Source organism: Halalkalibacter urbisdiaboli (assembly GCF_002156385.1).
Taxonomy (GTDB): domain Bacteria; phylum Bacillota; class Bacilli; order Bacillales; family Bacillaceae_D; genus Halalkalibacter_A; species Halalkalibacter_A urbisdiaboli.
Genome location: NZ_MVJM01000001.1, coordinates 240,333 through 355,675, shown reverse-complemented (window position 1 = coordinate 355,675; position 115,343 = coordinate 240,333). Strand labels below are relative to the sequence as shown.

Here is a 115,343-nt window from a genome sequence, read left to right as displayed (position 1 = left end):
GGAGCAAATTGCTGATGAAGTGGCGGACTCAGATACATATCCACTGACCATAGAAGATGCACTAGGGGAGCAGGTTACGATAGAAGCAAAGCCTGAGCGTATTGTCTCCCTTATCCCAAGTATTACCGAAACATTATATGCTCTTGGGCAAGGAGAGTTTATTGTTGGAAGAACAAATTGGGATAACTACCCAGAAGAAGTATTAGAAGTTGAAAGTGTCGGTGATATGAGCTTTGATGTAGAGAAGGTTCTTTCTTTACAACCAGATTTAGTATTATCTCATGAGTCAGGTGCTCATAGTTCAGCAGAGGGATTAGAACAACTGCGCCAGGCTGGGATTACAGTTCTAATTATAAATGATGCTCAAAAAATTGATGAAGTGTATGAGTCGATTTCAACTATCGGACAAGCAACAGATTCTATTGAAAAGGCAGAGGACGTTATTTACGAGATGAAAGAATCGATAGCGTCAATAGCTGAAAAGGCGAGCGAAATACCAGAGGAAGAGCGTGCTAATGTTTGGATTGAAGTGTCTCCTGATTTGTTTACAACAGGACAAGGTACGTTTATGGATGAAATGGTTACGATCATTAATGCTACAAATGTAGCAGGGAGTGAGCAAGGCTGGGTTCAGTTTAGTGAAGAACAAGTAGTCGCACTAAATCCAGATGTTATCATCACAACATACGGTGGATACGAAGAAGAAGAACCAAGTGTGACGATTAAACAACGTGATGCATGGAAAGATGTTTCAGCGGTTGTAAACGAACGAATTTATGATGTGGATGCTGATATGGTCACTCGCTCAGGTCCACGGTTAGCTAAAGGAGTCGAGCAGCTTGCCATTGCAATTTATCCAGAGGTTTTTGGCGAATAAAAAATTGTTTGCCTATTTGTTTGTTCTATTATTTTGCAGCATTGCGCTCATTGTTAGTATTGGTCAGGGAAGCGTTGAGCTTCCCTTTTCCATGGTTATCTTTATTTTATTACGTGAGGTTTTTTACCTTCCACTTAATATTGAAATCGATCCCATTTACGTTAATATCGTCATGGACATTCGGCTTCCACGCGTTTTACTTGCGATGACTGTTGGTGCATGCCTAGCTCTTGCAGGATCCGCCTTTCAAGGATTATTAAAAAATCCGCTTGCTGATCCATATACGCTAGGGGTTTCATCAGGCTCCGCAGTCGGAGCAGTTATCGTGTTATTTTTCGGGCTGATAATCCCGGTTGTTGGAAGGTTTACTTTACCCTTTATAAGTATTGTAACTGGCTTTTTAACCCTTTTTATTGTCATATCCTTTGCAAAACTTGTTCAACGTTCAATGGCGACAGAAACCATTATTTTAGCTGGGATTATTTTTAGTTCGTTTTTAGGAGCATTTATCTCACTGATGATTTCTTTAACTGGTGATGAGCTTAGGCAAATCGTTTTTTGGCTAATGGGGAGTGTTGCGATGCGGGGCTGGGCCTATTTGTGGATGCTCGTTCCTTGCCTAGTCGTAGGCTTCTTGTTTTTGTTTTTTAATCGTCATGAGTTGAATGCATTAAGCTTTGGAGAAGAGACTGCAAGGCAGCTTGGGGTCAATATTGCACGAAGAAAAGTGTTCATCCTTATTGGAGCTACAGTTGTCACTGGAGGAGCAGTTGCGGTCTCAGGAACAATCGGATTTGTAGGCTTGGTTATTCCTCATCTTACTAGACTACTATGGGGGCCGGATCATCGTCACCTTCTTCCGCTATCCATGTTTATCGGCGCTGGTTTCTTAGCATTAGCTGATTTGGTCGCTCGAACATTGATTGCACCGAGTGAGCTTCCGATTGGAGTTATTACGGCGATAATTGGGGCTCCTGTTTTTGGATTTATCTTATTAAAGCAACGTCGCACGTTATAAGGAGGGGTTTTCCTGATTCAAGTTGAAGATTTATCCATTCATTTTGGTGAAAAATGCATCATTGAACCGATTAGTTTCCGTGTGAACAAAGGCGAGTTTTTCGGAATTATTGGTCCAAATGGTAGTGGAAAGTCAACGTTAATTAATGCGATAAATGGGGGGATTTCTCCTAGTAACGGTCGCATTACCATTGATGATAAGCCGTTAGGAGCATATCAGTCAAAAGAGCGAGCCAAAAAAATAGCCGTTCTTCCTCAAGTGAGTGAAACAGCCTTTTCCTACACCGTTTGGGATGTTGTTGCACTTGGAAGGTACCCACATCATAAAGGGTGGTTACAAGGACAGACAGAAGCTGATAATCAAGTGATTTCAGAGTCATTAAAACAAACCGATACGTATCAATTTCGAGATCATATGCTGCATCAGTTAAGCGGAGGCGAGCGACAGCGTGTTCTTTTAGCTCGTGCCTTAGCCCAGGAACCCGATATTCTTCTTTTAGATGAGCCGACGAATCATTTAGATATTTCTCATCAAATGAACCTATTAAACTCATTAAGGCAATGGTCAGAAAATAGAAAGCTAACTGTTTTAGCCGTTTTACATGATTTAAATATGGCTAATCTTTATTGTCAACAGGTCCTTTTCCTTCAAAAAGGTAAAAAAGTTGCAATAGATACACCAAGTCGTGTAATGGAAGCGGGAGCATTACGTCGTGTTTATGCTGCTGAGCTTCACCGACATGAGCATCCTGACGTCGCTAGCCCCCTTATTACATTTGTTCCGAGATGGGAGGCACAACGAACGCCTCGGATAGAGGAGTTGGTGGTAGACCATTCCTCACAATGGATAAAAATTACGAGTCCAATCTATTGGAAAACCTTTTCATCAGCTGTATTAGGTGCAGGAACTGGTTGGTATCGTACCTTTATTAACCGCCATGTCCATAAGGATTATCATTGTGACAATGTTGAAAATGAGTTTTCTGATTATGTAAAAGAAAAGGGGCTCGAGGTGACGGAGACGTTGGGGATGATGACCGCTGCAAGACTGGAGGATGCCGTTATCTTAAGAAGTTCTAGTGTCCCTTCTATTTTACTTATGGTTAGTGCAGGTGTATCGAATGCCGTTGACATTTCAAAAGCGTACCTGCAGCAAAATCATGATTCGATAGGGACGATTAATATTTGGGTGTTTATTGAAGGGCATTTAACAGAGGCAGCTTATGTTCAGGCGGTTATGACAGTAACAGAAGCGAAGGTCAAAGCTCTGCATGATGAGGAGATTCTTGATCCTGTAACGAAAAGTCTTGCAACAGGCACGTCAACCGACAGTGTTATGATTGCAGCCTCACAATCTGGAGTTCGTTTTCCTTATGCAGGAACGGCCACAGAGCTTGGAAAGGAAATTGGTCGAATGGCTTATGAGGGTACGAGGAAAACCATTTCTCGCTATAAGGAGCGAATGTTTCAATGATTTTTCATCTAATAGCTCTTACACTTGCAGTTGTGATTGATCGGATTATTGGTGATCCTAAGTGGCTTCCTCATCCCGTTATCGGAATGGGGAAGCTCATAGGAGTTCTTGATAAATTATTAAATTGCGGAAAAAACAAGAAGATAAAAGGGTTGCTTTGTGTTGTTATCGTGATTACAGCTGTCTATATCATTGCCCTGGTAATGATTGCTTCAGCCTATGCTATCCACGTGTATGTCGGCATTTTAATTGAAGCTTTTCTTATTTCAACAACGATTGCTACGAAGGGATTAAAGGAAGCCGCACTTGCTGTTGCCAAACCATTAGAAAGAGGGAATATTTTAGAGGCGCGAAAAGCATTATCTTATATTGTTGGACGCGATACAAATCAGCTTGATGAGAGTGAATGCACGCGTGGAGCGGTTGAAACAGTCGCTGAAAACACAAGTGACGGTGTTACAGCGCCACTGTTCTATGCTTTAATCGGTGGTGCACCATTAGCACTTTTATATCGTGCAGTTAATACATGTGATTCGATGCTTGGGTATAAAAATGATAAGTATGTTCAATTTGGTTTTGCCTCCGCAAAGATTGATGATCTATTAAACTTGGTTCCAAGTCGAATAACTGGGTTTTTAATGATTGTCATGAATAAACCAAAACTAGCCCGTTCTAAGAGAGCTTGTTGGAACGTAGTCACAGCGGATGCTCCGAAGCATCCAAGTCCAAACAGTGGCTGGGGGGAAGCGGCAGTTGCTGCGTTGCTAGGGATTCAGCTTGGAGGGGTGAACACATATAAGGGAATGATTTCAAATCGTGCAAAAATGGGGGAACCACTAACTCCATTAAAAGCAGTACATATATACGAAACAAATTCAATCATGGAGCGAACAGTTGTGGCGTTTACCTGTTTTCTATGGTTGCTAGGAGGGATAATCGTTGTCATTACCTAATCATGGAGCTAATCCAATGTATGTAACTCAGGCGCTTGGAATACAGCATCCCGATAACGTAATTGACTTTAGTGTCAATACGAATCCATATGGACCACCATCATGTTTGAAATCGGCTTTGAAAAGTGGTGCTTTGATTGAAATGCTGACTTCTTATCCTGATCCTGAGGTAACACAGTTAAAGAGTGAGCTTGCAGATTCATTCGGAATAAATTCATCCATGCTGTTAATTGGCAATGGAGCTGCTGAACTGATTTTTTTAATCGCGAATGTTTTCCAGAACAAGAGAGTAGCGATTATTGAACCGGCCTTCTCCGAATATCGAGATGCTTGTATTGCTTATGGCTGTGAAGTAACTTCTATTATTCTTTCCCCACCGTGGATCCTTACGTATGAAGAGGTTGAGCCTTATTTACAAGGAACGGATTTGCTTTTTTTATGTACACCTAACAATCCAACTGGTGTTACGTATGACGAAAAAGAAATAGTAAAAATTATTAAAAAAGCAGATACGACAGGAACGAGCGTTGTGATCGATGAGGCTTTTTTTGATTTTACAATGTCCCAAAAAACGTTTTCTAATCTGATAAGCGAGTATTCAAATCTCGTAATTTTAAGGTCATTAACGAAAATGTATGCGATCGCGGGCTTGAGGCTCGGTTATGTGATAGGTCCACCAATTCTTATGAAAAAAATGAAAGAACGACAGCCGCCATGGAGTGTAAATGGACTCGCTCAACAAGTTGGCTTACAGCTTTTACAAGAGAAAGCTTACGTTAAAGAGACTGTAGCGAAAGTTTCAAGTGAACGTGAGCGTGTGAAAAGGGAAGCTGAACAACTAGGATTTTCAGTTTCTGACTCTTCGGTTAATTTCTATTTATTATCTGAACCTTCACTTCAGAACATGGATCATGTCATGAAATTTTTAATCAAAAAAGGGATTATTGTACGTCATACTTACAATTTTAACGGACTAGAGGGCAATTATTTACGTTGTGCTGTCAAAACGAAAGAAGAGAATGACCTTCTACTAGCAAGTTTAAAGGAATGGAGAGGAACATGCTGATTTTTGTGACAGGTGGTGTTCGGAGTGGTAAAAGTGCTTATGCCGAGCAACGGGCAGTTAAGTATCACGGTCCAAATGGAAATCTATATTATGTGGCAACAAGTCACGTTTATGATAGCGAAATGGCCAAACGTGTAACGGCTCATCAGCTCCAGCGTAAGCGGTCTTCTCACTATTGGAATGTCATTGAAAAAGAAAGACAGATTGAACAGCTTCTTACAACATTTCATAAAGACGATGTAGTATTAGTTGATTGTTTAACGACACTACTTAGTAATGAGTTGTTTTTTGAATGGGAAATAGAAGGTGATAAATGGAAAAGTCAATTCTATCAGCATGACGTATTTGAAAGATTAAAGGGAGCCTTTCTCACAATGAAGGAGGCGCCATGTCATTATATTATCGTATCAAACGAAATATTCTTTGATATCCCTTTGAAAAACGAAGGTTCGATGATTTATATAAAATTACTTGGAAAACTACATCAAGTTCTAGTCAAGCTTGCAGAAGAAGTCATCTTAGTTGAATTTGGTCTACCAAAGATTATGAAAGGTGGCGTCTGAAATGAAAGGAATTATGATTCAAGGTACGTCTTCAGATGTTGGAAAGAGTGTAATATGCACGGCACTATGTCGTATCTTTTCTCGACGTAAGCTTCGAGTAGCTCCATTTAAATCGCAAAATATGTCCAATAATTCCTACGTGACCTTAGACGGAAGTGAAATTGGCCGGGCACAAGGAATACAGGCAGAAGCAGCAGAGGTGGAGGCAAGCGTTTATATGAATCCGATTCTACTCAAGCCGCGAAGTGACCGTGATTCAGAGATTGTTCGTTTTGGAAAGGTGTACCAAACATTATCTGGTCGTGCTTACAGAGAGCAATTTTATGAAAAAGGGCTTGAGACGATTCAAATTGCCCTTGCCAAGCTAGAAGAGGAGTTTGACTATGTCGTTATCGAAGGGGCTGGAAGCCCAGTTGAAATGAACTTGAACGATCGTGAGCTAGTGAACATGAAGGTTGCTGAGCTTGCAGATGTACCTGTCGTGTTAGTTACCGATATCGACCGAGGCGGAGTGTTTGCAAGCATTGCTGGTACATTACAATTATTGAATGATGCTGAGCGAAGTCGTGTAGTTGGTGTGATTATTAATAAATTTCGTGGTGATCCTACGCTATTTGAGAGTGGTCGCACCTGGATTGAAGAACATTTAGGTATACCAGTGTTAGCAGTGCTTCCTCATTTACCGAACCTCTCAATTGAGGGTGAGGATTCTCTTTCTATGAAAACATCCTTTTTGTCGAAGCCTTTAAATAAACAAGTTCTTGATATTGCTGTTATTGATTTACCGTATATATCAAATTATACCGATTTGGAGCCATTTCGTCATGAGGATGATGTGTCGATTCGATTCGTTCAGGCGCATGGCAACCTAGGTGAGCCAGATGCAATTATTATTCCGGGAACAAAAAGTACCTTTCATGATTTAACAGCAATTAAGAAATCAGGATTATTTGAAGCTATTCAAGCGTATATGCAAAAGAATGGAACAATCATTGGGATTTGTGGTGGCTATCAAATGCTTGGTGAAACATTAATTGATTATGCAGGAACTGATACGGGGATCAAAGGGAATAGAACGGATGGGCTTGGTATTGTCTCTTTAGAAACGATGTTCGAAGATAAAAAAACAACCATTCGTTCAACAGGTTGTATTTTAAACCCGAAGGAACTTCTTGGAGAGCAGATCGAGGGCTTTGAAATTCATTTAGGACAAACGACTCGATTATCTACCGATATCAAGCCGTTTCTTAAGGTCAATGGTGATGAAGAAGGTGTATGTTTAAAAAATGGCCGAGTGATTGGAACATACTTCCATCATCTCTTTCACAACGATCAATGGCGTACATGGTGGTTGAACGAGCTGCGTGAAAGAAAAGGCTGGTGTAAGCAACCAGTTAAGCCTTTTACTTTAACAAGAAGTAAAGCTTATGATCGCCTTGCCGATGCGGTTGAGAGAGAGTTGGATGTGGAGCTTTTACTTGAGAAGCTAGATGAATGGGAGATTATAAAACAGTGAAATTTATGATTCGAGATGGGATACTATTAGCCTTCCAATTGCTTACAACCATTCCGATTCGTAAGGAGGTTCCTTGGGATAATGAACGGGCACAATGGTCAGTTGCCGCTTACCCATTGACTGGGCTTATGTTAGGCCTTTTGCTTGCCATTCAAGCATACGTTCTCCTTTCTTATACGAGCTTGTCACTAATGATCATCACAGCATGGCTATTAACGTTTTCGATTGTGTATTCAGGTGGCTTACACCTAGATGGTTGGGCTGACTTTAGTGATGCCGTGTTTTCACGTAGAGAGCGTGAAAAGAAATTGGAAATTATGAAGGATTCACGAATTGGTGCCTTTGGTGTCCTTTCATTATTGGTTTTATTAGGTTGGCGTTATTTGTTCATGTATGAAGCGATTCTCTTACTAGGTGACAATATTGTGTTTGTTCTTTTGACAATTCCATTTTTGACTCGATTATTTATGGGCTTTCAAATTTTATTTGGTAGGTTTGCGAGAGAACATGGAATGGCTAGAGCTTTATTACCTGCAAAATGTCCATTCGTTAAGCGATTGTACGCTTTATGGGTTATGCTCTTCATCGGCTGTACAGTTATCTGGCAACCATTAATGTTAGCACTGCTTTTAGCTGGGTTCCTATTTTTCATCGTTTGGCTTCAATTTTGTAATAAGCAAATTGGTGGAGTAACAGGTGATACGATTGGTGCTAGCACAGAAGGAGGTGAAACATGGCTATGGCTCGTTCTTTTACTTTTACTTGCATTCGTCACGGGTTAACGATGTATAACGAAGAGCGGCGCTATATCGGTTCAACTGACTTACCGTTATCAAGCAACGGGGTTATACAAATGAAGAGCCTAGCAAAAAAAATAGCGGATACGACATGTATTGTTTCTAGTGATATGGTCAGATGTAAACAAACGACCGAGATATTGTTTCCAACAAAACCTTACCAAAAATCACGACTGATTAGAGAGTATCAGTTTGGTGATTGGGAAGGAAAAAGCTATGAGGAATTAAAAGGGTGTAAAGATTATCAAAATTGGTTAACGAGCCCGGTAGACTACTCTCCTCCAAATGGTGAAACGATCACCGCTTTTAAGAATCGAGTGACAAACGGGTTTTCGCAGATTATTGAGGATGCATTTAGTCAAAATATAGATGAAGTCACAGTTATCACCCATGGTGGTGTGATTCGGCAATGGCTATCTGACTATGCGCCGGTCGGTAAGTCATTTTTTGAGTGGGCTGTACCAATTGGAACCGTGTTTACATTAACAGGTAATCTGGCAGCGCTGAGGAGGGGAGAACGATTCAGTTCATTACAGGAGGAGCATTTCACGGGAAAAATCGCTGGGTTCATGAACAGATAACATATGAGTTGAAAAGGGAAGTAGCATGGTACAATGGCTATGATCAGCTACCTCCTATCCCAGAAAAACAAAACACCGACACAATTGTCATTTTTGGATTAGAAAATATTATTAAACATTTTTTATCGACTAATTCACCACGTTTACAGTTCAAGCAATGGCTCGATAGTTGGCTACAATGGGAACAGACTACTCGTAACAAAACACTCTTCTTAATAGGGGCCGATATTGGCAAAGGGATTGTTCCGATGGAGAAGGAAGAGCGGGCTTGGCGTGATATGACGGGATGGTGCTATCAAGATGTGGTTAAAGAAGCTGAGCGTGTTGATGTTATATGGTACGGTCTGAATCACCGACTTAAATAATAGGAGGAAGAAATGATGCGATTATATACACGTACGGGTGACGAAGGAAAAACTAGTGTAATTGGCGGAAGATTGGCAAAGGATGATGTACGAGTAACAGCTTATGGAACAACAGATGAGGTTAATTCCTTTGTTGGTCTTGCGATTGCGCAACTCGATGAGGCGGTTTTTCCAGATATAAAAGATGAATTAGTGAAAATTCAACATGAATTATTTGATTGTGGCAGTGATTTAGCGAAATTAAAGGTAACTGAAGAACGGCCATATAAGGCATCACAAGACATGGTTGATTATCTTGAGGAACGTATTGATGTCTATATTCAGGAAGCTCCTGAGCTACAACGATTTATTCTTCCCGGAGGTTCAGAGGCAGCTGCTACTTTACATATTTGTCGAACAACTACACGACGCGCGGAACGCTATATAACAAGACTCCACCGAGAAAGTGAAATCCATAATCCGGTAGTATTAAAATATATTAATCGACTTTCTGATTACTTTTTTGCGATTGCTCGAGTTGTAAACGCCCGTTTGAATGTAAACGATGTAGAGTATGAGCGGAGTGCCATCGTTTTTAGAGGGGGAAAGAGGAAAGAAGAGAAATAGCGAATAACATTCATATTCTTGAATGTTAATGGCTTTCTCAAAAGCTTAAAGCGAGCACGGCAATAACTCTGTTCGATACACGATGAGAACCCCACTTATTGTGAGGGTACTGAAAAAGGGAAAACCACCCTTTTTCAGTGCCCTTCTCATTGTAAGACTTTTAAAAGATGGAGTGACTACGCTCATTGCAGGCTGTGTCAAACGGTTAAAAAACAACCATTTGGCACAGTTTCTATTTTTGTGGAAAAATGTAAAATATTCATTATATTAGTTGAATCATCAATAGCACTGTCTCCTCATAAGATAAAAAATGGAAAATGATGTGAGGGAGGGGCAAGATGAAAAGAATGGCAATCATATTAAGTTTTTTCGTTCTTATGGGCTGTATGGTAACGGAAGAAGACTCACACTCTGTAAAAAATCATCGATCCAAAGATAGGGTAGAGCTGTCTTTACAAGTTCCAGCGGTAAAAGTGATTAATTTGGTTGATGAAAGGGATAACTCAAGAGTGAGCATTACGCTTAATGATTATGGTTATAAGCCGGATGGCAGCCTCGATGTAGAGAAGGTAGAACAACTAGCAAAGCAACTAGCTCTAGAAATCGATACACCAATGCGAAATCCATCGATTAATGAAAGTGGGGAAGTGACCCCTGGGCAGGAAAGAATTATTTTATCTGAATCAGAGCTAGTTGAAACATTACTTCATCTACCCTATTACGTAAGGGAAGTCAGTTTACCAATTTACGTTACAGAACCGACTGTTTCAAAAGAGCAGCTAATTGGGCTTGATAAATTTCTGCTTGCAGAATATAAAACCTTTTTTAATTCTTCAGTTGAAGGACGTACTAAAAATATTAAGCTGTCTGCCGAAGCGATCCATGATTTAGTACTAGGTCCAGGTGATGACTTTTCTTTTAACCGTGTTGTAGGGGAAAGGACGATTGAACGAGGTTATCAAGAAGCGAAGGAGATTGTCAATAAGGAATTTGTTATAGGTATTGGTGGTGGAATTTGCCAAACGTCGTCAACGTTGTTTAATGCAGTTGAAGCAGCAGGATTAGAAATGATTGAACGCTATACTCACTCAAGAGAGGTCGGGTATGTGCCAGAGGGAAGAGACGCAACGGTATCCTGGGGAGGTCCAGATTTTCGGTTTCGGAATACGCTACAGTATCCAATTATGATCCGGACACAGGTCACGGATGGTGCCTTAACTGTTAAAGTTTTTTCACATAAAGAAAGTTCATAACAAAGCACCATGAATGAACCTGCATAAAGCAGAATTCATTCATGGTGTTATTTTTATGATGACATTTATAGTGAGAATGACTATCGGGATCAAAGAACAGAAAAAGGTTTGTATAATTCCAAATTAGACTTTTCATACTAAAGACTGGAAGACTTTTTATTTAGGGAGGTGTTGATTTGCTTCTTCGCTGGTTATCAAAAAAACATCGAATGACTATAAATGATGTGTTGTCTGTTTTTAAGCAATCAAATGATTTTGTAGAAATTGAACTTCAGGAAGAGCGCAATCATCACTTTTCGATCTGCTATTTTTATACGTTGGTTGACAAAGAAAAATTGAATCGAGATTTACTACCCTATTTACGGAAAACGTCATCTGGTACGTTGGAGGAGCTTTACTCAGCTATACCGATATCAAATAAATACATTGTCGAGAACCTAAGCGACTTACGTGAGAAAGTACTAAACGGTTACGTGGTGGTTCGAACTAAGACGGAATCACAGAAATGTATCGTATTTGATGTTGCTAAGGACTCAAATCGTGAAGTAACCACCCCTGAAGTCGAGTTTAGCGTGGTCGGTCCTCAGGAAGCCTTTATAGAGGCACTTGATACAAACATAAGTTTAATAAGGAAGCGACTTCCATTATCACAGCTAAAAGTAAAGGAATTAAAGATTGGCAAGCTAACTCAAACTAAGGTGGCCGTTCTTTATTTAGACGGAATCGTAGATGAGGAAAATGTTCAGACTATGACTCAGCGTCTAAAAGATATTGAGTTTGACCAAATATTGGATTCAAGTAGCTTATCGCAAATGATAACAGATAATTCGATGTCTATTTTCCCGCAATTCATTAATTCGGAAAGACCAGAACGAGTTGCAGCTGCTCTTGGAGAAGGGAAGGTTGCATTCTTATGTGACGGTTCACCAGAGGCGGTTTTGGGTCCGTCTACCTTAATTGAATTTTTTTCATCATTAGAAGACTATTTTCTACCTTGGCAAATAGCTTCTACAGTTAGACTTCTTCGTTTCTTTGCTGTTTCATTTTCAATACTTGCTACACCTATTTATGTTGCCGTATTAACTTATCATTACGAATTAATTCCGAAAGACTTATTAGCAACGATTATATCGTCGAGAAGTAATATCCCGTTTCCCCCTATCATTGAAGCCATCTTTCTAGAGCTAACAATCGAATTGCTTCGAGAAGCTGGGGCGAGGTTACCTACGAAGGTTGGACAAACCATTGGGATCGTTGGTGGGATTGTTATAGGACAAGCTTCGGTTGAAGCAGGGTTAACGAGTAATATTTTACTTATCATTGTAGCATTAGCAGCACTTGCCTCGTTTACAACACCTGTTTACCAAATGGGGAACACGATTCGTTTAATTCGATTCCCCTTTATTATAACTGCTGCTTTTTTAGGAGGAATAGGAGTCGTCATTTGTGTACTGTACACGCTCATTCACTTATTGAAACTGAAATCATTAGGAAGACCATATTTAGAACCGCTTTATCCACCGAGGTTTAAGGACTGGCGAGACGCTTTTATTCGAGTACCGTATAATTGGATGTCCTCACGCCCTGTCTACTTACGGCCGAAACAAAAAAAACGATTAAATCTTTTTCAAGCAACTCGTAAACATGACATTGATGAATGAAGGGGGAGCAATATGGAACAACCAATTAAAGAGCAATATCTTGTTTCAGGCTTTCTCACATTGTTTTTAGTTCATGCCACTCAGGTCGGGGTAGGTGTGTTAGGGTTTCAGCGTAATATAACAAAATATGCAGGATACGATGGGTGGATTTCGATCATCATTGCCGGTGTGTACGTTCATTTTCTCATTACCTGTATTTATATGTTAGTAAAAAAAGCAGATGGGGATTTAATAACCATTCATAAACAAGTTTTTGGAAAATACCTTGGCCATACATTAAGTATCATTGTGACTCTTTATTTCATTTCATTAGCAGCAGTTGTTCTTCGTTCTTACATAGAGATTGTCCAAGTCTGGATGTTTTCGGATCTACCTACTTGGTTTTTTTCTATTTTTGCGTTTTTCTTTTTTTATATTATTGTTTCTGGAGGATTTAGGACGGTCGTTGGTCTCTGCTTTTTAGGCGTCATTATGCCGATGCCATTGTTTCCGATGCTTTTATTACCACTTGAATTTGCTCATTTTATAAATCTATTACCAGTATGGAAACACACATTCACTGAAATTGCTCTTGGAGCGAGAGAAACAACGTTAAGCTTTCTCGGATTTGAATTAATACTCATGTATTACCCATTTTTGAAGAATCGTACATTAACACAGAAATGGGCTCAAATAGGATCGGGTATAACCACTCTCATCTATACAGGAATCATGCTAGTTAGTTTAACTTTTTATAGTGAGGAGCAATTAAATCGAACCGTATGGGCAACGCTTACACTCTATAAAGTTGTAGAGCTCCCTTTTTTAGAACGATTTGAATACGTAGGAATCTCATTATGGATGGTGCTAATTGCACCGAATATTGCGATTGCCATTTGGGCTGCAAGTCGAGCAGGGAAGCGTATTTTTAATATGAGTCAGCGAAAAATGCTCGTGATCGCATTAGCCTGTATGACAATCATTTCGATATCACTACCAACGAGACAAGAGGTGGAGATTTTTAGTAAATGGGTAGGTGAATTTGGTTTTTATTTTGTATTTATTTATATACCGATTCTTGTGCTTATCCAAGCCATTGTATTAAAAGTGAAGGAGAGAAAACCAGACAATGAAACGCATGCTCTGTAGTATCGTTATTGTATTCTTCTTAGCTGGATGCTTACAGACTCGAATTATTGATGAAGTTGCGATGATTCGTTCTGCAGCGTTTGACCAAACTGATAAAGGAATAAAAATGATGGTCAGTTTTCCTACATTTCTCGAACAAGGTCAGGAAAATGTTTTAGAACAGGGTGTTATTGAAGCTGAATCGCAAACGACAAAGGGTGCGAGAGTTCTATTGAGCAGACAATCTCAGAAACCTTTAACTTATGGTCAATTAAGAGTTTTGTTATTTAGCGAACAATTAGCAAAACAAGGAATTGAAGCATATGTTAATGCGATGTATCGTGATCCCTCTGTCGGTAATCGAATATTTTTATGTGTGGTAGAAGGGGAAAATGCGGGAGAGCTTTTAGAAGCGAACTTAGGAGCAGGTGAACAAGCTGGCGTGTTTATTTCAGAATTACTCCAACAAAATATGGATACAAATACGATTCCTGCTACGAACATGCATGAATTTCTGTTTAGCTTATACAATGACGGGCGTGATCCTTATTTGCCGGTTATTACAAAAAATGGTGATTCTCTTAGCGTTTCTGGCACTGCATTATTTAAAAGGGAAACCTTTCATTCCATTTTACATTTAGAGGATTCTTTTTTATTGAAATTAATGACTTCTCGAACGAAGCAAGCACTACAACAATTTAAACTTCCCTTTGATCAAAGCTTTGTCGTGATTGAAAACATCAATAGTAGTAAAAATCGTGACATAAGCAAAGCTAATGGAGTGATAACCTTCACTATTAACATGCATCTAAACGGTGAAATTGTCGATTATACAGGTGAGTCGAATTTAGAAGATCAACAAGTTATTACAAAAATTGAACAATCAATTAAGGAGCAGATAGAAACACGTAGTTTAGAGCTGTTAGAAACCTTTCGTGATGAAGGGATTGATCCAATTGGTGTTGGAGAAAAGTATCGTAGTACGACTAGGAACTGGGATCCGACAGAGTGGAAAGATACACTTTATTCACAAGTACAATTTAATGTTTCTGCTAACGTCAGTATTCTCCAATCAGGAGCAGTTGAATAAAAAGTTTGCATAAAAAAGGTCTAGCCATCATAAAATACAGGAGGTGTAAAAAAAACTCATTGGGTAGAGTAGAGAACAGTAGGAGGAAGCGATGCTTGATTATATTAAACGATTATGTATTGCATTAGCTATTGCTGTGTTTATTGGAATGCTCTTTATTGGGACGACAACATCATTTGCTGCAGAAAGTGGGGTGCCAGCTGAGCTTAAAGATTCACTCATCTGGCCAACCACTGGCAATGTTTCGGATACATACGGTACGAGAGAAGGGCAACATTATGGAATTGATATTGCTGCACCTGAGGGGACACCCGTTGTGTCTATTGCTGATGGTGTCATAAATAAATCTTATTATTCGGATACATATGGTCATGTCATTTTTGTCGAACATGAAAATGGATTAGAGACGGTATATGCACATCTTCATCAACGTTATGCAAAAGAGGGACAAGCTGTTCAAGAAGGTCAGAAAATTGGAACAGTAGGGAATACGGGGCGTTCCTCGGGAAATCATCTTCATTTTGAAGTTCACCATGGTAATTGGAATGTTGAAAAATCTGAATCCATTGATCCTTTTTTTGTCCTTTCATCAGAACCTGAAGCGATCTATGCAGCTGTCGGTGGGGTTCCTGAGGAGCTATCTGAGGAAAAGTGGGAGGAAGAAGAAATTGTCTACGTAATGAGCCATTCACTTACAGAGTTACCGACAGCTCAACCACAACAAAAAGAAGGTGAGCGAATAACGCATACCATTTCTGTTAAGGAAGGGGATACACTTTCTCACATTGCAAAGGCTTTTCGGATTAGTACTGAAAACTTAAAAGAGTGGAATCAGCTAGATAGCGAAACCATTCACCCTGGAGATACATTAGTCATGTATTTAGCGACAGATGATGTTCACATTGTACAAGCTGGAGATACACTTTCTAAGTTAGCTGCGACATATAAGTTATCTGTAGAAACGCTGATGAGAAAAAACGGATTAAAGAGTGATGTGATTTATCCAGGGACAGTGTTGAAAATTAAATAAGATGGAGGGCCCATTAGGAATCTTTTGGGTCCATTTTTCACTTTAACAACGGATCCATTCTATTAAAAGAATGTCGAATATGATAAAATGAGCTCAAATAATAGATATGGAGAATGATGATGAGGAAGAGTGACGTTCAAGTAAACACTGCATTATTTCAATGGTTAAACGAACAAACCGATTTGACAAGCCATCAGGTCGATTTGGTTGATGGTTTTGTGTTTATGCTTCGAAAAATCAATAAACATAAAAAAATCCGATTAATCTCTGAACGAGCTCCTCATCCTAGATTTTGGCGTTCACATAACCGTGCTTTTGGGTATGAACGGCAAATAATGAAAGAAGCAACCGAACAGCTGTATCGGTTTTATATTGATGTTGCTTTTGCAGAATCCTTCATAAAGCAGGAACAAAATCAACTGATGATTACGGAAGCTGGTTTACAATATCTTACAGCAAGTAAAGAGGCCCAGCTGGAGCTTTTGTTTCACTATATTTGGTAATAGCTGCTATCATAGTTTGTATTCGAAAGGATAAACTAACTTTTATAATGGCAGTTATGATGTTATTAATATAAAAGCTGAACCTTTGCCGTTATGGTAAAGGTTTTTTTACTCTTCCACTATTCTGAAATGCTTCTCTTTAGAAAGGAAGGATGCTATGGATATATCGATTTGGTTGGAATACGGGTGGGTATTATTAGTTTTAATTGGTCTTGAAGGGATATTAGCTGCAGACAATGCTGTTGTTCTTGCAATGATGGTAAAGCATTTACCGGAAAAAAAACGGAAAAAAGCGTTATTTTATGGGCTAGCCGGTGCGTTTTTATTTAGGTTCGGAGCGCTATTTCTGATCTCTTACTTAGTAAATGTGTGGCAAATCCAAGCGATAGGAGCTATCTATTTACTTTACCTTTCCATTCACTATATGTTCAATAAGTATGTTTCTCATAGGCATAAAAAGGAAAAGCAAATTCGTTCAGGAGCAGGCTTCTGGACAACCGTGTTTAAGGTTGAAGTTGCAGACTTGGCGTTTGCGGTCGATTCGATATTAGCGGCCGTTGCTTTGGCCATGACCTTACCAGTCACACCATTACCGAATATCGGAAACTTAGATGGTGGACAGTTTATCGTGATTCTAATTGGTGGGATTATAGGGATTGTGATCATGCGATTTGCAGCCGGTAAATTTGTTTACTTACTTGAAAAGCGACCTAGTTTAGAGACTGGCGCTTATTTGATTGTCGGCTGGGTTGGTGTAAAACTTGCGGTGTACACGATTGCTCATCCTGACTTAGCTCTGATCGACGAGCATTTTCCACATTCGACTGTATGGAAGGGATTCTTTTGGGGAGTTCTAATCTTAATTGTTTTACTTAGCTGGTTTTTGTCAAAGCCAGTGGATGTAAAGGAACATCCGCTTGAAGTCGTTGAGCCGGATGGCAATAAGGAAGATGAGGATGGAGAAGAGCAATTTGAGAAAAAATAACGTCCATAGTCAAGCTCTTGTTAAAGGTAAAAAAAAGCGGCATAGCCGATTTCAGACCGTAGATAAAACGCCTTTGAGAAAAGATTCTCAAAGGCATTTTTACGTAATTTTGCTTATTTGTGGTTGGTGACACTGAAGGATGAGTGTTTCTCCAGTGCCAATTCGCTAACTTCTTCAGGTTCATGGAAGTGAAAACAAGCATGGCCTGCATTGAATTTTTTTCCAACCCTTAGATTGGTCCAACGCAAACCATGCTTCTGTTTGAGATCGGCAAAGACGCGTTCGATGGTTTCCTTCCGCTTCGCGTAAATCTCTTTATTTAAATCTGTATGTCGCAAGTGTTCAGCCTCATCTAAGGCATCCTGCCAAATGTACCGTAAAACTAGCTTCTGATGGTTTTTACTTTTCGTACATTGGTGTAACACAGGACAGTCCTTACAAATGGATGGATTCGATATGTACTCTCGATATCCGTCTCGGTTTGTGGTTCGATATGGGAGAATCTGCTCTCCTGGACATATGTAACAATCATAGTACTCATTATAAACAAACTGGTGTTTTGGAAATAGCTTGGAGGCGTCATTGGACGTTTATACGGCATGACAGCTCGTGTTGTGTTGCCTCATCTAGAAGTTTTTTTGCAATACTCGGTGTCTTGTATCCAGCATCTACTGCAACCACTTGAGGTTTGGTCACTTTCTCTTTTAGTTGATCAAATAATTTGTGAAATACTTGACTATCATGGACATTGGCAGGAGTCACAATCGTTCCTAAGACGAAACGATTTCGGTCACAAGCTGTGTGATAACTATAGCTAACATCTTTTCACGTTCGCTTTTGACATAGTAACCACTTTCAGGATCCGTTGTACTCTCTTTGATCTCCCTCGTCGACTCCTTCTTCGAGAGAGGTAAGGGCTTTTTTTCCGTTTTCCACTCATCCGTATTATAGAAAAAAAACAGTCAACTGTCTCGCATTTGTGAGATAGAGGATGTTAAAAAGGAAGTGGACCCGTATTTCTCCTCTGAAAAAGCGGACGGGATGGGAGGGCCGACTCCTGCAGGAGGAAAGGGCAGGTGGAAATCCACCGGCGGAGCCGGTTAGTTCCACGCCCGCCTGCGGAAAGCGTGCCCCCCATCCCGGGAGCGGATTCGAAGCGTCTTATCATGGCAACCCCACAAAAATACAAAAGCTTGTCGACTGTCTCGTTATAGAGACTTTGTCGACAAGCTGAAAGCGGCATAGCAGCTTTTTTTTAGCATTCAATTTTATCTGCAAAATGGATATCTTCTATTTCAATTAATGCCTCAAGTACGGTATCTTCCACTAATTTATCAACCGCAAGCATCATAATCGCTTCTCCGCCTTCTTTTTTACGACCGACTTGCATGGTTGCAATGTTTACATTATGTTCTGCAAGGAGTTGTCCCATCCGGCCGATAACACCTGGTCGGTCATTGTGTTGAATGTAAATTAGATGACCTTCTGGAACAAAATCAACGTTAAAACCATTTACATTCACAATACGAGCACCATATTCTTTAATGAAAGTCCCTTTAAGTTCAAACGTGCGTTCTTCACCTGTCACAACAGCATGAATAATATTAGAATACCCATATGTGCTATCAACATGTTTTTCACCGTAGTTAATTCCGCGCTCCTTTGCAATAAGAGAAGCATTGACATCATTAACAGCAGCATCGACTCGTGGCTGAAGGAAGCCAGCCATTAAACTTCTAGTTGTAATCGATGTTTCCAATTCTCTTACCGTGCCGCCATAGAATACTTCGATTTCTTGAACGGGTGTACGCATAACCTGTGAAAGAATGTTCCCCATTTTTTTAGCAAGCTCATAAAAGGGTTTAACTTTTTCATATACTTCTTTAGAAAGTGTTGGTAGGTTAATGGAATTAATAGCAGGCTGTCCTTGTAAAAAATTTAATACTTCTTCTGAAACTTGTGATGCGACATTTAATTGAGCTTCCTTTGTTGAAGCCGCAATATGTGGAGTAGCAATAACGTTAGGGAAAGCAATTAACTCACGGTCTGTTGCTGGCTCTTCTTCAAATACGTCAAGTGCAGCACCAGCGATATGCCCGTTAGATAAATAGTGCTTTAACGCTTGTTCGTCAATAATTCCGCCACGTGCACAGTTAACGAGAAATACACCTTTTTTTGTTTTGGCAATGTTCTTCATTCCAAGTAATCCTTTTGTTTCTTTCGTTAAAGGTGTGTGAACTGTAATAATGTCCGAGTTAGCTAACACTTCATCAAGTGTGGCAGGAGTTACGCCGATTTTTTCGGCACGTGCTTTTGTTAAAAACGGATCAAAGACGAGAAGTGGCATTTCAAATGCTTTTGCCCGCTGAGCGATTTGTGTACCAATACGTCCAAAACCAATAATGCCTAGCGTTTTACCACGAAGCTCAGAGCCCTGGAAACCTTTACGATTCCATTCACCTGCTTTAATGGAAGCACTTGCTTGTGGAATTTTGCGAAGTAATGAACAAATCATAGCAAAAGTGTGCTCTGCTGTAGATATTGTATTTCCGTCAGGAGCGTTAACTACGACTACACCATGTTTTGTCGCAGCCTCAAGGTCAATATTATCGACACCAACACCGGCGCGGGCAACAATCTTAAGGTTAGGCATTTGTGAAAGTACTTCTTCTGTTACCTTTGTTGCACTTCGCACAAGAAGAGCATCTATGGTCGAAAGGTCTTCCACATCATCAACATACTGCTCAATACATTCAACTTTGTCATTTTCGAGTAAAGGTTGTAAGCCTTCTTTACTCATGGCGTCTGAAACAAGAATACGGTATTTCGTCTTCAGATGGTTAGAATTCGTGTCTACAACAGTTTGCTCATTCATGTTCTGCCTCCTTATTGGCTTTTTTTTTCACTGTAAAACTAATCCGAAGCGTAGTCAATGGTAAACCAATTAAATTTGACAGCATTACAACAAAATAAGGGGGGAATGAAAATCCCCTTGAAAGTCACGCTAGGAAGCAGCCATGGCTCCGCACATTGCCTCAAGGGCACTGATAAAGGGAATGCTTTAGAATAGTTACTTCCCTCACTGAGTGTTGAGTTGACATAGAATGGTCTTGAAGATAACGGATTAAATCGTAGCCCACTCCTTCTTTTTCAGTAGACCAATTCAGAGGCTATCCAAAATGAACCAAACAAGTCTCAGGCAAACTCTAACTCTTTGAATTTGGTAATCATTCATATATTTTTTGATGACTAATCATATTAATCTATTTCCGTCAATTCTAGAACTATTTAAAAATCATATAAATGTAAGTGTGAAAGGAGGGAGTTTTGTGAATTATTCAGTAAGGCAAGGAGATACTGTTGCAAAGGTTGCGAATGCGTTTCAAATTCGTCCTTTTGATTTAGTATTATTTAATCCAAGATTAACCTCTGAACATGAGTATATTCAACCTGGGATGATTTTACATATCCCGAACACCCAAAATCCTCAACAGAAGCTAGATCTATTTGACCATAGACTAGAATTTGGGCCAAACGAGCTTGATGAGATGATACCAACATTTAAGAAACTAGGTGTTCGAGTAGAAGTTATTGGTTTTTCGGTTATGAAGAAGCCTATCTATGCTTTATCAATAGGCCGTGGTAAAAAGGAAATTTTTTATTCCGGTGGTTGGCACGCGAACGAGTGGCATACGTCTAAGTTTTTAACGAAGTTTGTTTATGAATTAGCTACTGCTTATGAGAGTCAAAACGATTGGTACGGCTATAACATAGTAGAGGTCCTTGAGAAAATTAAGCTTTTTGTCGTTCCACTTGTCAATCCAGATGGGGTCGAACTTGTTCAGCAAGGGATTTATTCTAATCATCCGTATTATGATGAAGTGGTACGGATAAATAAGGGTGAGACTCGTTTTGAACATTGGTCAAGTAATATTCGTGGAGTTGATTTAAATCATCAGTGGCCAGCGGGCTGGGAAATTGAAGCAAAGGAAAGTCCACAGACTCCTTGGTCTAGACATTATAGTGGCACCGAACCATTAACCGAGCCGGAAGTAAAAGCCGTTTATCGATTAAGTAAAAGGCTAGCCTTTGCCCATGTAGTAGCATTTCATTCTCAAGGGCAGGTCATTTATTGGGGTTATCGAGGTTTGGAGCCAGAGTGTAGTAAACAAATGGTTGAACGTCTTGCTCTTGTTAGTTCATATTTACCTGTGCATACGGCTGATAGTGATGGTGGCTACAAAGATTGGTTTATCCAAGAGACGGGACGACCCGGTTTTACAGTTGAGGTTGGCATAGGGACTAATCCTTTGCCAAATAAAGCATTTGCTGAAATTTGGTCAAATAATGTTCTCCTAGCATTAGAAGGTTTAGTCATCTGAAAATAAAAGTACAAAATATTTTAGGTCTTTGATTCCCTTTTTCCTCCTACACATTTTACCTTGCTAAACCGTACGATTCTGTTGCTTATTCTTGCGATCAACGGTACAATTTACGGTGTATTTATAGGAGAACGAGGTGGAGGCATTGGCGATTCGTCATGTACGTCCTAAAAAAGTATCAGAAATTGTGGCAGAGCAGTTAACAGAGATGATAAAGTCAGGTGAAGTTGGACCAGGTGATCGACTGGCTTCGGTTCAACAGCTAGCAGAGGATTTTAATGTAGGTCGTTCGGCAATTCGAGAGGCATTAAGTGCATTGAAGGCAGTTGGTCTTGTAGAAATTAGACAAGGGGAAGGCACCTTCGTTAAGCGAATTCATCATGATATTGCAAGTCTTGTCATCCCATCAGTTGAATTTATGAAGCAAGAGGATGTTAGACAGTTATTTGAAATTCGTAAAATTGTCGAAACTGGTGCAGCATCGTTAGCTGCTTTAAATCGGAGCAATGAAGATTTGTTGAAAATTGAAGCGATTCTTCATGAGATGAAGCGTGCAGAAGGTGATGGGGAGCTAGGAGAAAAGGCAGATGTCGAGTTCCATTTAGCGGTTGTTTCCGCTACAAAAAATCAAATGCTGAATCAATTTTTAGAGGTTGTTTCCGATACGATGCATGTAGCTCTAAGAGAAGCGAGAAAAGTATTTTTTTACTCAGAGCCTGAAAGGTTAACACAGCTTTATAATGAGCATTGGCATATTTATGAGGCGTTAAAAAATCAAGATGCAGACCGTGCTTACCAGATGATGATGATTCACATTTCAGGTGTTGAAAAAGCCATGTTTGATACTAGGAGTTAACATATGTTTAAGGGTCTTTTTGTTGACTATCACTGTATAACCATCAGCGTATTCACGTACCATTCTTATTTCGAGAATATTCCAATAGGTATTTAACCTTTGGGGATATTCTCTTTTTTACGACAAAATCTCTAAAAATTTTTGGAAAATTTACATTTCCTTAACAAATCCTTTAATTTTGATTGCTATATTTAACATATAGAAAGAAATTAGAGAAATAGAGAGAAAAGGAGACATCTGTATGGAAGTGCTGGAATTGATGGGAGAGAAGAGTGAAAAGGGATATGAACATCTTTATGATGTTGAATTGAAGCGAATCATTAAAGAGAAGCAGCTTCGCTCATATTACCAACCAATCGTTTGTTTAAATACAGCTAACATTGTTGGATACGAAGGGTTATCTAGGCCGGATAGTCGTAGTTTATTTTTAAATCCTTTAGATTTATTTACATATGCAGAACAATCGGACCAACTGTATAATTTAGAGAGAGTAACAAGAGAGTTAGCAATTGAGAGGAGCAGACCTTGGATCTCAGCTGACCAAAAGTTATTTATCAATATTAATTCGCATGTGATTTATGATCCGAATTTTACACCGGGATATACGAGTAAGCTTTTAGAAAAATTTAACCTTGAACCAAGTGATATTGTTTTTGAGATTACAGAAAGAAGTGCTATTAAAGACTTTAAGGCGTTTAAAAAAGTACTTACTCATTACCGGGCACAGGGTTATAAAGTAGCGATTGATGATGCGGGAGCTGGTTATTCCTCCCTTCAGGCGATTACTGAGATTGAACCTGATTACATAAAAATTGATCGTTCTCTCATTTCAGACATAGATAAGCTTCCAACGAAGGAAGCCATAGTACAAGCATTTATTACGTTTGCGAAACAAATGAATAGTAAAGTAATAGCAGAAGGAATTGAAACGAAAGATGAATTACTAACTTTAATGCGACTTGGGGTTGATTATGCCCAAGGTTATTTTTTAAGTCGCCCGCAGTTTCCAGGTGGCAAAATTAATGATATGACGAGTAAGCTAATTCAACGTCTGGCAGTTGAAGAATGCGAATTAGGAACGTTAAAAATCTTTTTTGAACAGTCGACTAGAAAAGATTTAGAGGAGTATTTTGCGCTTTATCCAGAGGAACAGAAGGTTGCGATGATTGAGCGCGGTCGGGTAGTAGGTCTCATTACAAAATCATCTTTAAATAAGTCAACCGTCCCGATGTATGGTAAAGTGTTAGCTAGAGGATTTCGTGAGCATATTCTGCAGGCAAATTGTTGCTAAAAAAAGGGAGGCCATGAATATGGCCTCCCTCGCTTTTTATTTATTCAAATTTTAGTGCATCTCCGTCAAATGATTCATCTGCAATTTTAATTGAATCAGTTGGACATCCTTCTTGAGCATCGATCATATCTTCTTCAAGCTCTTCTGGAATTACAGCCGTACCTTGGTTGTCATCAAGGATAACAAATGCAATACCTTCATCATCGTAATCATAAATATCTGGAGCAGCGGCGCCACAGGCTCCGCATGCAATACATGTGTCTTTATCGACAATTGTATATTTTGCCATGGTAAACCCTCCATTTTTTCTATGTCTTTTAGTTTCTCCCAAAGTATACAAAAGTGGTGCTTAGCCGTCCACTACTTCTTTAAGAGTATAACCTCTTTTCACTAATCTATTGTAAAGTGGAACGGGTTTTTTTTCAACAAATTGCAAACAAGTTTTCAATTAAAATGATTTATTATTATCATAAGTGAAACTGATTATACGTCAATAAAAAAGAATTTGTTACAATAAGAATAAAGAATTTTAGGTGATATAGAATGATAAAAATGACAGAAGCTCTTTTTTTAACGGTTATTGCTGCCCTTGGGCAAGAACGTTCAATTTATGGAGCGTATCATTTATTACAAGGGAAAAAATCAGCCCAAACGATACAAGATGGTCATTTGTTTTCGGTATTACCTTATTTCGGGCTCCTACCAGATTTGAAAAGAGATGATGTTCCAAAGATGGTTTTTGAGCTTGAGAAGAAGGGATTACTTAAAAGAATTGGAGAAGAGCACGTAGAGGTTCGAGATAAAGGGAACGAATTAATAGCTGAGTATCATCAACAACGGCCATATTTAAACGATCTCCAAGGCTGGTATTATCATCAACAAGCATCGACATTTTGGCTACGGTTCACTTTATATGTACAGACGCTGACTCATATGCAAGAGAATCATACTCGTTTTTTCCCGATTACACAAAATAAACGAATCCAACAATGGGTGAAGCAGAATCTACCTAGAACTAAACAAGAGAGGGCTGAAGAGTTGATGACGCTTTATCATGAATGTCAACAGTTCTTAATGCAATGTAAGGAAGAGCAGGCCTATTTATTTACTTATCAGCTTAGCAGTGTCATTCGTATAGGGGCTACATTAGAGCAAGTAGCTTATAAGTTGAAATTACCGAGTGATGAAGCGTATCTTCTCCACCAAGCTTGTTTGCATCAACTTTTGAAAATGATTGTAGATGAAAAAAACACCTATCCAGCCTTAGCAAAATTTGGTGCTGATTTCGCTGCTTTCATCCCATTAACTGATTCGGCAAAAGAAACGTTAAATTATTTAAAGCAAGGAATGACAGTTGAAAAAATAGCTAATATTAGGAAGCTTAAGCAGGCGACGATTGAAGATCATCTTGTTGAGGTAGCTCTATATGACCGAAGCTTTAATATTGATTATTTTGTTGACGTAAAAACACAGAAGGAGATTTATAGAGCAGCACATCACTTACATACACGGAAGCTCCGTGATATAAAACGTCAGGTTAGGGAAGAGGTAAGTTATTTCATGATTCGCCTAACGTTAACAAGGGGGGGGGTGCCAGATGAATCTTGAGGATGCATTATATACATGGTTTGGCTATTCCAGCTTCCGCTCAGGCCAAAAAGAAATTATTGAAGCGGTTTTGTCAGGAGCTGATGTGCTAGCAATGCTTCCAACGGGTACGGGGAAATCAATATGTTATCAGCTTCCGGCGTTGTTATCTGATGGCTTGATGGTTGTCGTTTCACCGTTATTATCGTTAATGGAGGATCAAGTTCAACAATTGAAAAGTGAGGGAATTAAAGCTGTAGCTGCAATTAATAGCTTTACAAATCCACGTGAGCGAGACATACTACTTCAGCAATTACACACGTATAAAATGATTTACACTTCACCTGAAATGCTACAATCTCGTTTGTTTCAAAATCGATTGCAACAAGTAAAGATTTCCTATTTTGTTATTGATGAGGCACACTGTATATCTCAATGGGGGCATGATTTCCGAACGGATTATTTACGCCTTTCTGAAGTAAGACAAGCGCTCGGTACACCTCCTTGTTTAGCGATTACAGCCACTGCAACAAAAGCTGTGCAAAAAGATATTGTAGAAAAGATGGAACTGAAGCAGCCTCAACTCTTCATTCATTCGGTAGACAGGCCCAACCTAGTCCTTGCTGTTGAATCGTTTGAAACACTTTCTGAAAAGGTAGAACGATTAAAAGAGGTGATAAAAGACTTGAAAGGACCTGGAATGGTGTACTTCTCGAGTCGGACGTGGTCAGAGAACATAGCTCTTTTACTTCAGCAAGAAGGTGTTGAAGGAGTTAGTTATTACCATGGAGGAATGACGAATGAAGATAGGCTCCTAATCCAGCAGCAATTTATGAATGGGCAGTTACAACTAATTTGTTGCACAAGTGCGTTTGGTATGGGGATTAATAAGAAAGATATCCGTTATGTCATTCATTTTCATTATCCGATTCAACTTGAGTCGTATGTTCAAGAAATAGGGAGGGCTGGTCGCGACGGTGAAAAAAGTCTTGCCCTTCTCCTATATTGTAAAGAGGATCGAAAATTAGCACAGTCACTGCTAGATAGGGAAAGCCTTCATGATGGCCATATTCGGTCCATTTTAAGCTTGTTAATTCAAGTATCACAATTAACAAAGGAGGAAGAACAGCGTATTTGTCAAGCAGCTTCATGCACCGAAACAGCGTGGCAAACGCTCCGTTTTCAATTAGAGCAAATTGGTGTTTTAAGAGGAAATAATGTAAGAAGATTTTCTATTGACGCTGTTTTCGAAGAGCTAAAGTATCAGTTTGAAAGCAGAAGAGCGGAAAAACAGAAAAAGTTGTATGAATTAGAGAAATGGATTGTTTCTTCTACCTGTCGAAGGGAGCAGCTTCTTACTTATTTTGCAGAGGAGAAACAGTTTGACCTTGAATGGTGCTGTGACCGTTGTGGATATGACTACAATGTTTTTATTGATAAACGTGAGCCTACTGTCGTAACGAAAGAAACGTGGCAGGAAGAGCTAGCACATGTGTTTCTCCAGAAAGGATGAACGTTGAATGAAACAACAGGATATACTTGCGAATATATCCGATCGTGATTTATTACTAAATGTATATGCCTCGCAAGGACTTATGTTAGTATGTGCTTTTATTGGTGGCTATTTTATTTTCTCAAGTTGGTCTGATATTTTAGGGCTAGTTTTTTTGGATTTTTGGGGTATATTTGTTATAGGTGGAGGGTTCGCTGTTTTAGTCGTTATCGTAAATATTCTATTGGCCCGTTGGCTTCCAGCCCACTTGCTTGATGATGGCGGGATTAATAGACGAATCTTTCGTTCTTTAACACTTCCTCAAATGCTAGTGCTTTGTACCGTCGTGGCCATAGCGGAGGAGGTATTATTTCGAGCTGTTATTCAAACTGGTTATGGACTTATTACTGCTAGTCTGATCTTTGCATTCATTCATTTCCGTTATATAAAAAAAGTGGTACTGTTTCTATCCGTGCTCATTTTAAGCTTTTCACTTGGACTGTTATTTGAATGGACTGGTAATATTCTCGTCACGATGTTTGCCCATTTTCTAATTGATTTTTTATTTGGTATTATGCTACAAAAAAACCTTTTAAACAGTCAAGCATAACTCTTTAGCCAATGCTAGATGATGCCGATAAAAGTAATGGGGGTGTATAAAGATGACAGATGAAATCGTACAGGACCAAGCAAAGAGCCTTCGAAAGCAAATGGAAATTCATCGTGATGAAGAAATAAAACGTTTACCATCCCGCAAAGAATATCATAAGCATAAACGTAAGAAAATGAAGGTAAAGATCACATTTCCGATCATTAGGCTATTGTTGATGCTGTTTCTTTTGCTAGTCATCGTTTTGGTTACGTCTCCTTATTGGATGAACTAAGGGTAATCGTTCTAACTACATCCTTGTCTACATAGATTATATAGGGGGGGTGTGAGTTTGGGAGAATTAAAAAAGTGGAAGCTAAATGAATCAGTAACTGGAGTCATTGAGGTTATGCTAGAGGAATTAATTACACGTAAGCATAAGCTTGAAAAACTAGAAAAAGCGAAAACGTGGTGGTCTTTATTAGTCATGTTTTGCTTAGCTGTTTTTTTATTTTTTGGTTATGAACATTTCATGAAAGGTTCGACGTATGGTGCGAATTTTTTGTCTATTTTATTTGAAAATCAACTATTACTCTTGTTAATCGTCGTCTTGGCAATCGGTTTATCGCAAGTCCGTTACTTTGAAAAGAAAGCGAAAAAAGCGGAAAAGGAATTCGATGCTCTACGAGAGGAATTTATCGATCGCTCCTCAGAACTTTGGGATGGGGATGAGGACTGGACGAACAGGCAAAATGTGTTTACTATGATGGAAAAAGAGTTTGAAATAAACTTGTTTTATAAATAAGAAGACACCTTTTTGGGATTGACTAAAAAAAGGTGTCTTTTCGATGTAGTAAGCTATGCAGTAAGGTTCGGTTGACCGAAAAAGAGATAAGATTCACGGCAATATCGTGTACCATTTACTTGAATGTAGGTATCGCCAAAGGATTCAATCTGTCCGAAGGCAACCGTTTCAAGCTTTTTCGAACAAAACACTTCAATAGGTAATCCAATACGTTGGTTAAAGGATAAATCTTGATTCGTTGCTAACGTTTTATCAGTAATCTTCGTAAGAATCAAAGCTATCACTCCCTTTGAAGCAATTCTAAGTTATGAAAGCGCTTGCTTATCTATAAATTCAGTATACCTTATTTTTCCTTTACTTTCAATTATTTGATAAGGGAATCTAGCAACAATTTTATAAAACGAAAATAGTTTCCTAATAGCCTATGTGATAATTGAAAATGTGTGAACGTAATTTTACCTGTTTATACGATTGACAAGATTCTAACTGAAAGAGCAATTGAATGCAAGTAAAACAAGCCATCGTTGTTCTTCATATTGTCACAATTATCACGTTTCTACTATTACTACCTATGTTACTATTTCAATAGTGAAAACATACATTTGTTAAAATAGGGAGTGTGGAATCATGACATTAGTACAAATTACGGCAGTGTTAGGGTTCGGTTTTATGGCAATGGTTTTAGCAATCGTTATGGCGATTGGTTTAATGAAATTTTCCGAGTTATCAGAATAATAAAGCCGCAAAGGGTGTGGCGGTAGCCGAGCGATATGCTCGGCTTATTTTTTGTTTCAAATAAATGTCATCAACCATGAATCCTTTATTTTCTTTTTGCGTTATCACAGGTAAAATAGAGTAAAAGGTTAGGAGGTTTGACCAATGATCGAAAACCTATATCAACGATTAGAAGAATGCTTTGGAGAAATGGTTGACCTTCGTCGTATGTTGCATCAAGAACCAGAGCTATCCTTTAAAGAAGAAAAGACACCGAGGATGATTGCCGATTATTTGGTAAAGCTAGGTGTTGAAGTAAAGTGCGGTGTTGGCGGTCGTGGGGTGGTCGGATACATAAAAGGCGGAAAACCTGGAAAAACGGTCGCATTACGAGCGGATTTTGATGCATTGCCGATACAAGAGGAAACTGGCCTCCCTTTTGCCTCTAAAAATCCTGGAGTGATGCATGCATGCGGACATGATGGGCATACAGCAACTCTTTTAGTAGTCGCGAAGGTGTTAATGGAGCATCAGGAAAAATTGCAAGGGACGGTCGTCCTTATCCATCAATTTGCAGAGGAAATTGCTCCCGGTGGTGCAATTGAGATGATAAAAGACGGTTGTCTTGATGGTGTTGATGCGATATATGGTACACATCTATGGTCGACGATGCCATTGGGGGATATTGGGTATTGTCCTGGACCAATCATGGCCGCTGCTGATCGTTTTGAAATCAAGGTTCATGGTCGGGGAGGGCATGGGGCATCCCCTCATGAAACAGTTGATGCTATTGCCGTTGCCTCTTCAGTTGTTCAAAGTCTACAACATATTGTTAGTCGTAACGTGAATCCACTTAAATCAGCAGTTGTTAGTGTAGGGGCATTTCATGCTGGTGGGCCATTTAACGTTATTGCTGATACGGCAACATTAATTGGTACGGTTAGGACGTTTGATCCTGAAATACAGCAATTGGTCATAGAACGGATCGAGCAAACAACGAAGGGGATTTGTGATGCAATGGGGGCAACGTATGCGTATAACTATGAAAAAGGCTACCCAGCTCTTGTTAATGATCCTGAAGAAACACGATTATTTGCTGAGTTTGCTGATGGAGTTCACCCTAATACTCATGTATATCAGATGGAACCGATTATGGGAGGGGAAGACTTTTCATATTATGTAAAGGAAGTTCCTGGTACGTTTTTCTTTACGGGAGCAGGAAATAAAGAAGAGGGAATCATGTACCCACACCATCACCCAAAGTTTGATTTCGATGAACGAGCAATGCTAATCGCTGCAAAGCTATTAGCTGGGAATGCCATTCGGTTTCTAGATAGAAACAAAGAGGTTCAACCGAAAGCAAAAACAAAGCTGTAACATTTAGATATAGTCTAGGTCGAAGGATTACGTAACCCACTGTGAGGAATCACCCATAGTGGGTTTTTTTAAAATTGGACGATCTGTTATAAAAAAATGAAACTATATATACAATTCCGTCGTTTCATAAATAGATAAAAAAACGATAGCCTTGTAAATTCTGATGGAATGCAAGGATGGGTGTACACCAATATCGGGGGTTAACGAAATGGAAGAAAAGTTGATTTTGCGCGCAAAGCAAGGTGATGATGCTGCATTTGGGCAGCTCATTGAAAACCATATAAAAACAGTAGAAAAATTTGCCTTTCAGCTAGGGGTGAATCAAGCAAGTGTCGAGGATGTCACACAAGAGGTGTTTATTAAAGTGTATCGTTTTCTTGATAAACACGATCGGGGGAAATTTACGACCTGGCTTTATTCAATAACGTTAAATGTTGTTCGTGATATGTATCGCCATGAGCAGCGTCAAAAACGAAAAACACTTGAATTAAAAAAACAAGTACCAGAAAAGATGTTTATTGAACATGGCTTTGATGAGGAAACACGCACACTACATGAATACATTCAAACATTGGACGATAAATACAAAATACCGATTATTCTTCATTATTTTCATGATCAAAGCTATCAAGAAATTGCTGAAGTTCTTGGGGTGACCGAGGGAGCAGTGAAAACAAGAATGCTCCGAGCGAAACAGCAGCTTAAAATGAAGTTTGAAAAAGTAGGTGAACAGCTATGAGCAATAACTTAGATGAAATAATGGGGAAATTAAAAAAGCAATATGATGAAATGCCGACAGTGTCATCGTCAGAACGGATTATGTCACAAATAAAAAAAGAAGTGAAACCGAAACGTAGAATCTTTTTTCGTCATTGGCAGGCGGTGGCGATGATTGTAGCTGCAATCGGGATAGGCTCTGTATTAACGTTAAATCAGCTTGACTTAGAAGGGGCACATAGTAATAGTGAAACATCGGATACAAGTAGTATTGGAGAGGCAACTGCATTAGAAGTTACGGAAACAGAGGAGGAAGAGCAATTTTTAAATCGAAGGACTGAAGAGGAGAATGATACAGCGCTGAAACATGATGTAGAGACAGATGAATCTAGTGAAAATGAAGCGGCGATTTTTGCTACAGGGATAACAGAACATAAAGAGTTTGCACTAAATAAAGAAGGACAGGACGAGACCATTACAGCAAAACGTGTGTCAGTTGAGCAGCTTGGCTTTGTAACATATGTTGATGAAAAGTTTGAAGTTGACCCTGTTGCTTCGAGGGAAGGCTATGCTTTGCAAATTTTTGCAAACTTCGGGGGAGGGCGGATTGAACCTCCTATTTTAACTGTGACAGAATATACCGATGCATTTTCTTCTGTTGCTGAGGTTCTTACTTTTATCCGAGAAGAAAATAAAAATTATGATATTACCGAGGATAAGCTGTTTACAATCCATCGTCCAGAGTTAATTTCAGAGGAGTTAATGGTTTTAGACACTGCGAATGCGCGTACTAAATATGTTGCTGTTATTGAACGAGAGGGACGTTATTTTATTCTTGAAACAACCCTAGTTGGGGAGTTAGAGGAAGCATTTCATGCTCACTTAAATTACATGTTAACGGAATTTACGTGGTCACAATAATCATCTGAAGTTCCCACTATGAGTGGTTCATGGTGGGAAAAGGTTGTCCAATGAGGTAATGCACCTCGTTGGACAACCTTTTTTTAGTGAGATAAAGAACATGGACTCATATTACGGTGCATATAATAGAGGACTATATTTAAAGGAGTCTGGGCTGTGGATGCATATGTTATTTATCGGAAATGTTTATTGCTAATTGCTGCATATGGTGGAATAACTGCAACCGCTACGATCTTTCCTACACCCCCAGTTTGGACGTTTTCACATGTGATCGGGGAGCTACTCTTTTCGCCGCATAAGCTGTTATTAGCCAGCTTATCCTTTATAATAGGGTTTTTGGCGTATTCCATTTTTGTTCAAGACGCTTGTCGCTATCTTTGGTCAATTAAGAGAGAGCCTTTGACCTTACTATTTATCGTTCTAGCAAGTCTTTCTTGGGTTCATCTGTTACTAAAGGGATGGGTACTTGCTGTCTTTGCGCTAAGCCTAGCGCTGACTTATGGTATAATGGACGTCAATTTAGAAAAAAGAGTGAAGTAATGACTAGGAGACGGTTTTTGTGAAGCTTATCGTTTTTTTTGTAGTTGGTATAGGTAGTTTGCTGCTTTTATATATGCTTATCGAAGCTCATCGAAATCGAATCCGTCATCAAGAGCTGGAAGTGAAAAATCTTCCCGAGTTGTTTGATGGGTTTCGGATTTATTTTATATCAGATGTTCACCGGAGACGGATTTCAGACAAGATGCTTAAGAAAATCGTAAAAAACTGTGATTTAATCATTATAGGAGGAGATTTACTTGAAAAGCGGGTACCGATTCAAAGGGTCGAGGACAATGTAAAGAAGCTTGTAGAAATCGCACCGACCTTTTTTATTTGGGGAAACAATGATATCGAGATTGATGGTACTAAGCTACGTGCGTGCTTTAAACGTAACGGTGTAGTTGAGTTAAACGATAGACTTATTGAGATTGAACGCGACTCGTCCTCATTAGCATTTGTTGGAGTGCATCATGAAAGATTTAGGAGTTGCCATTTACAACTATATGAGAAAGCGGGACATTATGATTGTTGCATCTTATTAAGTCATTACCCTGAGGTTATTGATTATTTACCTATTCAACACCCTTTTTCTCTAATCCTAAGCGGGCATACTCACGGAGGGCAAATTAGGTTGCTAGGTTGGGGGCTGGCTGAAAAGGGTGGAATCAAGTGTAGAAAGGGACTCGTTCAATTGATAAGTAATGGATACGGGACGACAGGTCTGCCCCTTCGACTTGGTGCACCTGCCGAAACACATCTCTTAACATTGCGAAAAAAGCCGACATAGCTTATACAAAGTTTACACAAAGTTTTGGTTTCGCTATACTATCCAATAGAAACGGCGGTACGGAGCGTGAAATTAACTCCGTAATAGGGGGTAGTAGAATATGGCGTCAAGAGAAGGGAAATATAATATTAAAGCAATTTCAAAAATGCTTGGTATTCAGCCAGGGACACTACGAGCCTGGGAGCGTCGTTATCAAATTGTTGAACCGATTCGGAATCAAGCCGGCCACCGACTCTATTCTGATGAACATGTAGCGATTTTACGATGGTTAATTGATAAAGTAAACAAAGGTTTTACAATTGGACAAGCTGTTGGGTTATATGAGAAGGGAAATGTTTCGCTTCAAACTAGTGACGGAATAGAACTAGTCGACCATTCGATTCAATTGTCAGACGACATTTTAACAGCACTGCTTTTATTCGAGGAAAATAAGGCTAACCTTTTGTTGAATCAGGCTTTTAGCTTATTTACAATTGAAAAAGTCACCATTGATATTCTTGGTGCATTACTTGTAAAAGTAGGGCAAATGTGGGAAACCGAAAAAATCTCTACAGCTCATGAACATTTTGTTACATCGTTTCTACGAACGAAAATAGGCATGGTTTTTCAAAGTCTTCCGATTGACGGATATTTACCAAAAGTTTTGGCAGTATGCGGGCCAAATGAAACTCACGAGCTTGGTCTCCTTATTTATACTTTATTTCTCCGCAGAAAAGGGTTTGAAGTCATATATTTAGGAGCAGGAATCCCAAATGAGGATGTAGAACTTGTTTTACGGGAAATTGGCGCTAAAATGTTTTTTACATCCTGTACAATGCGCAAAAACCTTCAAAAAACATTACAATTACTTGATATTTTAAAGGAAGAGTTTCCTTCATTACTGATTGGAGCTGGTGGCTTTGCCTTTGATGAAATGTCAGAGGAATCAAAAAAACAATATAACAAGTATTTAGTCGGTCAGTCGAAACAGGAATGGGAGCAGTGGATGAGAGAACATTTTCATCAATTTTAGTATGTTTGGCATATTGATCAAGAACCTTCTTTTATGTCCATACATACCGTATTGTAAGAACTGCTTTTTACGGAACGAGCTTGGAGGAAGGGGCTCGGAAAAAGGAGGGTCATCGATGCGTCTTGAACGTTTGGCCATGAATAAATTTAAAGTGTTTTTAACGTTTGACGATATGAAAGAACGTGGTATAACAAAAGAAGATTTGTGGCAGGATGTACCGAAAGTTCATGATTTATTTCGAGATATGATGCACGAGGCTGATGATGAATTAGGCTTTAAAGTAGACGGTCCAATCGCTGTTGAAGTGTTTGCGATGCCCGCACAAGGTATGGTGTTTATTGTGACAAAGGGCAATCCCGATGAAGACTTTGATGATGATTTTGAAGAAGGATACATTGAGATGCAAGTTACACTTGATGAAACAGATGATGTGTTTTATGCGTTCAAGGATTTTGAGGATGTCATTGAACTTTCAGCAAGGCTTTATCCTTTCGGCGTAGTTGGAGGAACTCTTTACTCCTTTGAACAGGCATATTATTTAAGGTTTGAGGATTATGATCTTGAAGGAATCGAGGAGGAAGCCTTTATCGCGCTTTTATCCGAATTCGGAAGCCCATCAACGATAACAACATACCGAGTAGAGGAATACGGAAAGTGCCTAATGGAACTAGAGGCCGTCTACCGCATATACCATACATTTATTAAATAGCCGCAAGGATTTGCGGCGGCAGCCAAGCGGTTTGTGCTTGGCTCATGTTTTAAATAGCCGCAAGGATTTGCGGCGGCAGCCAAGCGGTTTGTGCTTGGCTCATGTTTTAAATAGCCGCAAGGATTTGCGGCGGCAGCCAAGCGGTTTGTGCTTGGCTCATGTTTTAAATAGCCGCAAGGATTTGCGGCGGCAGCCAAGCGGTTTGTGCTTGGCTTATTTTCTTGTTTAAGAGGAGAAAAAAGCGCCCGAAAAGTTATTCTATGGTACAATATTTGAGACTAGTTCCATTTAGAGTATAGGCGAATATACTAGTAATACATACTGCATTGTAGGAGTGATCCAGCTATGAGAATTGCCGTTTTATACGGAGGAGTTTCCGCTGAACGTGATGTTTCTTTATCCTCGGGGAAAGGAATTATCGCTGCATTAGAAAAAAAAGGGCATAAGGTTATTGGGATCGATTTTCACCCAAATAAATTAAATGAATTGTTAGAGCTTGATGTGGATATGGTATTTATTGGACTACATGGCCGTTTTGGAGAAGATGGCAAGGTTCAAGCCATGCTAGATATGCTTGATTTGCCTTATGTAGGCTCAGGTGTTCAAGGTTCAGCTTTAGCAATGGATAAGGCGAAGGCTAAAGTGTTTTTTGCCCGTGAAGGGACACGTGTTGCAAAAGAACAAGTGCTATATAAACATCATTATAAGCGTGAGTCATTTGAAACGTCGATTCCGTTTCCGGTTGTTGTGAAACCTAATCAGGAAGGGTCTACAATAGGGCTAACAATTGCTGAAGATCAGGAAGCATTGTTAAATGGCATTGATGAGGCGTTTCGTTTAGATGAAACAGTCCTGCTCGAGGAGTTTATAGCTGGTAAAGAGGTAACAGTCGCGGTGATGGGGAACCGAGGTTCAGAAAAAGCATTGCCTGTTGTAGAAATCGTTCCTAAAAATAAATATTATGATTATGAATCAAAATATGCTGCTGGTGGGAGTGAACATTTTGTACCAGCAAGACTAACCGAAGAGCAAACCGCATACGTTCAAAAACATGCCGTACTCGCTCACCAGGCTTTAGGCTGTAACATATACTCGCGTGTAGATTTCATTGTACCTGAGGATGAAACAGATCCTGTCATTCTTGAGGTGAATACTTTGCCTGGAATGACACCGACAAGTTTATATCCTGACGCGGCTCGAGAAATTGGTTTATCTTATGAGGATATGGTTGAAAAACTAATCCACCTTTCATTAAATAAGTAAAAGACTACAAGAATTTGTCACAGACGGTACGATAGGGACTTTACCTTTTCGTGCCGTTTCTTTTCGTGAAAACGTCAAAAAGGTAATAGCGTCTTCTAGTTTAGCTGCTGGTAAAATACAGCTTCATTCTTTATAGTAGACGAAGGAAGCGTTACTACATAATGATGGTTTGATTGATTTACATTTTTGAGGTGAAAAAGATGGATGAAAAAGAAAAGCAATTGGATAAACTAGATGTGTTTGCTTCTACACAAAAGGTTATCAAAAAAGCCTTAGATAAGCTAGGGTATCCTAATGAAATGTATGAACTTATGAAAGAACCGATTCGAATGTTAACAGTTCGTATTCCAGTAAGAATGGATGATGGTTCTACGAAAATCTTTACTGGATTTCGTGCTCAGCATAATGATGCTGTCGGGCCAACAAAAGGCGGTGTTCGTTTTCACCCAAATGTGACCGAGAAAGAGGTAAAGGCACTCTCGATTTGGATGAGCTTAAAGGCAGGGATTGTCGATCTACCGTATGGTGGTGGAAAAGGTGGGATCATTTGCGATCCACGACAAATGTCTTTCCGTGAGCTTGAGCGCTTGAGTCGAGGCTATGTTAGGGCTATTAGTCAAATTGTTGGGCCAACGAAGGATATTCCAGCCCCAGATGCTTTTACGAACTCACAAATTATGGCGTGGATGCTCGATGAATATAGTCGTATTCGTGAATTTGACTCTCCAGGGTTTATAACAGGTAAACCAATTGTATTAGGAGGTTCACACGGAAGAGAATCAGCAACGGCAAATGGGGTAACAATTTGCATTAAAGAAGCAGCAAAAAAGAAAGGCCTGAACCTAGAGGATGCGCGTGTGATTATTCAAGGGTTTGGAAATGCGGGCAGCTTCTTGGCCAAATTTTTGCATGATGCAGGAGCACTCGTTGTTGGAATTTCAGATGCGTACGGTGCTCTATATGATCCCGAAGGTCTTGATATTGAATATTTACTTGATAGGCGAGATAGTTTCGGGACAGTAACGAAGTTGTTCAAAGAGACGATGACTAATGAGGAGCTCTTAGAGCAGGAATGTGATATTCTTGTTCCGGCTGCGAGCGAGAACCAGATTACAGAAGATAACGCTCATCAGATAAAAGCGAGTATTGTTGTTGAAGCAGCAAATGGGCCAACGACGATTGAAGGTACGAACATTTTAACAGAACGAGATATTCTCCTAGTCCCAGATGTTCTAGCTAGTGCTGGTGGTGTGACGGTCTCATATTTTGAATGGGTTCAAAATAATCAAGGGTATTATTGGACCGAAGCAGAAGTTGAACGAAAGCTTGAGGCTGTAATGATTCAGGCATTTGATAGTACCTATCATTTAGCGCGTTCAAGAAAGGTCGATATGCGACTTGCCGCTTATATGGTTGGTGTTCGGAAGATGGCTGAAGCATCTCGTTTCCGTGGCTGGATTTAATCTGGTATAATTAAACAAAATGAATCTCCCTTGTATCATGTGATGCAAGGGTTTTGAACGTTATGAAAAAGTAGGTGGAGAGATGAAAAAGGAAACGGTTATTATTATCGGAGGAGGTCCTTGTGGCTTAGCTGCAGCCATTGCTTGTATGAAGAAAGGATATGATCCGCTCGTTATTGAAAAGGACCAAATTGTAAGTGCAATTTATCGCTACCCGACACACCAAACTTTTTTTAGTACTAGTGAGAAGTTAGAAATTGGGGATGTGACCTTCGTCACCGAAGAACGAAAGCCTAAACGGAATCAGGCGCTTGTCTATTATCGTGAAGTGGCAAAACGTAAAAAAATCCGTGTGCATCCGTATGAGAAAGTGACAGAAGTCGTGCAGACTAACGAGCATTTCCTTGTAAAAACTGAAAAAGGCGAATATGAAGCTCGTTATGTGATTATTGCTACTGGCTACTATGATTCACCAAATATGATGGGAGTACCAGGTGAAGATTTGGACCATGTCTTTCACTATTTTAAAGAAGCTCATCCGTATTTTAATATGGATGTTGTTGTCATTGGTGGGAAAAACTCAGCAGTTGACGCAACGTTAGAGCTTGAAAAAGCCGGTGCAAGAGTTACTGTTTTATACCGTGGAAGTGAATATTCCTCAAGTGTTAAGCCTTGGATTTTGCCTGAGTTTGACTCATTAGTGAGGCATGAAAAAGTGAAAATGGAATTTAAGGCAAATGTGAAAGAAATAACAAAAAATGAAGTGATTTATACTGTAGATCAGCAGCAAAAAAGAGCTAAAGCTGATTTTGTATTTGCGATGACAGGGTACCACCCTGATCATTCTTTTCTAAAGAAAATGGGTGTAGAAGTGGATGATGAGTCAGGTCGACCACGTTTTAATCCAGAAACGATGGAAACGAACGTAAGTGGATTATTTATTGCTGGTGTTATTGCAGCAGGAAATAACGCGAATGAGATCTTTATCGAAAACGGACGTTTTCATGGAGAATTTATTGCCGAGGAAATTTCTAGAAGGATGTAGTTGTTTTTAAAGAAGAGATAGGCAGAGATTGGGGGAAGGCTGTGAATTATGAAGGAAAACAAATCTCATTTTTAAAAGGATTAACTTTTCTTCATCTAGGAGGAAAAGCGGTTTTCTTACCGTTTTTACCGTTATTCTTACATGTAAAAGGCTTTAGTGCAGTTGAGATAGGAACAATTATGGGGGTTGCACCGTTAATTAGTATTGTGGCACAGCCTGTTGTTGGATTTATAAGTGATAAATATAAAACAATAAAAGGAATCTTAGTCTTACTTTATATTAGTGTAATTGCAACGAGTTTTGGAATCTTTTTTACAGAGAACTTCTGGTTTGTTTTTTTATCGTTTTTATGTATGCATTTTGCTTTGTCACCATGTACCCCGCTTATTGACAGTATAAGCCTAAAAAGTCTTGGGAGTCAGAAGCATGAGTATGGGAAAATTCGACTTTGGGGCTCACTTGGCTTCTTTTTTATCGCTATTATTTCAGGGCCAATCTTAGAAAGGATTGGGATAGAGCAACTCTTTGTTCCTTTTTTTGTGACAACGTTGTTAACGATACTAATGCTACTATTTTTGAAGGAGCAAGATCGTTCAAGTAAGCCAGTGCATTTAAAAACTGCTAGTACTCTTTTAAAAAATCGTGTATTTATGGTCTTTTTAGGTCTTTGTTTACTTGTACTAATCCCACATCGCGTTAATGATACGATGATCGTTCTTCACTTAGAAGGGTTAGGAGCAACTACATTTTTAATAGGCCTTGCTTGGGCATTGGCTGCATTAAGTGAAGTTCCTATTTTTTATTATTTATCTAAAAAAATTACGGCGTATAATGAGCTCTTACTACTCAGTCTTGTAGCCATAATGTACACGATACGGTGGGCTCTTTATGCAGTCATCAGCTCAGCATATCTTATTACCTTTCTACAAGTTTTACAAGGTGTCACATTTGGCCTCTTTTGGTTAATTGCCATGCAGATGGCGGTTAAAACGGTTCCAGAACATTTACGAAGTACAGGTCAAGCATTGTTAGCGTCTGTTTGTTTTGGTATTGGTGGGGCAATAGGAGGCACAGGGGGAGGCTGGCTCCTTGAACAGTTTGGTTCACAGTTTCTTTATCAAATGATGGCGTTTGTAACCTTGATGGCCTCAGTACTGATTTTCTTATTTTATGTTCGCTATCATCGTAATAAAAATGAGAATCACTTTTCAAAAAGCGTAGGGCTGTAGATGAGAGAAAAGACGGTGTCCTAATAGGTCTGTTTATGACCGTTTAGGACACCTTTTCACTTATGAGTTTAAGTAAGAAATAACTTTTGCAGTTTCTCTTGATCAGATGTCATCTCTAAGGCGACCAATAATTTCAAACGTGCCTTTTGTCCACTTAGACCGTTTGTAAAAATGACACCGAGTTTCTTTAGCGCTCGACCTCCACCTGGATAATCGTATACGTCTTGGACTATACCACTAACAGAACGAGAAACTAGAATGACTGGTACTCCTTTGTTGATTAATTGTTCTAGCGAAGCAGTTAGGTTTGGTGGAATATTACCTTGACCGAACGCTTCAATAACCAGTCCATCAATATGAGGGGCGATCGCTTCGATGATCTGTTCATCCATACCGGTATACACTTTTAATAGAGCAACGTTTTTCGTTAATTTATCAACTGGCAGGCTATCAAATTCTAGCGGAGTATGATGAAAATGGACTCCCCGTTTTGTAATAATGCCAATCGGTCCGTATTGTGGACTTTTAAAGGTTGCAATATTGCTTGCGTGCGTTTTTGTTACATTTTTTGCAGTGTGGATTTCATCATTAAAAACAACAAGTACCCCTTTTCCCTTTGCTTCATCACTTGCTGCGGTTCGGACAGCGGTAATAAGATTATGAGGACCATCAGAACCGTATTCATTACTAGATCTCATCGCACCTGTAAAGACGACTGGCTTTTGCCAATCTAATTGCAAGTCTAAAAAGTAAGCAGTTTCTTCAAGTGTATCTGTGCCGTGTGTAACAACAACCCCATCAAACTGTTCTTTTTCAGCCCGTTCCTTAAGTTGTTCTGCTAATTGCAACATGAGTGGTGGTGTCATGTGTGGCGATGGAATATTTACAAAGTCATCAACAATGACAGAAGCAATGCTTGAAAGCGATTCGATTGTGGAATATAATGGGTTTACAACATTAGGCTGAACAGCCCCATGGTCATTCTCACTCATCGAAATGGTTCCACCAGTATGTAAAACTAGAATTTTTTTCATCATTGAACACCTCTTTTTTTAAAGTATTAATTTCTTCGTTTGAGTGGGTTTTAACGAGAAAGGTAGGACCTATTTTGTTTGCTATCATCACAGCGGCAATTGCTCCAGGAATGGCGCTTTTGTCTTATTTTTATTTACGCGATCAATACGAGGCACGGACAAATGCACTTGTGCTACGTACTTTTATCATTGGAGCTATTCTTGTTTTCCCAGTCATGGTACTTCAATATGCCTTTACTGTAGAAGGCTACTTTAATGATCCTATTTCACGGGCTCTTATATTATATAGTTCTTTTGAAGAATTTTTTAAGTGGTTTTTCTTATTCTTTTTTGTTTACCAGCATGCCCAATTTAAACGGCGGTATGATGGAATCGTATTTGGGGTATCATTATCTTTAGGTTTTGCATCGATGGAAAATGTATTCTATTTGTTAGCGAATGGTGTGGAAATGGCGATAGGCAGAGCATTACTGCCTGTATCAAGTCATGCGCTTTTTGGTGTTATTATGGGTTATTATTTTGGTCGTGCCAAATTTGATAAAACTAGACAATCTTTTTTTCTCTATGTCTCATTATTAATTCCGATTTTACTCCATGGCAGCTATGATTTAATATTAGTATTATTAAACGTCTATTTTTTATTTGGAATGATCCCGTTTATGTTTTTATTATGGTGGGTAGCATTAAAGAAAGTAAAGCTTGCCCATCGTTTGGATGGTTAAAGAATGAACGAGGAGGGAAAAGCATGACAGAGGCTCGTTATCGTGTTGTCATCCGCTGTCCTGAATGTGGCGAAAAATATATTTTACGCGGTAGACAAAAAGAGAATGGTGAGTATGAAACGGGTTTTAAACAGTGTGTATGTGGGAATGTTCAACACTTACATATTGACGCAGCACCAGAATCATAAAAAATGTTCTTGCAAATCAGTTCAATATGTTGTAATTTTAGGTCAATGCATTTTACATGAATCCATATGATTTCTTATCAAGAGAGACGGAGGGGAATGGCCCGACGAAGTCTCAGCAACCAGCCGATACAGGTCAGGTGCTAAATCCATCAAGTCCTGATAGACTTGGAAGATAAGAAGAAGCTGATGACAAGACAAACACCTTCTTCTTACTTTTGAAGAAGGTGTTTTTTATAGGTCAGATAGTTTAAGAAGGCATAATGCAGAGGGCTCAGAAAAAGGGTGCTTTTCCCTTTCTCAATGCCCTCGAAGCAACGTGTGGAGCCATTGCTACTTAATAAGAGGCGCTTAAAAAGGTTGTTTTATACCTTTTTCAGTGGCTTCATAATGCCTCCTTTCTAATTGATATGAAGGACTGGAGCAAACATGGAGGGACAATCGGAATGAACAGAGACAAATTAGAGACAATTTTAGTACAAATCGGCAACCGAATTGATGAAAGAGCTGGTGCAATTAATTCACCAATCTATTTATCAACCGCTTATCGTCATGCGGGAATTGGCGAATCTACTGGTTATGACTATGCAAGAACGGGTAATCCAACGAGGGAAGTGGTTGAGAAGGCGATCGCGACGTTGGAGGAAGGGGATCAAGGCTTTGCATGTAGTTCAGGCATGGCAGCTATTCAAACGGTCTTTTCGTTGTTTGAACAAGGCGATGAAATTCTAGCGTCACAGGATTTATATGGTGGCACGTATCGCCTTTTTGAAAAAGGCTGGAATCGTTGGGGATTATCATTTACCTACGCAGACCCAAGAGACCTTGATGCCTTTGAGGCAAAGATTTCTAAAAAAACAAAAGCATTATTTATTGAAACTCCTACAAATCCATTAATGCAGGAAGCATCTATTCCTGATTTAGCAAGGATTGCAAATAAACATAATGTATTATTAATTGTTGATAACACCTTCTATACCCCGCTTTTACAGCAACCAATTGTCGAAGGTGCTCATATTGTTATCCATAGCGCATCGAAATACTTAGGTGGACATAATGATGTGATCGCAGGCTTAATTGTCGGCAAAGGAAAAGAGCTTTGTGAAAAACTAGCGTATTATCATAATGGTATTGGTGGAACGTTGTCAGCATTTGATTCTTGGCTACTCGTCCGTGGGATGAAAACTTTAGCTTTACGGATGGAAAAGCATGAAGAAAACGCGAAGAAAATCGTTGAATTTCTTGAATCACATGAAGGGGTTACCGATGTGCTATATCCTGGTCGTGGCGGAATGGTTTCCTTCCGTGTCCTATCAGAATCATGGGTTAATCCGTTTTTGCAACAATTAAAACTAGTGTCTTTTGCTGAAAGTTTAGGTGGAGTAGAAAGCTTAATGACGTATCCAGCAACACAAACTCATATGGACATTCCTGAAGAGATTCGTCTTGCCAATGGAGTGTGCAACCGATTATTACGTTTTTCAGTAGGGATTGAGCGAGCAGAGGATTTAATTGCTGACTTAGACCAAGCATTTCGTTATGTACAAGAGCACCAGTAAAGCTAGATAGTATCGGGGGAGGGAAGGCTTTGAGTTTACTTGATAAATTAAAAACAGAAGTTCTTGTAGGGGATGGAGCAATGGGGACCCTGCTTTATGAGCAAGGAATCGACCAATGCTTTGAAGAAGTGAATCTGACAGACCCTGAACGCATTTTAGAAGCGCACCGTGCTTACGTGGAGGCCGGAGCAAATGTCATTCAAACGAATACGTATGCAGCGAATCGTTTGAAGATGGAGAAATATGGATTAGAAACAAAGATTGGTGAATTAAATCGTGTTGCTGTCTCATTGGCAAGACAAGCTGCAAATGGCCAAGCTTATGTTGTTGGGACGATCGGAGGCGTTCGTCGTTTCCAGCTTGAGGAAGAAAGCTTACGCGAGGTAGAAATAGCTTTTTCAGAGCAAATGAATGTGTTGCTTGAAGAAGGGGTAGATGGTTTATTACTAGAAACATTTTATGATTTAGATGAGGCTAAAATGGCAGTCGGACTTGCTCGGAAGTTGACCAATCTACCGATAATCGTCAATGTTTCCCTCGGTGAGGTTGGTGTATTAAACGGCGGAATTCCGGTTGCTGATGCGTTAAACCAGTTGATGACTGTTGGAGCAAATGTAGTCGGATTAAATTGTCGAATGGGACCTTTCCATATGCTTCGCTCACTAGAGTCAGTACCATTATTGAAGGATGCATATTTATCTGTATATCCAAATGCGAGTTTACCAGATTATCGTGATGGGCGCTTTTTCTATCAATCGAACCCTGACTATTTTGCTGATATGGGTGAGAAATTCATCAACCAAGGTGTTCGTTTGTTAGGTGGCTGCTGTGGAACAACACCTGAGCATATTAAAGCTTTTGCTGAAGTGGCAAAGAGGATGAAACCAGTTACTGATAAAACAGTACGTCCTATTCCGGTTCAAGGTCGACAAATGGTTCAAGTACAACGAAAGCTTAAGCCTTTACCGGAAATCGTTAATGAACGTAAATCAGTCATTGTTGAATTAGATCCACCTAAAAAGCTAAACACACACAAATTTATGCTTGGAGCGAAGGCTCTAAAAGACGTAGGTGTTGATGCTGTAACAATGGCCGATAATTCACTAGCTTCGCCACGTGTTGATAATCTTGCGTTAGGAGCGATGGTAAAGGAGCAAATTGGGGCCAGACCTCTTTTACATGTTACATGTCGTGACAGAAACTTAATTGGGCTACAGTCCCATCTTATGGGTCTGCATGCATTAGGAATTGATGACGTTTTAGCAATTACAGGGGATCCAACAAAAGTTGGAGACTTTCCGGGGGCTGCATCGGTGTATGACGTTTCGTCTTTCCAGCTCATTTCGATGATTAAGCAATTAAATGAGGGTATCTCATTTTCTGGAAAAGAGTTAGGGCAAAAAGCGAATTTTTCTGTTGCAGCAGCCTTCAATCCAAACGTGCGCCACTTAGAAAAAGCTGTAAAGAGGATGGAAAAGAAGATTGAAAGTGGTGCTGATTATTTTATGACTCAGCCAATCTACAGTGAGAAACAAATTGAAGCTCTTTACAATGAAACAAAGCATATAGATAAACCAATTTATATTGGAATTATGCCTTTAGTGAGTTCGCGAAATGCCGAGTTCCTCCATAACGAAGTTCCGGGAATTAAATTAACCGATGAAATACGTCAAGCAATGGCTGCTTGCGGTGATAATCAGGAGACCGCTATGAAGGAAGGGATCCAGATTGCTAAATCTCTGATTGATACAACGTTACAGTATTTCAATGGAATTTATTTAATTACCCCATTTTTGCGTTATGAGATGACGGTTGAACTCGCACAGTACATTGAAGCACAAACATTACTACAGCAATAAATTAATCTTCATTAAGGTTGGAAACGAATTACTAAGGCTTTCGGCAATTTGTTTTGACGAAAAGCCTAGTTTTGTTTCCTATCATAGGGTAGGATTAAGGTAATGGAACGGAAAAAGAGGGGACGGAAAACATGTCGAAGTCTTTATTTGAAACTCAACTAGAAAAGAAAATACTTGTCTTGGACGGGGCAATGGGGACGATGCTTCAACAAGCTAATTTAACAGCGGATGATTTTGGCGGAGAAGAATATGAAGGCTGTAACGAGTATTTGAATGAAACAGCGCCTCACGTACTTGAAAACATTCATCGTGCTTATTTAGAAGCTGGTGCTGATATTATTGCAACCAACACGTTCGGATCAACAAAAATTGTGTTAGATGATTACGATCTAGGTCACAAAGCAGAAGAGCTTAGTCGTTTGGCGGTTGAAATTGCCAAGAAAGTAGCGGATGAATTTTCAACATCTGAATGGCCGCGCTTTGTGGCAGGAGCAATGGGTCCGACGACAAAATCATTATCTGTTACAGGTGGGACGACCTTTGAAGAGTTAATCGATAATTATCATGAACAAGCGCGTGGGTTAATTAAAGGCGGAGCAGATATCTTTTTACTTGAAACAAGCCAAGATATGCGTAATGTTAAAGCTGGGTTCATAGGGATTCAACGAGCTTCTGAGGAAATGAATGTTAAGCTTCCATTAATGGTTTCTGGAACGATTGAGCCAATGGGGACAACATTAGCAGGGCAAAATATTGAAGCTTTTTATTTATCACTTGAGCATATGAACCCTACAGTAGTCGGATTAAACTGTGCAACAGGTCCAGAATTTATGAGGGATCATATTCGCTCGTTATCTGAGCTTGCAACAACGAATGTAAGCTGTTATCCAAATGCTGGTCTACCAGATGAAGAAGGGAATTACCATGAATCACCGGACTCATTAACGAAAAAGTTATTAGCTTTTGCCGAAAAAGGCTGGTTAAATGTAGTCGGAGGCTGCTGTGGGACAACCCCTGAGCATATACGTGTACTTGCTGAACAAGTTAAAAGTTATGAGCCTAGAAAAATTAATGCCGACCATCCCCATGCGGTAGCGGGGATTGAGCCACTTATTTATGATGATAGCATGAGACCGTTATTTGTTGGTGAACGAACAAATGTAATTGGATCAAGAAAGTTTAAACGGTTAATTGCTGAGGGTAAATATGAAGAAGCATCGGAAATTGCGAGAGCACAGGTTAAACGTGGAGCCCATGTTATCGATGTTTGCTTAGCAGATCCAGACCGTGAAGAGCTTGAAGATATGGAAGCCTTTCTTCAGTTTGTGGTTAATAAAGTAAAGGTTCCATTGATGATTGATTCAACCGATGAGAAGGTTATCGAAAAGGCTCTTACGTATTCACAAGGAAAGGCCATTATTAACTCCATTAACCTTGAGGATGGAGAAGAGCGTTTTGAAGCTGTGCTTCCACTTGTGAAACGTTTTGGTGCAGCCGTTGTTGTAGGAACAATTGACGAAGTAGGAATGGCTGTATCTGCAGAACGCAAACTTGAGGTGGCAAAACGTTCTCATGATATTTTAGTTAATAAATACGGGATTAATCCGAAAGATATTATTTTTGATCCACTTGTATTCCCGGTTGGTACAGGTGATGAACAATACATTGGTTCGGCTAATGCGACTGTCGAAGGGATTCGATTAATTAAAGAGGCATTACCTGACTGTTTAACGATTCTTGGAGTAAGTAATGTTTCGTTTGGATTACCACCTGTCGGCCGTGAAGTTCTAAATGCCGTTTATCTCTATCACTGTACACAAGCTGGTCTTGATTATGCGATTGTAAATACAGAAAAGCTAGAGCGTTATGCATCGATCCCTGATTCAGAAAAGGAATTATCAAACAAGCTTTTATTTGAAACGACCGATGAAACGTTGGCTGAATTCACCGCCTTTTATCGTGTGAAAAAGGTTGAGAAAAAGGTTGAAACTTCTAATTTAACCTTGGAAGAGCGTTTAGCCTCTTATATTGTTGAAGGGTCTAAAGAGGGTCTTATTGAAGATTTAGATAAGGCACTTGCTACCTATGAAGATCCGCTTGATATTATTAATGGACCACTAATGACGGGGATGGATGAGGTAGGAAAGCTCTTTAATAATAATGAGTTAATTGTAGCAGAGGTACTTCAAAGTGCTGAAGTCATGAAAGCTTCCGTTGCACACCTTGAACCACATATGGAGAAAAAAGAAGATGATAACGGAAAAGGTAAGATTATTTTAGCGACTGTAAAAGGTGATGTACATGACATTGGGAAAAACCTTGTTGAAATCATCTTAAGTAACAATGGCTTCAGAATTGTAAATTTAGGAATCAAAGTTACATCAAATGAATTAATAGAGGCTGTTAAAAAAGAAAATCCAACCGCAATTGGATTGTCAGGACTTCTTGTAAAATCTGCTCAGCAAATGGTATTAACGGCACAGGATTTACGTCAGCAAAATATTTCTATCCCTATTTTAGTTGGTGGGGCTGCGCTAACAAGAAAATTCACGAATACGAAAATTGCCGCAGAGTATGAGGGGCTCGTTCTCTACGCAAAGGATGCCATGAATGGATTGGATATTGCGAACCGTATTATTAAACCAGGTGAGCAAGAAAAGATTGCTTCTGAATTGGCGGAAGCGCGTGAACGTAGAGATGACTTACAAGCAAAGCGAAACGAAAACGAACCAACCGTTGAAGTGCCTAGTCGTTCAAATGTATCACTTGATGTTCCGGTTGCTGTTCCAACTGATTTGGAGCCACATGTTTTACGTGACTATAAAATCTCGCATTTAGAACCGTATATTAACATGCAAATGTTACTCGGAAAGCATTTAGGTTTACAAGGAAAGGTAAGTCGTTTGCTCGCTGAAGGTGATGAAAGAGCGCTAGATTTGAAGGATAAGGTAGATACAGTTATCGCTAAAGCAAAACAGGAGCAATTAATTCAAGCACATGGTATGTATCAGTTTTTTCCTGCTCAGTCAGAGGGGAATGATATTATCATATATAACCCAAACAATAAGAACGAAGTATTGGAGCGTTTTACATTCCCGCGCCAACAACAAGAGCCATTCCTTTGCTTAGCAGACTATCTTCGCCCTGTGACTAGTGGGGAAATGGATTATGTAGGATTTTTAGCAGTAACTGCTGGACAAGGTATTCGTGAAATGGCTGAACAAGCTAAGATAGATGGAGATTATTTATTTAGTCATCTCATTCAAGCAACAGCTCTTGAAACAGCTGAGGGCTTTGCTGAGCGTGTTCATCAGCAAATGCGTGATCGCTGGGGCTTTCCAGATTCAGCAGACTTTACAATGGAGCAACGCTTCGCGGCAAAATATCAAGGCGTACGTGTCTCGTTCGGATATCCTGCATGTCCAAATTTAGAGGATCAAGAAAAATTATTTAAATTACTAAAACCTGAAAAAATCGGAATTAAATTAACGGAAGGTTTTATGATGGAACCAGAAGCCTCGGTAACAGCGATGGTTTTCGCCCATCCAGAAGGCAGATATTTCAACGTTCTATAGGTTTTAACGATAAGAGTGTTTCGAAGGTATATGTTCCTTTAGAAACACTCTTTTTTCTTTCCGTTTTTATTTGAAAACATCATTTTCCCATGGAAAAGGTAAAGTTTTTTACCCATTTTTGTATAAAACGAGTACCTAAACAAACAATATTCATATCCATCATGATAGCTATCTGGCATCGTGAAGCAGATTATCAAGGAGGTAACGAACAGCATGAAGAAAAATCTGTTTTCTCACAAACTTCCTCTTGTCATTGTCATCGCTTCAATATGCATGGGCATGATGCTCTCTTTTGCAATGCCATCCTATGCATTTAGTGATCAAGTTATTCAAAAAGGAGCGACAGGAGATGATGTTGTCGAACTTCAATCGAGACTTCAGTATATCGGCTTTTACAACGGGAAAATTGACGGGGTATACGGATGGAGTACGTATTGGGCAGTTCGTAATTATCAAGACCAATTTGGACTGGATGTTGATGGGTTAGTTGGTCCGAAAATGAAAGATATGTTAGAACGTTCAACAGATTATGATGAAGAATTTGTTCAAAAAGCTCTAAACGAGGGTCGTGCATTTAGTCATTATGGGACGACACCAAAGCATATTCAACAAGGACCAAAAGGAAGTGCGAACCAAAAGGCTAGACAACAAGGCCAAGCAGGTCAAGGTCAACAACAACAAGGCCAAGCAGGTCAAGGTCAACAACAACAAGGCCAAGCAGGTCAAGATGAACAACAACAAGGCCAAGCAGGTCAAGGTCAACAACAACAAGGCCAAGCAGGTCAAGATGAACAACAACAAGGTCAAGCAGGTCAAGATGAACAACAACAAGGTCAAGCAGGTCAAGATGAACAACAACAAGGTCAAGCAGGTCAAGGTCAACAACAACAAGGCCAAGCAGACCAAGGTCAACAGCAGACGCCAGCTGAACAAACTCCACAGGCTGACCAACCTGCTCAGACAGATGAGCAGCAAGATAATAATGCCAATATACAAAAAGCGACAAATGTACCACCAGGATATTCAGATAATGACATTCAATTAATGGCTCAAGCCGTATACGGTGAAGCGCGTGGAGAACCATATGTTGGTCAAGTTGCCATTGCGGCTGTAATTCTTAACCGTTTAAACAGTCCTACTTTTCCAAATACTGTATCAGGTGTTATTTTTGAGCCAAGGGCGTTTACAGCAGTTGCCGACGGCCAGATTTACATGACGCCAAATGAAACATCACGTCGAGCAGTATTGGATGCAATAAATGGTCAGGATCCTACTGGAAATGCGATGTATTATTTTAACCCTGATACAGCAACTTCTGGATGGATATGGTCAAGACCACAAATTAAACGTATCGGTAAGCATATATTCTGTCATTAATCTTTCGGAGGTGATGTAAGTGATTCGGAATGTCGTCATTGGTTTATTAGCAGTTGCCGTCATTGCCACAGGGTATTGGGGGTTTCAAGAACGTGACCAAAAGCAAACTTTAATGTTAAGCACGGAAAATCATTATCAGCGTGCCTTTCACGAGCTTGCCTTTCATATTGATCAAATTGAGCATCAAATAGGGGCCACATTAGCAATGAATACGAGACGCCAGCTGACTCCTGCCCTTGCAGAAGTTTGGCGTATTACTAGCTTAGCACAAGAGGAATTAGGACAACTCCCGTTAAATTCGTTAGAGCTAGGAAATACCGAAGAATTTCTGTATAAGCTTGGAAAATTTAGTTATCGTACGTCGATTCGTGACTTAGATAAGGAACCATTAACTGATAAAGAGTATAAGACGTTAGAACAGCTTTACGGATACGCTAAAGATATTCGAAATGAGGTTCGTAAATCACAAGCGTACTTATTAAGCAATAACGAGCGTTGGGTGAATATTGAAAAAGAAATGGCTGCCCAGGAAGAGCAGATGGATAATGTGTTGGTCAATAATTTCTCAGTTATGAATAAATCCGTCGAAGGCTTTAGTGAAGTCGATTGGGGAGCTGGAATGGCTGCTATGGATGATCTCAATGGAGAATTGAAAAAGGCTTTAGAAGACGGGGAAGAGGTAAGTGAGCAAGAAGCTGAGAGATTAGCGCGAAAATATTTAGGTGTAAATGAAAATGCTAGTGTTCATGTTTCTGAAACAGGTGATGGACTAGAGTATCCAGCTTACACAATCGTTGTTGATGATCCAGAGCATGAAACAAATTATTTTATGGATATGAGTGTATTCGGAGGACATCCAATCTGGTTCTTACAAAACAGAGAGGTTGAGGAACCGAAAATAAGCTTAAATGAAGCCTCAGAAAAAGCTAAACAGTATTTAGAGGAACGTGGCAAGGAAAGCATGCAATTAATTGAGAGTAAGCAGTACGATTCAATTGGTGTATTTACATTCGCCTATTTAGAGGACAATGTTCGTGTGTATCCTGATGCGATAAATATTGAAGTAGCATTAGATGATGGAGATGTTGTCAGTTATGAAGCGAAGAATTACTTAATCAACCATAAGGATCGTGACTTACCTAAGCCGAAATTAACGATGGAAGAAGCGCAAAAGAAAGTCAATCCTAAAGTTAAGGTTATGGAGAATCATTTAGCGGTTATCGAAAATGATTTAGGTGAAGAAGTTCTTTGTTATGAATTTATTGGTGTGATAAAAGATGACACATATCAAATCTTTATTAATGCCGAAGATGGACAAGAGGAACAGGTTGAACGTCTGGAACATTCAGAGCCAATTTACAATTTCTCATAATTTATGAAGAAGAAGCATCAAATGCTTCTTCTTTTTAACGATTCGTGAGATAATAGAGAAATAATAACTCAATAAAAAAGCGAAATTATGTGAGATTTTTATGAGTCTGACACGGGGGGAGGAACGACCTGAGTGATTGATATTGGCGCAACCATTTTTCTAGAACTACAGGAAACGAAAGGGGAAGAAACGAAGACTATAAATCTTCGTTGCCGATTAGTGGACAAGACGACAAAAAGCTTTGTCATTGATTACCCAATCAATCAGGAAACAAATAAGCCAAACTTCTTTTTCGATGGTACCCAATTTCGAGCGTGGTTTATCGGAAAAGATGAGGCAATGTATGCATTTGATACAGAGATAACTGGAAGAAAAAAAGGAAATATTCCGATGCTACTATTAAAGGATCCTGGTCGAGAGAAATATTTACGGATACAGAGACGGAATTATGTAAGGGTAGACACTTCTACTGATGCGGCCGTTCATACTATCCATGGAGATTTTCAACCTTTTACGACAGTTACATTAGATTTAAGTGGTGGGGGATGTGCGATATTAATCCCTCCTGAGCAGAAGTTACCTGGAACAGGAGAGCTAAATCTGTATATGGTTCTTCATATGCAATCAGGAAAGATTGAATATGTAAAAACTCGTTGTAAAATTATTCGAGTTTTTAAACCAATTGAATCAGCAAGAGAAAGGGCATCGCTTCAATTTCTAGAGATTGATGAACGGGAACGGCAAAAGATAATTAAATATTGTTTTGAACGACAACTTGCTTTAAAGAGAAAGAAGTGAGAAACATACTTTTTTTTGACCTTTCGTTAGACCGTGTTTTAAGAGTATGATAAGATAAAGAGAGGTAAAGGTAGAAAATCTTGGCTCTTTTTCAGTGGAACGATTTCTTCAGTCATTTAGATTCGTTCAGACTTCTTTGTAAATTGCTTTTTATCGTAACAAGTATGAAGTTGTTGGAGCAAATTGAGGTGTAAATGGAATGAATAAAGCAATAAATGTTGCCATCGATGGACCAGCAGGAGCTGGAAAGAGCACGGTTGCAAAATTGGTATCAGAGCGTTTATCGCTTTTATATATTGATACAGGAGCTATGTATAGAACTTTAACTTATGCAGCACTAAAGGAGCATGTTGACCTTGAGAACGGTCAAGACTTACGGCAACTCTTGGACCGAGTTTCGATAAAATTGGTTCAGGAGGAACAGGGTACCCGAGTTTTTTTAAATAACGAGGATGTTACCTTGGCAATTCGTACTGCTGAAGTTAATCACCATGTCTCACAAGTGGCTCGTCATGAGCAGGTCCGAAAAGAAATGGTCATGCAACAGCGTCAGCTCGCGCGTAACGGGGGAGCGGTTTTAGATGGACGTGATATTGGAACATGCGTCTTACCAGATGCAGAAATAAAAGTATTTTTGACGGCATCCGTAGAGGAAAGGGCAAAGCGCCGTCATCAAGAACAGCTTTCAAAAGGACTCCCTTCTAATCTAGAGGAATTAAAAAAAGAGATTTCTCGTAGGGATAAGCTTGATTCAACGAGAGAAATTGCTCCTCTTACTAAGGCTGACGATGCAATCGAAATTGATTCAACATCATTATCAATTTCTGAGGTTGCGGCTATTATTGTAGACCTTGTAAAGGAGCGGGTTACATAAATGTCTATTTATCAATTAGGGCAAAGATTGTGTAGAATGTATTTATCGAGTATGTTTAAGATTGAAGTCATTGGTAAAGAGAACATACCAAAAGACGGAAGTGTGCTTCTTTGCTGTAACCATATAAGTAATTTAGATCCACCATTACTTGGGGCTTATATTGAGCGTCAAATCTATTATATGGCTAAGCAGGAGTTATTTGAAAAACCAATCTTAAAAGGGCTTCTTCCAAAGCTTGGTGCATTTCCAGTACGTAGAGGCATGAGTGATAAGCAAGCGCTACGGACAGGAATGAATTTATTAAAAGATGGTGGAATGATTGGACTTTTCCCAGAAGGAACAAGAAGTAAAGACGGTTCCTTAGGAAAGGGGCTAGCAGGCGCCGGCTTCTTTGCTTTAAGAACCAATGCCCAAGTCATTCCATGTGCCATTATTGGTCCTTATCAACGAGGCAAAAAAGTAAAAATGGTATATGGAAAACCGATGGATTTTGATAGCATTCGTGAACAAAAGGTTTCGGCAGATGAAGCAACTCAATTAATCATGGATGAAATAGGTAAAATTATTACGTCTCATCAAGACAAATAACTTATTGTTAAATTTCTTTCGCATGAGTGAAAGATGTTTATAAAAATTGTTAGCTACCGCGAATGTTCAGCGGGGATTGAAGGAGGCAAAAGTCAATGGTCGAAGAAATGAACAATGAAGTGACAGAAATGAAGTCATTCTCTGTAGGCGAGGTAGTCTCAGGAAAAGTGACAAAGGTCGAAGATAAACAGGCGTTTGTCGATGTAGGCTTTAAAGTTGATGGGATTGTTCCAATTAGTGAGCTTTCTAGCTTGCATGTTGAAAAAGTAAGTGACGTTCTATCCGTAGATGATGAACTAGAATTAAAGGTTCTAAAGATAGAGGACGATGAACTTATTCTCTCAAAGCGTGCAGTACAAGCTGAGAAAGCATGGGGGGACCTTCAACAAGCATTCGAGTCAGGACAAGTCATTGAAGCGCAAGTGGCTGATGTTGTAAAAGGTGGGCTCGTCGTCGATGTAGGCGTACGTGGTTTTATTCCTGCGTCTCTAGTAGAGCGTCATTTTGTAGAAGATTTTTCTGATTACAAAGGACGTACTCTCCGTTTGAAAGTAGCGGAAATTGATAAGGAAAATAATAAGCTGATTCTCTCTCAACGAGCTGTCCTTGATGAAGAAGTTCTACAAAAGAAAAAGGATGTTTTAGAGTCCTTACAAGCTGGAGATATTGTTGAAGGAACGGTTCAACGCCTAACAGATTTTGGTGTGTTTGTTGATGTTGGTGGTGTTGACGGACTTGTACATATTTCTCAACTAGCTCATCACCGTGTCGAATCGCCATCTGATGTTGTAAAAGAAGGCGATGTTGTAAAGGTTAAAGTGTTATCCGTTGATCCTGACAGTGAGCGTGTTTCCCTCTCAATTAAAGAAACACTGCCTGGGCCTTGGGAAGAAGTACAAGGGAAAATTAACGCAGGTGACGTTATTGAAGGAACAGTAAAACGTCTTGTGTCTTTTGGGGCTTTTATCGAGGTAGCTCCTGGTGTTGAAGGGCTGGTTCACATTTCACAAATTGCCAATCGTCATATTGGAACCCCTTCAGAAGTTTTAACAGAGGGTGAAAAGGTTGAGGTGAAAGTCCTTGATATTAACATTGATGAAAAGCGAATTTCTTTAAGTATTCGCGAGCTGCTTGAAGAGGATAATGGTGATTCAGATTACCAACAATATGAAGCTTCAAGAGATGATGAGCCAACAGGTTTCTCTCTTGGTGATATGATTGGTGACCAACTAAAAAAATATAAATAAAAGGTGATGAGCGTGAGTCGTGCTGCACGAAAACTTGACCATATTAACCACGCGTTAAAAACTGGCCAGCAGCGCTCCCACGGGTTTGAAGAGATACGATTTGTTCATCAAAGTCTTTCTGAACAAAATGTTTTTGACATGGATCTCTCAACAAAAATCGGCGAACTGGTTCTCGGTTCGCCGATTTTTATCAATGCGATGACTGGTGGCGGCGGTGAAAAGACGAAAGAAATTAATCAAAAGTTTGCTGAAGTAGCTGCTTTTTGTAACATTGGAATGGCTGTTGGCTCACAAATGGCGGCTATTAAGGAGCCAGAACAAAGAGCTAGCTATGAAGTCGTTCGGCAGGTGAATCCTAAAGGAATTGTTTTTGCGAACCTAGGAAGTGAAGCAACGGTTGAGCAAGCAAAACGTGCTGTCGATATGGTTGAAGCCAATGCTCTGCAAATACATGTTAACGTTATTCAAGAGTTAGTTATGCCAGAAGGAGATCGGGATTTCACAGGAACCCGGAATCGAATTGAAGCAATTGCTACCTCCCTTGATATTCCGATTATTATTAAAGAGGTAGGCTATGGAATGAGTAAAGAGACAGCAAACGCTCTTTCTGAAATTGGTGTAACGATTGTTGATGTTGGAGGGTTTGGAGGGACAAACTTCTCAAAAATTGAGAATGAACGCCGAAAACGACATTTAGCGTTCTTTAATGAATGGGGAATTCCGACTACTTGTTCCATTCTAGAAGTTATTCACAGTCAACCAGAAATGAATGTAATTGCTTCAGGAGGAATCCAATCAGGTCTTGAGGTCGCTAAAGCTTTATCGCTTGGAGCTACTGCAACAGGCTTCGCTGGACATTTTTTGAAAATTCTAATCGAGCAAGGACAGGAAGCATTAATCGATGAAATAAATGATATTAAAGAAGATCTTCGCTTCATCATGACAGCATTAAACCTCCAAAGGGTTGAGGAATTTTCAACTGTACCAGTAGTACTTTCCGGTAATACGTTACAATGGTGTCAACAGCGAGGATTAGATTTAGCAAACAAAAGAAATAAATAAGAAAAAGGCTGCTTATCAACTAGTAGCCTTTTTCTTATTGAAGACGGGATTTTATCGGCTTTGAATGATTTTTCTGTTTAACCTCGGTAAATAAGTTTTCCGTTTGTTGCTCCGAATAAGTTTGTGAAGCTTGTGGCATGTAATTTGTCATAAGCTTTTTAAATTCTTTCACCGTTAAAGGTTTATTCTCTGGAAATAATTCATACCCGAGTTGGCCATTCGGTTCGAGCGTCGCTGTTTTTACATCGGAAATGTTATCGATCCCTTGCTGACGTAGCCGCATTTCTAATTGATCCACGGTCATTCTTAATTTTTTTAAAACTGGTGTATTCGGCTGACCATTGTCAATGACAATTTTTGCTTCACCGGTGAGAAATTTTTCAACTTGATTAGATTTTGTTTGAATCCACTCCATGAATATTAACGCAGCAATAAAAACAATCGATGCAACTATGGTTCTTATGACGCTCGTTTCAATGATCGGTTGAATAATGATGGACCCAATTGAAATCATAATGACGGTTTGTGCCATTGTCATTTGTGAGATTGATTTTCTACCTGCAATCCGAAGCAAGAGAACCCCGGTAAAAACAAGTACCGTTGATTTTAAAATAAGCGATAACTCCATAACAGCCTCCGATTACGGGAGACCTATGTTTTAGTACACAGGTCTCTAGTTTATATGGATTAACGTCGTTGTTGCTTTCGAGCCTGCTCAGGACTTTGAAGCTTAGCAGAACCGGGGTAATCTAAGCTTTGATCACGATCAGGGTCGACTTGGTGATTCTGTTTTTGCTTTTTTTCCATTCTATCTTTACCCAATTTGCTCTCCTCCTTTTCATATATAGTGTTTCATGACTTCGTGAACTTTATGAATTATTAATGGTTAGGTTTTTTTGAAACCGTCGATACTTAAAGTGGAGGTGAAATTGTGTGGATGGTGTGTTTATTTATTGGTTCGGCTGGATGGCATGGGCTTTGGTGACGTTTTTGTTACCTAAAACAAAGGCAAGGCTTTATTTAGCCATATTTATCCTATTATTAATTATTTTAATTCCTCATCAAGGCGAGATAGTGGGTTATCATGTGAACTTCGGCTATATTGTTGCCGTGGTTTATTGCAGCTTTCATTTTAGAAAAATGCGTTGGCCTACTCTGTTATATACTAGTTTGATTTCTTGTATAATTGCATCGGCTTATGCTTCGTACCATTTGATTTTACTGTATGATCCTGTCATTAGCCTCTACGACTCACGTCTTGTCATAAGTGCAATCATATTTGGTATGGCATATTTCACGTTTTCGACATGGAAAAACCGGTTCTTAGTGACGATGTCAGGCTTATTGCAAGGAGAATGGATGTACACAATGATTGTGAAAAAACTGTTTATGACAGCAACAGTAGGCAGTTTATATTTTTTTGATATTATGGCGTTGAGCCTAACTGTTAATAGTACCGTATGGTTTATTCATTTTCTTTTGCAGAAAATCTCGACACTCATTCAGGAAAAAAAGAATTCCACCGTTGTTGAAGCATAACAGGGTCGACAAGTTCCTTAAGTTTTAGTAGAATAAATAAGTTATCTTGGTAAGATTTACACATAAAAGTGAAAACAGAAAGGGTGTGACGATATGTCGAAACCAATTGTAGCGATCGTCGGACGTCCGAATGTAGGAAAATCTACAATTTTTAACCGAATAGTAGGAGAGCGTGTCGCAATCGTCGAAGATATGCCAGGGGTAACACGTGATCGCTTATATAGCAAAGGCGAGTGGCTAAATCGTGAATTCAACCTTATTGATACCGGAGGAATTGAGCTTGGAGATGAGCCACTGCTAATACAAATGCGAGAGCAGGCAGAATTAGCTATTGAAGAAGCGGATGTGATCGTGTTTATTGTTAATGGACGTGAAGGAATAACATCGGCTGATCAAGAAGTGGCTAAATTGCTATTTCGTTCAAAAAAGCCTATCGTTTTGGCGGTAAATAAAATTGATAATCCTGATATGCAGGAGCAATTATATGAATTTTACTCGTTAGGGATGGGTGAGCCTTTCCCAATCTCTGGTTCACATGGCCTTGGGTTAGGGGATATGCTAGATGAGGTTGTTAAGCATTTTCCTCCTGAGGAAGATGATATGTATGATGAGGACACGATACGCATATCGTTAATTGGGCGACCAAACGTAGGAAAGTCATCACTAGTCAATGCAATGCTTGGAGAAGAACGAGTTATTGTAAGTAATATTCCTGGTACAACACGTGATGCGATTGACACTCCTTTTACTCGTGATGAACAAGAATACGTACTCATTGACACTGCCGGAATGAGAAAAAGAGGAAAAGTATATGAAAGTACTGAAAAATACAGTGTTCTTCGTTCTTTAAAGGCGATTGAACGTTCAAATGTAGTTCTTGTCGTCATTAACGCAGAAGAGGGAATTATCGAGCAAGATAAAAAAATTGCTGGCTATGCACATGAGGCTGGTCGTGCTGTTGTCATCGTTGTTAACAAATGGGATGTCATTGAAAAGGACGATAAAACGATGCGGGAGTTTGAACAAAAAATACGAGATGAATTTTTGTTCTTAACCTATGCACCGATATTATTCCTTTCTGCGAAGACAAAGCAAAGATTACAGCATGTGCTACCAACAGTTAACCGGGTTGCAGAAAATCATACACTTCGAGTACCAACTCATGTCTTAAACGATATGGTGATGGACGCAGTCGCTATGAATCCAACACCAACAGATAAAGGAAAACGATTGAAAATTAATTACGTGACACAAGTAGCTGTTGGACCACCAACCTTTGTTTTCTTCGTTAATGAACCCGAATTAATGCATTTTTCTTATGAACGCTTTTTGGAAAATCGCCTTCGCGCAACTTTTGAGTTTGAGGGAACACCGATTAAAATTTTAGCGCGGAAGAAAAACGATTAATCGGAAATGGGGTAAGCTATGAATACGATTGTGCTTATTGTAACTGCGCTAATTGGCTATTTATTAGGGTCAATTAGCTTCAGTTACATTATTGCAAAAAAAATAAAAAAAGTAGATATCCGTCAGCATGGAAGTGGGAATGCCGGGGCGACGAATACGTTAAGAGTTTTAGGCGTAGGCCCGGCAGTAAGTGTATTAGCACTAGATATATTCAAAGGGGTTATAGCTGTTTGGATTGGTGTTTTCCTAGCACCAAATGACAGTGGTTTATTTCCAGCAATCGCCGGACTTGCGGCAATTTTAGGGCATAATTGGCCTGTTTATTATGGATTTCGCGGTGGAAAAGGAGTAGCAACGACAATTGGAGTGTTAGCGAGTCTTGTATTTTTTCCGGCATTATTTGCAGGGGTTATTGCTATTATAAGTATTTTTATAACACGTTACGTTTCACTTGGATCACTCTTATTTGTTTTATTTACGCCAATTTTTACGTCTATCTTTCTTCATACATACGACTATCCATCTCTTTATATTGTATTAACAGTCGTTGTTGCGCTCCTATCATTTTGGCGTCACCGCACGAATATTCAACGCTTGTTCACGGGAACAGAGAGTAAAATTGGACAAAAAAAGTAGTCATTAGAAAATAGAATGTAAAAAGGAGTTGATCGTATGGCAAAGGTTGCTGTCATTGGCGCAGGTAGTTGGGGAACGGCCTTAGCCATAGTCCTTGCTGATAATCAACATGATGTTCGTTTATGGGGAAGGCGCGAGGAACAAATAAAGGAAATAAATGAACAAAAAACGAATAAAAAATACCTTCCTGATATTAAGCTTCCTGATAATATAACGGGATACACGAATCTTGAAGAGGCAGTTTCACAAGTAGAAACCGTATTGCTAGTTGTGCCTACAAAAGCAATTCGTGAAACCGTTCAACAGTTAATCACGGTGTTAAAACAACCGGTAACAATGGTTCATGCCAGTAAAGGAATTGAACCAGGTTCTCATAAACGAATATCGGAAATGATTGAAGAGGAGTGTCTCCAATCACATCAACTAAAGGATGTTGTCGTGTTATCAGGTCCGAGCCATGCTGAGGAAGTAAGCTTACGTCAACCAACAACGGTTACAGTATCATCTAAAAAGCAAGAAGCTTCAGAGGCTGCTCAAGATTTATTCATGAATCAACATTTTAGGGTTTATACGAATCAAGATTTAATCGGAGTTGAAATTGGCGGTGCTCTCAAAAACATCATTGCCCTTGTTTGTGGTTTAACGAGTGGTTTAGGCTTAGGTGATAATACGAAAGCGGCGATCATGACTAGAGGGTTAGCTGAAATCACTCGGTTAGGAGTTAAGCTTGGAGCGGATCCACTAACATTTGCTGGTTTAAGTGGACTCGGTGATTTAATTGTTACGTGTACCAGTGTCCATTCTCGAAATTGGCGAGCAGGACATATGATCGGAAAAGGTCAATCTCTTGATGAGGTATTAGAAAAAATGGGCATGGTTGTTGAAGGGATCCGGACGACAAAAGCGGCACATGAATTGGCTCAGGAGTTAAACGTTGAAATGCCAATAACGGCTGCACTCCATGCAGTTCTATTTGATGGTATTCACCCACGTGATGCAGCTGAAGAACTAATGGGCCGTGTCAGAAAACATGAAGTAGAGGAATTTCAGATTTACTGAAATGTTGCAACAAACTCTCCTAGTTCGCATACGATATCGTGAAACTACGAATGGAGGAGGGCGCTTCATGTTTGAAAAGAATGACAATCCATTACTAGATCAGCTTCAAAAGAAAACAAATGTTAAGCCTGATGAATTATTCAAGCTAGCCAATTCTGTAAGTAATGCAAATTTACAGGATGAGCAAACGGTTAGACAATTAATTGCTCAAGTGGCTAAACTTGCGAATAAACCTGTTTCGAAAGCAAAGGAAGACCAAATTGTTCAAGCGATCTTAAATAAAGATATGCCAATGGATTTTGCTTCTCTTGCAAAAATGTTCAATAAAAAGTAGTTAAGTTTAGGCGACTGTTGTCGCATCTTATCTATTGATGAATATACTTTTATAGAACGAACATTAAAATTAGGGCTGTGCAATACGAAGGGTTTAGTCAAAGGAGAATTGTGCCCCACTCTTCTCCTCTATCACGGATGTCTCTTAGGTGTATTCAACGCCTTCGAGGCATTTTTTTTATGTTCATTTTATAGACAAGCTTTTCTTATGTTGATAAAAAGGCTTGTGTTATAATAGAAGCTGGAATAGTAGGAGGTTGATGAACGTGTCTCAAGCAATGATGAACATGTGGATTTCTTTTTTTGCGCTAGCACTTATGTTTATTTCTGCTGGTGCAGCTATTTTTAGCCGGACAAAACTAAAAGGGATTATCCAAAAAATCGTATTAGCATTTTCATTTGTTTGTTTGATGGTTGCTGGAATCATTGTTTTTTTAATTGTTATTGGTGGCCCAACAGCAACGCTATAAAAAAATAGATAGAGGCAGGCGAGTTTTACATGAATAGATGGCTCATGACCACCGTATGTCTCGTTGTGAGTATACTTTTAAGTGGTTGTTTTTATCCGAATGACCGGAAAGCAGAAAATCAATTATCGTATCCTGATCAGCTTCAGGCCGTTCAAACAGCAGTTAATCAATTCCAAGCTGATACAGGAGTCCTACCCATTCGTACATTTGATGCATCTACCCCACTTTATCAGCGGTATGTAATTGATTTCAATCAACTTGTACCTCGTTACCTTCAGCAGCCACCCGCAACGGCTTTTGAAAATAGCGGTGTGTACCAATATGTACTTGTGAATGTAGAAGAAGAACCTGAAGTAAAGGTAATTGATTTAAGATCGATGAACGAAATTAGGGAGCTACAGAAGCGTTTAAATCAATATATGAATAAACACACCTATGCTCCGATTAAGGAAATGCTAGACGTAGGTCTTTTTAAGCTTGACCATGAGGCCTTGAATTATAAGGAGGCGCCTCATGTTCGGAGCCCTTACTATAATACGGTACTTCCGTTATTATTAACAAACGATGGGGATATTGTCATTGATTATAAAATTGATCTTAATATGGCTTTACAGGAATTTGAACATTCGTTTGGAGAAAACGAAGATCTTCGCAGCATTCTAGTTGAACATTTCCCGATTGTACCGGTTCGTTCTATTCCATATATATTGGATGAAAACGGTGAACCGCAATACCACATCCGCTTAAATAAAAATTGAATGAAAAAAAGTGGTCTAAAATGCTCCTTCCTTTGATATATATATCAGAGGAAGGGGCATTTTCGGTTTCACCCCTTCTCGGTAGCAGACGAGAACGTTGAGATACCGATAATAATCATGCTTCTTTCCGAAGAGTTGTCATATTTGTTGGACAACATCATAGATATGATAGTGTCCAAGGTTTACGGAACTCGACGAATCTCAAATCTTTACTTGATCGGGAGGGGATCACGTGGAAAAAATTGATATTTTTAAGGATATCGCTGAAAGAACAGGTGGCGATATTTATCTCGGAGTAGTAGGTGCAGTTCGCACAGGGAAGTCAACATTTATTAAAAAGTTTATGGAGTTAGTTGTACTCCCGAACATTGAAAATGAGTCAGAGAGGGCTCGTGCTCAAGATGAGCTTCCGCAAAGTGCAGCTGGGAAGCAAATTATGACAACAGAACCTAAGTTTGTACCAAATCAAGCGATTTCCATTCATGTTGATGAAGGATTAGATGTAAATGTACGTCTTGTTGATTGTGTCGGCTATGCTGTACCAGGGGCAAAAGGCTACGAGGACGAAAATGGTCCACGTATGATTAATACACCTTGGTATGAGGAGCCAATTCCATTTCAAGAAGCATCAGAAATAGGGACAAGAAAGGTAATTCAAGAACACTCAACATTAGGTGTGCTTGTGACGACAGATGGTTCGATTGGCGATATCCCACGTCAGGATTATCTTGAGTCAGAGACTCGTGTTGTAGAGGAATTAAAAGAAGTTGGAAAGCCGTTTATTATGATTGTGAATAGTGTGCGCCCGCACCACCCTGATACAGAACAGCTTCGTGCTGAGTTAGCAGAAGAACATGATATTCCTGTATTAGCTATGAGCATTGAGAGCATGACGGATGCGGATATTAATAATGTACTTCGTGAAGTATTATTTGAATTTCCAGTTCATGAGGTAAACGTTAATCTTCCAAGCTGGGTCATGGTACTTAAAGAGGATCATTGGTTGCGTCAAAGCTATGAAGAGTCTGTTCGCGAAACCGTGAAAGACATTAAGCGTCTTCGTGATGTTGACAGAGTAGTCGGTCATTTTGCTGAGTATGAATTCATTGATGATGCACGCCTTGCAGGAATTGAAATGGGTCATGGAATTGCTGAAATTGACCTTTTTGCACCAGATGACTTATATGACCAAGTACTTAAAGAAGTGGTCGGTGTTGAAATCCGTGGCAAAGACCATCTCCTTCAACTAATGCAGGACTTCGCTCATGCGAAAGCAGAGTACGATCAAGTTTCTGATGCATTAAGAATGGTGAAACAAACAGGCTATGGTATCGCCGCTCCAGCTCTTACTGACATGAGTCTTGATGAACCTGAAATTATTCGTCAAGGTTCTAGGTTTGGTGTTCGATTAAAGGCTGTTGCACCATCAATTCATATGATTAAAGTCGATGTTGAATCAGAGTTTGCACCAATTATTGGTACAGAGAAGCAGAGTGAAGAACTAGTTCGTTATTTAATGCAGGATTTTGAAGAAAATCCATTATCGATTTGGAACTCAGACATTTTTGGTCGCTCATTAAATTCCATTGTTCGAGAAGGAATTTCGGCTAAGCTTTCACTTATGCCGGAAAATGCTCGCTATAAGCTAAAGGAAACATTAGAACGTATCATCAACGAAGGTTCTGGCGGACTTATTGCGATTATTTTATAAAAAGAGATGAAGAAAAAGGAGCCTATATGTAGGTTCCTTTTTGCTTTTAAAGGCGATAATATGCTAAGCTTTTAACAAATCGTCCATTGGGGTATTCTAAAATGAATACGAAAAAGACGTTGGATGGGGGTCTAAATAAAATGAAAGAATTCAACCATGAAAAAATTAAACAAGCTGTTACAATGATACTAGAAGCGATTGGAGAAGACCCGAGTCGTGAAGGTTTATTAGATACGCCGAAGCGTGTAGCAAAAATGTATGAAGAAGTGTTCCAAGGATTAAATGAAGATCCGAAAGAGCATTTTGCTACTATTTTTGGTGAGGATCATGAAGAGCTTGTACTTGTGAAAGATATTCCGTTTTTTTCAATGTGTGAGCATCACCTCGTTCCATTTTATGGACATGCACATGTTGGCTACATACCTAAAGGTGGAAAGGTGACTGGCTTAAGTAAGCTAGCTCGGGCTGTTGATGCCGTTGCACGTCGTCCTCAGCTACAAGAACGAATTACTTCTACGATTGCTGAGTCACTTGTAGAGACACTTGATCCACATGGGGTTATTGTCGTTGTTTCAGCTGAACATATGTGTATGACAATGAGAGGGGTTAAGAAACCTGGAGCGAAAACGGTAACATCTGCTGTACGAGGAACATTTGCTCATGATGCAGCAGCAAGAGCCGAGGTTCTATCATTGATTCAAGGTAGTTGAGTGAAGGAGAGATGAGGAATGAGTAGTCAAAATGATTTTTTTGTTATTAAGGCTAAGGAGAATGGTGTGAATGTGATTGGTTTAACGCGTGGATCTGATACAAGATTTCACCATTCTGAGAAATTAGATAAAGGTGAAGTAATGATTGCACAATTTACAGAGCATACATCAGCTGTAAAAATTCGAGGAAAAGCCACTATTCAAACGAGTCATGGTACAATTGATACGGAAGAGTAAAGCAGGGAAACCTGCTTTTTATATTATCAACGGAAATATGGGCGTGATACGTTTTTACATTTGTTTAGTGTACCATTTGATTTTATGCTATAATAGTATCCGACTTATGCCTGAGAACGAACAGCCTTAAGTGTTACTACAACGATGTATGGGATTTGGGGGAAGTAATCATGGTTAGAATGAATCATTTTAATGATATGGTCAAAGAGATAAAGCAAAGTTTTTATCAGTTAACAAGGCATCCTTATATACAAAAATACGTGGCTGAGCCAACGATTGATGAGGATAGGCTCCGATTTTTATATGCAATGCTCGGGAATAAGCTTCCGAATAAGGAAGTAAAGGTGTTTACGCTATCTGCATTGCTCGTTCAAGCTGCCTTAGATGTACATGAAGCTGTCTCCCTACATAAAATCCATACAGACTCTGTTCGTAAAAATAGACAATTAACTGTTTTAGCTGGAGATTACTACTGTAGTCTCTATTACTATTTACTTGCTGAAGGGAAGCATTTACCGATGATTCGTGTGTATAGCCATTCTATTCAGCAAATTAATGAGTTGAAAATGAATGTATATGAGTCAAATCATTTATCCTACCTTGAGACCCAAAATCAAATTGCCTCAATGGAATCTTTGCTTGTACAAAATATTGCCGAACATTTCCAACTTCCTGTGTGGAAAGAGGTTGTAAGTGACTTTTTCTATTTAAAGCGTCTCTTATTTGAGCGTAGTGAATGGTTAGAAGGCAGAAAGCAGCCGATAATTGAAGCGATGATTCGTGAGACAAGTCATATCGATGAGGTTCTTTCATATTGTGAACAGAAAATTGAACAGATCAAAGATCGACTTTTGACAAAAGGGCAGAACCTTCAAATGTTTGAGGGATTCCTTATTGACCATGTTGACCGACTGATTGGTTCATCAGCGTATCCAGAAAAAGTAGCAGAAGAAGGGTGAATCATGATGGGACAAACGAAAGAGGAACGTGTTCATCAAGTATTTGAATCCATTTATAAAAAATATGACGTGATGAATTCTGTCATTAGTTTCCAGCGCCATAAGGCATGGAGAAAAGATACGATGAAACGAATGGATGTAAAATCTGGTAATGCAGCACTAGATGTGTGCTGTGGGACTGCGGATTGGACGATTGCATTAGCGGAAGCGGCAGGCCCTACTGGAAAGGTCGAGGGGCTTGATTTTAGTGAAAACATGCTAAAGGTCGGTCAGAAAAAAGTAGATGAACGCAACCTTAAGCAAGTGACCTTAACACACGGAAATGCTATGGACTTGCCATATGAAGATAATCAATTTGATTATGTTACGATTGGTTTCGGCCTCCGTAATGTACCAGATTATATGCAAGCATTACGAGAAATGTATCGAGTCGTAAAACCTGGTGGTATGGTTGTCTGTCTTGAAACGTCACAACCGACGATCCCAATTTTTAAACAATTGTATTTCTTCTACTTTCAACGTATTATGCCGTTATTTGGTAAGTTGTTTGCCAAAAGCTATGATGAATATTCTTGGTTGCAGGAGTCGACGATGAACTTTCCGAATCGAGAAAAATTAGCGCAAATGTTTAGAGAAGCTGGCTTTTCAAATGTAGAAGTAAAGTCGTATTCAGGTGGCGTTTGTGCAATGCATTTAGGTATCAAACAAGAAAACTAGAAGAAGTAAGAATTGGAGCAGATTATTGTGATTAGAAAGTTAAAAATCATCTTAGAAATGATAAAGTTTGAACATACAGTTTTCGCCCTTCCGTTTGCCTACTTTGGCGCTATACTTGGTGGCTATATTATTAATGGTGAGATCCCAACACTTTCACAGTGGGTTTGGATAACGGTTGCAATGGTAGGAGCAAGAAGTGCTGCTATGTCGTTAAATCGGATTATTGACGAACAAATTGATAAGAAAAATCCTAGAACAGCAGAACGGGCGATACCTGCAGGACTAGTATCGAAGCTAGAAGTGCTAATTTTTATTATCATTTCATTTACGCTATTATTCTATGCGGCATTCCAGTTAAATATGTTGGCTGTCTATTTACTACCTATTGCCGTATTTTTTCTCGTTATTTATTCATACACGAAACGATTTACATGGGCGTGTCATCTCATCTTAGGGATTACTATCGGAATTGCTCCTTTAGGTGGTTGGGTTGGAGCGACAGGAACGTTAACTTGGGAGGCTTTCGTTTTATTTATTGCTGTCGCATTATGGACGGCGGGCTTTGACGTGATTTATGCCACTCAAGATGCGGACTATGACCGTGAACATAAGCTATTTTCAATTCCGAGTCGTTTTGGCATTCCAACTGCATTAATGTTAGCGAAGGTTTTTCACGTAATTAGCTTTCTTGCCTTTGTTACGTTATTCATTGTTTCGCCATTGGGCTGGCTCTATGTAATCGGGGTAATCATTGCCGGGGGAATTATGATTTATGAACACTCACTTGTGTCACCGCATGATTTATCTAAAGTAAATGTGGCTTTCTTTACGATGAATGGGATCTTGAGTCTGGTTATGTTTATTTTTGCGATTGGAGATGTACTCTTATGAGTCAGCAATCAAAAGGGATTTTCACCGTTGGAATAACGGGGGCAAGTGGGGCACAGTATGGTGTTCGACTAGTCCAAGAACTACTAAATCAATCATACAAGGTTCATTTAGTGTTAACTGAAGCAGCATGGCAAGTTTTTAAAGAGGAGTTACGATTAGATACGTCGGATCGAAATCGTGTATTAAATGAGCTATTTCCTTCTCATTTAGGACAATTACATACTCATGATTTGCATGATTATGCTGCACCTATTGCAAGTGGTTCTTATCAAACGGATGGTATGATAATTATTCCTTGTTCGATGGGGACGTTATCAGGGATTGCTCTCGGTGCATCAGGAAGCTTACTTGAAAGAGCAGCCGATGTCATGCTAAAAGAACAAAGGAAACTAGTGATCGTCCCTCGTGAAACGCCACTTAATCAAATTCATTTAGAGAATATGTTAAAGCTTTCTAAAGTGGGGGCAATGATTGTTCCAGCGATGCCTGGGTTTTATCACCTACCGCAATCGCTTGATGATGTGATTAACTTCCTTGTTGGAAAAGTATTGGACAGTGCAGGGGTTCCACATGAGCTATTTACCCGGTGGGGGGCAGAAAGACGATGACCGTTATTGGAGAAATCTCATATACTAATATTTTGCCTTTTTTCTTTTATTTGGACAGGGCTCGGTTAATGAAGCATTCATGTCGTTTTGTTCCTCAAGTACCTTCTCAATTAAATGAGGCGATGGCCGTTGGCAAAGTTGATGTTGGTGGGATATCATCTTTCGCCTATGCCCAACAACCTGCAGCCTATACGCTTTTGCCGGACCTTTCTGTTTCGTCATATGGAAAAGTTGGGTCAATTTTTTTGTTTTCACGGGTTCCATTAGAGGAGCTGAATGAAAAAAGAATTGCGCTTACTTCAAGCTCAGCAACCTCAGTCCATTTATTAAAAGTCATCTTAGAGTACTTTTATAAGCTGGAAAATACTTATACTACGATGACTCCACACTTAGATAAAATGTTAGTAGAGCATGATGCTTGTTTATTAATTGGCGATGATGCCATTAGAGCAACATGGAATAAAGGTTCTCATCTATATCAATATGATCTTGGCGAGCTATGGTACAAGCATACTGGATTTCCGATGGTGTATGCTGTGTTCGCTGTTAGAAATCAGCTAGTTTTTCAGGATGCAGATATCGTGGGAGAGTTATATCGTTCATTTTTAGCAAGCAAAAATAAAAGTATTCAGCTTCGACATGAACCAATGATACAACAAATTATGTCGACTATCGGCGGAGATAAATCTTTTTGGGATACGTATTTTGCTGGCTTATGTTATGATTTTAGTGAGAAAGAGCAGCAGGGGCTCCTTTATTATTACAAGCTTGTATACGAATGTGGTTTTCTAGAAAAACCAGTTGAAACAATTCATGTTTGGGGTTCAGTACGCCAATGAACAAACCCAAACGAGTAAGGTGGACGACATGAAGTTAGCAGACATTTACATGCATTTTCAATCAGATATTGCGATTATTGAGAGGGAGTTAGAATCAAGTGTCCAGGCGGAGAATGAGGTTCTTCGCGATGCCTCTGTTCATTTGTTACGAGCTGGAGGGAAGCGGATTCGACCAGTTTTTGTTTTATTAGCTGCGAAGTTCGGTCATTATGATATTAACGTCCTAAAGAATATTGCCGTTCCATTAGAACTTATCCATATGGCTTCTCTTGTTCACGACGATGTTATCGATGATGCTGAGTTAAGACGCGGAAAAAAAACGGTGAAATCGCAGTGGGACAATCGTGTGGCTATGTACACTGGAGATTATATTTTTGGGAAAGCTGTTGAATGTGCCGCATTTTTTGATAATCCGACCATCCATCAAACTTTATCAAATACGATGGTAGAAATGTGTATAGGTGAAGTTGAGCAAATTCGTGACCAATATAATTGGGGTCAAAATTTACGTGTATACTTCCGAAGAATAAAACGAAAAACAGCATTACTAATTGCTGTAAGCTGTGAGCTTGGCGCACTTGCTGCAAATGCTGATCCAGATGTACGGAAAAAACTTTATCAATTTGGTTATAATGTTGGAATGTCATTTCAAATTACCGATGATATTCTTGATTTTGTTGGAACAGAAGAACAACTTGGAAAGCCGGCTGGTGGAGATTTAAGACAAGGAAACGTTACTCTTCCTGCATTATATGCAATGCATCATCAAGCTGAAGTCAAAGCGTTAATTATGAACCTATTAGCTGATGAATTTCCGGAAAAAGTAAATGTCGATCCAATCCTTCAAGCAATCAAGCAATCTGGCGGAATCGAGTATTCTCTAAAAATTAGCGATATGTACTTGGAAAAAGCATATAAAGCACTATACGGACTTCCCGATTCAGAAGCAAAAACATACTTCCGAGAAATCGCCAAATACATAGGAACACGCAAGTTTTAGAGGCGACACGAACGTGGCGCCGGCAGCCGACCGTAGGAGGCTCAAGGGTATAAAAAAACAGAACTTATCCTAAAATATGGGTAAGTTTTGTTTTTTTATTGAGGTGATACAAGAACTGTGTTATACTAATGTGTGTTTGATATGACATAATTGATATTTTAGAGAGAGAGGGTAATTGGATGGAGCGTACATATTTAATGGTAAAGCCTGACGGTGTTCAAAGAAACTTAATTGGTGAGATTATTTCACGCTTTGAAAAGAAAGGGTTTACATTGGTAGCCGCTAAATTGATGACGGTTACAAAGGAAATGGCAGAAGAGCATTACCAAGAGCATAAGGAACGTCCTTTTTTTGGCGAGCTTGTTTCATTCATTACGTCAGGTCCGGTGTTTGCGATGGTGTGGGAAGGGAATAATATCATTACAACTGCTAGAAAAATGATGGGAAAAACCAACCCAGTTGATGCTGAACCGGGAACTATCCGAGCTGATTATGCTGTGAATATGTCAAAAAATATTATTCACGGATCTGATTCTCTTGAAAGTGCAGAAAGAGAGATTAACATTTTCTTTAAGGAAAGTGAATTAAACCAATATGAAAAAGTAATGAATAAGTGGATATAATGTTTATGAAGGTGTCTGTTATGAACAGGCACTTTTTTTATAGGAAGTATTGAAAAATGAAGTAGTTATAGCAATTTTCGACAATCCATCGTATGATATTCAAATAGACTGAAAATAGAGGGGAACATAAATGAGTCAGGATTATCAGCGATTTGTAGCCAATGTTAAAAATAAGACGGCCATTGATCTTGGTCTTTACAAAGAGGCTCAAATGAAACGAAGGCTAGAGTCACTTAGAGATAAAAAAGGCTTTAAGGATTTTACATCTTTTTATCAAGCGATGACGGAAGACGAAAAACTTTTTAATGATTTTCTTGAAAGAATGACCATTAATGTTTCGGAATTTTACCGTAATTATAAAAGATGGGAAGTTCTTGAATCAAAAATACTTCCGAGATTATTAAAAGAGAATCCCCGTCCTAAAATTTGGAGTGCTGCTTGTTCAACGGGGGAGGAACCATACACATTAGCGATGATTTTAGCTAATTTCATGCCGCTTTCGCAAATTTCAATCTTTGCAACAGATTTGGATCGTACGATTATCGAACGGGCAAAGGTCGGCCTCTACACGGAGCGCTCATTAAAGGAAGTGCCTAAACATATCTTAGCAAAGTATTTTGATAAAGATCCGATGGGTTATAAAGTTAAAGATGAAATAAAACGGACAGTAAAGTTTCAACATCAAAATTTATTAGCTGACCGTTTCCAAAATCAATTTGACTTAATCGTTTGCAGGAATGTCATGATATATTTTACAGAAGAAGCGAAAGACCAGCTCTACCACAAATTTAGCCAAGCTTTGCGAAAAGGTGGTGTCCTGTTTGTTGGGAGTACCGAGCAAATTTTTAACGCCTCGAATTATCAATTTGATACAGAGGACACCTTTTTCTATAAAAAAATGTAAAATGTCAATGCTATATAAAAGGAAAACCTCGCTAAGTTAACTTGCTGTCGCTATTAGACGAGCTACCCCCTTTTTGATAGAATAAGTTGAAGAATATGAAATGTTCTGATTTTGTCGAGACAGAAGAAAGAAATCATGTTATAATTTAACGCATAAAAGCGATAAAGAGAGAAGTCAGTTGGAGGAGGAGTAAGATGAGATATTTAACAGCTGGAGAGTCACATGGTCCACAACTTACAACAATTATTGAAGGGGTTCCGGCACAGCTTGAATTACTTGTTGAGGATATAAATGTTGACTTAGCACGCCGTCAAGGTGGATATGGTCGTGGGCGTCGTATGCAAATTGAAAAAGACCGTGTTCAAATATTGAGTGGTGTTAGACATGGTAAGACAACAGGTGCACCAATCGCGTTAGTTGTCGAAAATAAAGATTGGACGCACTGGACCAAAATTATGGGTGCTGAGCCATTAACGGAAGAAGAAGAAAGTGAAGTGAAGCGTAAACTCACAAGACCTCGTCCTGGTCATGCGGATTTAAATGGAGCGATTAAATACGGTCATCGTGACATGAGAAATGTTTTAGAGCGATCATCTGCACGTGAGACAACGGTACGTGTTGCTGCTGGTGCTGTTGCGAAGAAGATTTTACATACATTTGGTATTAAGGTTGGCGGTCATGTACTTGAAATTGGTGGAGTGAAGGCGGAGAATACCTCGTACACATCAATTGAAGACTTACAAGAGCGTTCTGAAGCCTCTGAAGTACGATGCTTAGATGAAGCAGCTGGAGAAAAAATGATTGCGGCAATTGACCAAGCAAAAAAAGATGGCGACTCTATCGGCGGTGTTGTTGAAGTTGTCATTGAAGGTGTGCCAATTGGAATGGGAAGCCATGTTCAATATGATCGAAAATTAGATGCGAAAATTGCAGCAGCTGTTATGAGCATTAATGCTTTTAAAGGGGTAGAGATTGGAATTGGCTTTGAAGCAGCAAGCCTACCAGGAAGTAAAGTTCATGATGAAATCATTTGGGATGAGGAAAAAGGATATTCAAGAAGAACGAACAATCTTGGTGGATTTGAAGGCGGAATGACAAATGGGATGCCAATTGTTGTTCGTGGGGTAATGAAGCCGATTCCGACTTTATATAAACCACTAAAAAGTGTTGACATTGAAACAAAAGAAGAGTTTGAAGCGAGTATTGAACGTTCGGATAGCTGTGCTGTACCTGCTGCGTCGGTTGTTGCCGAGTCGGTAGTTGCCTGGGAAGTTGCGAATGCATTATTAGAGATGTTTGGTCAGGATAGAGTAGATGCAATACAAGATTCTATTGACCGTCACAACGAATATTCGAGGAACTTTTAAATGAAAAAGGTCGTTGTATCAACCGCTTCAAAACAATACAGTGTCTATATCCAAGCAGGATTACGTAAAGAAGTTGGAGGCTTTTTACAAAAATTATTAAAAAAAGCACCCTCTTCTGTCCTTGTGGTAACAGATTCTCAAGTTGCCAAACGGTATTTAACCGATGTAACGAATAGTTTTGATTCACAAGTTGAAGTCTTTCAAGCTGTTATTCCTAATGGAGAAGCTTCAAAATCATTTTCTGTGTATGAGCAGTTGCTAACTAAAGCTTTAGAGTGTGGGCTTGATCGACAATCTGTTATCGTCGCACTAGGTGGTGGAGTAGTCGGTGATATTGCAGGATTTGTGGCTGCTACATACATGCGTGGAATTCGCTTTATTCAAGTTCCGACGACACTACTTGCTCATGATAGCAGTGTCGGTGGAAAAGTAGCCATTAATCATTCTTTAGGAAAAAATATGGTCGGTGCATTTCATCAGCCAGAAGCTGTTTTATACGATACGGAAACATTATTCACATTACCGGAACATGAATGGCGTTCAGGGTTTGCAGAAGTCATGAAGCATGGATTAATAAGAGAGGCGCCTTTCTATCAATGGCTTATCGAGACAATTGAATCCTTTCAAGAATTAACAATCGATAAAGTTAACAAGATGCTCGAAAAATCAATCGCTGTGAAAGCAGAAATTGTTACAGAGGATGAAAAGGAAATAGGCATTCGCGCTTTTCTTAACTTCGGTCATACACTTGGTCATGCGATCGAAACGAAGCTTGGCTACGGACGAATGACACACGGAGAAGCTGTGGTGATTGGTATGGTGTTTGCCATGAAATTAAGTGAGGAAGTCCTCAATGTGACCTTACCTATCGTGGAATTTAAAAAGTGGCTTAAAAAGTTTCATTATCAAACGGAAATCCCGAAGGAACTATCTGCACAAGAGCTTCTTGATACAATGAAAAAGGATAAAAAGGTAGAAGCAGGTTCAATTAGGATGGTCCTACTTAAGGAAGTTGGGGAAGCGGTTGTACAAGAGGTAAATGATTCAACGCTTATCCAAGCATTAGAAAGAGCATTGGGGGAGTGAGTTCGTGATTCGAGGTATTCGTGGTGCAATAACGATAACGGAAGATAATGAACAGGAAGTATTAGATGCAACAGAAGAATTATTAAGAGCAATAATCAAGGAGAATGAAATTGAGGCGGAGCAGGTTGCTCAAGTTTTGATGACAGTAACGGATGATATTAAAGCAGCGTTTCCTGCAAAGGCGATGAGACGTTTTCCTGAATGGTCTTTTGTACCAGTAACGTGCGCGCAAGAGATTCCTGTTAAAGGAAGTTTACCACTCTGTGTTCGTGTGTTAATGACAATTAATACAGACAAACGTCAGGCTGATATTAAACATATTTATTTAAAAGATGCGCAAAAGCTTAGACCGGATTTATCCTTGACGAGAGAGAGCAAATCAAGTTAAACTATACGAAATTGACATTAGGTCAATCTTTAGTTGAGAATTTTGCTTAGAGTATTTTAGTAGAGTAGAGAATGAGATGAGCTGAGGAGAGCCGAGTAAGCTAGGGATACGTGTATGGATCACACCCTAAGCCTATGGGTCTTAGGGTGTTTTTTTGTCATCATATATAATTGTCTAATATTGTCTCCTCATTTCATTCATTCCAATGATGAAGGAGTGATTGAAAATGAAAGAAACCTCTTTTGCTGCTTTCCAACAAGCAGCAGCAACGTACAAAACAGTTCCTGTCGTTCAACGTTTTTTTGCTGATGGGTTAACACCGATTCAAATTGTTCATCAATTAGGAGAGCAAGTTTCTTTTCTTCTTGAAAGTAATGATGATGAGTCATCATGGTCAAAATTTTCGTTTATAGGATTAAATCCTCTATATGAATTAATTGAAGAGGATGGTATTTATCGTACTTATTCAAAACAACGAGAAGTAATTGTTGAATCTACATCTTTTCAACAAACCTTTAACGAAACGATGACCTATTTAAATGTTCAGCCAGTAGATGCACCAATTCCGTTCCGCGGAGGGGCAGTTGGCTATATGAGCTATGATGCAATTGAATCGATTGAACCAACATTAAAGCAAAAAGGTGAGCGAACAGTTCCTCATTATCAATTCCTTTTTTGTCAAACCCTAATTGCCTATAACCATAAAAATAAAGAATTAACGATTATTGATCATTCAGTGATAAACGACAATACATCACTAAAAGAGCAATACGCAGCTTCAACCAAAACGATTGAAACGATTACTACGTTATTAGAAACACCACCAAAAGGATTAATGTTAAAAACAACACCAGCTTTGGATGACGAAGTTTCATTCGAGAATGTGAAGTCAAATTATGAAAAGCAAGCATTTCTTGAAGATGTGAAAAAAATTCAAGAGTATATTAAAGCTGGGGATGTGTTTCAGACCGTACTTTCACAACGATTTGAAGTACCTGTATCAGCATCAGCTTTAGAAATTTATCGTGTCCTTCGAATGGTTAACCCTTCTCCATATTTATTTTATTTAAAGCTTAATGGGCTCGAAGTCGTCGGTAGTTCTCCTGAACGCCTAGTTCAAGTTCTAGATGGCCACGTTGAAATCCATCCAATAGCGGGGACGAGACCACGTGGGAAAACGGAGAAAGAAGATGCGGAGCTAGCAAAGGATCTTCTTGCAGATGAAAAGGAACGAGCTGAGCACTATATGCTTGTAGACCTTGCAAGGAATGATGTTGGAAGAATAGCGGAATATGGTTCTGTGGAAACACCAACATTGCTGTCTATCGGCTATTTCTCACATGTCATGCACATTATTTCGAAGGTGACAGGTCGTCTTCGTCAAGACAATGAACCTCTTGAGGCATTAATGGCCTCCTTTCCTGCGGGAACAGTGTCTGGAGCACCGAAAATCCGTGCGATGGAAATTTTGCAGGAGCTAGAACCGACGAAGCGAGGTCTCTATGCTGGTGCGATTGGTTATTTGGGGTTTGATGGAAACATTGACTCTTGTATCGCCATTCGGACGATGGTATTAAAGGATGGGAAGGCTTATATTCAGGCAGGGGCCGGGGTTGTTGCAGATTCAGTTCCAGAGAATGAATATGAAGAAACAAGAAATAAGGCAAAGGCACTTATTAGGGCGGTACAATTGGCTGAAAGAATGTTTGGCAGTGAGGAGGCGTCTCATGTTTAAACAGCAATTAAGTATGTGCATGGAAGGAAAAACGCTAACGGAACAGGAAGCAGAGCAGTTAATGAATGAGATTATGACTGGGCAAGCAACTGCTAGTCAAATTGCAAGTTTGCTTACGGTGCTACGCTTTCGTGGTGAAACGGTTGATGAAATGGCTGGGTTTGCAAAAGCGATGCGACAGCATTCAATTACAATTCCTCATCAGCTTGAGGGCGTAGTTGATACATGTGGTACAGGTGGAGATGATTTAAGTACGTTTAATATTTCAACGACAACAGCGATCGTTTTATCTGCTATGGGTGTGAAGGTTGCGAAGCATGGAAATCGTGCTGTATCGTCAAAAAGTGGTAGTGCAGACGTTCTTGAAAAGCTTGGAATCGAGATTCAAAGCACACCGGAAGAAGCGGTGAATGTATTAAAAGAGAAAAATCTATGTTTTCTCTTTGCGCCACTTTATCACCAATCGATGAAGCATGCAGTTGTGCCTAGAAAAGAAATTGGCTTTCGTACCGTCTTTAATTTGCTTGGACCTTTAACAAATCCAGCAAGAGCAAAACATCAATTAATAGGGGTATATCATGCTGATTTTGCTAAGAAGATGGCTGAAACACTAGCACGTTTAGGGACAGCTCATACCCTATTTGTAACAGGTGGAGAAGGCTTAGATGAGTGTTCAATTACTGCACCAACGAGTGTGGTTGAAGTAAAGGGACAAGAAATTCTTAGCTACACATTAACTCCTGAAGATGTTGGGCTTAACTACGGAAAGCTTGAAGAGATACAGGTTGATACGCCTGAGGAAAGTGCAGCTCTTATCCGACTCGTTCTTCAAGGGAAAGCAAATATTTCGGCAGAGTCTATTGTAGTATTAAACGCAGGGGCAGCATTATATGCCGCGGATAAAGTTGATTCCATTAAAGCAGGTGTAATGGCAGTAAAAGAGGCGATTTCATCAGGAAAAGTATATGAACATTTTTTATCGTTGCAGAATCAGGGGGAGTCTACTAATGCTTGATAAAATTTTAGCAACAAAACAAGAGGAACTTACAGCTCTAACATTACCAGAAGCTGTAAAGGTCCAACATTATTCACTTTATGATGCTTTAAAAAATAGTCATCGTTCGGTAGGGTTAATTGCTGAGGTGAAAAAAGCTTCTCCGTCAAAAGGTGTTATTTGCGAAGACTTTGAACCAACTTCTATTGCAAAAGGCTATGAGGAAGGTGGGGCCGATGCGATTTCTGTCCTTACGGATGTTTCATACTTTCAAGGACACCGTGACTATTTGACGGCTGTAAAGCAAACAGTCCAATTACCGATATTACGAAAAGATTTTATTATAGATGAACTTCAAATCGAAGAAAGTGTGCGGATTGGTGCTGACGCAATTTTATTAATTGTTGGCACCGTTCCAATCGACCAGCTAAAATCGCTTTATGACAAAGCCTATGACAAGGGCTTGGAATGTTTAGTTGAAGTTCATGCTGTAGAAGAGTTAGCTGAATTACTAGAAACATTTACTCCAAAAATTATAGGTGTTAATAATCGCAACTTGAAAACGTTTGAGACGTCACTAGAACAAACGAAAATAATGAGTAAGCTTGTTCCAGAAGGTAGCTTATTTGTGAGTGAAAGTGGTATTCATACGCGTGCAGATATTGATTATGTCAAAGAGCAAGGTGCGGCGGGTGTCCTTGTTGGTGAAGCGTTAATGCGAGCCGAAACACCACAAAGAGGAATTGATACATTGTTTGGAGGAGAGGCTGTTGAGACCACTTCTTAAAATATGTGGAAATCATTCAAAACACGATGTTCATGTTGCACTCGCGAGTGGGGCAGATTATATTGGGTTTGTGTTTGCTGAAAGTAAACGAAAAGTGACAAACAACGATCTTAGAAATTGGTTACAGGGTGAGCGGAATGGAAAAAAGGTTGTTGCCCTATTTGTTAATGCTGATGCAGATATGATCTCATCTTCTATCAAGGGGGTACCTGTGGATATTATTCAATGTCATGGTGCGGAATCAGTTGAACTTGTTCAAGATGTGAAAAGGAAAATAGCGCTTCCTGTATGGAAGGTCATCCATCATCATGAACAGGCGCTAGAAACGATGCGTTCGTTTACCGGTGTGGCGGATGGCTATATTATTGATTGCAAAGCAGATGGCAAGTGGGGAGGTACAGGCAAATCATTTGATTGGTCTCATGTTCCTGCTTACGTTGAGGAGGGGCGACACCAGCAAGTTCCAGTATTTATTGCAGGTGGGGTTAGTCCAGATAATGTTGAACAGCTACTTGCGTATCAGCCTGATGGGATTGATTTATCAAGTGGAATTGAACAAGATGGCTTTAAATCAGCAAGCTTAGTTAATGAGCTAGAAGAAAGGATGAACAATTGTGGCAGTAAGCTATCCTGATAAACGAGGACGCTTTGGTGAGTTCGGTGGAAAATATGTACCGGAAACCTTAATGAGCGTGATTGAGGAACTAGAACAGTCGCTAGATGAGGCACTTGCAGATGAAGCTTTCATCGCAGAATACCATGAAAACTTAAGAGAATATGCAGGTCGACCGACGGCATTAACATACGCTAAAAACATTTCCGAAAAACTAGGTGGAGCGAAGATTTACTTGAAGCGTGAGGATCTCCTTCATACTGGAGCTCATAAGCTGAATAATGCGATGGGGCAAGCGCTTCTGGCAAAGCGAATGGGGAAAAATAAAATTGTCGCAGAAACGGGTGCGGGTCAACATGGTGTTGCATCAGCTACAATTGCTGCTCGCTTTGGTCTTGAGTGTAAAGTGTTTATGGGTGAAGAAGATATGAAGCGCCAGGCGTTAAACGTGTTTCGAATGGAGCTGTTAGGTGCAGAAGTCGTACCAGCAACCTCAGGAAGTAAAACATTAAAGGACGCTACGAATGAAGCGATTCGCTATTGGGTAGCCAACGCTGAAGATACATTTTATTTAATCGGATCTGTTGTTGGTCCACACCCCTATCCACGAATGGTACGTGACTTTCAACGAATTATTGGAGATGAGGCAAGAAGACAGCTGCTAGAAGTTGAAGGTAAGCTTCCAAATGAGGTTATTGCTTGTGTTGGTGGTGGAAGTAATGCGATTGGAACGTTTTATCCATTTTTGGAGGATGACGTACAAATGATTGGTGTTGAAGCAGCTGGGTTCGGTGTTGATACGGATAAGCATGCAGCGACGATAACGAAAGGGCGGAAGGGCGTTATTCATGGTTCGCTAACGTACCTAATCCAAGATGAGGCGGGGCAAATTATTGAACCTTACTCGATTTCAGCAGGCTTAGATTATCCAGGTGTTGGCCCAGAGCATGCATATCTTGCAAGCAGTGGCCGTGTTCAATATGAAGCAGTAACCGATCAGCAGGCTCTTGATGCTTTAAAGCTTTTATCAGAGACGGAAGGGATTATTCCGGCAATTGAATCAGCGCACGCCTTAGCTAAAGCATTCGAACGTGCAAAATCTCTTTCGCCAGAGGAGACGGTTCTCGTTTGCTTATCTGGACGAGGCGATAAAGATGTGCATACATTAATGAAGCACTTTAGAGGTGAAACAAATGGGGATTAATCGGATGAAGGAAGCAACAACTAAAGGGGACTCGTTATTTATTCCGTTTATTACGGCGGGGGATCCAACGGCTGATGCGACTGTTGAGATCGCGTTAAGCCTTCAGGAGGCGGGAGCAAGTATTTTGGAGCTAGGGATTCCTTATTCAGACCCTCTAGCAGATGGTCCAACGATTCAAGCTGCTTCTAAACGGGCATTAGAAAACGGAATGACATTAGAAAAGGCATTGCATCTTGTTCCTAAAATGCGTGAACGTGGTTTAACGATTCCGGTCGTGATTTTTACGTATTTCAACCCATTGTTACAATACGGTGAGGAACGATTTACAGCACAAGCGGAGGATTTAGGCATTGATGGAATTCTAGTTCCAGACCTTCCGTTTGAGGAAAGTGAACAATTAGCGGCTTTATGTAATAAACATAACCTTTCATTAATTTCACTCGTTGCACCAACGTCAAAACAACGTATCGTAAAAATTGCAAAAAAGGCTCAAGGGTTTCTTTATTGCGTGTCATCATTAGGGGTAACTGGAGCGCGTTCAGAATTAGACCCGCGTGTATATGAATTTTTACAAACGGTTCGAGAGTCAAGTCATGTTCCAATCGCAGTAGGATTTGGGATTTCGACAAAGGAACAAGTGAATGTAATGAAAGAGCATGCTGACGGGGTTGTTGTCGGAAGTGCACTTGTTTCAACGATTGGAAGCTTACAAGATAAATTAACGAAGACAGAGTCTAGGCCAGAGGCGCTAAACGAAATAAAAACGTTTGTCACCTCGCTCATTTCGTCGTAACATAGAGGTAGGATACTTTCACAAGGTGAGGTGCTAAAGATGCAAGCAAAACCGCAGTTAAGTGGTCTTCCTTCCTATAAACCAGGGAAGCCAATTGAAGAAGTAAAAAAAGAATTCGGATTATCAAAGGTTATAAAGCTTGCTTCAAATGAAAATCCATTTGGAGCATCGCCGAAAGCAGCCGAAGCGATTCGTCAGGCTGCTTCAGAAACTGCAATCTATCCCGATGGATATGCTGCTTTTTTAAGAGAAAAGGTAGCTTCTAAATTAGGGGTTGCAAAAAATCAACTTGTTTTCGGAAATGGTTCAGACGAAGTCATTCAGTTCCTTTGTCGAGCGTTTTTATCTCCGGATACGAATACAGTGACTGCAGACCCGACCTTTTCACAATACAAACTTAATGCAACAATTGAAGGTGCCGAAGTTAGAGAAGTGCCATCAATTGATGGTGTTCATGACTTGGATGCGATGCTAGAAGCAATTGATGAAAAGACGAGAATTATTTGGGTATGTAATCCGAATAATCCATCTGGAACATACGTTAATCAAGTGGCGTTTGAGTCCTTTATCGAACGTGTTCCGAAGCATGTATTAGTTGTTTCAGATGAAGCGTACTACGAATATGTGACAGCAGAAGATTATCCGGAAACTTTACCATTACTTGAGAAATATGAAAACTTAATGATTTTACGGACATTTTCAAAAGCATACGGCTTAGCAGCTCTTCGAGTTGGTTTTGGTGTAGCGAGCCCTAAACTGATTTCATTACTTGATCCTATTCGCCCTCCATTTAATAACACGACATTCGCTCATTTAGCCGCAGCTGCTGCTTTAGAGGACGAGCAATTTATTACTGAATGTGTGGCGAAAAATACGAGAGGCTTAGAGCAATTTGTAGCGTTCTGTGAAAAGCATAACCTATACTATTATCCTTCACAAACAAATTTTGTTTTGATTGATTTTAAATGTCCTGGTAATGAGCTTTTTGATTATTTGCTTAGACGTGGTTTTATCGTTCGTTCTGGTGAGGCGCTTGGCTTCCCTACTTGCGTCCGAATCACGATCGGCAGTGAAGAGCAAAACGATGAGCTCTTTGGAATTCTTGAGGGGTTCCTAGCTGAAAAGTCGGTTCAGCAAGGGTAGTGATTGAAATCCGTCTTTCATCTCTAAGGTGAAGGACGGTTTTTCATAAGAGGGAAAGGAGAACAGCATGCAAAGAAAAGCGTTTATAATTGGCTTGGGCTTAATTGGTGGCTCAATCGCCTTGGCGATAAAAAGAGAGCATGATGTTATTATACGTGGCTATGATATTCAAAAAGAACAATTAAAGATGGCTCAATCATTAAAAGTGATTGATGAGATTGCTGATTCAGTTGAAGAAGGTGTACGGGATGCAGATCTTATTGTTTTAGCGATACCTGTTACGAAGACGGAGCAGCTTTTGTATGATATTTCTACGTACAGCCTAAAGTCCGGGGCAATCATTACTGATGTAGGAAGTACGAAGCAACGAATATTTGAACAATCTCACTGTTTAAAGGAAAAGGGTGTAACGTTTATTGGTGGACATCCGATGGCAGGCTCTCATAAAACAGGTGTTCAAGCTGCTAGAGCTCATTTATTTGAAAATGCATTTTACATTTTAACGCCAGAAAGAGATACAGACACACGTTCAGTCATACAACTGCAAAATTGGTTAAAAGGGACAAAGGCAAGCTTTATTGAACTGTTGCCCGAGGAGCATGATCGCATTGCTGGTGCAATTAGTCATTTTCCACATGTGATTGCTGCTAGCTTAGTAAGACAAGTAGCGAAAATGGAGCATGATCATCCACTCGTTCCTCGATTAGCTGCCGGTGGCTTCCGTGATATAACACGTATTGCTTCTAGTAGTCCTACAATGTGGCGCGACATTTTACTCCATAATAAAGACAGCTTGCTTGAATTATTGGAAGCCTGGATGTCTGAAATGGAAGAGATTAAAACACTTATTGAAAACGAACGTTCTGACGACATATATACATACTTCAAGGAAGCGAAAACATTTCGGGATAGACTTCCTGTAAGAGAAAAGGGAGCCATTCCGGCTTTTTATGATTTATTTGTTGATGTACCTGACCATCCCGGTGTTATTTCAGATGTGACTAGTATATTAGCTGATCACCAAATTAGTTTGACAAATATCCGGATTCTCGAAACACGAGAGGATATTATGGGTGTGCTCAGACTAAGTTTTCGTTCGGAAGAGGATCGAGAGCAAGCAAAGAAATATTTGCAAACAAATATGTATGATACCTATATTATGTAAGGAGGAAACCTTCATGACGTTGAAAACAGTAAAAAAAGTGGCTGGCTTAAATGGCGCGATTAAAGTGCCAGGGGATAAATCAATTTCTCACCGTGCAGTTATGTTTGGTGCAATCGCGAACGGTACAACAACAGTAGAAGGCTTTTTGCCAGGTGAGGATTGCTTAAGTACGATATCTTGTTTCAAAAAACTTGGAGTTCATATCGAACAAGCTGGTGAAAAAGTGAAAATTGAGGGAAAGGGCTGGGATGGTTTAGAGGAGCCGAGTGAAATATTAGACGTTGGGAATTCAGGTACGACGACTCGTTTAATGCTTGGAATTTTAGCAACAAGACCGTTCCATTCTGTCCTCATTGGAGATGATTCGATTGCGAAGCGGCCAATGGCTCGTGTAACCGATCCACTACGTGAGATGGGAGCAGAAATCGATGGGCGAAATGAAGGTAATTTCACACCGCTTTCTGTTAGAGGTGGTTCTACAAAAGGAATACATTTTCAATCAAAGGTAGCGAGCGCTCAAGTAAAGTCGGCAATCTTACTGGCAGGCTTACAAAGTGAGGGGACGACATCTGTGTCAGAGCCAGCGCTGTCTCGTGACCATACAGAGCGTATGCTTGAAGCGTATGGAGTGACGGTGAAACGTGATGGACTAACAGTATCCGTTGAAGGGGGGCAAGCGTTAACTGCCCAACATATTGTCGTACCTGGTGATGTTTCATCAGCGGCTTTTTTCCTAGTTGCTGCAGCGATCGTCCCGAATAGCCGTGTTACATTAGAAGGGGTTGGTCTGAATCCAACTCGCTCGGGGATTATTGATGTATTGGAGAAGATGGGTGCTTCGATGGAAATTAGGAATGAAAAAATGGTCGGAGGTGAACCGATTGGCGATATTACGATTTCAACATCAGAACTACAAGGGATTGAAATTAGTGGGGATTTAATTCCACGTCTTATAGATGAAATCCCTGTTATCGCTGTTTTAGCTACTCAAGCAAAAGGGAAAACGGTCATTAAAGATGCAGAAGAGTTGAAAGTTAAAGAAACAAACCGAATTGACACAGTTGTAAGTGAACTGTCAAAACTAGGAGCAAATATTAAAGCAACCGAAGATGGAATGATTATTGAAGGAATGACAAGTCTTCATGGTGGAGCAGTAAGTAGCTATGGAGACCATCGAATTGGAATGGCGATGGCGATTGCTGGACTTATTTCTGAAGGGGAAGTGGCTATCGAGCGTAGTGAAGCAATTGCTGTTTCGTATCCAAGTTTCTTTGAGCATATCGCTAAATTGGAGAATAAATAACATGTACGCCTATCTCGATTATGAGATAGGCTCTTATTTGCGCTCAAAAAAAATCCCCGACGAAAACGTAAGCGTTTTCAAATCGGGGTTTAGCTATAAAAGCTACATGTAGTATGGATAGGAGTGGAGAGAAACCATACGCTAATTTCATTATAGCGAATTGAAACAAAAAGTCAATTCATTATTTAAAAAATTTCGGCACTTGTTCTGTTTTTTTATCTAACTTCATAGCTTGTCTATAAGTACTTATTGAAATGAGGCTTTTCGAGTAGCTAAATCTCGTAAACCACTGAAGAAACCTAGGAGGATAATAGAAAATGTACTTACTTGATCAAGTTAAGAAGTTAGAAAATGGAACATTGACTCCACGTTCATATTTAATTTCAAATCAAAAAATTCAATATGTAAACAAATCACTTGATAAATGGAACCAACGTCGTCTGAACTTGGCTGGCTTTGTTTTGAATAAAGGCAATGTCATGACCGATGATGACATATTAGGAATGGAACTAGCCCCTTTCCAAATACAGCAGCGACAGCTTTTACAAAAAGGTTGCACGACAGTCGTTGTCTTCACTCAAGTAAACTATGAAAGGCAAATGTCTTCTCAACTAAAAAAAGCAAAGCATCAGATGACAAATAGTTCCCTTGACTTTTTAATCGGTTTAAAAATGCCAATTGGGATATTAAGGCCAACGGTTATTCGAAATTGTCAAAAGAATAGAGTCCCAGTGTTAAAGGTTCAAGTAAATTCAGTAAATGAATTGAATCAAGTACCATGGACACATATTGCTCAAGCGATGCTCACGTATCCCGTTGTTTTACTTTTAGACACACATGATTGTCAGAAAAAGGAACAAGCTGCTTTGGAAAGTAGCTGGAACTGGTATTGCAGAAAATATCGTATACCTACAGATAAAGTGCCGAACCATCAAATTCCTTGGTCAAAGCCCCTCATTCAAAAAACGGGTCTTTATCCCTTAAAAGGTGAATTAATTATTGGAAGTGATACGGATTACATGCTTTTTTTGGAAAGAGAAATTTCTAGTATCGATAATTCTCAAGCCCTTTCGGTTGATGAATCAACTGAACTTGATTATGATGAAAGAGAACCGAATATCGTTGTTTTACGAGGTAGAATATTAAAAGTGAATGATGATTATTCGTTAGTTCCTGGTTATGGATGTCATATTCAAGTAATCAAACCAGGTCGCTTTGTGCCTATTACCGAAGCACATGGTAATGTTGAATCAAGTTAAGTTATAATAGTACCGTCATTCGTTTGAGTGATGGTTTCTTCTTTATCAAAGGAATGTAAGACTAGGGAGCTGTGGTAGAATGATAAATGCAATTGAAAAAGCAATGGATGATATCGAAGCAGGGAAAGTAGAAGAAGGATTATCAACCCTAGAGAAGGTTTCTAAAACGGCTGACCACGAAACAAAGTATTCGATTGCTGAAGTATATTATGAGCTTGGTCATTTAGATAAAGCAAAGGCACTAATCGAGGAATTATTAATGCTATATCCAGACGAGGGAAGCTTGTTTATCTTTTTAGCAGAAATTATGATCGATGCGAATGAAGAAGATGAAGCGATAGACCTATTGTTAGAGGTTTCCGAAGAGGATCCAACCTATTTACAAGCTCAGTTATTATTAGCTGATTTGTATCAAATGCAGGCATTGGATGAGGTAGCAGAACAGAAGCTCCTATCGGCAGCGAAAAAGGCACCCGATGAAGTGGTTATATCCTATGGTCTTGGGGAATTTTATTTAGATAGAGGGGATTATGTTAAAAGCATTCCTTATTTGAAAAAAGCTCTTCATCAAAAAGATGAACTTCCAAATGTGCACATTGAATTAAAGTTAGCTGAAGCGTATAGCGCAAGTGGTCAGTTTGAGGAAGCCATGCAGTATTATCGAGAAGGTTTAACGGATCATTTGGACCCGCATGCTCTTTTTGGCTATGGTTTTACTGCATTCCAAATAGGAGACATGATTATTGCGATCGAACAGCTTGAGGCATTGAAAGCTTTAGACCCGGATTTTACAAGTCTTTATCCGTACTTAGCAAAAGCCTATGAAGCAGAAAATCGAATTGATGAAGCGGTAGAAACGCTTAAGGATGGAATGGCAGTGGATGAATACAATGAACAGTTGTATATCCTCGCAGGGAAATTGAGTTTTAAACAGCACCGTCCTGAAGATGGCGAACATTTCCTACGTAAAGTTATTGCCCTTAATCCTTCGAACATAGAAGCAATTCATACACTTGCAGCATATTTAAAGCATGATAAGCAGTTTGAGGAACTTTTAGAGCTTATCTCGCATACAAAATCGTATGGAGAAGATGATCCGTTATTAACTTGGTACGAGGCTGTTGCTTTAAAAGAAGCAGACGACTATGAGGGTGCTTTTCAGCGTTTCTTAGAAGTTGAAAAAGGTTTTGCTGAAGATCCGGATTTCCTTGAAGAATTTGGCTATTTCTTATTAGAATATGGGATGAGAGAAAAGGCTATCGACTGTTTTCAATCCTTAATGGAAATGGATTCGTCACGACTTGAAATTAAAGAGTTACTTGATGAGCTTAAATAATAAAAGATATGAAAAAAATTTAAATGTAAAAGGAAAATGTCTAGATTAGGGCGAATAATGATTACTAAGTGAAAGTTTTGTGAAATAACGAGGGAGGGATGACGCATGGGCAACATCATTCCAGTGGTAGAAAAAAAGGACTTTCTCAGGGGCTTTTTAAAACAATATGAATTAAAAAGACGGGAATGTGCTTGGTTATTAAATTATTTAATGAGCGATGATGAGTTGATGGAACGAGTTCATTTTGTCGAGCATGCTGAGTGTACCCCAAAGGCGCTCATTATTTCAGCACATGGCGTTGAAACCACACCTTTCTCTTTTCATAAGTATCACCATGTTACAACGGATGCTGAAAAAGCATTTCATGATATTCGACTAAATCATACGGAAGATATTTATATAGAATTGCATTTTCTTGGCGCGAAAGCATACCCACCCTATTTGGCGGTGCTAGAAAATAATCCGTATGTGCCAGAGAATAAAGAGATTGCTCAAGAAAATGAAAAATTGGCTGAAAAATTTTTAGATATTTCACTCTTAACATTTAAGCGCAGTCAACTACTCGCGCAAATAGATAAGGCACTTGATGAAAAAAATGAAGAAAAATTTACGAAACTTGTTTTACAACTTGAGGAACTCGGCAAGGACTCTTGATATTCAAGAGTCCCTTTCTTTTGGAATGAAACAAAGGTAAAATAGAAATAGTTTGTCCTTAAAGGAGGTATTAAACATGAAGTGGCAAGCAACAGAGATGGACACGTATTTAAAAGAAAAAGAGTACGTCGATACAGCGCTCATTGCATTGATACCAATCTCTTGGCAGGAACAAGTGAAGTCAACGGTAGCAATGGGAGAATTTATTGGCATTATTTCCTCAGAATTAGAGCGGCAATTTCAAGGTAGAGTCGTACTGTTTCCGGCATTTTCTTATTTAAAAACAGAGGATGTGCATTCTCGAACTCAACGTTTATTAAGTTGGAAACGAGAGCTAGAGCTAGGTGGAATGCAGCATGTCATTTTGTTAACGTCGGACGGCGAATGGAAAACTATTGAGTCACAATTGGAAAGCCTGTTAATATGGTTGCCGACAGTGCCGTTAGAGCACATGGACCAAGTACATAAGCGCGAAGTGATAAGTGAGCAAATAAAACAGCTCGTTCCGATTTTGACAAACAAGTGGCAATATCGTTAACTGTGGATAATTCCCTTTGATTTGATCCTTGAAACAATTGACACTCCATGTCCATTCAAGTATCATGGGAATGTCCTAGTATAATATGTATTGAATTCTGTCCATTTTTATGGGCGAAACCTTATAGTGTAGGGGGGGATAACTAGTGAGCGAGAAAGATCACAAGGTTTCACGACGTCAATTTCTAACGTACACGTTAACAGGTGTAGGTGGTTTTATGGCTGCTGGAATGTTGATGCCAATGGCACGTTTTGCACTTGATCCAGCGCTTAAGGCTGGTGCTGAATCAGACTACATTTACGTATGTGAAGTGGCGGATTTAAGTGAAGAACCACAAAAGTTCTCTTTCAAATTTGATCAAGTTGATGCTTGGTATGAATCTGAAGTGCAACGTGATGCATACATCTACTTGAAAGATGATGCAGTTACAGCTTTGTCTCCAACTTGTACACACCTTGGCTGTACTGTGGCATATGGAACACAAGCGGAACATCCTGACCGTTTCTTCTGTCCATGTCACTTTGGGCAGTTTACGAAGGAAGGGATTAACATTGAAGGTACGCCACCACAGCGTCCACTTGATGTGTATGATGTATTAGTGGAAGATGGAAAAGTTTATTTAGGTCAAATTAATCAGCGAACATAAGGAGGGGCGTAATCGATGCTTCAAAAAATTTATGATTATGTTGATGAGCGTCTCGATATTACGCCTATGTGGCGCGATATTGCTGACCATGAAGTACCTGAGCACGTGAACCCTGCTCACCACTTCTCTGCGTTCGTGTACTGTTTCGGAGGATTAACGTTCTTCATTACGGTCATTCAGATTTTATCTGGAATGTTTTTAACGATGTATTATGCTCCAGATATTATCAACGCTTATCACTCAGTCGCATACTTACAAAATGAAGTAGCTTTCGGTGTTATTGTACGTGGAATGCACCACTGGGGAGCTAGTTTAGTTATCGTAATGATGTTTTTACACACATTGCGTGTATTTTTTACGGGTTCATATAAGAAGCCACGTGAATTAAACTGGGTTGTTGGAGTACTTATTTTCTTCGTTATGCTTGGTTTAGGTTTCACAGGCTACCTATTACCTTGGGATATGAAAGCGTATTTTGCAACTGTCGTAGGTTTGCAAATTGCTGAAAGTGTTCCGATTATTGGAGGCTTTGCAAAAACGTTACTCGCTGGTGGTGAAATCATCGGTGCAACAACACTTACACGTTTCTTTGCCATCCATGTATTCTTCTTACCAGCAGCATTGCTTGGTTTATTAGCGGCTCACTTCTACATGATCCGTAAACAAGGTATTTCTGGTCCGTTGTAGGAAATTCGTTAAGTAAAGAAAATCGAAAAGGAGGGAACGAGATGGAACGTGGTAAAGGGATGAAGTTTGTCGGTGACTCTCGTGTCAAGGCAAATAATCGTAAACCCAATATCCCAAAAGACTACTCAGAGTATCCAGGTAAAACGGAAGCGTTCTGGCCGAACTTCCTCTTAAAAGAGTGGATGGTTGGTGCAGTATTCTTAATGGGGTATCTCTGTTTAACTGTTGCACATCCATCGCCATTAGAGAGGATGGCAGACCCAACAGACTCTGGATATATTCCATTGCCTGACTGGTACTTCTTATTTTTGTATCAATTATTAAAGTATACGTATGCATCAGGTGACTTTAACGTAATTGGTGCGGTTGTTATTCCTGGATTAGCATTTGGAGCACTACTACTTGCGCCATTTCTTGATACAGGTAAAGAGCGTCGTCCATTAAAGCGACCAATTGCATCTGGTTTAATGATGCTAGGTTTGATTTCAACGATTTATTTAACTTGGGAATCTGTTGATCAGCATGACTGGGAAGCGGCAGCTCAACAAGGGGCAATTGTTGAAGAAGCTGATATTAATACAGAAGCAGAAGGTTATGCAATTTATGAAGCCCAAGGTTCTTGTATTGGCTGTCACGGTGATACAATGGCAGGCGGTGCAGGTGGTCCATCACTACTTGATACTGAGAGAAGCGTCGAAGAAATTATTGATGTTATCCATAACGGTATTGAAGGAACAGCTATGCCACCAGGGGCTTTTGAAGGAACTGAAGAAGAGCTTCAAATCCTTGCAGAGTATATTGCTGCACACGGAAATCCTGAAGAATAATCATGATGTGAGAAAGCTGGCTAATATAGTCAGCTTTTTCTCCTTTTTACTAGATGAATGAAGCAAAGGAGTGGCGCTTTGGGAATGAAACTATTAACTTTATTTGGAACAAAAACGATGCTGTGGATTATGCTTCTCATTAACATACCCGGAACGATTTATGGATACTATTGGTATAAGTCTCAGCTAGTGGAGACTCCGGTGCGGTTTCTGTTGTTTGTACCAGATAGTCCAACAGCGAGCTTATTTTTTGTTTTTGTTTTATTTGCATTTCTAATGAAAAAAAACTGGCCTTTAATCGAGGCACTTGCTGCTGTAACGTTAATTAAGTATGGCATATGGGCCGTTGTCATGAATATTGCAACAGGCCTAACGGGGGAATCATTGACTTGGCAAAACTATATGTTAATCGCTTCCCATGGTGGGATGGCGCTTCAAGCGGTTATTTATTCCCCTTATTTCCGAATTAAGCCAGTGCATTTATTGATCGCATCCGTTTGGACTATACATAATGACATCATTGATTACGTGTTTATGATGCACCCTAGTCTATCTTATTCACTTATGCCATCTATCCATGAAATTGGATATTTTACGTTCTGGTTAAGCTTATTTTCTATTTTTATTGTTTATGTGACGGTAATACGGAACAGGACATATAAACTGGAAATTAAAGCATAATTCTTGTCCTTTTTTTGGTCTACTCTTGTCCATGTCTTCATAGGATGGGAGTAGAAGAAGGAGGGACAGACATGCGTCAAGTTGTCATCGTTATTTTAGGGATTTTGCTATTATGTTTTCCGTCATATAGTCAAGCGGATGAACGTCAAGAGAAGCAATCATGGAAAGAGTTAAATCATACATCTGATCAAATTCTACAGCTTGTAAAGCAAGAGAAGTACGAAGAAGCGAAGCAGGTACTCGATTATTTTTCAAAGTCTTTTTTAGAAATGGACTTTAAGCAAGAAGAAGTTACGATGAGCGCGCTAAGAACGGTTACGATTGCATTTGAACACGCTCAAGAAGCCGTCACTGCTGTTGATCTTTCTCATCCTGAACGTATTCATCAAGTAACAGCTTTCCGATTAGCTGTTGATGCGCTGTCAAGTGAATATCATCCGCTCTGGATTCACACTGAAAAAACAGTTATGAACGTTTTTACGGAAATGAAACAAGCGGTTGAACAAGGAGAAAACCAAGCTTTTCAGCACAGAATTAATGATTTTCTTCGTCATTACCAAATGATTAAGCCAGCTTTGTTGATCGATTTAGAACCACAACAGTTGCAAAGAATAGAGTCTCAAGTGACTTATTTAGAGCGACTTCGTACTGAGTATGAAACTGAAAAGGCCATCCGTCACCTTGAATTAATGGAAACAGAGTTTAAAACAATGTACGAGAGAGTAAAAGAGGATAGTGCGGATCCGTCACTACTTTGGGTAATGTTTACAATCGGAGGCATGATCGTTCTATCTTTATCCTATGTCGGCTACCGTAAATATAGAGCGGAGAAGGGTAAAGTTCGAGCAAAAGAGTAATGTGACTATTCTGTGAAATTAATGATGCATTTTGACTGTTTTTGCTGGGGATAAGGTTTGACTTTTAAGTATGTATTACATAGAATTATAAGTAATACTGATAGCAAAAGGGTTTTAAAATGAGATCGACTCTTAACCCCCTTTAGCTAAACAATCAATGTAGCTTTGTTACAGAATAGGAGGTTTTTATATGGGTTTTCTCATTTATTTCGTATTAATTATTGCTGTGCCAATCTTAATTCAAGTCTATTTAAAGAAAACGTATGCTAAACATTTAAAGATTGGTGCTTCATCGGGATTGACGGGGGCACAAGCGGCAAGAAAGGTACTAGACGAGAATGGGCTTTACGATGTGAATATAGAAGTTGTTAAAGGGAAACTTTCTGACCATTATGATCCTAGATCAAAGGTTGTTCGTCTTTCTGAGGATAACTATTATGGGACGTCGATTTCCGCGGTATCAGTCGCTACTCATGAAGTTGGTCATGCGATTCAGGATGCTGAAGAATATGCATTCTTACGCTTTCGTCATGCATTAGTTCCAGTTGCTAGTTTTGGTTCTAATTTCTCATTTATTTTTATTTTGGCGGGGATTTTCCTGCAATGGTCTGGCGCCTTACTCTTAGGGATTATATTGATGGCTGGGGCGGTAGCGTTCCAATTTATTACTCTTCCTGTTGAGTTTGATGCTTCAAACCGGGCGCGTGCGGCTATGGTTAGCTCTGGATTAATTCGTAACGATGAAGAGTCCGGTGCTAAAAAAGTATTAAATGCAGCTGCTTTAACGTATGTTGCGGCTACAGTTGTTGCAGTATTAGAACTTCTCCGATTTGTACTTATGTATATCGGTATGAACAATGACGATTAATTATTAATGTCTTATTGACACTAAAAAACCGATTCGAGGATTACACCCGAATCGGTTTTTTGTTTTCATCAAGCGTAAACCCTTCTCCAATGACATCCTGAACATCATTAACGGTTACGAAGGCATGAGGGTCAATTTTTTCGACTAGATTTTTTAAATGTATTAACTCATTTCTACCAACAACGCAATATAGCACTTCTTTATTTGAACCAGTAAAGCTCCCTTTCCCCTGTAAAATTGTTGCACCACGGTCCATTTCTTTCATAATAGCTGCAGCGATTTCTGCAACATGCTCTGAGATAATAAAGGATGCCTTCGCAGAATAAGCTCCTTGAATAATAAAATCAATTACTCTTGTTGCAATAAAAACGGCTAATAGCGTATACATCGCTTCACGATAGTTTAAATAAATTAAAGAGGAGGCGATGACTAATGCATCGAAAATAAACATTGTTTTCCCCATACTCCATCCAAGGTAGCGAAAACCTAATTTTGCAATGATATCTACGCCTCCAGTCGTTCCCCCATATCTGAAGACAATGCCAAGACCAACGCCGATGAACACACCAGCAAACAATGCAGCTAATGTCATGTCATCACGTAAAGGAATTTCAATAAAACGATAACGTTGAAAGAGCTCTAGGAATACTGACACACCAACGGTTCCAATCATCGTATAAATAAATGTTGTTTTCCCAAGAATTTTCCATCCGATGAAAAATAGTGGAATGTTTAAAAGTAAGTTCGTAATAGCCGGGTTAAACGAAAAAACAAAAAATAAAATTAATGTAATTCCGGTAAATCCACCATCCGCTAAATTGTTTTCCATGTTAAAATAAACCAATCCAAAAGAAAGGATCGCTGAGCCAAGTAAAATAAAAAAGATACTTCTTAACTTAATGACATCTTTCATTTTATCCCTCCCTTTGTTTTTTAGTGTACAATCTTTTAAGAAGATGCATGATTATTATATAGAACCTGGCTTTTTTCGGCAAACCGTGTAATAGGATTTGTCAAATTGACTCACATTCGCTAACATGGAGAGTGAGGTGTAAATAATGGAACCAAAATCAATGAAGCAAATGCAAGAAGAGGTCGATCGCTATATTGGCCAATTTAAAGAAGGTTATTTTAGTCCTCTTGCGATGTTAGCCCGACTTACCGAAGAAGTCGGTGAGCTCTCACGTGAAGTTAATCATTATTATGGGGAAAAACCAAAAAAATTAAGCGAAGAAGAGCGAACAATGGAACAAGAAATGGGCGACATTTTATTTGTTCTTATATGCTTTGCAAATTCTTTACATATTGATTTAGAGGAAGCATTCACTATCGTCATGAATAAATTTGAAACGAGAGATAAAGATCGTTGGACAAGAAAAGAAGAGGGTGTAGAACATGAATAATGTGAAAATAGTTGTCGCAGGCCCACGTGGAAATATGGGAAAAGAAGCAGTAAAAATGGTTGCTGCTACTGATCATTTTACGCTAGTGGCTGTAATTGATTCTAAAAATGACGGAAAACTTGTTGCAGATTTGCCAGATATGCCTGCATTACAGGTTCCGGTATACACAGATATGGGTCGCTGCTTTTCAGAGCATGATGCAGATGTTTTAATTGATTTAACGGCGCCAGCCTTTGGCAGAAAGCATATGGAAACGGCCTTTGCACACGGTGTTCGTCCTGTTGTTGGTACGACAGGCTTTTCTGATGCTGATATAAAGGAATTGCGTCATACATCAGAGGAAAAGCAATTAGGTGCTATTATTGCCCCAAACTTTGCGATCGGTGCAATTTTAATGATGAAGTTCTCGCAAATGGCTGCGAAGTATCTTCCTGATGTAGAAATAATCGAAAGACATCATGATCGCAAGCTAGATGCGCCTTCTGGTACAGCCATAAAAACAGCACAGCTTATTTCTGAAGTAAGAGAAGCGAAGCAACAAGGGCATCCAGAGGAAAAAGAAGAATTAGCTGGGGCACGTGGTGCAGATTTTGAAGGAATGAAAATACATAGTGTTCGTTTGCCTGGACTTGTTGCTCATCAAGAGGTGATTTTCGGAGGGGAAGGTCAGACGTTAACGATTCGCCATGATTCCATGAACCGTGCTTCCTTTATGCCTGGTGTCCGCCTGGCAGTTGAAACAGTTCTTGGAATTGACACGCTTGTATACGGTTTAGAAAACATTATTGAGTAGGGGGAAACCTGAATGAGAATTGCGTTAATTGCCCATGACAAAAAGAAAGATTTAATGGTTCAATTTGCTGTAGCGTATGAGGAGGTTCTTACTGAACATGAGCTTTACGGCACGGGTACGACAGGATCTAGAATAATGGAGGCGACGAATTTATCAGTCGTTCGTTTTAAATCCGGGCCTTTGGGGGGAGATCAACAGATTGGTGCACTCGTTGCAGAAAATAAGTTTGACTTAATTGTTTTCTTCCGTGATCCTCTTACGGCACAACCGCATGAACCCGATGTATCAGCACTTGTTCGTCTTTGTGATGTACAAAATGTTCCATTAGCAACAAATATGGGGACTGCCGAAATCTTAATAAAAGGGTTAGCGCGTGGAGATTTTGCTTGGCGTGAACTGATAAACGATGACGAAGCTTGATATTCTGGCCTTTGGCGCACATCCCGATGATGTCGAAATCGGGATGGCCGGAACATTGGTGAAATATACAAAAAAAGGATATAACGTTGGGATTTGTGATTTAACGATGGCAGAGCTTTCATCGAATGGAACAGTAGAGCGAAGACAGGCTGAAGCCAAACGGGCGGGTGAATACCTCGGTTTGCATACAAGAATACAACTTGATTTTCCTGATCGCGGATTACGACATACCGGAGAGGAACAAATGCGTGAATTGGTTTCAATTATTCGCTATTATCAACCATCAATTGTTTTTGCCCCTTATTCTATTGATCGTCATCCAGACCATGGCGAATGTGGGAAGCTTGTCAAGGAAGCAGTATTTAATGCAGGAATCCGAAAGTATCGCTGCACCAAAAATTTAGGACATCACCGGGTCAAAGATGTATATTTTTATTTAATAAATAGCTATGAACGACCTGATTTCGTCATAGATATTAGTGATTATATTGAAACGAAGAAGTTAGCATTGCAAGCGTATGAAAGCCAGTTTGTAGGGGATGCCAATTCAATTGAAACCCCATTAACAAATGGGTATATAGAAGTTGTTGAAGCAAGAGAACGTCTTTTTGGGAAAGAAGTAAGTGTAGACTATGCGGAAGGTTTTAAAGTTACAAAGCCTTTCTTAGTGAAAACTCTAATTGAAGAGGACGAGAGAACCAGATGAAATTACGAATAGGGATAAGTTGTTACCCAACTGTCGGCGGGTCGGGAGTAATTGCTACTGAGCTCGGTAAACTTCTTGCAGAACGTGGCCACGAAGTGCATTTTATTACTTCGAGTGTACCTTTTCGTCTCGACCGAGTGTATCCAAACATTTATTATCATGAAGTAGAAATTAATCAATACTCCGTTTTTCAGTATCCTCCATATGACTTAACATTAGCGAGCAAAATGGCTGAAGTAGCAAGAAGGCAGAAGCTAGATGTATTACACGTCCATTATGCTGTTCCTCATGCGATTTGTGCTATTTTAGCTAAACAAATGTGTGACCATGATTTTCAAATTGTCACGACACTACACGGAACAGATATTACGGTTCTTAGTAATGATCCATCCCTTCGACAATTAATTCGTTATGGGATTGAGCAGTCCGATGTGGTGACGGCAGTTTCAAATGATTTAGTCACTCAGACGAAAGAGCTTATTCGTACAAATAAAGAGATTGAAACGATTTACAATTTTATCGATGAACGCGTGTATGTTAAAAATGACATTGGCTGTTTAAAGGGGCATTATGGTATTAAACCTGATGAAAATGTACTTATTCATATCTCGAATTTCAGGCCAGTAAAACGAGTGACCGATGTAGTAAAGAGCTTTTACTTAATTTCAAAGCAAATCAAAGCAAAACTGCTCCTAATTGGAAGTGGCCCGGAGCTGACAACTGCTAGACAGCTTGTGAGAGAATTTGGCATAGAGGATCGAGTCGTCATGCTTGGAAATCAAAAACATATTGCCGAGCTATTATCAATGAGTGATTTAATGCTCTTGCTTAGTGAGAAGGAAAGCTTTGGTTTAGTTGCCCTAGAAGCGATGGCGTGTAAGGTTCCTGTAATTGGAACGAGGGTTGGGGGTATCCCAGAGGTTATTGAAGACGGTGTTACTGGATATTTATGTGATGTTGGGGACGTAGAGTGTGTTGCAGACCGAGCAATTATGTTATTAAAAGATAAAGCGCTCCATCAATCCTTTGCCCAAAAAGGCCTTGAAAGAGTAACAACAACCTTTTATTCAGCCAGAATTGTTGAGCAATATGAGCACTTGTATCAACAAATCGTTACCAATAAATCAAATGTAGAATGTGAACTAAACTAGTACAGCTTCGTGGTTTTGAAAAGAGGGATAAGGCAATGGACATCTTTGCACAAACAGCACCGTTATTAAACTGCTTACAAGCAAAAGGACACCGTGCGTTTATCGTAGGTGGGGCAGTCAGGGATGCGTTACTTAAAAGAGCAATCTCTGATATTGACATCGTAACCTCTGCGGAACCTGAGGAGATTCATGCCTTATTTCCAAATACCTTCATGATGAACAACCAACACCAAACTGTCATTGTACGTTTTGAAGGGCTGTTATTTGAAGTAACAACGGAACGTGGTAACACGATAGAAGAAGACTTACTAAAGCGAGATTTTACGATTAATAGTATGGCGATTAATGAAGAAGGAAGCCTTCTAGATCCGACGAACGGACAGGAGGATCTTAAGATGAGGAGGCTTCGTTCTTTTCAACCAGCTCAAAGAATGAGTGAGGACCCTCTACGGCTTTTACGCGCGCTTCGGTTTATAAGTGAGCTTGGTTTTGACATTGATGGAGAATTGCTGGAAGTGATTCATTCCTACCATCCTTCTCTAAGGAATGTCGCTATTGAGCGAGTGATCAAGGAGTTTGAAAAGCTATTTAGAGGAACGTACCGTAATGCCGCTATCCAGCACTTGCTTAATACTCACATGTATTCTTCATTACCGATGATGAAATTGACAGAACAAAAAGTAAAACGGCTTCTGACTCTCCCTTCATTTCAAGGTGAATCAGATGTTATATGCTGGACGACCATCGCCTATTGCTTTGAGTGGACAGAAAAAGAACTGTTAAAGTCGCTCACGTTATCAAATAGACTAATTCAAGATATCAAAGAGCGACTCCGCTATATAGCTATTCGACAGAAGCAAGAATGGACGCCATGGCTATTATACAAAGCAGGGATAAATACAGCTCAAGATGTTGAACGATTACGTGCTCACTTTGGTCATACAGCTGAAACACTTCAGCAAATGTGGGATGGTCTTCCAATTAAAGGGAAAAACGAGCTTGCTCTTACTGGAACAGATCTCTTAAAGCAAGTACAGGCAAAGGCTGGACCATGGGTTAAGGATGAGCTAGAATGGGCCGAAAAAGCGGTAGTAACAGGAGCCTTAGATAATGACAAACTCATCCTTTTAGAGCAATTGGCAAGAAGGAGAGACAAGCATTGAGAGAAAAGCTATTAAAAATGTTATTAGACAATGAGGCGGAGTTCATTTCTGGAGAAAAAATTAGTCAAGCGTTGGGATGTTCTAGAACCGCTGTTTGGAAGCATATCGAAGAATTACGGAAAAGCGGATATGAGCTTGACTCTGCTCCTAGAAAAGGGTACCGAATAATTAAAAAAGCAAATGGAATTCAGCCACACGAAATCAATATATACCTACAAACAAAGCGAATCGGACGAGAAATTACTTATTTTGACGCAATTGAATCAACTCAGGTGGTAGCCCATAAGCTCGCTCAGGAAGGAAAAGAAGAAGGACATCTCGTCATAGCAAATGAACAAACGCGTGGGAAGGGCAGATTGGGGAGAGCGTGGTATTCTCGTTCTGGGACAAGCATTTCTATGAGCTTAATATTAAGGCCGAAATTGCCACCGCAGAAAACTCCCCAGCTAACCTTGCTTACTGCAGTCGCAGTTGTCCGAGGCATTAAAAAGGCCAGTGGAGTTGAAGCAGAAATTAAATGGCCAAATGACGTCTTAATTAACGGAAAAAAGGTAGTGGGGATCCTGACAGAAATGCAGGCAGATCCTGACTTTGTACACTCAGTTATTATTGGAATTGGGGTAAATGTTAACCAACTGCAAGAGGATTTTGATATAGACATTGAAAGCATTGCAACGTCATTGTCAATTGAAACCGGGAGGCAAATTGAGCGTGCTCAGGTTGTTGCAGAAATTTTAAAAGAGTTCGAATGGCTTTATGAAGAATATTTACAGCGTGGTTTTGGGATGATTAGACCGTTATGGGAGGCGAATGCGATAAGTGTTGGGACCAACATTTATGCTCGTACACCACAGCAAGTATTGTTCGGGTTTGCAAAAGGGATAACGGATGAGGGAATTCTACTTTTGGAAGATGAGCAAGGTGCTATTCATCAAATTTATTCAGCGGATATTGAAATTGCGAAGCGAAATGAATAATAATCTGTTATACTAGTGTGGGCGGTATCTTTATAGAGCTGCACCCATAAATGTGTATAAAAACGGATCTGCCTTGATCCCAAAGAAGGACTAGGACAGAGGGATTCATGAAAAGAACGTAAAAACAAATCTGTGATTTGTTTGTTTCGTATGTCCAATCCTTCTTCTATAAGAAGGATTTTTTTCGTTTTCTACGTTCTAATGAACCCTCCATATAAACGGAGGTAAAGATGAAAACAACAAGTAGTTTTCTTAAAATGAAAGAAAAAGGTGAAAAAATTGCCATGCTGACGGCCTATGATGCCCCAGGCGCAAAAATCGTGGAAAAGGCCGGAGTAGACATTATTTTGGTAGGAGATTCATTAGGAATGGTTGTGCTTGGTTATGATTCAACTATCCCTGTCACACTTGATGATATGATTCTTCATACGAAGGCGGTAAAACGCGGCGCTACAGATACGTTTATCGTAACGGATATGCCTTTTTTAACCTATCATGGTCGTTTTGATGAAACTCTTTCTCACGCTCGTCGACTAATGCAGGAGGCTGGAGCACATGCCGTTAAATTAGAAGGTGGCAAAGATGTTATTGAAACGGTAAACAGGTTAACTGCTTCAGGGGTACCAGTAATGGGGCATTTAGGTTTAACACCGCAATCAGTTGGGGTTTTAGGAGGCTATCACGTTCAAGGAAAAGATTTAGCCGATGCGAAGCAATTGATTGCTGATGCAAAAGCATTAGAAAAGGCAGGTGCCTTTTCTATCGTTTTAGAATGTGTGCCTGAACAATTAAGTGCTTTTATTTCTGAACAGCTACAAATTCCGATTATAGGCATAGGTGCCGGTGTGAATACAGATGGTCAAGTGCTTGTTTATCATGATGTAATTGGGTACGGAAGTGTTCATGTTCCGAAATTTGTGAAAACGTATGCTAATGTGACAGCCTCCATTGAGCAGGCAATGAGCCAATATGTCTCGGAAGTAAAAGAATTGTCCTTTCCACAAGCGGAGCATTCTTTTACCTTAAACGAAGAAGTCATTGCTGGTTTATACGGAGGAAAAGAATGATGCGCATAGTAAAAACAATTCAAGAGTTGCGTACAGCGATAGCTGAAGCGAAATCCAACCATAAAAAAATCGGTTTTGTACCAACAATGGGCTTTCTTCATGAAGGTCATAAACGATTATTACATCAGGCAAATGAAGATAATGATATTGTCGTATTAAGTATTTTTGTCAACCCATTACAATTTGGTCCTAATGAAGACTTTGACCGTTACCCTCGCGATTTTGAACGAGATGAACAAATTGCGAGAAATGCAGGCGTTAATATCCTGTTTTACCCTTCTATTTCCGAAATGTATCCGGAAGAGCCGATGATGATTATCCAAGTGAAAAAAGGTGTTGACGTTCTTTGTGGAGCTAGCCGCCCTGGACATTTTGACGGAGTGGCTACGGTGGTTATGAAGCTATTTCAACTTGTTCAACCAGAGCGAGCTTATTTCGGAATGAAAGATGCCCAGCAGGTTGCCATTATTATGAATATGGTTGATACGTTTAATATTCCAATTGAAATTATTCCTTGTGACACCGTTCGGGAACAAGATGGGTTGGCGAAAAGCTCGCGTAATGTCTATCTTTCACCAGAAGAGAGAAACGATGCTCCAAAGCTATACGAAGCATTGCAAAAGGCAAGTGACTGTATAAAGAAACAGACGTGTACGAGATCCGACGTGATCGCTTTAATAAAGGATGACCTTCAAAAGCTCGCTTATGGAGAGATTGATTATGTTGATGTGCTAAGCTATCCACGTTTAGAACCTATTGAAGAATTATCAGGAAAGATTATTGTCGCTCTCGCTTATAAATATGAAAAAGCGCGTCTCATTGATAATATCCTCGTTAATGCAGCGACAGGAAAGGAGTGTTGATCATGTTTCGAACAATGATGAAAGCTAAAATTCACCGTGCACGAGTAACCGAATCGAATCTTAATTATGTTGGAAGTATTACGATTGATGAGGATATTATGGATGCAGTTGATATTGTTGAAAACGAAAAGGTTCAAATTGTAAATAATAATAACGGTGCTCGATTTGAAACCTATGTTATTAAAGGCCCGCGTGGCAGTGGTGTATTTTGTTTAAATGGAGCAGCAGCTAGGCTCGTGCAAGAAGGTGATGTGATTATCGTATTATCCTATGCGCTAGTTGCCGAGGAAAAAGTTAAAGACCATAATCCAAAAGTGGCAATTATGGATGAAAGCAATCGAATTGTTGAAATGTTAGCGATGGAGCCAGCTTCTACCGTTCTCTAAGCCGCATATTCCCTTTCTATTCGATAAACACTGATCATATAGATCGGTTTCGAGTAGGAGGGGTTTTTTATGGATAAATGGCTTGAATCCTGGGAGCGTTTGTATGAATATATTGATAAAAAATGGCCATACTTGCCTGAAAAAGAGCAGGAGGTTCATATCGAACATTTAGAAGAAGTGGCAGAATCTTTATTAGATGCGTGGACAGATATGGATGAAAAGCTAGCATTACTTAAAACGAAACTAGATGAACGTCACCCACAAATAGCATATCAATCAAAAGGAACAACCTATTACCAATTAGAGATGTTTCAAGAAGCTACTGAAACGCTTGAACAGGAGCAGGAAACAGGAGAAAAAGACGAATTAAGACGATTATATTTAGCGTATAGTTATTTATATATAGGGGCAATGAATCGTGCATTTGAACATTTTCTTTATCTTATTCAAACGAGTCAAAACGTCATGATTGAGCATTTTTCCTATGTAGGACTGGGGTGTTATTATGTTCAAGAGGAAAAATATGATGAAGCAATTGACGCTTTTGAACATGCAAATACTCTTACAACGAGTGAAGATGTTGTGTATAATTTGGGTATCTGTCATTATGTTACTAAATCATTTCACGTAGCAAAGCAATACTTTTCAAAAGCGATTCAGATGCTTCCAGAGGATGGCGAAGCGTACTTTTTCTTAGGCTGCTGCCATTGGAAAATAGGTCATGAAGAACAAGCTTTCTCTACATGGATGGAATGCTTACAATTGCTTAATACTCCTTATGCCCTCCAAGCTCTTGCGTATGTGTGCGAGTGGCATGGACATCACCTCGCGGCCGTTCATTGTTACAAGAGAATGATTGCCATAGGTGAGAAGCAGGTAAACGTTTTACATGGCTTAGCATGGAACTTAGCCTTACTAGATATGCGAGAGGATGCCTTACGTATATTTGATGAGATTGTCCAAATAGAACCGAATTATAAACAAGTCCATGTTTCTTTACAATGGCTACAATCTGTTTGGGATGTTCGTCCTTTGCTTTGCGAAAGGGCTAATAATTGAGGTGGAAAAATGAAAGAACGATATGTCGTTATTGACTTAGAAACAACCGGTCATTCGGTAGTGCAGGGTGACCGGATTATCCAAATCGGAGCAATCGTCATTGAGGGGGAGGAGATTGTAGAACGATTTTCATCATTTATTAACCCACATATACCCATCCCTCCTTTTATTGAAGAGCTGACAGGGATTACGGATGAAATGGTTGCAAAAGCACCTACATTTCACGAAATTATTCCGTTGTTATTACCTATGTTAAAGGATGCGAGCTTTGTTGCTCATAATGTGCATTTCGATTTGAACTTTTTACAAAAACAGTTAGAGGATGAGGGGTATGATGTCCCATCTGTTACAGCTTTTGATACCGTTGAATTAGCCAGAATGCTTTTACCAAAGCAGGAGAGCTATAAATTGACGAATTTAGCTGACTTTCTTGGTTTTTCCCATGACCGCCCTCACCAAGCTGACAGTGATGCAGAAGTAACGGCTCATCTCTTTTTAACGCTTATACATAAGTTACAAACTTTACCATTATTAACGTTACAGCAATTATTACCAATTTCTCGTCGTTTGCGTAGTGATTTAGAACGTTTATTGCAAACACTTATTCATCAAAAAGGAACGAGTGGAACAACCGATGAACAACAATTTGATTGCTTTCGCCAGCTTGCATTAAAACGAATTGATGTTGAAAAAGTACATAGTGAACCGACAGAGGTTCCTTCCTTTACCGAATATAAAGAATCATTAATGAAGGAGGGCGGGACGTTTTCTAGCGCTTTTGCTCACTATGAAGTACGTGAAGGTCAGCATCAAATGATGAACGAGGTTGATGAAGCATTTCATCATTATCAGCATAAATTAATTGAGGCAGGTACAGGTACTGGAAAGTCACTTGCCTATTTTATTCCTGCCGCATTTTATGCGTTTGAAACCGGAAAGCCCGTTGTTATTAGCACCCAAACAATTCCTTTGCAGGAGCAGTTACTAACTAGAGACTTGCCTATCTTGAAAAAGCTTCTACCTTTTGAAGTAGTAGTTGCACTTTTAAAAGGGAGAAGCCATTATTTATGTTTGCGAAAATTTGAACAGTCACTTCACTCCATCGACACAGATACATATGATGTTTTATTAACGAAAGCACAAATCTTAATATGGTTAACGGAGACGGAGCATGGTGATGTGGAGGAATTAAATTTAGCTTCGGGCGGTAAGGCTTTTTGGTTTGAGGTTCAAAGTGACTCGAATACGGATCTGGGCAAATATAGCCCATGGTTTTCACGATGCTTTTATCATCGAGCGCGAAAACGGGCGCAATCAGCTCATATTATCATTACGAATCATGCCCTCCTATTTACAGACCTAATCCATGAGCAGCGATTGCTTCCTGCATATACGCATGTTGTTATTGATGAAGCTCATCACTTAGAAGAAACAGCAAGTGAGCACTTAGGAATGAAGGCAGACTATCTTTCCTTTTCATATCTTCTTCAAAGGTTAGGTTTGACATGGGAAGATGGAATGCTGCAGTATGTAAACCAACTCTTACATGACAATCAACTTGAGAGCAATGTGCAATATACAAAAATAGAGGAAGGCCTTCAACATATTAAAGAGGAGCTTGATGAACTATTTCGGATGATTCATCGGTATGTCATGCAAAAACGTAAGACGACTGCGACAGATACAGGTAGAGATCGTTATCGTTATGAAAGCTTTAATGAAAAAGGGTCCTTATGGCAAGCAATTCTTGAGTGTGCAATGAGGGTTCATATGGGAATGGGCGATACATTTCGTTTATTAAAAAGCGTTTTAGGTCAGTTTCATGATCTTCAAGAGTCTTTATTATTTAAAGACCGTGGTTTTCTAGCAGATGTTGATAGTGTTGTGGATTCCTTATATGACGAAGAACAAACTGTCTATGAATTATTACTTGAGTCCGATCCGAATTACGTTTATTGGATTGAAATTGAACCACGTGGAGCAAAAAATGCTACATTCTTATATAGTAAGCCAATTGATATTGCGGAGCGATTAGCAGATGATTTCTTTGCAAAGAAGAAAAGTGTCATATTAACCTCTGCAACGTTATCAGTAAACGGATCATTTGATTATCAAAAAAAGAAGCTAGGTCTTGAGGATTTTGGAGCAGAAACATGTACAATTGCTTCCCCTTTCTCGTATAAAGATCAAGTGCGTCTTCTAATTCCAACGGACATACCAGCGATTAAAGAAGTATCGGATGAGGAATTTGCAGCAGACGTGGCGATCAAAGTTTGGAGAATTGCAGAAGAGACAAAAGGGAAAACACTCGTCCTATTTACTTCCTATGAGATGCTCAAATTAGTCTACAAGCACGTAAAGGATTTAAGTGAGAATGAGTCTCTGCAATTGATTGGACAAGGAATGACAAGTGGAAGTAGGGCCAAGTTAATGAAATCCTTTAAACAAGCTGACTCTGCAATTCTTTTTGGGACAAGTAGCTTTTGGGAAGGAGTTGATTTACCGGGTGACGAATTACATCAACTTGTTATCGTACGATTACCTTTTTCACCACCTGATCAACCACTATTACAAGCCCAATTAGAACGAGCAAAGGAAGAAGGGCGTAATCCATTTATGGAGGTATCACTTCCACAAGCTATTATTCGATTCAAACAAGGGTTTGGTCGCTTGATTCGAACGACGCGTGATAAAGGATGTGTCTATGTTTTTGACCGTAGAATTACAACAACCCGTTACGGAAAGCTCTTTATCCGATCCTTACCTGAAGTACCCGTTCATGAAGGGAAACTAGAAGCCCTTTTAGAACAATTCCGAGATTTTTGAGGCTTATTTTTTAGGGGAGAGGCACCAATAATTGAATAGCGCATAAAATTATCTCGTAATAAGTTTGTTCGGTTTTGCGTAAACTAAACTGACTTTCTGGTCATGGAGGGATAAGCTTTATGCGTATGATTCAAATTGGATTCGTATGCTTTTTTTTAATGCCATTTTTACTCGCATTTGAACTTGAGTTGAAACAAGTGGAGAAGAGTGAGGTCGATATCCATCTTCACGAAAAAGAAATTGCATTTATGTTTTTAGATTTGCCAAGTGGTGAAGCTACGTTAATAAAGGCGCCAGACGAACAAGCGGTATTGATTGGTACAGGGGCTTCTGATTCAAAACAGGCATTAATAAAACGACTTGAAAAATTTCATGTTCATGAAATTGAAGCAGTTATCCTTCCAAGGTTTGAGGACGAATATGCTGGAAATACGAAGTTTCTTATAGATAACTATCATGTAGATAGGATCATTGTTCCTGAAAAAGGAATGGAAATTGCCAAAGCTCAATTCAAAAAAGAGAAGTTAACAATTTCAAGTTGGGAAGAAGGTAGCACGCATGAATTGCTCCCATCTTTACAATTTCAAGCTTTACCGAGTATACAAACATTGATGCCAAAGCTCTCAATGAGTATAACCTTTGCGAAGCATCACTTCTTATTTGCTACTGAAGCGAATGAAGCGCTAGAAAAAACGTGGCTAGAATCTAAGTTAAAAAAAGTGAATGTGTTAAAGGTTCCAGAGTTTGGTGTGAAGAAGGATATTTCTCAACAGTTTTTGGACGAAATCGATCCTCAAGTTGCGATCATGTTTGCAAAAGAAAATAGTGTTCCTCATAGTCAAGTAATAGAAAGGATGCAGGAAACGTGGATTGATACGTATCAAACGAAACAAAATGGAACGATTCTTATCAAAGCTGATCAACAAGATTATCAATTATTAACCGTTCAATTTTAAATAAAAAAGATGAAGGAGGTGATCCGATGTCTTTATTACTTACGAACGTTAAAGCTGTAACTATGGATGAAGATAACCCATTTTTAGAAGAGGGATATGTTTTCATTCAAAATGGCGTTTTTGAGAAAATAGAGGAAGGGAAACCACCTGTTCACCTCAGAGACAAGGCTAATCGGATTCTTAACACTCACGGAAAGTGGTTGATGCCTGGCTTAGTAAATACACACGGACATATGGGGATGACCTTATTAAGGGGCCATTCTGATGATTTGCCTTTACATCGGTGGCTTCAAGAGAAAATGTGGCCATTTGAAGCAAAGCTCGATCAAAAGGCAGTTGAAGCTGGTCGAGCGCTTGCGATGGCTGAAATGATTAAATCGGGTACGACGACATTTTTGGAAATGTACCACCTCTTTATGGATGATTTTGCGGAAGAAATTAAGAGAGTTGGTCTACGTGCAACGTTGATGCGTTCAATGATTGGATTATGTCCAAAAAGTGAACAAGAGGAGAAGCTAAAGGAAGCAGTATCGTTTGCGAAAAACTGGCATCAACAAGCGGATGGACGCATTCGAACAATGTTAGCTCCTCACGCCCCTTATACTTGTCCAATTTCGTTTGTTGAACGTATAGTTGAAGAGGCGAAGTTACTTAACATACCCGTGCACATGCATTTGGCAGAAACTAAAAAGGAAATTGATGATTACATTCACCATCATGGACTACACCCATTAGACGAGCTAGAAGGAAAGGGTTTATTAGCCGAAGTACCGTGGTTGTTTGCTCACGGAGTTCACCTCAGTGATGCGCATATTGAACTGTTAAGAAAATATAAAGCGGCGGTAAGTCACAATCCAATTAGTAATTTAAAGCTGGGCTCTGGGGTAGCACCAGTCGTAAAAATGCTCGAACAAGGAGTGACAGTCTCATTAGGAACCGATAGTACGGCTTCAAATAACACGTTAGACATGTTTGAAGAAATGAGAATGACGGCATTAATTCATAAGGGCGTTCAGCTAGATTCAACAATTCTTCCTGCAAAGACGACTCTTAAGCTAGGAACTGTTTCTGGAGCTAAAGCATTACAGCTTGAAGATATAGGGAGGATCGCCGTAGGGTGTAAAGCTGATTTTCTCTTACTAGCTACTAGTTCTAGTCATCTCCAACCAGAAGAGCATGTCATGTCGCATTTAATTTATTCAGTCAAAAGTACTGATGTGACTGATGTGTATGTAGAAGGAAATCCGCTAATGGAAAATAGAGAATTGATAACGTTAGACGAAGAAAAAATAATGGCAGAAGCGAATGAACATTACAAGCGGATTTGTAAACTGATATAATATGTTTACGAAGATCCTGCACAAGGCGATGTGCAGGATTGAGGTGTGAGTTGGAATGTAGTCTGTTAGCCATTCCTAAACGAACATTTAGTGTATCTTATTCTTTTCTGAAGGTTGTTGCTGTTCAAAAAACGTGGGGAATTGGGTTTGACGAATTGATAATGGGAAGAGATCATCCCAATCTAATCCGTCACGCTTTAATAAAGCTATATGCTGCTTATCTTGCTGATAAGATGAAGCTGTCGTTGAATACGAACGGTTCATCTGTACGCCCCCCTTTCGTTGGCGTACTACTAGTATAGCCCATATTAATGTCACTATAATTAGTAAAACATGAGAATCATTTTGGGAGGAACTGTAATGGAACAACAAAAGGTGGAAGTTTTATCAACCGTACGCGTAAACAAAGCAAGTGATTTATATAAAATCGTGGATTCTCTTAATCGAACATTAAAGGAGCAGGATTTAATGTTTGGGCTTGCGCTTGATCAAAAGAATGAGGAAAAAATGGTTTTTACGATTTATCGTACATGAAGGTGTTGAAAAATGAAAAAATGGTTTATGGTTACTAGTATTTCATTTGTTCTTCTATTGTTAGGGGCGAGTGTTTTATCGTATTATGTGGTGAGAGCACCTTTAGAAAAAGGGTATGAGCAAGCGGAAAAATATGTATTGAATCAAGAAGTATTGCATGAAATAAACACAATTCACTATTATCATGGAACTGATCCTTATTATATCTTATACGGTTTAAATGAGGAATTAGAGGAAACAATTGTTTGGTTGAGACAAGATTTTGAAGAAGTCGTTTCAAGAAAAGCATCCGAGGGAATAACAACAGAAGAAGTTATAAACAAAGTAAAAGATGATCTAGGAATACCTACTGTTCAAAAGGTCAGACTTGGCTTTGAACGTGGTTTACCGGTTTATGAAGTCGTATTTATTGATGAAGATAACCGACAAGGCTACTATTACATAACCTTTGACGACGGGACCTTCATGAAACGCTATAGCCTAAGGCGAGAAATATAGGCGAAACGCTGTCTTCGTTGTTGCGCCTTTGTAAAGTTTTATGAAAAAAATTGTCCAGAACAAAAATCGACACTTGAATGAAACCTTAGGACGAACTATAGTAAGAGATAGGAACCAAAGGGAGGAAGAATAAGACAATGAATTTAGCGAAAAGAGTTTTAACCCTAACACCCTCAACAACTTTAGCCATTACTGCAAAAGCAAAGGAATTGAAAGAGCAAGGACATGACGTTATCGGACTAGGAGCTGGTGAACCGGACTTTAATACGCCACAATATATTATTGACGCGGCCGTTCGTTCGATGGAGGAAGGTCATACAAAATATACACCATCCGGTGGGTTACCGAAACTAAAGGAAGCGATTATTGAGAAATTTAAACAAGACCAAGGTATTACATATAAGGCAAGTGAAATTATTGTTGGTTCTGGAGCAAAACATATCTTATACACATTATTTCAAGCATTACTTGATGAAGGTGATGAAGTTATCATTCCAACACCTTACTGGGTAAGTTATCCGGAACAAGTGAAGTTAGCGGGAGGAGAACCAGTTTATATTGAAGGGCTTGAGAGTAATGAATTTAAAGTAACAGCAGAGCAATTAGAACAAGCGATTACAAACAAAACAAAAGCATTTATTTTAAATTCTCCTAGTAACCCAACAGGCTCTATGTATTCTAAGGAAGAATTGGCTGAAATCGGAGAAATATGTTTGAAGCATGATGTTTTAATAGTTTCGGATGAAATTTATGAAAAGCTTGTTTATGGTGGTGCAATACACACATCAATCGCAGAGATTTCTGAAGCACTAAAAGAGCAAACGTTAATAGTAAATGGTGTATCTAAGTCTCACTCCATGACAGGATGGAGAATTGGGTATGCTGCAGGTAACCAGGACTTGGTAAAAGCGATGACAAATCTGGCGAGTCATAGTACGTCAAACCCAACAGCAAATGCACAATACGGGTCAATTGCTGCTTATACAGAGGATGATGGCTCGGTTGAAAAAATGCGTCAAGCGTTTGAAGAGCGTTTAAATAAAGTATACGACAAGCTTATTACGATCCCAGGCGTATCATGCGTTAAGCCAAAAGGGGCATTTTACCTATTTCCGAATGTTAGCGAAGCTGCAAGAATGACAGGCTTTGACAATGTTGATGATTGGGTTGCGGCTATTTTAGAGGAAGAAAAAGTAGCGCTAGTTCCTGGTTCAGGTTTTGGGGCTCCTGAAAATGTTCGTCTTTCATATGCGACGTCTTTAGATTTGCTTGAATCTGCCCTTGAAAGAATTGAGCGTTTTATTCGTAACAATACAAAATAAAGCTTATAATAAGGAAAGAGCATCTGTTTATGCAGGTGCTCTTTTTAGTGTTTATTATCGGGGAAGAAAAGGAAGCAACAAAGCTACTTTCTCGTGTTATAATATCGGGTAGAGGTGTTATAGATGGATCAGAAATCGCTTGTAAAATGGACAACACAAGGACATTTATCTGTCCCGAAATTACTTTTACAGCATTATAAAAGCATAGGGCTTAAAGAAGATGAACTAGTAGCCTTATTACAGGTTCAAACATTTATTGATGAAGGAGAACAGTTCCCAACACCTGACCGTTTGAGTGAACGAATGACTCACACCACCAGCGGGTGTGCTGAACTACTTGGGCGGCTTGTAAAAAAGGGTTATTTAACACTTGAAAAACAAATGGATGACCAAGGAATTTTATTTGAATTTTATACATTAGAGCCACTATGGATTAGGTTACTTCAACATATTCAAGGAGAAGAACAAACAAATCAAGAACAGCTTAAATTTGAACAGGAAGGCCAGCTCTATACACGGTTTGAACAGGAATTTTGCCGCCCGTTATCACCCATTGAAGCGGAAACGTTATCGATGTGGATTGACCAAGATAATCATTCGCCAGAGCTAATTTTAGGAGCACTAAGAGAAGCAGTTGTTTCAGGTAAATTAAATTTTCGTTATATTGATCGAATTCTATTTGAATGGAAGCGCAATGGTGTAACAACATTGGAACAAGCAAAAGCTCACGGAGAAAAATTTCGAAAATATAACCAAACGAGAAAGCCTGAGCCAGAAAGACAAAGATCGGATGCATTCCCTGGCTTTAATTGGCTTGAACAGTCATAGAATAGTGGTGAATCAAAATGCTAAATAAAAAACAAACGAATGAAGCTCTTGATGTCATAGCTGAAATGTACCCTGATGCGGAATGTGAATTAACGCATTCCAACCCATTTGAACTATTAATTGCCGTCGTTCTTTCTGCACAATGTACGGATGCTCTCGTTAATAAAGTCACTCCTTCATTATTTGAGAAATATAAGAAGCCAGAGGATTATGTAGCAGTACCATTGGAGGAGCTAGAAAACGATATTCGCTCAATCGGGTTATTTAGAAGTAAGGCTAAAAACATTAAGAAATTATCACAATCTCTTATTGAAGAATATAACGGAGAAGTACCGAAAGAAAGAGACCAGTTAGTCAAGTTAGCTGGTGTAGGGAGGAAAACGGCAAATGTAGTGACTTCTGTTGCCTTCGGCGAGCCGGCGATTGCCGTTGATACTCATGTTGAGCGCGTGAGCAAGCGCCTTGGTATTTGTCGTTGGAAGGACAGTGTATTGCAAGTTGAGGAAACGCTAATGAAAAAAATTCCAAAGGAGCTTTGGTCTGACTCGCACCATCGTCTTATCTTTTTCGGACGCTATCATTGTAAAGCACAGTCTCCTCAATGTGATATTTGTCCTTTATTGACGGTGTGTCGTGAAGGAAAAAAACGAATGAAAGTGAAACAAACGGGATGAGATTATTCATCCCTTCTTCCTTTAGACGTGAGCCGTTTTATACAACGGAGGAAGTTGTTATCGACGTTTCATCGAATTTCGCACATACTATGGAAACGAACCTCTTTTATTACGAATTATCGGAAACGCTAGAACCTTGGCTTGAAAGAGAGACATATTTACCGCTCATTTTTGAATGTTGGAAGGAGCAAGAAACACGACTAATAGCTCTTTTTAAAACAAGACAGAAAGCGTTAACAAAACAACCGATGATTCAGATGATTGCTCTATTCATAGATGGGTTATTTTGGATGAATGAATCACCAGTCCCTTCCTTACTAAATGTTGAAAATTATGCTGGAGATTTACGGCTGCATCCGGTTAATATTGAAGAAAGACTTTCTTTTGTATTATCAGGACCAGAACGTTTTCACAGCTTTGTCCAATTACAGGCATTGATGACTGAATTAGAAAAACTGTATGCGCGAGATGTCGTAATGGAAAAGCATAAAAAAAATAAGAGATAGAAAAATCGGGTGGTGGAGAGATGAGCTCGCTAGTAGAAAGTAAATATTTGAGTGGAGAAGCAACGTTAACGGAGAGTGAACTAGAACGACAAAACGTCGTCAAGCGTAAACAAGGAGATTCAACATTTCAGGTTGCGTTTTGTGGTCACTTTTCTGCGGGAAAATCAACGATTCTAAATCGGTTACTTGGAGCCGAAGTTTTACCTACAAGTCCTATTCCAACGAGTGCAAATATCATTGGAATAAAAAATGGGGAACTTGGATTGTCAGTTGTAAAACGTGATGGGAAAGCAAATGAATGGCAAGGGGAAATTCCTTGGCAACGAGTACGTGAATGGGGAATGAACGGAGTCGATATTTCTGAAATGACCATTCATGCCCCACTTGCTTTTCTAGGCGATCAAAGCGTTATTTATGATACGCCAGGTGTTGACTCGACAGACCCTTCTCATCAAGCTGTAACACTTGAAGCACTATATACAACCGATGTTATCGTTTATGTAATGGATTATAATCATGTTCAATCAGAAACAAACTTATATTTTTTAAAACAGCTGTCTGATGAAAACAAACCATTATATATAATTATAAATCAAATTGATAAGCATGACGAGAATGAGCTATCGTTTGAAGCTTTTGATGAGTCGATTAGGCACGGCTTTTCGCGTTGGGGCATTCAGTTTATGAAGCTCTATTATACAAGCATGAAGGCCGAGGAACACCATCTGAATAAATTTGCCGAGTTTGAACGTGAAATGAAGGCTGTTCTATATCATGGTGAGCAATTACTTCCTTATTCGAAGCAACGCTTACAGCAAAGCTTTTATTTAAGTGTTGCAGCAAGACTAGAAGAAGAGAAAGAAGAAGCAACTGAATTTATCGTTGAAGATATGCATGAGAAAGGGTTCAAAAGGTCACAGTTAGAACAAGCACAAGCGGTTCGAGAAGCGTATGATCGAAATAAGCTGGCCCAACATACGCTAGAGACCTCACTTCAAAAAGAATGGAACGATATTGTTCAAAATGTTACGTTGTTTCCTTATACAACGACTGAGCTTGCAAGAAATTGGTTAGAGAGTATTCAGCCTGGTTTTAAGGTCGGAATTTTATTCTCGAAAAAGAAAACAGAAGAAGAACAAAACAGACGTCTCGAAAAACTCGTTAAAGAAACACAGGACAAAGTAAAAAGTCAGCTTGAATTTCATTTTCAACGCTCGTTTCAACTTGAGAGGGAGCTTTTAACGAACCGTGATGAAGTTGAAAGGGCAATCGCTAATGTACATGTAACCATCACATCTGACTTTTTTAAAAATGCCGTTGTTGCAGGTCATATGAATCGTGACTATGTCTTCACCTTTACAAAGGAACGGACGGCCGAGGTTGTTAGACAACTAAAACAGAAGGCTATGACTGCACTTGAGGTAATCTGTCAAGGTATGCAGACTCACTGGTCTGAAGAGAGGATACAGTTAGAGAAGAAATTAGAGGAACTGCAGCAGGTTGATTATTTTGTTCAAAAAATTGCTGAGACAGAAGAACGATTTAATAAAAGTATCGCTTACTATCATCAGCAAGCTAAACAGTTTCAAGATGAAGGTGCGTATGAGCAGGCGTTAATCTCAGCAGCACAAAAACCCTTTCCTAAACTAGATGCTGGAAACCAATTTGATCAAGTGTCACTTCCGACTGATAGCGTAATTGACACTGACTGGGCACAAGAGGTTGAACATGGTCAAGGTGACTTTGATGATGAGCAAACGAAGCAGTGGTTGGCTAGTCTTGATGATGCGTTGCAAACGTTTAAAGAGAAGCAATGGTTAAATCGGGAACGTGAGCAGCTGCTTGAGAGAGTGAAACGGAATAAAGAGCAGACGTTTATGATTTCCCTGTTTGGCGCTTTTAGTGCAGGAAAGTCAAGCTTTGCCAATGCATTATTAGGTGAAGCTGTTTTACCAGTTTCCCCTCATCCGACAACAGCCACTGTAAATACGGTAAAGAAAGCTGAGCCCGAACATCCGCATAATACAGCGATTGTGAAGGTGAAATCAAAGGAAGTATTAGCAAGTGAGATAGTAGCAGTCGCGAAACAGCTAGATGAAGAAGTGACAATTGATACGATTCAAAAATGGAAGCCTGTGATGAAGCAATATGTGACGAGCTGGCAAAAAACATATGCAGAATACTTAGTAACATTAAAAGAAAGCTTATCGACAACAACGTGGGAACTCGGTGCAAAACGAGAGGTAAATCGTAATGAGTTAGCCGAACTTGTCGCAAAAGAAAAATATGCATGTCTTATTAACGATGTTACACTATATTATGATTCACCATTAACGAAGCAAGGTATTGTCCTTGTCGATACACCAGGGGTTAATTCAATTCATGGAAGACATACAAATGTTGCTTTTAAACAATTGCGGGAGTCGGATGCGATTTTTTATGTAACGTATTATAATCACGCATTTTCAAAGGCAGATCAACACTTTCTACAGCAAATGGCAAAGGTAAACGAAAGCTTTCGCCATGACAAACTTTACTTTGTCTTAAATGCAGCTGATTTAGCTGGAAGTGAGCAAGAGTTAAACGGAGTACGAAAGCATGTTTATGACCAATTACGAGCTAATGGTATTGACCAGCCAAGAATTTATCATTTATCAAGTAAACAAGGACTTCTCGAAAAACAAACTGGATTAGAGAAAACTAGCTGGTTTAAACAATTTGAGCAGGCCTTTTACAAACAAACAATACACGAATTAAAGAGGCTTGGCTTTGATCTACTTAAACAGGAAGCTTCTCGCTATATGTTGAAATTGGAGGAAGCGATTCATTTTCTTCAAAGTGCCGAAAAGGAAAAAGAAGAAAAACGGAGCCATATAAAGAACAATGTGGAAAAGTGGGCTTCCAAAATTAGTGACCAACAATTAACAGCTGTTGTTCATGATAGTCAACAGGAAGTTAGTCAACTATATCTATTTCTACGTGAACGAATTCGTTACGTTTTAAATGATGGTTTTATTGATGCGATAAATGTAACGACGGTTAAAGGAGCAAGCAAAAAAGCACA

General features: G+C 39.4%; 118 protein-coding genes, 1 pseudogene and 1 riboswitch (2 of these 120 cut by a window edge). Of the genes and pseudogenes, 110 read left to right on the top strand and 9 right to left on the bottom strand.

The window, feature by feature from the left end:
- The 18 genes from B1R93_RS01790 to B1R93_RS01705 form a co-directional block, all read left to right on the top strand.
- Positions 1–877 carry the 3' portion of an ABC transporter substrate-binding protein gene (locus B1R93_RS01790; RefSeq protein WP_088102275.1) on the top strand. The gene continues 101 nt to the left of window position 1, outside the view, so the window shows 877 of its 978 coding nt (coding positions 102–978); its start codon lies beyond the left edge, outside the window; the stop codon is at positions 875–877.
- Positions 840–1,895 carry a FecCD family ABC transporter permease gene (locus B1R93_RS01785; RefSeq protein ID WP_088102274.1) on the top strand — a complete coding sequence of 352 codons (1,056 nt, stop codon included), beginning with the start codon at positions 840–842 and terminating at the stop codon, positions 1,893–1,895. The genes B1R93_RS01790 and B1R93_RS01785 overlap by 38 nt, the downstream gene beginning before the upstream one ends.
- A 12-nt stretch (positions 1,896–1,907) precedes the next feature.
- Positions 1,908–3,368, top strand: a complete 1,461-nt coding sequence (locus B1R93_RS01780) for an adenosylcobinamide amidohydrolase (RefSeq protein WP_088102273.1) — start codon at positions 1,908–1,910, stop codon at positions 3,366–3,368.
- Positions 3,368–4,321, top strand: a complete 954-nt coding sequence (gene cbiB, locus B1R93_RS01775; protein WP_088103365.1) for an adenosylcobinamide-phosphate synthase CbiB — start codon at positions 3,368–3,370, stop codon at positions 4,319–4,321. The genes B1R93_RS01780 and cbiB overlap by 1 nt, the downstream gene beginning before the upstream one ends.
- On the top strand, positions 4,308–5,387 hold the full coding sequence (gene cobD / locus B1R93_RS01770; RefSeq protein WP_088102272.1) for a threonine-phosphate decarboxylase CobD: 1,080 nt from the start codon (positions 4,308–4,310) through the stop codon (positions 5,385–5,387). The genes cbiB and cobD overlap by 14 nt, the downstream gene beginning before the upstream one ends.
- On the top strand, positions 5,381–5,950 hold the full coding sequence (locus tag B1R93_RS01765; RefSeq protein WP_165763703.1) for a bifunctional adenosylcobinamide kinase/adenosylcobinamide-phosphate guanylyltransferase: 570 nt from the start codon (positions 5,381–5,383) through the stop codon (positions 5,948–5,950). The genes cobD and B1R93_RS01765 overlap by 7 nt, the downstream gene beginning before the upstream one ends.
- 1 nt (position 5,951) lies before the next feature.
- Positions 5,952–7,466 (top strand): cobyric acid synthase, encoded by a 1,515-nt coding sequence (locus B1R93_RS01760; RefSeq protein ID WP_088102270.1) that lies wholly within the window; start codon positions 5,952–5,954, stop codon positions 7,464–7,466.
- Positions 7,445–8,248, top strand: a complete 804-nt coding sequence (locus B1R93_RS01755; protein WP_245308168.1) for an adenosylcobinamide-GDP ribazoletransferase — start codon at positions 7,445–7,447, stop codon at positions 8,246–8,248. Before B1R93_RS01760 ends, B1R93_RS01755 begins: the two co-directional genes overlap by 22 nt.
- Positions 8,200–8,844 carry a histidine phosphatase family protein gene (locus tag B1R93_RS01750; RefSeq protein WP_088102269.1) on the top strand — a complete coding sequence of 215 codons (645 nt, stop codon included), beginning with the start codon at positions 8,200–8,202 and terminating at the stop codon, positions 8,842–8,844. The genes B1R93_RS01755 and B1R93_RS01750 overlap by 49 nt, the downstream gene beginning before the upstream one ends.
- A gap of 8 nt (positions 8,845–8,852) precedes the next feature.
- Positions 8,853–9,209: a bifunctional adenosylcobinamide kinase/adenosylcobinamide-phosphate guanylyltransferase gene (locus B1R93_RS01745; protein ID WP_165763702.1), complete on the top strand. Its 357-nt coding sequence runs from the start codon at positions 8,853–8,855 to the stop codon at positions 9,207–9,209.
- 15 nt (positions 9,210–9,224) lie between these two features.
- Positions 9,225–9,815 (top strand): cob(I)yrinic acid a,c-diamide adenosyltransferase, encoded by a 591-nt coding sequence (locus B1R93_RS01740; RefSeq protein ID WP_088102267.1) that lies wholly within the window; start codon positions 9,225–9,227, stop codon positions 9,813–9,815.
- A gap of 338 nt (positions 9,816–10,153) precedes the next feature.
- Positions 10,154–11,068, top strand: coding sequence for a VanW family protein (locus B1R93_RS01735; protein ID WP_088102266.1), 915 nt, complete (start codon positions 10,154–10,156; stop codon positions 11,066–11,068).
- Positions 11,069–11,244: 176 nt separating this feature from the next.
- Positions 11,245–12,729 carry a spore germination protein gene (locus B1R93_RS01730; RefSeq protein ID WP_088102265.1) on the top strand — a complete coding sequence of 495 codons (1,485 nt, stop codon included), beginning with the start codon at positions 11,245–11,247 and terminating at the stop codon, positions 12,727–12,729.
- Between the two features lie 12 nt (positions 12,730–12,741).
- Positions 12,742–13,857: a GerAB/ArcD/ProY family transporter gene (locus tag B1R93_RS01725; RefSeq protein ID WP_088102264.1), complete on the top strand. Its 1,116-nt coding sequence runs from the start codon at positions 12,742–12,744 to the stop codon at positions 13,855–13,857.
- Positions 13,838–14,926, top strand: a complete 1,089-nt coding sequence (locus B1R93_RS01720; protein WP_088102263.1) for a Ger(x)C family spore germination protein — start codon at positions 13,838–13,840, stop codon at positions 14,924–14,926. Before B1R93_RS01725 ends, B1R93_RS01720 begins: the two co-directional genes overlap by 20 nt.
- 91 nt (positions 14,927–15,017) lie before the next feature.
- A complete protein-coding gene (locus B1R93_RS01715) occupies positions 15,018–15,956 on the top strand; it encodes a M23 family metallopeptidase (RefSeq protein ID WP_088102262.1) in 939 nt (312 codons plus the stop codon).
- Between the two features lie 119 nt (positions 15,957–16,075).
- On the top strand, positions 16,076–16,459 hold the full coding sequence (locus tag B1R93_RS01710; RefSeq protein ID WP_088102261.1) for a hypothetical protein: 384 nt from the start codon (positions 16,076–16,078) through the stop codon (positions 16,457–16,459).
- Positions 16,460–16,616: 157 nt separating this feature from the next.
- Positions 16,617–17,444 carry a TerC family protein gene (locus B1R93_RS01705; RefSeq protein ID WP_088102260.1) on the top strand — a complete coding sequence of 276 codons (828 nt, stop codon included), beginning with the start codon at positions 16,617–16,619 and terminating at the stop codon, positions 17,442–17,444.
- Between the two features lie 20 nt (positions 17,445–17,464).
- Here B1R93_RS01705 and B1R93_RS01700 read toward each other — a convergent pair.
- Positions 17,465–18,376 (bottom strand): annotated as a pseudogene (locus B1R93_RS01700) (transposase); the annotation flags it as partial.
- Between the two features lie 323 nt (positions 18,377–18,699).
- A complete protein-coding gene (gene serA, locus B1R93_RS01690) occupies positions 18,700–20,319 on the bottom strand; it encodes a phosphoglycerate dehydrogenase (protein ID WP_088102258.1) in 1,620 nt (539 codons plus the stop codon).
- A gap of 454 nt (positions 20,320–20,773) precedes the next feature.
- On the opposite strand from serA, the gene B1R93_RS01685 reads away from it, so the two are divergent.
- The 3 genes from B1R93_RS01685 (at position 20,774) to B1R93_RS01675 (ending at position 23,973) form a co-directional block, all read left to right on the top strand.
- Positions 20,774–21,826, top strand: coding sequence for a M14 family metallopeptidase (locus B1R93_RS01685; RefSeq protein WP_088102257.1), 1,053 nt, complete (start codon positions 20,774–20,776; stop codon positions 21,824–21,826).
- Between the two features lie 136 nt (positions 21,827–21,962).
- A complete protein-coding gene (locus B1R93_RS01680) occupies positions 21,963–22,682 on the top strand; it encodes a FadR/GntR family transcriptional regulator (RefSeq protein WP_245308167.1) in 720 nt (239 codons plus the stop codon).
- Positions 22,683–22,923: 241 nt separating this feature from the next.
- Positions 22,924–23,973 (top strand): EAL domain-containing protein, encoded by a 1,050-nt coding sequence (locus B1R93_RS01675; protein WP_088102256.1) that lies wholly within the window; start codon positions 22,924–22,926, stop codon positions 23,971–23,973.
- Positions 23,974–24,013: 40 nt separating this feature from the next.
- Here the strand turns inward: B1R93_RS01675 and B1R93_RS01670 are convergent, their stop codons facing one another.
- The gene (locus tag B1R93_RS01670) at positions 24,014–24,262 is read right to left on the bottom strand and encodes a ferredoxin (protein WP_088102255.1); all 249 of its coding nucleotides are present in this window, start codon (positions 24,260–24,262) and stop codon (positions 24,014–24,016) included.
- Between the two features lie 254 nt (positions 24,263–24,516).
- Here B1R93_RS01670 and B1R93_RS01665 point away from each other — a divergent pair, with 254 nt between their 5' ends.
- From B1R93_RS01665 to B1R93_RS01645, 5 genes are read left to right on the top strand one after another with little or no spacing between them, the layout of a single operon-like run.
- Positions 24,517–25,581, top strand: a complete 1,065-nt coding sequence (locus B1R93_RS01665; RefSeq protein ID WP_088102254.1) for a YpbB family protein — start codon at positions 24,517–24,519, stop codon at positions 25,579–25,581.
- Entirely contained in the window at positions 25,571–27,073 is a 1,503-nt protein-coding gene (locus B1R93_RS01660; RefSeq protein WP_088102253.1) for a RecQ family ATP-dependent DNA helicase, read from the top strand. Before B1R93_RS01665 ends, B1R93_RS01660 begins: the two co-directional genes overlap by 11 nt.
- A 7-nt stretch (positions 27,074–27,080) precedes the next feature.
- Positions 27,081–27,662, top strand: a complete 582-nt coding sequence (locus B1R93_RS01655) for a CPBP family intramembrane glutamic endopeptidase (protein ID WP_088102252.1) — start codon at positions 27,081–27,083, stop codon at positions 27,660–27,662.
- A 52-nt stretch (positions 27,663–27,714) separates the two neighbouring features.
- Complete coding sequence (locus B1R93_RS01650; protein ID WP_088102251.1) at positions 27,715–27,936, top strand: hypothetical protein; 222 nt, start codon at positions 27,715–27,717, stop codon at positions 27,934–27,936.
- A gap of 57 nt (positions 27,937–27,993) precedes the next feature.
- Positions 27,994–28,446 (top strand): DUF2663 family protein, encoded by a 453-nt coding sequence (locus B1R93_RS01645; RefSeq protein WP_088102250.1) that lies wholly within the window; start codon positions 27,994–27,996, stop codon positions 28,444–28,446.
- Between the two features lie 53 nt (positions 28,447–28,499).
- On the opposite strand, the gene B1R93_RS01640 is transcribed toward B1R93_RS01645, so the two are convergent.
- Positions 28,500–28,730 (bottom strand): hypothetical protein, encoded by a 231-nt coding sequence (locus B1R93_RS01640; protein WP_245308166.1) that lies wholly within the window; start codon positions 28,728–28,730, stop codon positions 28,500–28,502.
- Positions 28,731–29,325: 595 nt separating this feature from the next.
- On the opposite strand from B1R93_RS01640, the gene B1R93_RS01635 reads away from it, so the two are divergent.
- The 11 genes from B1R93_RS01635 to B1R93_RS01585 all read left to right on the top strand — a co-directional run bounded on the left by B1R93_RS01635 (position 29,326) and on the right by B1R93_RS01585 (position 40,223).
- Complete coding sequence (locus tag B1R93_RS01635; protein WP_088102248.1) at positions 29,326–30,537, top strand: M20 family metallopeptidase; 1,212 nt, start codon at positions 29,326–29,328, stop codon at positions 30,535–30,537.
- A 208-nt stretch (positions 30,538–30,745) separates the two neighbouring features.
- On the top strand, positions 30,746–31,276 hold the full coding sequence (locus tag B1R93_RS01630) for an RNA polymerase sigma factor (protein ID WP_088102247.1): 531 nt from the start codon (positions 30,746–30,748) through the stop codon (positions 31,274–31,276).
- Complete coding sequence (locus tag B1R93_RS01625; protein WP_088102246.1) at positions 31,273–32,175, top strand: hypothetical protein; 903 nt, start codon at positions 31,273–31,275, stop codon at positions 32,173–32,175. Before B1R93_RS01630 ends, B1R93_RS01625 begins: the two co-directional genes overlap by 4 nt.
- A 156-nt stretch (positions 32,176–32,331) precedes the next feature.
- Positions 32,332–32,715 (top strand): hypothetical protein, encoded by a 384-nt coding sequence (locus B1R93_RS01620; RefSeq protein WP_088102245.1) that lies wholly within the window; start codon positions 32,332–32,334, stop codon positions 32,713–32,715.
- Positions 32,716–32,734: 19 nt separating this feature from the next.
- Positions 32,735–33,502: a metallophosphoesterase gene (locus B1R93_RS01615; protein ID WP_088102244.1), complete on the top strand. Its 768-nt coding sequence runs from the start codon at positions 32,735–32,737 to the stop codon at positions 33,500–33,502.
- Between the two features lie 100 nt (positions 33,503–33,602).
- The gene (locus tag B1R93_RS01610; RefSeq protein WP_088102243.1) at positions 33,603–34,514 is read left to right on the top strand and encodes a MerR family transcriptional regulator; all 912 of its coding nucleotides are present in this window, start codon (positions 33,603–33,605) and stop codon (positions 34,512–34,514) included.
- A gap of 115 nt (positions 34,515–34,629) precedes the next feature.
- Positions 34,630–35,223: a genetic competence negative regulator gene (locus tag B1R93_RS01605; RefSeq protein ID WP_088102242.1), complete on the top strand. Its 594-nt coding sequence runs from the start codon at positions 34,630–34,632 to the stop codon at positions 35,221–35,223.
- Between the two features lie 345 nt (positions 35,224–35,568).
- Positions 35,569–36,486, top strand: coding sequence for a D-alanine--D-alanine ligase family protein (locus tag B1R93_RS01600; RefSeq protein WP_088102241.1), 918 nt, complete (start codon positions 35,569–35,571; stop codon positions 36,484–36,486).
- Between the two features lie 200 nt (positions 36,487–36,686).
- The gene (locus B1R93_RS01595) at positions 36,687–37,949 is read left to right on the top strand and encodes a Glu/Leu/Phe/Val family dehydrogenase (protein WP_088102240.1); all 1,263 of its coding nucleotides are present in this window, start codon (positions 36,687–36,689) and stop codon (positions 37,947–37,949) included.
- Positions 37,950–38,031: 82 nt separating this feature from the next.
- Positions 38,032–38,994: a YpdA family putative bacillithiol disulfide reductase gene (locus tag B1R93_RS01590; RefSeq protein WP_088102239.1), complete on the top strand. Its 963-nt coding sequence runs from the start codon at positions 38,032–38,034 to the stop codon at positions 38,992–38,994.
- A gap of 41 nt (positions 38,995–39,035) precedes the next feature.
- Complete coding sequence (locus B1R93_RS01585) at positions 39,036–40,223, top strand: MFS transporter (protein WP_088102238.1); 1,188 nt, start codon at positions 39,036–39,038, stop codon at positions 40,221–40,223.
- A gap of 68 nt (positions 40,224–40,291) precedes the next feature.
- Here the strand turns inward: B1R93_RS01585 and B1R93_RS01580 are convergent, their stop codons facing one another.
- Positions 40,292–41,257: an asparaginase gene (locus tag B1R93_RS01580; RefSeq protein ID WP_088103362.1), complete on the bottom strand. Its 966-nt coding sequence runs from the start codon at positions 41,255–41,257 to the stop codon at positions 40,292–40,294.
- Positions 41,258–41,331: 74 nt separating this feature from the next.
- Here B1R93_RS01580 and prsW point away from each other — a divergent pair, with 74 nt between their 5' ends.
- The 12 genes from prsW to fni all read left to right on the top strand — a co-directional run bounded on the left by prsW (position 41,332) and on the right by fni (position 56,475).
- Positions 41,332–41,979, top strand: coding sequence for a glutamic-type intramembrane protease PrsW (prsW, locus tag B1R93_RS01575; RefSeq protein WP_088102237.1), 648 nt, complete (start codon positions 41,332–41,334; stop codon positions 41,977–41,979).
- Positions 41,980–42,002: 23 nt separating this feature from the next.
- On the top strand, positions 42,003–42,167 hold the full coding sequence (locus tag B1R93_RS22865; RefSeq protein ID WP_165763701.1) for a hypothetical protein: 165 nt from the start codon (positions 42,003–42,005) through the stop codon (positions 42,165–42,167).
- 71 nt (positions 42,168–42,238) lie between these two features.
- Positions 42,239–42,346, top strand: a riboswitch (SAM riboswitch).
- A gap of 264 nt (positions 42,347–42,610) precedes the next feature.
- Positions 42,611–43,723, top strand: coding sequence for a methionine biosynthesis PLP-dependent protein (locus B1R93_RS01570; protein WP_088102236.1), 1,113 nt, complete (start codon positions 42,611–42,613; stop codon positions 43,721–43,723).
- Between the two features lie 29 nt (positions 43,724–43,752).
- Complete coding sequence (locus tag B1R93_RS01565) at positions 43,753–45,582, top strand: bifunctional homocysteine S-methyltransferase/methylenetetrahydrofolate reductase (RefSeq protein WP_088102235.1); 1,830 nt, start codon at positions 43,753–43,755, stop codon at positions 45,580–45,582.
- A gap of 131 nt (positions 45,583–45,713) precedes the next feature.
- Entirely contained in the window at positions 45,714–49,157 is a 3,444-nt protein-coding gene (gene metH, locus B1R93_RS01560) for a methionine synthase (RefSeq protein ID WP_088102234.1), read from the top strand.
- Positions 49,158–49,430: 273 nt separating this feature from the next.
- Positions 49,431–50,534: a spore cortex-lytic enzyme gene (gene sleB, locus B1R93_RS01555; protein WP_425348931.1), complete on the top strand. Its 1,104-nt coding sequence runs from the start codon at positions 49,431–49,433 to the stop codon at positions 50,532–50,534.
- Between the two features lie 19 nt (positions 50,535–50,553).
- Positions 50,554–51,906 carry a germination protein YpeB gene (ypeB, locus tag B1R93_RS01550; RefSeq protein ID WP_088102232.1) on the top strand — a complete coding sequence of 451 codons (1,353 nt, stop codon included), beginning with the start codon at positions 50,554–50,556 and terminating at the stop codon, positions 51,904–51,906.
- A 132-nt stretch (positions 51,907–52,038) separates the two neighbouring features.
- Complete coding sequence (locus tag B1R93_RS01545; RefSeq protein ID WP_088102231.1) at positions 52,039–52,704, top strand: flagellar brake protein; 666 nt, start codon at positions 52,039–52,041, stop codon at positions 52,702–52,704.
- A 199-nt stretch (positions 52,705–52,903) separates the two neighbouring features.
- On the top strand, positions 52,904–53,578 hold the full coding sequence (cmk, locus tag B1R93_RS01540; protein ID WP_088102230.1) for a (d)CMP kinase: 675 nt from the start codon (positions 52,904–52,906) through the stop codon (positions 53,576–53,578).
- Positions 53,579–54,166, top strand: a complete 588-nt coding sequence (locus B1R93_RS01535; protein WP_088102229.1) for a lysophospholipid acyltransferase family protein — start codon at positions 53,579–53,581, stop codon at positions 54,164–54,166. It begins immediately after the preceding gene.
- A gap of 95 nt (positions 54,167–54,261) precedes the next feature.
- Complete coding sequence (gene rpsA / locus B1R93_RS01530) at positions 54,262–55,413, top strand: 30S ribosomal protein S1 (protein ID WP_088102228.1); 1,152 nt, start codon at positions 54,262–54,264, stop codon at positions 55,411–55,413.
- A 12-nt stretch (positions 55,414–55,425) separates the two neighbouring features.
- A complete protein-coding gene (fni, locus tag B1R93_RS01525; RefSeq protein WP_088102227.1) occupies positions 55,426–56,475 on the top strand; it encodes a type 2 isopentenyl-diphosphate Delta-isomerase in 1,050 nt (349 codons plus the stop codon).
- A 34-nt stretch (positions 56,476–56,509) separates the two neighbouring features.
- Here the strand turns inward: fni and B1R93_RS01520 are convergent, their stop codons facing one another.
- On the bottom strand, positions 56,510–57,103 hold the full coding sequence (locus B1R93_RS01520) for a DUF421 domain-containing protein (protein ID WP_088102226.1): 594 nt from the start codon (positions 57,101–57,103) through the stop codon (positions 56,510–56,512).
- Between the two features lie 59 nt (positions 57,104–57,162).
- Positions 57,163–57,297 carry a YpzI family protein gene (locus B1R93_RS01515; protein ID WP_088102225.1) on the bottom strand — a complete coding sequence of 45 codons (135 nt, stop codon included), beginning with the start codon at positions 57,295–57,297 and terminating at the stop codon, positions 57,163–57,165.
- Between the two features lie 111 nt (positions 57,298–57,408).
- Between B1R93_RS01515 and B1R93_RS01510 the strand changes: the two genes are divergently transcribed.
- The 40 genes from B1R93_RS01510 to B1R93_RS01315 all read left to right on the top strand — a co-directional run bounded on the left by B1R93_RS01510 (position 57,409) and on the right by B1R93_RS01315 (position 92,807).
- The gene (locus tag B1R93_RS01510) at positions 57,409–58,014 is read left to right on the top strand and encodes a YphA family membrane protein (protein ID WP_088102224.1); all 606 of its coding nucleotides are present in this window, start codon (positions 57,409–57,411) and stop codon (positions 58,012–58,014) included.
- Positions 58,015–58,107: 93 nt separating this feature from the next.
- Positions 58,108–59,421: a ribosome biogenesis GTPase Der gene (gene der, locus B1R93_RS01505; RefSeq protein ID WP_088102223.1), complete on the top strand. Its 1,314-nt coding sequence runs from the start codon at positions 58,108–58,110 to the stop codon at positions 59,419–59,421.
- Between the two features lie 18 nt (positions 59,422–59,439).
- On the top strand, positions 59,440–60,057 hold the full coding sequence (gene plsY / locus B1R93_RS01500) for a glycerol-3-phosphate 1-O-acyltransferase PlsY (protein ID WP_088102222.1): 618 nt from the start codon (positions 59,440–59,442) through the stop codon (positions 60,055–60,057).
- Between the two features lie 36 nt (positions 60,058–60,093).
- Positions 60,094–61,116, top strand: a complete 1,023-nt coding sequence (locus B1R93_RS01495; RefSeq protein ID WP_088102221.1) for an NAD(P)H-dependent glycerol-3-phosphate dehydrogenase — start codon at positions 60,094–60,096, stop codon at positions 61,114–61,116.
- Positions 61,117–61,183: 67 nt separating this feature from the next.
- Entirely contained in the window at positions 61,184–61,450 is a 267-nt protein-coding gene (locus B1R93_RS01490; RefSeq protein WP_088102220.1) for a stage VI sporulation protein F, read from the top strand.
- A 265-nt stretch (positions 61,451–61,715) separates the two neighbouring features.
- Complete coding sequence (locus B1R93_RS01485; RefSeq protein ID WP_088102219.1) at positions 61,716–61,919, top strand: DUF2768 domain-containing protein; 204 nt, start codon at positions 61,716–61,718, stop codon at positions 61,917–61,919.
- Positions 61,920–61,948: 29 nt separating this feature from the next.
- Positions 61,949–62,677 carry a hypothetical protein gene (locus B1R93_RS01480; RefSeq protein WP_088102218.1) on the top strand — a complete coding sequence of 243 codons (729 nt, stop codon included), beginning with the start codon at positions 61,949–61,951 and terminating at the stop codon, positions 62,675–62,677.
- Positions 62,678–62,909: 232 nt separating this feature from the next.
- Positions 62,910–64,388, top strand: a complete 1,479-nt coding sequence (spoIVA, locus tag B1R93_RS01475) for a stage IV sporulation protein A (protein ID WP_088102217.1) — start codon at positions 62,910–62,912, stop codon at positions 64,386–64,388.
- A 140-nt stretch (positions 64,389–64,528) separates the two neighbouring features.
- Positions 64,529–65,098 (top strand): GTP cyclohydrolase I FolE, encoded by a 570-nt coding sequence (gene folE, locus B1R93_RS01470; RefSeq protein WP_088103361.1) that lies wholly within the window; start codon positions 64,529–64,531, stop codon positions 65,096–65,098.
- Positions 65,099–65,116: 18 nt separating this feature from the next.
- The gene (gene mtrB / locus B1R93_RS01465; protein WP_088102216.1) at positions 65,117–65,335 is read left to right on the top strand and encodes a trp RNA-binding attenuation protein MtrB; all 219 of its coding nucleotides are present in this window, start codon (positions 65,117–65,119) and stop codon (positions 65,333–65,335) included.
- Between the two features lie 170 nt (positions 65,336–65,505).
- A complete protein-coding gene (locus tag B1R93_RS01460) occupies positions 65,506–66,294 on the top strand; it encodes a heptaprenyl diphosphate synthase component 1 (RefSeq protein ID WP_088102215.1) in 789 nt (262 codons plus the stop codon).
- 6 nt (positions 66,295–66,300) lie between these two features.
- A complete protein-coding gene (locus tag B1R93_RS01455; protein WP_088103360.1) occupies positions 66,301–67,011 on the top strand; it encodes a demethylmenaquinone methyltransferase in 711 nt (236 codons plus the stop codon).
- Between the two features lie 27 nt (positions 67,012–67,038).
- The gene (locus tag B1R93_RS01450) at positions 67,039–67,902 is read left to right on the top strand and encodes a UbiA-like polyprenyltransferase (RefSeq protein ID WP_207634131.1); all 864 of its coding nucleotides are present in this window, start codon (positions 67,039–67,041) and stop codon (positions 67,900–67,902) included.
- Positions 67,899–68,510: a UbiX family flavin prenyltransferase gene (locus B1R93_RS01445; RefSeq protein WP_088102213.1), complete on the top strand. Its 612-nt coding sequence runs from the start codon at positions 67,899–67,901 to the stop codon at positions 68,508–68,510. The genes B1R93_RS01450 and B1R93_RS01445 overlap by 4 nt, the downstream gene beginning before the upstream one ends.
- Positions 68,507–69,349, top strand: coding sequence for a menaquinone biosynthetic enzyme MqnA/MqnD family protein (locus B1R93_RS01440; RefSeq protein WP_088102212.1), 843 nt, complete (start codon positions 68,507–68,509; stop codon positions 69,347–69,349). The genes B1R93_RS01445 and B1R93_RS01440 overlap by 4 nt, the downstream gene beginning before the upstream one ends.
- Positions 69,350–69,377: 28 nt before the next feature.
- On the top strand, positions 69,378–70,349 hold the full coding sequence (gene hepT / locus B1R93_RS01435) for a heptaprenyl diphosphate synthase component II (RefSeq protein ID WP_088102211.1): 972 nt from the start codon (positions 69,378–69,380) through the stop codon (positions 70,347–70,349).
- A 179-nt stretch (positions 70,350–70,528) separates the two neighbouring features.
- Positions 70,529–70,972, top strand: a complete 444-nt coding sequence (gene ndk / locus B1R93_RS01430; RefSeq protein WP_088102210.1) for a nucleoside-diphosphate kinase — start codon at positions 70,529–70,531, stop codon at positions 70,970–70,972.
- 130 nt (positions 70,973–71,102) lie between these two features.
- Complete coding sequence (locus tag B1R93_RS01425) at positions 71,103–71,876, top strand: CheR family methyltransferase (protein ID WP_088102209.1); 774 nt, start codon at positions 71,103–71,105, stop codon at positions 71,874–71,876.
- A gap of 194 nt (positions 71,877–72,070) precedes the next feature.
- Complete coding sequence (aroC, locus tag B1R93_RS01420; protein ID WP_088102208.1) at positions 72,071–73,243, top strand: chorismate synthase; 1,173 nt, start codon at positions 72,071–72,073, stop codon at positions 73,241–73,243.
- Positions 73,244–74,329, top strand: coding sequence for a 3-dehydroquinate synthase (gene aroB, locus B1R93_RS01415; protein WP_088102207.1), 1,086 nt, complete (start codon positions 73,244–73,246; stop codon positions 74,327–74,329).
- Positions 74,330–74,333: 4 nt separating this feature from the next.
- Positions 74,334–74,717 carry a chorismate mutase gene (gene aroH / locus B1R93_RS01410; protein WP_088102206.1) on the top strand — a complete coding sequence of 128 codons (384 nt, stop codon included), beginning with the start codon at positions 74,334–74,336 and terminating at the stop codon, positions 74,715–74,717.
- A 226-nt stretch (positions 74,718–74,943) separates the two neighbouring features.
- Entirely contained in the window at positions 74,944–76,452 is a 1,509-nt protein-coding gene (gene trpE / locus B1R93_RS01405; RefSeq protein WP_088102205.1) for an anthranilate synthase component I, read from the top strand.
- Positions 76,445–77,467, top strand: coding sequence for an anthranilate phosphoribosyltransferase (gene trpD, locus B1R93_RS01400; RefSeq protein WP_088102204.1), 1,023 nt, complete (start codon positions 76,445–76,447; stop codon positions 77,465–77,467). Before trpE ends, trpD begins: the two co-directional genes overlap by 8 nt.
- The gene (trpC, locus tag B1R93_RS01395) at positions 77,460–78,233 is read left to right on the top strand and encodes an indole-3-glycerol phosphate synthase TrpC (RefSeq protein WP_088102203.1); all 774 of its coding nucleotides are present in this window, start codon (positions 77,460–77,462) and stop codon (positions 78,231–78,233) included. The genes trpD and trpC overlap by 8 nt, the downstream gene beginning before the upstream one ends.
- On the top strand, positions 78,217–78,867 hold the full coding sequence (locus B1R93_RS01390) for a phosphoribosylanthranilate isomerase (protein WP_088102202.1): 651 nt from the start codon (positions 78,217–78,219) through the stop codon (positions 78,865–78,867). Before trpC ends, B1R93_RS01390 begins: the two co-directional genes overlap by 17 nt.
- A complete protein-coding gene (trpB, locus tag B1R93_RS01385) occupies positions 78,848–80,050 on the top strand; it encodes a tryptophan synthase subunit beta (RefSeq protein WP_088102201.1) in 1,203 nt (400 codons plus the stop codon). Before B1R93_RS01390 ends, trpB begins: the two co-directional genes overlap by 20 nt.
- Positions 80,040–80,843, top strand: a complete 804-nt coding sequence (gene trpA, locus B1R93_RS01380; protein WP_207634107.1) for a tryptophan synthase subunit alpha — start codon at positions 80,040–80,042, stop codon at positions 80,841–80,843. The genes trpB and trpA overlap by 11 nt, the downstream gene beginning before the upstream one ends.
- A 39-nt stretch (positions 80,844–80,882) precedes the next feature.
- Entirely contained in the window at positions 80,883–81,986 is a 1,104-nt protein-coding gene (hisC, locus tag B1R93_RS01375) for a histidinol-phosphate transaminase (RefSeq protein WP_088102200.1), read from the top strand.
- A 67-nt stretch (positions 81,987–82,053) separates the two neighbouring features.
- Positions 82,054–83,151 (top strand): prephenate dehydrogenase, encoded by a 1,098-nt coding sequence (locus B1R93_RS01370; protein ID WP_088102199.1) that lies wholly within the window; start codon positions 82,054–82,056, stop codon positions 83,149–83,151.
- Positions 83,152–83,164: 13 nt separating this feature from the next.
- Positions 83,165–84,454 (top strand): 3-phosphoshikimate 1-carboxyvinyltransferase, encoded by a 1,290-nt coding sequence (aroA, locus tag B1R93_RS01365; RefSeq protein ID WP_088102198.1) that lies wholly within the window; start codon positions 83,165–83,167, stop codon positions 84,452–84,454.
- Between the two features lie 317 nt (positions 84,455–84,771).
- Positions 84,772–85,713, top strand: a complete 942-nt coding sequence (locus B1R93_RS01360; RefSeq protein WP_088102197.1) for a hypothetical protein — start codon at positions 84,772–84,774, stop codon at positions 85,711–85,713.
- Between the two features lie 79 nt (positions 85,714–85,792).
- Positions 85,793–87,049, top strand: coding sequence for a tetratricopeptide repeat protein (locus tag B1R93_RS01355; RefSeq protein ID WP_245308165.1), 1,257 nt, complete (start codon positions 85,793–85,795; stop codon positions 87,047–87,049).
- Between the two features lie 105 nt (positions 87,050–87,154).
- Positions 87,155–87,703: a ReoY family proteolytic degradation factor gene (locus B1R93_RS01350; RefSeq protein WP_088102196.1), complete on the top strand. Its 549-nt coding sequence runs from the start codon at positions 87,155–87,157 to the stop codon at positions 87,701–87,703.
- Between the two features lie 76 nt (positions 87,704–87,779).
- Complete coding sequence (locus B1R93_RS01345) at positions 87,780–88,241, top strand: YpiF family protein (protein WP_088102195.1); 462 nt, start codon at positions 87,780–87,782, stop codon at positions 88,239–88,241.
- Between the two features lie 145 nt (positions 88,242–88,386).
- Positions 88,387–88,887, top strand: coding sequence for a Rieske (2Fe-2S) protein (locus B1R93_RS01340; RefSeq protein ID WP_088102194.1), 501 nt, complete (start codon positions 88,387–88,389; stop codon positions 88,885–88,887).
- A 15-nt stretch (positions 88,888–88,902) separates the two neighbouring features.
- Positions 88,903–89,574 carry a menaquinol-cytochrome c reductase cytochrome b subunit gene (gene qcrB / locus B1R93_RS01335; RefSeq protein ID WP_088102193.1) on the top strand — a complete coding sequence of 224 codons (672 nt, stop codon included), beginning with the start codon at positions 88,903–88,905 and terminating at the stop codon, positions 89,572–89,574.
- Positions 89,575–89,615: 41 nt separating this feature from the next.
- Positions 89,616–90,401: a menaquinol-cytochrome c reductase cytochrome b/c subunit gene (locus B1R93_RS01330; protein ID WP_088102192.1), complete on the top strand. Its 786-nt coding sequence runs from the start codon at positions 89,616–89,618 to the stop codon at positions 90,399–90,401.
- A gap of 84 nt (positions 90,402–90,485) precedes the next feature.
- Positions 90,486–91,082 (top strand): lipoprotein heptaprenylglyceryl N-acetyltransferase LhaT, encoded by a 597-nt coding sequence (gene lhaT / locus B1R93_RS01325; RefSeq protein WP_088103357.1) that lies wholly within the window; start codon positions 90,486–90,488, stop codon positions 91,080–91,082.
- A 71-nt stretch (positions 91,083–91,153) separates the two neighbouring features.
- Complete coding sequence (ypjB, locus tag B1R93_RS01320; protein ID WP_088102191.1) at positions 91,154–91,939, top strand: sporulation protein YpjB; 786 nt, start codon at positions 91,154–91,156, stop codon at positions 91,937–91,939.
- Between the two features lie 190 nt (positions 91,940–92,129).
- Complete coding sequence (locus B1R93_RS01315) at positions 92,130–92,807, top strand: zinc metallopeptidase (protein WP_088102190.1); 678 nt, start codon at positions 92,130–92,132, stop codon at positions 92,805–92,807.
- Between the two features lie 40 nt (positions 92,808–92,847).
- Here B1R93_RS01315 and B1R93_RS01310 read toward each other — a convergent pair whose 3' ends face one another.
- Entirely contained in the window at positions 92,848–93,720 is an 873-nt protein-coding gene (locus tag B1R93_RS01310; RefSeq protein ID WP_088102189.1) for a YitT family protein, read from the bottom strand.
- Positions 93,721–93,865: 145 nt separating this feature from the next.
- Between B1R93_RS01310 and B1R93_RS01305 the strand changes: the two genes are divergently transcribed.
- The 14 genes from B1R93_RS01305 (at position 93,866) to B1R93_RS01240 (ending at position 107,917) form a co-directional block, all read left to right on the top strand.
- Positions 93,866–94,210 (top strand): nucleotide pyrophosphohydrolase, encoded by a 345-nt coding sequence (locus B1R93_RS01305; RefSeq protein WP_088102188.1) that lies wholly within the window; start codon positions 93,866–93,868, stop codon positions 94,208–94,210.
- Entirely contained in the window at positions 94,203–95,003 is an 801-nt protein-coding gene (gene dapB / locus B1R93_RS01300) for a 4-hydroxy-tetrahydrodipicolinate reductase (protein ID WP_088102187.1), read from the top strand. Before B1R93_RS01305 ends, dapB begins: the two co-directional genes overlap by 8 nt.
- Before the next feature lie 12 nt (positions 95,004–95,015).
- Positions 95,016–95,423: a methylglyoxal synthase gene (gene mgsA / locus B1R93_RS01295; protein WP_088102186.1), complete on the top strand. Its 408-nt coding sequence runs from the start codon at positions 95,016–95,018 to the stop codon at positions 95,421–95,423.
- Entirely contained in the window at positions 95,410–96,129 is a 720-nt protein-coding gene (bshB1, locus tag B1R93_RS01290) for a bacillithiol biosynthesis deacetylase BshB1 (RefSeq protein ID WP_088102185.1), read from the top strand. The genes mgsA and bshB1 overlap by 14 nt, the downstream gene beginning before the upstream one ends.
- Positions 96,126–97,280, top strand: a complete 1,155-nt coding sequence (gene bshA, locus B1R93_RS01285) for an N-acetyl-alpha-D-glucosaminyl L-malate synthase BshA (RefSeq protein WP_088102184.1) — start codon at positions 96,126–96,128, stop codon at positions 97,278–97,280. Before bshB1 ends, bshA begins: the two co-directional genes overlap by 4 nt.
- A 35-nt stretch (positions 97,281–97,315) precedes the next feature.
- Positions 97,316–98,443: a CCA tRNA nucleotidyltransferase gene (locus tag B1R93_RS01280; RefSeq protein WP_088102183.1), complete on the top strand. Its 1,128-nt coding sequence runs from the start codon at positions 97,316–97,318 to the stop codon at positions 98,441–98,443.
- Complete coding sequence (locus B1R93_RS01275) at positions 98,440–99,420, top strand: biotin--[acetyl-CoA-carboxylase] ligase (protein WP_088102182.1); 981 nt, start codon at positions 98,440–98,442, stop codon at positions 99,418–99,420. The genes B1R93_RS01280 and B1R93_RS01275 overlap by 4 nt, the downstream gene beginning before the upstream one ends.
- 230 nt (positions 99,421–99,650) lie before the next feature.
- Complete coding sequence (gene panB / locus B1R93_RS01270; protein WP_088102181.1) at positions 99,651–100,487, top strand: 3-methyl-2-oxobutanoate hydroxymethyltransferase; 837 nt, start codon at positions 99,651–99,653, stop codon at positions 100,485–100,487.
- Entirely contained in the window at positions 100,487–101,350 is an 864-nt protein-coding gene (gene panC, locus B1R93_RS01265) for a pantoate--beta-alanine ligase (RefSeq protein WP_088103356.1), read from the top strand. The genes panB and panC overlap by 1 nt, the downstream gene beginning before the upstream one ends.
- Before the next feature lie 2 nt (positions 101,351–101,352).
- Positions 101,353–101,736 (top strand): aspartate 1-decarboxylase, encoded by a 384-nt coding sequence (panD, locus tag B1R93_RS01260; protein ID WP_088102180.1) that lies wholly within the window; start codon positions 101,353–101,355, stop codon positions 101,734–101,736.
- Positions 101,737–101,805: 69 nt separating this feature from the next.
- The gene (locus B1R93_RS01255) at positions 101,806–102,795 is read left to right on the top strand and encodes a tetratricopeptide repeat protein (protein WP_088102179.1); all 990 of its coding nucleotides are present in this window, start codon (positions 101,806–101,808) and stop codon (positions 102,793–102,795) included.
- Between the two features lie 9 nt (positions 102,796–102,804).
- Entirely contained in the window at positions 102,805–105,621 is a 2,817-nt protein-coding gene (gene dinG, locus B1R93_RS01250) for an ATP-dependent DNA helicase DinG (RefSeq protein ID WP_088102178.1), read from the top strand.
- A gap of 119 nt (positions 105,622–105,740) precedes the next feature.
- A complete protein-coding gene (locus B1R93_RS01245; protein WP_088102177.1) occupies positions 105,741–106,577 on the top strand; it encodes a ComEC/Rec2 family competence protein in 837 nt (278 codons plus the stop codon).
- Between the two features lie 26 nt (positions 106,578–106,603).
- Positions 106,604–107,917: an amidohydrolase gene (locus B1R93_RS01240; RefSeq protein WP_088102176.1), complete on the top strand. Its 1,314-nt coding sequence runs from the start codon at positions 106,604–106,606 to the stop codon at positions 107,915–107,917.
- An 87-nt stretch (positions 107,918–108,004) separates the two neighbouring features.
- Here B1R93_RS01240 and B1R93_RS22860 read toward each other — a convergent pair whose 3' ends face one another.
- The gene (locus tag B1R93_RS22860) at positions 108,005–108,181 is read right to left on the bottom strand and encodes a hypothetical protein (RefSeq protein WP_165763700.1); all 177 of its coding nucleotides are present in this window, start codon (positions 108,179–108,181) and stop codon (positions 108,005–108,007) included.
- Positions 108,182–108,277: 96 nt separating this feature from the next.
- On the opposite strand from B1R93_RS22860, the gene B1R93_RS01235 reads away from it, so the two are divergent.
- The 7 genes from B1R93_RS01235 to B1R93_RS01205 all read left to right on the top strand — a co-directional run.
- A complete protein-coding gene (locus B1R93_RS01235; protein ID WP_088102175.1) occupies positions 108,278–108,451 on the top strand; it encodes a YpmA family protein in 174 nt (57 codons plus the stop codon).
- A 12-nt stretch (positions 108,452–108,463) separates the two neighbouring features.
- Positions 108,464–108,949 carry a cell wall elongation regulator TseB-like domain-containing protein gene (locus B1R93_RS01230; protein WP_088102174.1) on the top strand — a complete coding sequence of 162 codons (486 nt, stop codon included), beginning with the start codon at positions 108,464–108,466 and terminating at the stop codon, positions 108,947–108,949.
- A gap of 137 nt (positions 108,950–109,086) precedes the next feature.
- Complete coding sequence (locus B1R93_RS01225; RefSeq protein ID WP_088102173.1) at positions 109,087–110,271, top strand: pyridoxal phosphate-dependent aminotransferase; 1,185 nt, start codon at positions 109,087–109,089, stop codon at positions 110,269–110,271.
- A gap of 123 nt (positions 110,272–110,394) precedes the next feature.
- Positions 110,395–111,099 carry a DnaD domain-containing protein gene (locus B1R93_RS01220; RefSeq protein ID WP_088102172.1) on the top strand — a complete coding sequence of 235 codons (705 nt, stop codon included), beginning with the start codon at positions 110,395–110,397 and terminating at the stop codon, positions 111,097–111,099.
- 17 nt (positions 111,100–111,116) lie between these two features.
- Positions 111,117–111,773 (top strand): endonuclease III, encoded by a 657-nt coding sequence (gene nth, locus B1R93_RS01215; RefSeq protein WP_088102171.1) that lies wholly within the window; start codon positions 111,117–111,119, stop codon positions 111,771–111,773.
- The gene (locus B1R93_RS01210; protein WP_088102170.1) at positions 111,770–112,279 is read left to right on the top strand and encodes a YpoC family protein; all 510 of its coding nucleotides are present in this window, start codon (positions 111,770–111,772) and stop codon (positions 112,277–112,279) included. The genes nth and B1R93_RS01210 overlap by 4 nt, the downstream gene beginning before the upstream one ends.
- Before the next feature lie 20 nt (positions 112,280–112,299).
- Positions 112,300–115,343 carry the 5' portion of a dynamin family protein gene (locus tag B1R93_RS01205; protein WP_088102169.1) on the top strand. The gene runs 538 nt beyond the window's last position, so the window shows 3,044 of its 3,582 coding nt (coding positions 1–3,044); its start codon is at positions 112,300–112,302; its stop codon lies beyond the right edge, outside the window.

Bases quoted from the DNA above. Each gene is read 5' to 3' on its own strand.
- B1R93_RS01765 (WP_165763703.1), top strand. From the start codon at position 5,381: ATGCTGATTTTTGTGACAGGTGGTGTTCGGAGTGGTAAAAGTGCTTAT.
- B1R93_RS01760 (WP_088102270.1), top strand. From the start codon at position 5,952: ATGAAAGGAATTATGATTCAAGGTACGTCTTCAGATGTTGGAAAGAGT.
- B1R93_RS01755 (WP_245308168.1), top strand. From the start codon at position 7,445: ATGGGAGATTATAAAACAGTGAAATTTATGATTCGAGATGGGATACTA.
- B1R93_RS01750 (WP_088102269.1), top strand. From the start codon at position 8,200: ATGGCTATGGCTCGTTCTTTTACTTTTACTTGCATTCGTCACGGGTTA.
- B1R93_RS01740 (WP_088102267.1), top strand. From the start codon at position 9,225: ATGCGATTATATACACGTACGGGTGACGAAGGAAAAACTAGTGTAATT.
- B1R93_RS01735 (WP_088102266.1), top strand. From the start codon at position 10,154: ATGAAAAGAATGGCAATCATATTAAGTTTTTTCGTTCTTATGGGCTGT.
- B1R93_RS01725 (WP_088102264.1), top strand. From the start codon at position 12,742: ATGGAACAACCAATTAAAGAGCAATATCTTGTTTCAGGCTTTCTCACA.
- B1R93_RS01720 (WP_088102263.1), top strand. From the start codon at position 13,838: ATGAAACGCATGCTCTGTAGTATCGTTATTGTATTCTTCTTAGCTGGA.
- B1R93_RS01715 (WP_088102262.1), top strand. From the start codon at position 15,018: ATGCTTGATTATATTAAACGATTATGTATTGCATTAGCTATTGCTGTG.
- B1R93_RS01710 (WP_088102261.1), top strand. From the start codon at position 16,076: ATGAGGAAGAGTGACGTTCAAGTAAACACTGCATTATTTCAATGGTTA.
- B1R93_RS01705 (WP_088102260.1), top strand. From the start codon at position 16,617: ATGGATATATCGATTTGGTTGGAATACGGGTGGGTATTATTAGTTTTA.
- serA (WP_088102258.1), bottom strand. From the start codon at position 20,319: ATGAATGAGCAAACTGTTGTAGACACGAATTCTAACCATCTGAAGACG.
- B1R93_RS01675 (WP_088102256.1), top strand. From the start codon at position 22,924: ATGGAAGTGCTGGAATTGATGGGAGAGAAGAGTGAAAAGGGATATGAA.
- B1R93_RS01670 (WP_088102255.1), bottom strand. From the start codon at position 24,262: ATGGCAAAATATACAATTGTCGATAAAGACACATGTATTGCATGCGGA.
- B1R93_RS01665 (WP_088102254.1), top strand. From the start codon at position 24,517: ATGATAAAAATGACAGAAGCTCTTTTTTTAACGGTTATTGCTGCCCTT.
- B1R93_RS01660 (WP_088102253.1), top strand. From the start codon at position 25,571: ATGAATCTTGAGGATGCATTATATACATGGTTTGGCTATTCCAGCTTC.
- B1R93_RS01655 (WP_088102252.1), top strand. From the start codon at position 27,081: ATGAAACAACAGGATATACTTGCGAATATATCCGATCGTGATTTATTA.
- B1R93_RS01650 (WP_088102251.1), top strand. From the start codon at position 27,715: ATGACAGATGAAATCGTACAGGACCAAGCAAAGAGCCTTCGAAAGCAA.
- B1R93_RS01635 (WP_088102248.1), top strand. From the start codon at position 29,326: ATGATCGAAAACCTATATCAACGATTAGAAGAATGCTTTGGAGAAATG.
- B1R93_RS01630 (WP_088102247.1), top strand. From the start codon at position 30,746: ATGGAAGAAAAGTTGATTTTGCGCGCAAAGCAAGGTGATGATGCTGCA.
- B1R93_RS01625 (WP_088102246.1), top strand. From the start codon at position 31,273: ATGAGCAATAACTTAGATGAAATAATGGGGAAATTAAAAAAGCAATAT.
- B1R93_RS01610 (WP_088102243.1), top strand. From the start codon at position 33,603: ATGGCGTCAAGAGAAGGGAAATATAATATTAAAGCAATTTCAAAAATG.
- B1R93_RS01605 (WP_088102242.1), top strand. From the start codon at position 34,630: ATGCGTCTTGAACGTTTGGCCATGAATAAATTTAAAGTGTTTTTAACG.
- B1R93_RS01600 (WP_088102241.1), top strand. From the start codon at position 35,569: ATGAGAATTGCCGTTTTATACGGAGGAGTTTCCGCTGAACGTGATGTT.
- B1R93_RS01595 (WP_088102240.1), top strand. From the start codon at position 36,687: ATGGATGAAAAAGAAAAGCAATTGGATAAACTAGATGTGTTTGCTTCT.
- B1R93_RS01590 (WP_088102239.1), top strand. From the start codon at position 38,032: ATGAAAAAGGAAACGGTTATTATTATCGGAGGAGGTCCTTGTGGCTTA.
- B1R93_RS01580 (WP_088103362.1), bottom strand. From the start codon at position 41,257: ATGAAAAAAATTCTAGTTTTACATACTGGTGGAACCATTTCGATGAGT.
- B1R93_RS22865 (WP_165763701.1), top strand. From the start codon at position 42,003: ATGACAGAGGCTCGTTATCGTGTTGTCATCCGCTGTCCTGAATGTGGC.
- B1R93_RS01570 (WP_088102236.1), top strand. From the start codon at position 42,611: ATGAACAGAGACAAATTAGAGACAATTTTAGTACAAATCGGCAACCGA.
- metH (WP_088102234.1), top strand. From the start codon at position 45,714: ATGTCGAAGTCTTTATTTGAAACTCAACTAGAAAAGAAAATACTTGTC.
- sleB (WP_425348931.1), top strand. From the start codon at position 49,431: ATGGGCATGATGCTCTCTTTTGCAATGCCATCCTATGCATTTAGTGAT.
- cmk (WP_088102230.1), top strand. From the start codon at position 52,904: ATGAATAAAGCAATAAATGTTGCCATCGATGGACCAGCAGGAGCTGGA.
- B1R93_RS01535 (WP_088102229.1), top strand. From the start codon at position 53,579: ATGTCTATTTATCAATTAGGGCAAAGATTGTGTAGAATGTATTTATCG.
- rpsA (WP_088102228.1), top strand. From the start codon at position 54,262: ATGGTCGAAGAAATGAACAATGAAGTGACAGAAATGAAGTCATTCTCT.
- B1R93_RS01520 (WP_088102226.1), bottom strand. From the start codon at position 57,103: ATGGAGTTATCGCTTATTTTAAAATCAACGGTACTTGTTTTTACCGGG.
- der (WP_088102223.1), top strand. From the start codon at position 58,108: ATGTCGAAACCAATTGTAGCGATCGTCGGACGTCCGAATGTAGGAAAA.
- plsY (WP_088102222.1), top strand. From the start codon at position 59,440: ATGAATACGATTGTGCTTATTGTAACTGCGCTAATTGGCTATTTATTA.
- B1R93_RS01495 (WP_088102221.1), top strand. From the start codon at position 60,094: ATGGCAAAGGTTGCTGTCATTGGCGCAGGTAGTTGGGGAACGGCCTTA.
- B1R93_RS01490 (WP_088102220.1), top strand. From the start codon at position 61,184: ATGTTTGAAAAGAATGACAATCCATTACTAGATCAGCTTCAAAAGAAA.
- B1R93_RS01480 (WP_088102218.1), top strand. From the start codon at position 61,949: ATGAATAGATGGCTCATGACCACCGTATGTCTCGTTGTGAGTATACTT.
- folE (WP_088103361.1), top strand. From the start codon at position 64,529: ATGAAAGAATTCAACCATGAAAAAATTAAACAAGCTGTTACAATGATA.
- mtrB (WP_088102216.1), top strand. From the start codon at position 65,117: ATGAGTAGTCAAAATGATTTTTTTGTTATTAAGGCTAAGGAGAATGGT.
- B1R93_RS01460 (WP_088102215.1), top strand. From the start codon at position 65,506: ATGGTTAGAATGAATCATTTTAATGATATGGTCAAAGAGATAAAGCAA.
- B1R93_RS01455 (WP_088103360.1), top strand. From the start codon at position 66,301: ATGGGACAAACGAAAGAGGAACGTGTTCATCAAGTATTTGAATCCATT.
- B1R93_RS01445 (WP_088102213.1), top strand. From the start codon at position 67,899: ATGAGTCAGCAATCAAAAGGGATTTTCACCGTTGGAATAACGGGGGCA.
- B1R93_RS01440 (WP_088102212.1), top strand. From the start codon at position 68,507: ATGACCGTTATTGGAGAAATCTCATATACTAATATTTTGCCTTTTTTC.
- hepT (WP_088102211.1), top strand. From the start codon at position 69,378: ATGAAGTTAGCAGACATTTACATGCATTTTCAATCAGATATTGCGATT.
- ndk (WP_088102210.1), top strand. From the start codon at position 70,529: ATGGAGCGTACATATTTAATGGTAAAGCCTGACGGTGTTCAAAGAAAC.
- B1R93_RS01425 (WP_088102209.1), top strand. From the start codon at position 71,103: ATGAGTCAGGATTATCAGCGATTTGTAGCCAATGTTAAAAATAAGACG.
- aroC (WP_088102208.1), top strand. From the start codon at position 72,071: ATGAGATATTTAACAGCTGGAGAGTCACATGGTCCACAACTTACAACA.
- aroB (WP_088102207.1), top strand. From the start codon at position 73,244: ATGAAAAAGGTCGTTGTATCAACCGCTTCAAAACAATACAGTGTCTAT.
- trpE (WP_088102205.1), top strand. From the start codon at position 74,944: ATGAAAGAAACCTCTTTTGCTGCTTTCCAACAAGCAGCAGCAACGTAC.
- trpD (WP_088102204.1), top strand. From the start codon at position 76,445: ATGTTTAAACAGCAATTAAGTATGTGCATGGAAGGAAAAACGCTAACG.
- trpC (WP_088102203.1), top strand. From the start codon at position 77,460: ATGCTTGATAAAATTTTAGCAACAAAACAAGAGGAACTTACAGCTCTA.
- trpA (WP_207634107.1), top strand. From the start codon at position 80,040: ATGGGGATTAATCGGATGAAGGAAGCAACAACTAAAGGGGACTCGTTA.
- hisC (WP_088102200.1), top strand. From the start codon at position 80,883: ATGCAAGCAAAACCGCAGTTAAGTGGTCTTCCTTCCTATAAACCAGGG.
- B1R93_RS01370 (WP_088102199.1), top strand. From the start codon at position 82,054: ATGCAAAGAAAAGCGTTTATAATTGGCTTGGGCTTAATTGGTGGCTCA.
- aroA (WP_088102198.1), top strand. From the start codon at position 83,165: ATGACGTTGAAAACAGTAAAAAAAGTGGCTGGCTTAAATGGCGCGATT.
- B1R93_RS01360 (WP_088102197.1), top strand. From the start codon at position 84,772: ATGTACTTACTTGATCAAGTTAAGAAGTTAGAAAATGGAACATTGACT.
- B1R93_RS01355 (WP_245308165.1), top strand. From the start codon at position 85,793: ATGATAAATGCAATTGAAAAAGCAATGGATGATATCGAAGCAGGGAAA.
- B1R93_RS01350 (WP_088102196.1), top strand. From the start codon at position 87,155: ATGGGCAACATCATTCCAGTGGTAGAAAAAAAGGACTTTCTCAGGGGC.
- B1R93_RS01345 (WP_088102195.1), top strand. From the start codon at position 87,780: ATGAAGTGGCAAGCAACAGAGATGGACACGTATTTAAAAGAAAAAGAG.
- qcrB (WP_088102193.1), top strand. From the start codon at position 88,903: ATGCTTCAAAAAATTTATGATTATGTTGATGAGCGTCTCGATATTACG.
- B1R93_RS01330 (WP_088102192.1), top strand. From the start codon at position 89,616: ATGGAACGTGGTAAAGGGATGAAGTTTGTCGGTGACTCTCGTGTCAAG.
- lhaT (WP_088103357.1), top strand. From the start codon at position 90,486: ATGAAACTATTAACTTTATTTGGAACAAAAACGATGCTGTGGATTATG.
- ypjB (WP_088102191.1), top strand. From the start codon at position 91,154: ATGCGTCAAGTTGTCATCGTTATTTTAGGGATTTTGCTATTATGTTTT.
- B1R93_RS01315 (WP_088102190.1), top strand. From the start codon at position 92,130: ATGGGTTTTCTCATTTATTTCGTATTAATTATTGCTGTGCCAATCTTA.
- B1R93_RS01310 (WP_088102189.1), bottom strand. From the start codon at position 93,720: ATGAAAGATGTCATTAAGTTAAGAAGTATCTTTTTTATTTTACTTGGC.
- B1R93_RS01305 (WP_088102188.1), top strand. From the start codon at position 93,866: ATGGAACCAAAATCAATGAAGCAAATGCAAGAAGAGGTCGATCGCTAT.
- dapB (WP_088102187.1), top strand. From the start codon at position 94,203: ATGAATAATGTGAAAATAGTTGTCGCAGGCCCACGTGGAAATATGGGA.
- mgsA (WP_088102186.1), top strand. From the start codon at position 95,016: ATGAGAATTGCGTTAATTGCCCATGACAAAAAGAAAGATTTAATGGTT.
- bshB1 (WP_088102185.1), top strand. From the start codon at position 95,410: ATGACGAAGCTTGATATTCTGGCCTTTGGCGCACATCCCGATGATGTC.
- bshA (WP_088102184.1), top strand. From the start codon at position 96,126: ATGAAATTACGAATAGGGATAAGTTGTTACCCAACTGTCGGCGGGTCG.
- B1R93_RS01280 (WP_088102183.1), top strand. From the start codon at position 97,316: ATGGACATCTTTGCACAAACAGCACCGTTATTAAACTGCTTACAAGCA.
- panB (WP_088102181.1), top strand. From the start codon at position 99,651: ATGAAAACAACAAGTAGTTTTCTTAAAATGAAAGAAAAAGGTGAAAAA.
- panC (WP_088103356.1), top strand. From the start codon at position 100,487: ATGCGCATAGTAAAAACAATTCAAGAGTTGCGTACAGCGATAGCTGAA.
- panD (WP_088102180.1), top strand. From the start codon at position 101,353: ATGTTTCGAACAATGATGAAAGCTAAAATTCACCGTGCACGAGTAACC.
- B1R93_RS01255 (WP_088102179.1), top strand. From the start codon at position 101,806: ATGGATAAATGGCTTGAATCCTGGGAGCGTTTGTATGAATATATTGAT.
- dinG (WP_088102178.1), top strand. From the start codon at position 102,805: ATGAAAGAACGATATGTCGTTATTGACTTAGAAACAACCGGTCATTCG.
- B1R93_RS01245 (WP_088102177.1), top strand. From the start codon at position 105,741: ATGCGTATGATTCAAATTGGATTCGTATGCTTTTTTTTAATGCCATTT.
- B1R93_RS01240 (WP_088102176.1), top strand. From the start codon at position 106,604: ATGTCTTTATTACTTACGAACGTTAAAGCTGTAACTATGGATGAAGAT.
- B1R93_RS22860 (WP_165763700.1), bottom strand. From the start codon at position 108,181: ATGAACCGTTCGTATTCAACGACAGCTTCATCTTATCAGCAAGATAAG.
- B1R93_RS01235 (WP_088102175.1), top strand. From the start codon at position 108,278: ATGGAACAACAAAAGGTGGAAGTTTTATCAACCGTACGCGTAAACAAA.
- B1R93_RS01230 (WP_088102174.1), top strand. From the start codon at position 108,464: ATGAAAAAATGGTTTATGGTTACTAGTATTTCATTTGTTCTTCTATTG.
- B1R93_RS01225 (WP_088102173.1), top strand. From the start codon at position 109,087: ATGAATTTAGCGAAAAGAGTTTTAACCCTAACACCCTCAACAACTTTA.
- B1R93_RS01220 (WP_088102172.1), top strand. From the start codon at position 110,395: ATGGATCAGAAATCGCTTGTAAAATGGACAACACAAGGACATTTATCT.
- nth (WP_088102171.1), top strand. From the start codon at position 111,117: ATGCTAAATAAAAAACAAACGAATGAAGCTCTTGATGTCATAGCTGAA.
- B1R93_RS01210 (WP_088102170.1), top strand. From the start codon at position 111,770: ATGAGATTATTCATCCCTTCTTCCTTTAGACGTGAGCCGTTTTATACA.